Origin of the sequence: Streptomonospora nanhaiensis (assembly GCF_013410565.1) — a bacterium.
Lineage (GTDB): Bacteria > Actinomycetota > Actinomycetes > Streptosporangiales > Streptosporangiaceae > Streptomonospora > Streptomonospora nanhaiensis.
In genome coordinates this window covers 4,503,761-4,617,029 of record NZ_JACCFO010000001.1, presented here as the reverse complement: position 1 = coordinate 4,617,029, position 113,269 = coordinate 4,503,761, and the positions used below count along the sequence as shown (strand labels likewise).

Here is a 113,269-nt window from a genome sequence, read left to right as displayed (position 1 = left end):
TACGGCCAGCGAGGTGGAGACCTCGATGCCTTGGAGGAAGACCATGACCTCCTTGATGGCCTTCTGCTCCTCCCACGCCTCGGCGATCAGGCGGGTGCGCTTGGGGCCGAGGCTGGGGACCTCGATGAGGCGCTCGGGGGTGTGCTCGATGACGTCCAGGGCGTCGACGCCGAAGAAGTCCACGATCCGCTCGGCCAGGCGCGGACCGATGCCCTTGACCAGGCCCGATCCCAGGTAGCGGCGCACCCCCTGCACGGTGGCGGGCAGGACGGTGGTGTAGTTCTCGACCATGAACTGCCGGCCGTACTGCGGATGGGACCCCCACCGCCCCTCCATCCGCAGCGACTCCCCGGGCTGCGCCCCGAGCAGCGCGCCCACGACGGTGGTCAGCTCCCCGCCGCCGCGGCCGGTGTCGACCTTGGCGACGGTGTAGCCGGTCTCCTCGTTGGAGAAGGTGACACGCTCCAGCACCCCCTCCAGCACCGCCGGCCGGAACCCGCCCGCCCCGGCCCCCCGCTGCCCGGATCCCTGCCCCATCGGGCCCTCCTCCCGCGCCGCCGACCTTCCCCATCATGCCGCCCGCCGCCGACCCCTCGCCGCCCCGGAAGACCCCCTGTGGACGACCACCGGCACGGGAGCGCGCGAAGACCGGAGCGGCCCGCCCTCCCTCAGCGGTGGCACCGCGGCGAGGCCCGAGGGGCGCCCGGCCCAAAGAACGGCAGGTCCCCCTCCGCAGCCGCGGCACCGTGGCACCGCGCCCCGAGACCTCTCACCACCGCCGCGACAACCCGTGCACGGCGGGCGGGACGCGCGGATGGGCGGCCCCGGACGCCCGACGGGACCCCCTCCCCCAACCGCGGCATCGTGGAGGAATCCCGACCCTCCCCCTAGACTTCTGACCGCCGCCGCGGGCACCGGTGCCGGCGCCGTGCAGCGGCCGCCCCACGTCCGCCGAGTCCCTGGACGGCCCCGATGCCCCTCCCCCGCCGCCGTTCAGTTTGGCGGACTCTACTCAGCACCCGGCGCGGCTCCCATGGGCCGATCGCGGTCGGATCCGTGGTGGCAGGAGCGGTGGCAGCCATGGCAGCCGCGGCGGCGGTGGCGGCGTGAAAGCGCGGGGGATCCGCCGCCTGCACCGGCTGCTGCCGGAGGACCCGACCCACGTCGGGCCCTACGAACTCGTCGGGCGCGTGGGGGCCGGAGGCATGGGCACGGTCTACGCGGCGACCATCCCGGGGGTGCGGGGATACCTGGCGGTCAAGGTGATCACCGAGGAGCACGCCACAACCCCCCGGTTCCGCCGCCAGTTCGCGCATGAGGCGCGCCTTCTGGCCCGGGTCAACAGCCCGTGCGTGGCCCGGTTCGTCCAGGCGGACGTGGAGGCGCCTTTGCCTTGGCTCGCCACGGAGTACGTGCCGGGCCCCACCGTGCGCCACCACGTGGAGCGGCACGGCCCGCTGCGCGGCGGCATGCTGTGGGGGCTGGCCGCCGGAGCCGCCGAGGCGCTGCGGGCGGTGCACGCGGTGGGGATCGTGCACCGCGACCTCAAGCCGAGCAACGTGGTGATCGCGCCGTCAGGACCCAAGATCCTCGACTTCGGGATCGCCCGGCCCACCGCGCCGGAGGACCCCACCCGCTGGATGCGGGTGCGCCGCTTCCGCCGGAGGGTGCGCACCCTCCGCCTTCCCGAGCCCGCCGACCTGCCCGGCGACCCGGAGGCGTCGGCGGTCCCGGCCGACCGCGTGGGCACCCCGGGATGGATCAGTCCGGAGCAGTACCGAGGACAGCCGGCCACCGACCGGTCCGACGTCTTCCTGTGGGGCTGCCTGGTGGCGTTCGCCGCGGCGGCCCACGACCCGTTCGGCCACGGCCACCCCAAGGAGATGGCCCGCCGGGTGCTGCGCGAGGAGCCCGACCTCGACCGCCTGCCCGGGCGCCTGGAGTCCTTGGTGCTCGCGGCGATGTCCAAGGACCCCGCCGACCGCCCGACCGCGGCCGAGGTCCTGACCGAGACGCTTTCGGCGGCCGGCCACCCCGGTATGCCGTACTCGGCTGCCCTGAGCGACCTCCTCACCACGCAGTGGACCGAGGTGGCGGTGCGCCTGCCCGCCCCTCCGCGCCAGGGCGGATTCAGCCTCTGGCCGTCCCGCTGAGGCCGCCACCCCGGCCACCGCACGGACCACCCGGAGGGCGGCCCCGCCCCGACCGCCCCGGACGCCCGCCACCAGGACAGACGAACGCCACCCCGCCCGCACACGGGCTGGCGCCCCGGACCGTAACGCACGCCCCGCCCGCTCCCGGCACGGTCCACCGCCACCACCCCGTCCACCCCCGGCGCTGTACCCGCCACCGCCCCCGCGCCCGCCTCCATCACTCGTCGTCAGCACCATCACCACCGTCGTGCCCGCGCCTCGGTGCCGCCCGCTCGTCGCAGGCCGCCCTGCTCCGCGCCGGCAGGCGCGTGCGCGGCCGCTGGCTGACCAGCCCCCGCTCCAGCGCCGACCCGCACAGCCGCGAACTCGTCCCCGGCCCACTGCACCCGGCCATGTCCCGCAGCGTGCGCCCCACCCCCGTCAACCAGAGGGGCGCCCTCCGCACCACGTCGGAGTCCGCCACCCGCAGCCGATGGATCCGCACCCCGGGGGCGACCCCCCGCAGCCCGCTCCGCCCTCCGCGCGACCGGGGCCGCCCGCGCAGCGCGATGTCCACCGTGCGCCCATCCCACGGCGGCAGCCCGTCCAATCCCCACAGCCGGGCCGCTGTGTCCCGACACGCGAACGCGCCGGGCGCCAGCGCCAACTGCGCCGCCATGACCGCCCGTTTCAACGGCGACCCCAACGCCCCGTACCCCGCGACCCGGTACACCCCCCAATGCAGCGTCCGCGCCCACATCCCCCGCCGCAACCGCACCGCCACATCCCCGACCCCCAACCCGGCCCGCCGCGCCTGCGCGGCACTGACCAACCCGAACTGCCCAGCGGCAAACAACGCCACCGCCTCATCGCCCTGACACGGCAAGGAACTCCCCTGAAACATGCCCCCACCCTCCCCCACCCCCACGGCGACCCGCCACCGAAACCAGCAGGCTGTGGATAACTGGAACCTGGCCGTTCCTCGAGCCAGGCTGCAGTCGTAGTACCGCCTGAGGGCTCGAACACCCTCTCTAGAGTCAGTCGGGAACTACACGGTCCAACCAGACTCGGATTTCCGGAAGGAGGTCGATGACGAGGGCTTTGTATTCCGCTTCCAATTCAGTAACGTCGCCTCCGGACGGCTCACCATCCCTGACGATTCTGATGGAGAACGTCGTGCTCTTCACGAGGCCGACGTATGCGATACTCTCACGCCCGTCAACGTGTCCGTATACATGAGCTTCGGTATCAAGACCGCCAAGTCCCCCCTCACTGGAGACGTTGGAGAAGCCGTCAGCAAGATTCGTGCGCTCTTGTTCAAATATTCCTTCGGCTTCTTCGGTGTCTTCACCAACTGCCTGCTGCGAGATGAAGGACTGGTACTCCAGGGAGAACTCGGATGAGACCAATCCACCGATCTGCACCTGCCAAGAACAGGTGTTCTCCAGGACCCGCATGGGACGATCAGGATCATTCATCGCTGTATCGCGAAACGCTGTCTCGTCGTCCAGCCTTCGGGGGGACACAGCCGTAAAGGGCGGCATGCTCTCGACCTCCCTGCAGAGGTCGAACGAGCCCGGCTCAAGTGAGGCCACCGGCCCCCGACTTGGAGCCAGCCCCGGGTCTGCCGTGGGCTCTAGCCCATCGCTCACTGTCCCCACGAAAAGCCGTAGAGCGCCGACCACCACACCCATGACCAGGAAGGCCGCCAAGACTCCGGAACCGACGACAACCAGGAACGCGCGCCACCCGTGAAGCCCGCGCTTCCCGCGCCGTTGGGCAGATGTCTCAGGCATGCTGTGTCCTCATAGGAAATCGACCGGGCTGAAGGGCGCTTACCGCTCCTGGGTCTGGAGCTGCGCTGCAACATCGGGATGCTCCAGCGGGCGAGTGAACCCGAGGACCGGCGAGCGGCCAGCCGCATGGTACTCCCGCACCGCGATCGGCCCGCAGTCGGTGCACCACGCCTCCACCATCAGGCCGTCACCCACGACCATTCCGACATGCCCGGGGCCCGGAGGTTCACCCGGACGCTGCACATCGAAAAACACAAGGTCTCCAGGCTGCTCCCGGCCCTCGGGAACACGTGGCCCGAACGACCACTGGTCCTGCGAGACCCGGGGAATGGACACCCCGATGCTCTCGTAGGCCCGCATGACCAGCCCCGAGCAGTCGAATGCGTTGGGGCCCGTTCCCCCCCACAGGTATGGTTTTCCGCGCTGGTCCAGCGCCCAGTCGACGACCGCCTGACTGAGGTCGTCCGGCGCCTGCCCAATGGGCACGCCCTCCGCGTCCAGTTCGCAGTTGACGGCCGTTTCGATCGCCGTGCTGGTCTCGAACTCGCCTGCGTCGTAGTTCTCGGCCCACGTCATGACCTCGTCGACGTACCACCACGCGTGGTTGTATCCGAAAATCGCCTGCCGCAGGTCTTCTCGGGCGCCATGGGCGATCAGGTAGTCGGCGGCCGCCGGGATGGCGTCCGCGGGGTCGTAGACGTTGACGACTCCATCACCGTTGCCGTCCTGGCCGTAACCTTCCTCAGGTCGATCCTCGACGTCCATGATCGGTTCTCCGCCCCAACTGTTGCCGGCGGCGGAGCCGTCGAGCGCACCGAACTGCATCGGTCCGGCGGCGCCCCAGTCGTTGTGGCCCTCAGTGATTCCGGGCCCGTCCCAGCGCCCGTGCTTGCTTTCGACCTGCCCGATACCCGCGAGGACGTTCCAGGGGATGCCCTTGTCCTCGCCGACCTCCCGGTAGATCCGCAGGTAGTTCTCGGGTATCGAATCCTCGGCGTATCCGCTTGCCTGGGCCTGCTGCGCGTCTTCTTCCGAAATGCAGCGCAACCCTCCGACTGCGTTGAGGATGCCGGGACTCATCGCGGTCATGGGGATGAGGACGATACCCACAACAAGAGCACCCACTACCGCGACACCGACCAGGACGGCGAGCCGGGTCGCGCACGAGCCGGCGTCGCTGCCTTGCGGAGACCGCTCCGCGAAGAGCGCGATCATCGGGTCACCGCCTCACTCCATGGTCCGCGCCACTCCATCGAGTCAGCCCTCTCCGAGGTTCCCGCTGTCTGCGGGCTGGAAATCGAAGACTCGCCATTCGCCGCGTTCCTCCACCACGGTTATGGCGAACTCCCCAAGGTTCTCGGTGGCCCCGTCGGTACCCTGCGTGATCGACTGCGCCTCTACAACGAACACCACCGACTCGTCGTCGAAACTGCGGATCCGGTCGACGTTGGCCCGGCCTTGTGCCACGGCCTCCTGCTGTGCCATCTCCTCCCAAAGCGCTCCCGCGCCGGAGCTTTCGGCGAGTGTCTCGGCATAGTCGGCGGTGGCGAGTTCCTCCAGTGACCCGTAGTAGGCCGCAGGCGGCTGCGAATAGTCGATCGTCCCGTACGCCGCCGCAAACCGCTGTGCGGTAGCCGCAGCTCCCTTGAGCTCGTCCTCGGTGAACGGCAGCCAGTCCTGCACGTCCATGTCGTCGGCGGCTGTTGTAGGGATGGGGCTGGGAGGCACCACATCGGAGTTGGCGGCCCCCCCCGCCTCGTCCTGCCCGGACTCGGGGGCGTTGTCCGCCTCCGCACCGTCGTCGCCGCCGTCTCGCCAACCGCCCGTGCTGAGATAGACGCCGAAGACGACGAGAACAACGACCAGAACGCCGAAAAGAAGGCGCTGCTGGCCATCAGTGAGGGGTTTGGGCATCTGAGGGGTTCCTCGGGTCCGACTCGCTTACGGATGATCGGTCGCTGCTCTTCAGCCGACGCCCAGTCAGTCGTCGTCTCGCAGCCAGAATGGGACGTCGCGCTCCGTGTCACGCCGGCGCTGCGCCGTTCCCGTCCAGAAAGGACTTATCGGAGCGTCCTTGCTGGTTCTGGCTGAACCGCTGATCCAGTTCCCGCCTTCACGGTCTCCACCTGATGGCGCGCCCTGCTGCGGTCGAGGAGGCAGCGGCCGCCCTTCCCTGGTACGAGGCGTCCCCCACCGCGATCCTCGGTTCGCCGTTCCCTGAGGTGGAGTGGCGGTTCTGCCGCGGAAGATTCCAGTGCCGGTGCTGGGTGCCGGGCGTGCGTCTCCTTGAGGACGGTCGGCGGGCTCGGCACCGCTCCGAGGAGGCGCGGAAGCCGAACTTCCCGCGCCGGAGCTGAAGACAGCGGCCCATCCCGTATCACCCGTACCCGTGTAGCCGCCGGAAGGTCGGGGAGGAATCGCGCCGCTCGAACCGTGCGATGCAGCCCGCGAACTCCCCCCGCCGATCCCACCGGACGCGGCCTCGCTGAGCCGCGGCGCCTGGGATGAACTGCGGCCGGTCGCCGCGGCACCAGCCGCACGCCCGCGTTCCGCCTCAGTGTTGTCGGTCTGCCTCAGCCGAAGCGGCGGAGGTGCGGCGTTACCGCGTACCCGCCCGTATCCACCGACTCCGCGTGCACGGCGGGGTTCTCCCGGTTGCGCACCGTCCGCGACCGCGGGGTCGGCAATGGACTGGCGAGCAGCCTCGCCCTGTTCAGCCGCGCCAATCCCGGCACCTCCCACCGGGACTGCACCGGCCGCAGCGGCCAGATGCGGCGCCTGCCTCAGTCCCCACCTTTGGGCCCGCATATAGGCGACAGGCGGAAGCACGTTCGCGCTCCTACTGAGGGCGCTGCTGGCCACCGCGTCACTGACCATTCGGGATGTAAAGGTGTTGGCGTTTATGGAAGCAAACAGATGGGTGAACGGACGGCGGTAGATGAAGAGCGCCAAGGTGAACAGCGCCAGCAGGATCATCTGCAAGCCCCATCCGAGATCTGTGGCCATAACGAGGCCGTAACACATCACCAGAATGGATATAAGAAGAACAACAAACACTTGCTTGAGCAGCATACCCAGCAGCATTTCAAACCAGCGCAGGAGCACAGTGCGCCCGTAACCGGGGTGAATTCCAATAAGCAGGAATACCGGCGACAGTAGAAGAAGCAGGAGGAACCCGATCTTCAGCACGATCAGCGCGACTGAGCCCGCCAAAATGAGCCCGCCCGCGAATATCGATGCGAAGAGAGCCAGAGTCGCGACTCCGAGCCTGCTGCCCTGCTGCTCTCCCTCGAAGAGGGGATAAACCTCGGGGTAGGTGTTTTCAATGTCTGCGGCGATCTCCTCATAGGATTGACGCTTGTCCTCATACAATTGGGTGGCATCAAGATCACCGTCCGCAATCTGTTGCTGCTCAGCCCTGCTGATTCCCTGGGCCGCAAGAAGATCAGTTCCGTGGCGAGCAGCGACAACATTAGCAACAGGGCCTGTTCCGAACTCGCCCGCAACCCATGGTCGGCATACCAATCCCGACCATAGCATCTGCGAGTTTTTCCTGACCGCGAAGTCGTTCTGGCTTTCCCACTCGGCCCTTTGGACCTCCTCCGCTCCCCGTGGGCATGTCTGGGAAGCTCCCGGGGGCGTGACCCGCGAAACCGCGGAGTTCACTAGTTGCCCACCGGAGTTCACGATGTTTCCGGCGTAAGAGAGGATCTGTCCCGGGTTCACGAGGATCCACATGGCCAGGACCGTTGCCAGGACCATCCAGACCGAACTCTCGATGGTCAGGGTGACACGCTTGCGGATCAACCCGTACCAGCCCAGCCACACCGCCCCAAGAATGATCACGGTCGGCAGGAGCGGCCGCCACACCCCTTCGCGGAGTTCGACGATCACCGACTCGACCAGAGCGTTGAAACTCTCCAGCAGGCCGTCGCTCGTCGCCGCCTGGTAGACGGTGATCGTGGACTGGTTGATCGTCTTCGACAGGTTCCAGGCGGTGTTGCTCAGGGTGGCGACCGAGGCGGAGCCCAGTTTGTCGACGCAGGACTCGCGGATCACGTGCCACTGCTGGCCCGCTGTCCCGTACTGGCCGTAGATGCTGGAGTCCGGCGGCAGGCCGTCGGGCGAGGCGGCCACGGCCTCGGCGGACTGCGGCGGCACCAGGAGGCCGTCGGCTCCGCTGCCGGCGGCCTCGGGTTGGGGGGCGGGTTCGCCCTCGCAGACGGGGGCGGCCTGGGCGCTGCTGAGGGGGGTCAGCAGGAAGGCCGCCATGAGCAGGGTCATGACGAGGCCGCGCTTGAGGCGGCGTTGGCGCGGGCGGCCGGCGGGCGGGTGGGTGGGGGTGTCCGTGGGCGCGCCGGTCGGATGCGTGAACGTCACTGGTGGTGCCCCGTCCTCGTGGTGCCTCCCGCGCTGCCCGTCCCAACGAGGGCGCCGGGGCCGGCGGTGTCGTCTTCGGCGGTATCGGGTCGTTGCCGGGTGGGGTTGGTGTCCAGCCACGCCAGTAGCTCCTCGGACACCAGGTCGACGGCGATGCGCCCGGCGCGGCCGTCGAGGTCTCGGAAGATGCACTCGCCGTTGCCGAGGTTGCGGAGCATCGCCTGGTGCTCCTCGGACGGGTCGACGCCCAGCAGCGCCATCACGCTCTCCACCTCGAACCGCTCACTGGAGCGGAACGCGAACACGCTCGACAGGCAGTTGGTGACCTGCTCGTTGAGGAGGTCACCGGCGTTCTGGCTCACCAGGATCAGGGCGGTGTTGCGCGAGCGGCCCATCCGCGACACCTCCGGCACGAGCTTGGCGCCCTCCGGGGTGGAGGTCACCGCCCACGCCTCGTCGAGGAAGATGGCCTTGGGCAGGTGGCGGTCGATGCCGTTCATCAACCGCCGCGCGAACTGGCTCACCAGGTAGAGCAGGGCGACGCTCAGCCGCTGCTCGTAGGAGTAGTCGTCGCGCTGGATCGTGGAGTCGGGCAGGGTCAGGCCGCCCAGCGTGAACACGGTGGTCCAGCCCTCCGTGTCGATCTGGGTCTGGCCCTTGGGGTCGAAGCACAGCCCCGCCAGCCGCATCTCCGACATGGAGCGCAGCACCGCGCCCAGGTTGCGCGAGGCCGCGTCGTCGGAGTCCTCAAGGTAGGCGACGACCTTCGCCAGGCTCGGGCGCGGCTGGTTGGCCACGGCCGCGACCGCCTGGATCATGGCCGACTCCCGCTCCTCGCTCATGCGGGGCAGCAGCAGCCGCAGGGTCTCGGTGGCCATGGTTTTCTGGGTCGAGAGGTCGTCGCCGAACGAGAACGGGTCGAGCAGGCCGGGCTCGGCCGAGGCCATCGACATGATCCGCGCCTTGCGGCCGCGCCGCTGCAGCAGCCGCACCAGCGACTCGGCGTCGCCCTTGGGGTCGATGGCGGCCACGGTGACCCCGCGCAGCGCCAACTGGTAGATCAGCAGCAGCGCCAGCGTGGTCTTGCCGCCGCCGGGCTCGCCGGTGATCGCGATGGCGGTGGGCCGGTTGCGGGCCGCCGCCACCATGGGGTCGAAGTGGACGATGGAGCGCGCCCGCCCCAGGGTCTCGCCGATGTAGGGGCCGGTCCAGCCGGCGCCGCTGGAGTCCCGGCGGTCGCCGAGGTCGATGGTGGCGGTGGGCATGCCCCCGGCGATGGTGCGCAGCGGCTGGCGCTGGGCGTAGGCGTTGAGCCGGATCCGGTCGCCCGGCAGCGACTCCGAGAACAGCGCGAACTGGTCGCCGGTGGAGTTCACGACGTCGATGCCGATGTCGCGGTAGTGCTCCACCACCGCCTCGACCCGCTGCACCAGCAGGTCCTCGGTGGGCGCCGACACCATCAGCCGGTGCCAGCCGTACACGAACGGCAGCCGCTCCTTGGTGATGCCGTGCTCCAGCATCCGCGCGGCGTCGATCTGCTCGGCGAGCGCGATGGGCGCGGGCACCCCCGCCTCGCGGATGTGGGCGTCCATGTCGCGGGCGTGGGCGAGCTTGCGCCCGACGTCCTTGCTGGCCTTGGCCGGCGGGATGAGCTTCATCCGCAGCGAGATCTCGACCGGGAACGGCAGCGCGTCGGCGTAGTGCAGCCACGGCTCGCCGTCGGGGAACGGCATGAGGTCGGGAAACCTCGAGAACGACAGGTGCGCGATGTAGGTGGACCCGGTGGGCTGGTCCAGCCGCAGCAGCGACCGCCCGTTGTGGATCACGCCCTCGACCAGCTGCTCGATCTCGCCCCGGCCCCACGTGCGCCGGCCCGCCGCCGAGCGCCGGTCCTCCTCGATGGTCCCGGTGACCGCGTGCCGGATCAGCCACGCGACCTCGTCGGAGGTGGCGTGGCGGGCGTGCAGGGAGCTGGCCGCAAGGGCCCGCCCCAGGCGCTCGGCCTGGTCGGTCCAGCGGGCGATCTCCTTGGCGTCGATCGCGTCGTCCTCCATGCCCAGGATCTGCTCGCCCCGCTGGTAGGCCGACAGGAACTGGGCGAACACGCTCTGCGACAGCTGGCCGCGCACGCCGCCGCGCAGGCCCAGTCGCACGCCCAGGTAGACCTCCTTGGTCCAGAAGTCCTTGGCCCACACGTGCCGGTACATCTCGTCGAGGTAGTCGTACCACCCCGGCCCGGAGTCGGAGGTGCCGTCGAGCCGGGTGGCCCACTCCGCCGCCGGGTAGGTGCGGTGGGCCACGCGCAGGTGGACCTCGGCGTCGTTCATCCGGATGGCGGCCAGCGCGATCGTGATGTTGGTGGCGAGCGCCTCGCGCTCCTCCGGCGTGGCGAACTCGTAGGAGACCGTCGGCAGCCGGAAGTAGGCCCAGGCGTCGGCTTCGCTGAGCAGGATGCGGTCGTCGAAGTAGCGGACCGAAAGGCGGGTTCCGCCTCTGCTGCCGATCATCGAGTGCCCTCCCGGATGTCGTGTGCAGCGTGGTGGGGTGTGCGGTGCGGGGGCCGCCGCGCGGACGCCGCGACCGCGGGCCGGGCCCCCGCCGTGGTGGTTCGAGGGGTCATCGGCGGGCCTCCGGCGCCCGCCGGGGGCCGTTGCCGCCGCCCGGTGCGGCCGGCCCCGCCCCGGGGCCCGGGGCGGCCGCCAGGCCGTGCATCAGCACCCCGCCGAGGGCCGCGTGCGCGCGCCGCGTGGTGGCGCGCAGCGCGCCGGTGTCGACCACCTTGCCGGCCGCCAGGTGGTCGTCCCACGGGACGCGCACGATCGCCCGGCAGCGGCCGCGCGCCACCTGCTCGGCGGCGTCGACGTCGGCGAGGCTGCGCTTGCTGACCCCGTTGATGACGACCACGGCCTTGGACCGCAGCGCGGCGTAGCCGTGCCCGTCGAGCCACTCGAAGGTCATGGCGACGGCGCGGGCGGCGTCCTCGCTGGCCGGCGCCACCAGCACCATGCCGTCGGCCACCGGCAGCGCGCGCGCCACCCCGGTTGCGGCGGGGTCCAGCAGCGCGACCTCGTAAAACTGCTCCAGCAGGCCGGCCAGCCCCGCGTAGTCGCGGTCGTCCAGGGTCTGCACGTAGGGGTCGTCCAGGGTGGAGACGACCTCCAGGCCGCTGGGCGACTGGGAGGTGTAGCGGCGCATGCCCAGGTAGCCGTGGACGGCCTCGGCGTTGGCGAGCAGCGAGGTGAGGGTCTCGGGGGTCTCGGCCCGCACGCGCCGCGACAGCCCGCCGCCGCCGGGGTTGACGTCGACGGCCACCACGCGTTCGTCGCGGTAGGCCGCGAGGGTGTGGCCGAGCATGAGGGTGGTGACGGTCTGCCCGGCGCCGCCGGTGCAGCCCAGCACCACCACGGTGCGGGGGGCGGGCAGCGCGGTGCGCAGGCGCTCGATGTCGCCGGGCGGGAGGTCGGACTTCGCCGCCGCCGTGGACCCGCCGGTGACCACTCGCGCCAGTCGGCGCCATCCGCGCGTGGCGCCGGAGTCGGACTCCGCGGCCGGGCGGCCGGCGCCGCCGTTGCCCCGGGCGCGCTGGGAGGGGGTGCCGTTGGGGGTGTCGCCGAGCCGCTGCTGCTCGCCGGTGCCGTGGTCGAGTTGGAGCGACGGCTTGTCGGCGTGGGTGTCGGCGGACGTGCCGGGTGCGGTGCCCGTGGCGCCGGGGGCGGCGGTCCGGGCGGCCGGGGTGTCGGGGTGGGCGCGCGTGTGGTCGGCGCCGCGCCGGCCGGTCTCGGCCGGGCGCTCGGGCGCCTCCTGCGGTGCGGGCTCCGGCGGGGTACCCGGCGGGGTCTGGCCGAAGAGGTGGCTGAGGCGGCGGGCGTTCTGCGCGACGCGGCTGAACACGTTGTCGTCGCCGGCGGCGGGGGTGCGGGAGCGGCCCGTGCGCGGGCGCGCCGAGGGCTCCGAGGGTGCGGCGGTGTCGGCGGAGTCGGAGGGGTCGGCGGTGCGTCCGGGGGCGGCGGAGGGGTGCCCGCCGGTGGGGTTGGCCCTGATGGTCCGGGCCAGCCGGGTGGAGCGCTCGCCGCCGGTGGCGGGGTCGCCGCCGTCCTGGGCCGCCGGAGGCCTGCCGCCGGGTTCGGCGGCTCGGAGGTCGCCGTCGCCGCCGTCGGGGGATCCGGTGCGCTGGGCGAGGTCGCGGCGGCGGGCGCGGATGGCCGCGGCCTCGGCGGCCTCGAGGTCGGCGGCCGTGGTGCGCTGCGGGGCGTTGACGTGGCCGAAGGACTCGTGCTCGCCGGTGCCGTGGTCGAGTTCGAGGGGCGGCTTGGCGGGCGCGTCCGGGTGGCCGGCTTCGCCGGTACCGGCGGCCGCCCGCCGGCCGTCGCCGGGGTCGCTGTCGTGGCTCCGGGCGCCCCGGCCGGTCGCGGCCGGGCCCGGCGTGTCCCGGTCGGGGGCGGAGGGGCCGGATGCGTCGGGGCTGCCGGCGGGCTCGGAGGCGGTGTCGGCCGCGGGGCGGCGGTCGGCGCGACGGATCTGCTCGCTCGCCTCGTCCGCGGCGGGGGCGGGGTCGGTGTGCGGGGCGCGGGCGGTGTTCCGACGCGGGTCCTCGGCGGGCGCGGGCTCGGGGGTGCCCTCGGCGGCGGCACGCTGAGCGGCGGTGCCGCGCTCTCGTCCGGTGGCGTCGTCGGGCACCGTGCCCGGCGCGCTCTCGGCGCGGGCGGACGACTCGACGGTGTCGCCACCGCGGGCGCGCTCCGGTTCGGCGGCCGCGCGGTCGGCCGGGCCGTGCTCGGCGGGCGCGGGGGTGTCGGCGAACCAGGAGACGGGACGGCGCGGCTGCTGCCCGCCGGTCGCCTCGGCGAAGCGCGGCGGGGGCGGCGGCGGGGTGTCGGCGTGGCTGAGGTACCGGTCCAGGACCTCCAGCCGGTCCGCCGGGACGCGGGGCTCGGAGTCGCCGCCGCGCTCGCGCGGGGGTTCCGGACCGGACGCGGCCTCCGCGTCGTCCCGCGAGGCGGCCGAGGCAGCCTCGGGCTCCTCGGTCCCGGCTCCGGCTCCGGCGGCGGAGGGCCCCGCGGTGCCCGTGTCGGCCGAGGCGGCGGCGCCCCGGTCGGTGGCGGGCGAGCCACCGGTTTCCCCGGTGTCCTCGATGTCCCGGGCGGGGCGGGCCGCTGCGGGCTCCTCCGCGCCGGCTTCTGGCGAGTCCGCGTCCGCCACGGCGGGCGCGGCGGTGGCGTCCGCACCCGCACCGGTCGCGGGCCGCTCCGGGGCGGCCGCCCGCGTGCGGTCCCCGGTGGCGGGGTCGGCGTCGTCCCGGTCGTCCCGGTCGTCCCGCGCGCGGCTCGCGCGCGGCGGCGCCGACGCGGCCGCGTTCGCGACGTCGGAAAGGCTTTCGTGCTCGCCGGTGCCGTGGTCGAGCTGAAGTGCGGGCTTGGGCGCCGACAGGTCGGGGATGCGCGGCGCGTCGGCGGCAGCCGGATGCGGCGATTCGGAGCCCGCGGCCGGGGAGCGTCCGGGGTCCATCCGGGGCGCGTCTCCGGGGGCAGGTTCGGCGCCGGGCTCGCGCTCGGCGGCCGTGTCCGCTGCGGCACCCGCGGCCTCGGCGGCGGGGCGGGGGTCGCCCGCGGGCCGGTCCGCCTCAGCCGGGTCCTGACCGGCCGCGGTGTCCGGCGCGGACGGGGCCGCCGGGTCCGTGTCGGGGGTGCGCGACGCGGCGCGGGGCGCGGGCGCACGCTCCTCGGGCGCCGCCATGGCGCGGCTGACCTCGGTCAGGCTCTCGTGCTCACCCGTGCCGTGGTCGAGCTGCAGCGGCGGCTTGCCCTCAGCCTGCGCCCGCGCGGGCCGGGCGGACTTGTCGCCGGTGGACTCCTCGTCGGCGGACTCCCCCGCTCCCTCCGACAGGGCACGGGTGACCTCGGTCAGGCTCTCGTGCTCACCCGTACCGTGGTCGAGCTGCAGCGGCGGCTTGTTCTCGGGCTCGGGCTCGGCCGCCGCCTCGGCGGCCTCGCGCGCGGCCCGCGGCTGGGCATCCTCGGCGGCCGCGCCGGGCGCGGTGCCCTCGGCCTCCGCCGCCTCCGGCGCGGGCTCCGGCTCCGCCTCGCGACGGTCGCCGGTGCGGCCGGGCCGCCCTTCGTCGACGCCGACGGTGCCCGGCGGCGCCGAGAACACCCGGACGACCTCGGAGAGGCTTTCGTGCTCGCCGGTGCCGTGGTCGAGTTGCAGGTGGGGCTTGCGCTCGCCCGGCTCCGCGGTGCCGGCGGACGCGCGGTTTGGCTCGGGCGCGCTCGGCGGAACCGCGTCCGCGCGCGGGGACGCGGGCTCGGCGCGTTCGGCGGGGCGGTCGTCGCGCGGCGCGCGCTGCTCGGCGGCGCTGTCGAGCGGGGTGGGCAGGTCCCACGGCGCGGCGTGCGGGCGCTGCTGGAGGCGGCGGGCGCGCAGCGAGGGGCGGGCGGGTTCGGTGGGCTCGGGGCCGCCGAGGCCCTGGCCGGTGGCGCGCGGCGGCGGCGCGGCGGCCCGCGCGCGCTCGCGGGCGCGCTCGGACTCGCGGTCCGACGGCGCGGCGGATCCGGCGTCCTCCTGCCCGGCTCCTGAAACGGCGTCGGCCGCGTCGCGTTCGCGTTCGAGGCGGCGGGTGACCAGGACGCCCTGGATGCGGCCGCGCAGGCGGCGCTGCGGGCCGGGCCGGTCCGCGGCGTCGGGTTCGGCGGGGTCGCCCTCGGAGCCGGTGCCGGAGCGCTCCCGGCGCTCCCACGGGCGGGAGCGGCCGAACGCGCCGGAGCGCGCGGCGGAGTCGTCGCGGGGGCGCTCGGGGGAGGCCGGGGCGTCGGGGTCGCCGGCCGGCAGCGGCTCGGCGGCCGCCTCGTGGCCGGCGTCGGCGCGCTCGGGCGCGGCGGGGTCGGCGTTCCGGGCGCGCGGGGCCTCGGCCGGCGTGGGCGGCGCCGCCATCATCTCCTCGGCGCGGCGGCGCGCCGAGGTGTCGCGGTCGGGCGCCGGATCGCCCGACGGAGCGGGGTCGTGGGCGGCCTCGGGGCGGTCGGGGACCGGCTCGGCCGGGGTGTCGCGGTGCTCGGGCGCCGCCTCGGGAGCGGAGTACGCGGCCGCGGGGGCGCCTGCGGTGTCCCGCCGGTCCGGCCGGACGCCGTGGTCGGGGGACCGCTCGTCGGTGTAGTCGGCGAGGTGCGCGGCGAGTTCGGCCGGGGTGCGGGCGGCCCCGGGGATGGGACCGGTGTGCCCGGACGGACGGCGGCCGCGCCCCCGGACGGTCTGGGACTCGCGCCGGGCGGGGTCGGTGCCGGACCCGGTGGCCGGCTTCTCCAGCGCGAAGCCGAAGTAGTTGAGGACCTTCTTGCCGACACCGCGCCGGGGGGTGCCGCGCTCGCGGCCGTAGTCGCGCTCCCACACGCGCCGCTGGTCGAGCGAGTCGGGTTCGGCGGCCTCGGGCAGCGGCAGGGGGGCGGGGTCGGGGCGGGGGTCCGCGGCGCGGCCGGGCCGCAGCCCGTTCTCGCGCGCGGACCGGAAGGCGGTCTCGCGCTCGGCCTCGCCCGGGTCGTCCTGGGGCTCGACCCGGCGGGGCGCGGGGTCGGCCGCGCGCGGCTCGGCGGGCTCCGGCTCCCACTCCCACGGCTCGTCGTCGGGCGTGTCGGCGAACGCGGCCTCGCGCTCGGCCACCCGCTCGCGGACCGAGGGCGGGGGCTCGGCGGGGATGTAGGGACCGGCCGCGGCCCAGTTGGCGGAGTCGTCGGACTCCGCGCGCGGTTGAGCGGCGGCGGGCTGGTCGCCGTTCCACAGCGGCGCGGGATCGGGGTTTTCGGTCGGTCCCGAACCGGCGTGCGCCCGCGCGCCGTGCCCGTTGGGCGAGGCGGGCAGAACCTCGTCCAGCGACGGTGCCTGGCGGGCGGTGCGGCGCGGGGCGGGCGGGGCCGCCTCGGCGCCGCGGTCGGTGCGGCGGGCGCGGGTGCGCTCGGCGGCCTTGGCGGCCTTGGCGGCCGAACGCGCGCCGCGCTTTCGGGGTGCGGGCAGCGGCCCCGCCGCGGGGTCGCGGTGCCACACGCGTACGGCGACCCGGATCTCACCCGGCTCGCGCTCGGGCGCCAGCCGGGTGTAGACGCGGGCCTCGGTGACGTAGCGGACCTGGGAGACGACGAGTTCGCTGAGGCGCTTGCCCTCGATCACCGGCCGGGTGGCCAGGAAGGCGATGACGAACGGCGGCACCAGCCACACGACGTGCCAGGGGGTCTCGAAGGGGACGCCGAGCAGCCCCATGAGCATCAGCCAGACGGCGAACACGCCCAGGAGAACACCAAGGTAGACGACCGAGACCGGCTGCGGCAGCCGGAAATCGTAGAGCTTGTACAGCCGTTTCTCGATACGCCAGATGTTGGTGTACGTGGGCAGGTCCACGTCTCCGGCCTCCTACTCGGTCGAGACGCCCATTGCTCGCGCGATGGCCACCGCGGTGACCTCGATGATCCCGGGCACGTAGAAGACGATCCCGATGAAGATCGCCAGGATGATGAATTGCGCGAACCGGGTGATCTCCCTGGTGAACAGGAAGAAGATCGCGACGACCGACACGATCACCAGGAACAGCGGCCCGAAGAAGCCACGCAGGAAGTCGGCGAGCCCCGAGGTGTCGGGGGCGTCCTCGGTGGCCGCCAGCGCGAGAGGGGCCGCGACGTCCAGAGCCGCGTGCGTGAGACTGGAGAGCAGGGGGAGCATGTCAGTCGCCGTCCCCTCGCGTCTCACATCTGTGCTGCATGGTGCTTCTTCTCCTTGGCTTCGAGCCCTGCCGGGATGGTGCGGCGATCACTCGCCGAACGACTGCGGGGCTCCTTGGATGTCTCGGACATACCAGGTCTCACCGTCGCGGACGACGGTCAACTCGTAGGTCTGGGTCAGCTCGGCGGGGGTGGACTCGTCGGAACCGGCCAGCCGCCACACCACCGTGGCCGTGACCTGTCGTCCATCATCATCCCTCGAACCGTCCACGGGCACGGCGATATCGGACAGTTCGGCGAATTCCAGGGTGTCCGGCGGCAACTGCTCGATCCGGGCGCCGGGCTCCACGAAGTCGGACAGGAAGCCGGGGTCCTCGGCGTAGGCCGCGAAGAACCGCTCCAGGCGCGGCACCAGCTCGTCGCGGACGGCGGTGTCGGTCTCGGCGGACTCGGGCTCGGGGAGGTCGGCCCGGCCCGGGCTGGCGAGCAGGGCGGGCGGACCGGAGACCACGAGGCTGTCGGAGTCGGCGGCGTAGACGGGGACGTCCAGGCTCATGGGCGCGCCGTTGACGTCGGCGCTCAGGGTGACCACCGCGTTGTGGTCGTCGCGGATGTCGACCCCCACCACGCCGAGGTTCTCGCCGGTGAGCGCGGAGTCCTCGACGGTGAACTCGGTGGCGCGGCCCTCGGGGACGTAGGCGGCGAGCGCCTCGGCGCGCTCCTGGCTCGAATGGCCGCCGGTGTTGAGGTAGACGTCGGCGAAGCGCAGGGCGAACCCGGCCGCGGCGGTCTCGGGGAAGGCGGGCTGCTCGGCGGCGGGCTCCTCGTCGGCGGAGGGCTGGGCGAACCCGTTGCGCAGCGGCTGCCAGACCCCGTTGAAGATGACGACGGCGATGAACGCCCACAGCACGGCGCGGCCGATCCACACCCACCAGCGCCCCCCGGAGCCGGCGCGCAGCCGCCGGGTCCGCTGCGGAGGGTCGCCGAAGTCGTCGTAGAGGTCGGCCGCGTCGGCGGCGTCGTCAGCGGGTCGGCCGCCGCGCCGCGCGGTCGGCTTGCGAGCCATCACGCCTCCCCATCCCGTCCCGAGCACTGGCCCTGGCGGCCGTTTTCCCGAACCATGTCTACCCCATACCTATGGTGCGCCATTGTTTCGGATCTCGACCGCCAATACTCCTCCGTGTTTCGTGTCCATGCACACGGTGCACCCCGGACGCAGCTCAAGATCGAGGGGCGATTGGGGCACTCCGGGGCAATACCAGCAAAACTCAGGAAACAGCCATGGTCAACGCCGTAATTGCGGATGGCCCGGAAAGGAAGCTAGCGCTGTTCAGGAAGGCGGATGTGGCGTTTAGGTCTCTAGAGAGCTCGCGCCGGCCGGTGGCGGCGCCGCACACGGCGGCCACTCCACACCCTAGGCCCCGGGTGTGACATTCCACCCGGTCCCGGGAGGGACCGGCCGCGCGGGCGCGGCCGCGCGCGGCCCTAGACGTTGAAGCGGAACTCCACCGCGTTCCGGCACGTAGGACCATCTGCGTCAGCGCCGGTAGACGTCACGTCGGTTACCTGCCGCGACGACCATGACGAGAAGTTCGTCATCGCGGATCTCGTAGATGACTCGACAGTTCCCCGTGCGAACGCGCCAGGCGTCACGGCCGGTGAGCTTCTTCGATGCCGGAGGTCGAGGCTCATCGGCAAGCAGGGCGAGCACTGCAGTGACCCGCTCCTGTCCGTCCCGCGGGAGCTTCCGGATCTGTCGGCGCGCAGCGGATGAAATCCGGACGGTATAGGTCACAGACCGAGCTCGCGACGGAGCTCGTCGAGCGTGACGCTCTCGCCGCCCTCGGCCTTCGCAGCGTCGTACGCCGCGATGTCCTCCAGTTCTTCGGCTGCCTCCAGCAGCCGATCGAGCGTGTCGACATCCACGATCGCCCCCACTCGCCGATCATGGCGAGTGAGGTACACGGGCTCGCTGTGAGCACGATCGATGAGCCGGCCGAGCTGGTCGCGAGCCTTCGTTGCCGTGATCTCCATGACTCAATACTACCCTGAAATGTACATTGCTGGGTAGCTACCTCGACCTTGGCAGCTACGTCAGCATCGAACCGCGGAGGCACGCGCTCGGCGCATCACAGCGCCCAACGCGCCAGCGCGATCACACGTTGAACCTGAATTCGACCGCGTCGCCGCAGCTAACAACCTCAGCGGACAATGGTCCGCGAGTCGCTGGCCTGATCGCGAGATAACCAGCCGCGAAGCACGTCGATCCACTCGTCGAAGGCGTCGAGGTGCGCATCATGGCTGCCGCCAGAGAGATCGACTCTGACCGTCTCGGGCCTGCGCCGGATCAGCTCGTCCTTGTCGGCATCGCTGAACATCCCGTGCTTGGCGAAAATCGCGAGCGTCGGAACCTGCAGAGCTTCCCACTCGTCCCAGCGCGGTTCATGCACAGCCTCGATCGTGCGTTGCATGACCGCGGCGTCGAAACGCGGGACGAGCCCATCATCCGTCGACTGGAGATCCGCTACCCAGGCATCAACGATCGCGTCATCACCGAGGAACTCGCGGGCAGCGGCCTCGTCCCGGAACGGAACCGGCCAGGACGCGAAGTACGCGCCGAGACCAGCAGCCTCGCGCGGATCGTCACTCCCCGACACATGACCTTCGAGCATCACGAGCCCCTCGACCAGGTCTGGGCGCGCTGCTGCTGCGAGAAAAGCAGTGTGGGCTCCCATCGACTGCCCGACGAGCGTCGCTCGACTCCCTGGGGCGAGCTCCTCGATCGCCGCCACGACGTCGCCGACGAAGGCGCCGCGGGATAGATCATCGGGAAGCCGCGTGCTCGCACCGTGCCCTCGCTGGTCCACGAGCAGGACCCGATGGTCCTGCAACGCTCGCGCCGTGCGCAGCAACTCCCGCGAGCTCCCGGCAAGCCCGTGCAGCAGCACGACGACAGGGCCGTCGCCGCCGAGGTCGGTGACCGCGATGCAGACGCCTCCGGGGCGTTGCACGACGCAGCTGGTCACGCGACCTGTAGCGGCGCGATCGCCGCGATCTGCTCACCTGCTGCGTCCTCGGCGCGGTCGAGCTCATAGTGGCTCTGCAGGTTGATCCAGAACTCGGCCGACGTGCCGAAGTACCTCGCGAGCCGCAGCGCCGTGTCTGCGGTGATCCCCCGCTTGCCGTGCACGATCTCGTTGATCCGCCGGGGCGGGACGCCGATCGACACGGCGAGCTTGTTCTGCGTGATGCCGAAGCCCTCGATGAAGTCCTCCATGAGGACCTCACCCGGGTGAATCGGCTCGATCCTGTCAGTGGTAGTCAACGATCTGCACCTCCTCTGGTCCAGCGTCGGTCCACACGAAGCAGATCCGCCACTGGTCGTTGATCCTGATGCTGTGCTGCCCGACCCGATCGCCCTTGAGCGCCTCGAGCCGATTGCCAGGCGGGACGCGGAGGTCCTCGAGAGACTCTGCAGACCCCACCTGACGTAGCTTGCGCAGCGCGACCCGATGGATCCTCGGATCGATCGAGCGCACGCGCTCACGACGCCACAGCCGTTCGGTGTCCTTGTTGCCGAACGATCTGATCACGAAACCAGTGTATAACGGAGTCCGCCATTAACGCTATACGTTAAACCGGAACTCGACCACGTTCCGTAGCCGAATAACCTTTGCGTACAGCGGGTCTCGCGGTGGCGAGCTTCCGCCGCTCATGGTGCCGATCGCCCGCCTATCCTGGACAAGAGGGCGACCACAGGCCCGCGCGGAGGAGCGAAGGAATGACATCAAGGCCGTGGCAGGGGCGTCGACCGGGGCTGCACCCGGCGTTGTCGACACGTCAGGGGTTCGCGCTCCTTGAAGAGGTCGAGTCAGTGCGCAACCTCCTCCGCGACTCCGTGGAGGCGATCCGGAGCCTTCGCTTCGTCTCCCTGCACGGCGATGGCGTATTCACTCTGGGTAGCATCGGCGTTGAGAAGGCCATGAAGGTCATGCTCGGTTGCAACGAGGTCGAGGCCTCGGGCTCATGGCCTTCCAAGAAAACGCTGAAAGATGACTGGGGCCACGACATCCAGAGGTTAGGTCAGATGCTCGACACGGCGGTTGAACGCGGCCTGGCGCGGTCCACCCACACCGGGTACGCGAAGAGCCTCTCCAATCGGATCAGCGGGAGCGCAACGCTCCCGCTCCTCTTCGCGACGTTCGCACGCTACGGGAAGTCGGGCCGCTTCCATCATTTGGACATCCTCGCCACCAACGAGCCCGGCTCGGATGATCCGCCATCCGAGTACTGGGAGCGAGTCGTATTCCACGTTAGGACCACAGAGCCAGAGTTCGCCGAAGTCCCCTACGGAGAAAACCAAGCGCTGGATGAGTACGAGGCCCGACTGCATGGTCGCATCGCCGACGAGCTTGAAGCCTGGTGGTTCTGCGTCCACCGCCTCGGCGCCATGGGCTGCTTCGGCGACCTGGGCAAGAAGATTGGCTGGGAAATCTGGGAGCCGGGGCGTGGCGAGCCGACGTCCGTAAAGAGCTAGCACACAGCACTAAGACCCGGAGCCGTCCAGGCGAACATCAGAAGCAATCTGGCGGTTGCGCTATCGCGAAGACATGGGCTGAACGAGAAGAAGCGAAACCAGGTCGACGTCCTCTCTGGCTCTGACTTCGGGCAGGTCTGCATCGTCAAGCGCTGACACCGCCATAGCGACCTTCGCTTGCTCGAGTGCAGTCGAGACTGACTGCGCGGACGCGACGGCGGAGTAGAAGCGCGCCGCGAAGACGACAGCGCTGGCATCGTTGATCGAGTCGGACATCGCAATCACAGTCGGTACCGTTTGGAGGAGGTCATCGGCCCCTGCGAGGCTCTCGCAAGCATTGAGCACCACTAGCTGTAGTTGGTCATGACGTTGTCGACGCCGGCGTGGAGGCGTGAGGCCGGGGGCTGATCGCCGCAGGCGGTGTGGGGCCGATGGTAGTTGTAGTGGTGGTTCCAGACGCCGATCGCATCGCGTCGTTCGTTCTCGCTGTCGTAGGCGCGGGCGTAGAGACATTCGTCGGTCATCAGCCGTTGGTAGCGCTCGATCTTCCCGTTGTGCCGTGGTGTGTAGGCCCGAGTGCGCTGCTGCCGGCCAATGAACGCGCTGGTCGAGCGGCGGAACGCTTTGGAGGTGTAGTTCGCTCCGTTGTCCGTGACCAGGCGGGAGATCCGCGTGATGTTGTGAGCGGCGAAGAACACCAGCGCGCGGTGGAAGAACGCGATGGTCGTCACGGCAGTCTCGTTCTCGAGAGCCTCGGTGCAGGCCAGGCGGGAGAACCCGTCCTCCATCGAGTGGAGGTAGGTGTAGCCGACCTTCTGCTTATGAGCGCGCTTGCCCGCCAGGGCCTGGTCGCTGCCGCGGCCGTGGGCCCACCAGCCGCCGCCGTCGGGAATCTTCCCGACCTTCTTCACGTCCATGTGGACCATGTGCCCGGGGTAGCGGGCGATGATCTTCCCTGGGCGGCGCAGGTCCTCCCCCTCCGGAGCGATGTCCCTGATCCGGTTCAGGCCCAGGCGGTCCAGCCAGCGCGTCACAGTCCGCACGCAGCAGCGGATGTGGTGTCGGTCGGCGAGCTCGCGGGCGATCCGGCGGGCGGACCACTTCCGTTTCCGTCGCCAGTGCTCGATCAGCTCGACTACCCAGGCAGCGAGCCTCGAAGGGCGCTCGGCGGGGGCGCTGGAGCGGTCCTCGAGGCCGAGCACGCCGTGGTCGCGATAGCGGGAAACTCACTTCGACAACGTGGCCCGCGCGATGTGGAACTCGGCCGCGACATGCGCGATCGGGCGGCCCTTTCTGATCACCTGGTCGACCGCACGCTCCCTTCCGAGCACGGTCAGCGGGGCATTACGGTGGGTCATGGAACGGGTCCCCTCCCGGACGACGGTTGCTTAGACACCACCCATCGTGCCGGTCAGGGACCCGTTCCTTCATCCCCACTCCGGTGGCTACAACGTCATGACCCGCAACAACTAACCGCTGACAACACGCGTACCACGGCACGTGTCCGAGAACGCTTCTCCCGGGCCGGGATCTTCAGTGCGTTGATCGCACGCACGGCAGAGGCGTACGTACCGACCGTGCCCAACCTGGGAATCGCCTTGGTCATCCCGACTCCGGGTCCGCCAGGAGGAGCACGGAGAACTCGAAGGATGCAGTTGCTCAGGCATCCGCCCGGTCGGATCGTCAGCCTTCCGGAGTGCGCAGGAACCGCGGTCTTCGCGTTGTTTCCGGTCCTCCTCGCCACCAATGAGGTCTGGCCGCGGTTCCCACAACTCGCCTTCCCTAACCACCCGAGTGTGGGCGGAGTGTCGTATGGTGTCCGAAGCTTCGCGTGCCGGTGGCGGACTGCGTCAGGCATGGAGGAGCCGAACTCGAAAGTTCAGTGATGTCTGCTGATCTCGCTTCAAACCTGCAGGTCATCCCTGCGGAGCCGCCGTTCAGCGGTGCCCGTCCTGCGGTGCTGGTGCTGCCGGGTGGTGGCTACCGGTTCCACGCTCCCCATGAGGGTGAGGGCGTCGCCCGGTGGTGGTCCTCCGTCGGCTGCCACGCAGCGGTGCTGCACTACCCGCTACCGTCCGAGTCGCCCTGGCCGTCGCCGCTCGCGGCCGCGCGGGAAGCGCTGCAGTGGTGGCGCACCGGAGACCATGGCCTGGCGGTCGATGCCCGCGCAGTGGGTGTCTTCGGCGCCAGTTCGGGTGGGCACCTGGCCGGGCTGCTCGCCACCGGGGCGATCCTGGGCTCGCTGGAGCAGGCGCCGAGTTCGCCGCCGCGGCCGGACTTCGCCGTCCTGGCCTACTCGGTCGCCGACCTCGACCTGCTCCCTGATGTCGCCGTGTCGGGGATGCTCGGCGGCCGGATGGAGTTGCGCGCCGAACTCTCCCCGGTCACCCACCTCGGCGCGGAGACGTGCCCACTGTTCGTCTGGACCACCATGGAGGACCCACCGGGCCTGACGAACGCCCTTCGGTGGGCGGAGGCAGCGCAGGAGGTCGGTGCTTCCCTCGAGTTGCACGTCTACCCGGAAGGCTGGCACGGTCTCGGCCTCGCCGACGGTGTCTCGTGGGGCGACCCGCCAGCCGGCGAACGGATGCCGCCCCTCGCATCGATCCCACACACCGCGACCTGGCGGGACGCCTGTCAACGGTGGCTCGACGACGTTGTCCTGGGTAATGAACCGACAGGACCGGGCGGCCTTACCGCCCCGTCGTCCCGATGATGCACCGAGAGTTTGCCGCAGAACGCCCATAACACAGGGCAGACTCTCGTCCGGCGCCGTGGCAAAGTCGTACGAGGACAACGTGAAGTCAGCGATTCGGCTCGCGAGGCAGCGCCCAGGCAACGCCCGAGACCGAGGCTCGCTGCCACAGAGGACCCCAGGACATTGACGAGGAAAATCCCGTCCGGCACGGCCCCCAGCCTAGGATCGTCACGTGACCGATCGCTCCTCCCGGACCGTCACCACCCACGACTGGCGCACGGATCTCGATGTCGAGCACCTTGCCGAGGTCCGCGACCGGCTCGGCGACACCGAGGCTGCCGGCGGGCGCCGTCACCTCATCCTCGAGATCCTCGCCTACGCGAATGAGGAGGCCGAGAGCCAGGGCCGCGCCGGCACCGTCATCATCACGGTCTTCCCGCATGGGCGGGTGCGCGTCGCCGATGACGGGCGAGGCACTGACACCCGGCGGGACAGTCGGGGCCGGGTCATACGCAAGCCCGTGATGGCGACGGCCGACCTGCGGTTCCGGGCCGAGGCGACCGCGCCCCTGCTGCCCGACGGGCTACCGCGGGGCGGGATGTCCACGGTCCCGCCAATCGGTGTGGATCTCGCCGGACAGGTAGACAGTGAAACTTATGGCTCGAGCCTCCATTATCGCTGGGAGCGGGGTTGCCCCCTCGTCGTCATCTGATGTCGAGTCTAGACATCAGGCTGGGCGTGCGACTCGCCCACCGTCATCACCGTCGAGCGGTCGTGCTCGTGGCGAGCGCGCGCTCGGAGGGCAGCACCAGGAGCGCGCCCCCTGCGCCGAGGAGTAGCAGCCAGGCAGCGACGTGCATCGCCAACCCGTACCCCGCCGTCAGCGTTTCAGCGGTGAGCTCACTCCCGGTGCGGTGCTGAGCGAGGGTCCCCAGCACCGCGAGCCCTACTGACGCACCGATCTGACGGGCGCTGGACAGCAGGCCGGAGGCCATCCCGGCTTCGTCGTCATCCACTCCGCGCGTCGCTGTGGAGACCACGGGGCCTAGGCACAGTCCGAAGCCGATGCTCGCCACCAAGGATGGTCCGAGGACGTCGACGAGAAAGCTTCCGTCAGGCCGCATGAAACCGAACCACATGAACCCCACCGCCGTGAGGGGGACGCCGGTGAGCATGAGTGAGCGCGGCGGGAGGTGTCTGCCGACGCCGGTGGCGACCACGGCACCGACGATCACCCCGAGCGCGAACGGCAGGAACATCAGCCCGGCGACGGCCGGTGAGTTCCCGAGCACCGTCTGGACGTACAGCGACAGGATGTAGAAGCACGAGGCCATCGCAGCGCCGATGAGCAGATTGATGACGTTCGCGCCCGTGACACTGCGGTTGGCCAGCAGACCGAGGCGCAGGAGGGGGTCGCGGTGCGGAGATCTCTCCACGACGACGAAGAGCGCGAGGAGCAGAGCCGCCCCGGCGAGCACGACGATTGTCTGGGGAGCGGTCCACCCGAGATCCGCCGCCCGCACCACACCGTAGACAAGCGCTGTCATCCCGGTCGTTGCCAGCGCGCCACCGAGGACGTCCGGGCGCTTCGCGCGCACAACGCGGGCGTCCCCCGGCAGGGACCGCCAGGCGAGCCACAGGGGAACCAGGGCAACGGGGACGTTGAGCAGCATTACCCATCGCCATCCCGCGAGTTCGGTGACGACTCCGCCCAGCACGACCCCGAGCGCTGCACCGAGCGCGTTGACGGCGCTCCAGATCCCGAACGCGCGCGCCCGCGCTCGCCCCTCGGGGAACGTCGTGGTGAGCACCGCCAGTGAGGCCGGTTGCATGGCGGCGGCACCCACGCCTTGAAGGCCGCGGGCGGCGACCAGGACTCCGGGGGACGTCGCCAGACCGGCCAGCAGGGACGACAGGGCGAAGACCAGCAGGCCAATGATGAGCACGCGGCGATGTCCGAGGAGGTCGGCCACCTTGCCACCGAGAAGGAGCAGCCCCCCGAAGGTCAGCGCATAGGCGTGGATGACCCAGGACAACTCGCTCGATTCGAAGCCGAGTCCGGCGGCGATATCGGGAAGTGCGACATTGACGATGCAGAGGTCGAGGGAGACCAGGAGTTGGACTCCGTTGACCGCCGTGAGGGTCGGGCCAGGCTTCCGAGCTGAGTCCGGCCCGGACATGACAGATGAGTCTTTCATCGACGACTTCTTTCGTTTGGGCTCGCCGTGGTCGAGGCGAGGAAGACGTGGTGGACGGCCGCCGCGGCGGTCGTGCCTACTGGGTGAGTGCTTGCCGACCGCCTTGGCGGCAGCCGGAACTGGCCCGCTCGCCGATGGTCGTGCGCAGGCGAGGTCCCGCCCCCGACTCACCGCGCCGCCAGCATGTGACGGCGTCCGTGGGCAGCGCTCGAGTGCGGTCCTGCGGGGGCGTGGTCTGCTCAGCCCCGACCGACCCGCAGGTCCGGGGCAGGCACGTTCAGTCTCGTTGGGGCAGCTGGTCGAGGGCGCCGTGGACGAGCGCCCGGATACCGTCCGTGTAGGTGCCCTTGGCCGCCAGCGCCGGCCAGGCTCGCCCGATCGACGCCAACTGAGGAACTACCTCGGGATCGCGGCCGTCGAAGGGGGCGGCGTCCTCCTTCAGGAGGCGTGCGCGGTCCACCCCGGAACGAGTCCGCTCCCTGGTGCGAGCATGGACGAGGAGCTCTCCGACGGTGAGGTACCAGAGGTTCCGGAACAACGCCACGGCCTGGTCGGCGGTGCACCCGCCGCGGCGTGCGCCGTCGAGGATGGCCTCGACGAACCACAGGGCCTCGTCGCTCAGCCGACCGACGAACCCGTCGACCGTGAGCACCTCGGCCGCCCACGGCAGGTCGCGCAGTGCGTCATGGAGGGCGATCGTGGCCGCGCACACTCTCGCGCGGGGCTCCGACGGCAGGTCCGGACGCGGCAGTCCGGCCGCGTAGTCACTGATCAGCCGGACCAGCAGGTCCTCACGGTCACGCACGTGGTGGTAGATGGTTGCCGCGCCGATGCCGAGCTCCCGGGCCAGGCTACGGATGGTGAGGCTCTCCCATCCCTCCGCCTCGATGAGGCGCCAGGCCGCGGCGAGTATATCCTCCTGAGATGTCGCCGGGGGGCGCCCTCGCCGCCGCGGCCGCTGCGCGTCGGGCCGTTCCGCCATGCTCGTCCCCTCTGACAATGTCCAGCATCATGACCGGCGCCTCGCGCTGCGGACGAGCAGTCCGACTGCGACGGCTCCGGCGAGCGCGGGTAGCGCCACGAGGAGCCCCCACTGCGCCGGGAAGACCGGGCTCCCGTACTCGGTGACGAACAGCATGGCGAGTGCAGTGGCCAGGTTCGCCACCACCATAAAGGCACCGGCACCGATCGCCCCGCCTCGGCTCACCCATGATGTCACAGCGGCGACCAGCCACAGGATCGCGAGCGTGCCGGCCACCGCGTACACCACGAGGTACAGCAGCCCGGTGTCGACCGGCACGCCGTGTGCGCCGTACATGGCTGCGGCGTACGCCTCCAGGGACCGCATCGACTGCTGGTCCACGGCGGCGGCCAGGGCCGGGACGGCCGAGAGGATCACTGCCGCCCCGAGCGCCATCCGTCCGCGTGTCCGCGGGCTTGCCGCGGTCTCGTTGGTCTGCTCACTGCGTTTTTCGAACATGTTCCTAAATTAGCCCCCGAGGAAGGCGCCGTCAAGGTGACGGCGCGATCGCCGTCGAATAGACGGCGCAACCTCCCGGCCGAAAGAACGGCGCAACTTCCCACCGAGAATGACGCTTGCGTTACAGGCGTTATGCTCCTGTCATGGCTGACCCGGTGGGCGCGTTCCGCGACGACGCGGCGCGGGCGCGCTTCCTGCTCGCCTTCGATCGGGCCATGAGTTCCTGGCCGGATCGAACCGACCACACCGTGCAGACGAGTTATGGCCGGACCGCGGTGTCGGCGTCGACCGCGGCGCGCGACCGCACCCCAGCCCTCCTCCTGCCGGGCGGCGGGAGCACGATCGCGGCCTGGGGCCCATTCGTCAGGGCGTGGGAGACGGATCGACAGGTCTTCGCAGTCGACACCATTTGGGATGCGGGCAGGAGCGTGCAGACCAGGCCGCTCCCGACCGGCGTCGAGGTCGCCGCCTGGCTGGAAGAGACCCTCGACGGTATAGGGCTGGAGAAGGTGCACCTCGTGGGGTTCTCCTACGGGGGATGGGTCGCACCCACCAACTCGTTCGGAACCCTGCTCGCCTGCAGAGCGTGACGGCGATCGAGCCGCCGGGCTCCCTCGCGGGCATACCCTGGCGCACCTGGGCGAAAATGCTGCTGATGTTGCTCGGCGACGAAGAGCGGTACCTCTCGTACCTGTCCTGGGTGCGCGGCGGCAAGTTGCCTGAGTCTCCGGCACTTGATGTCCTGCTTGCCGGTAAGCGGGAGTTCGCGCCCCGCGGCACGCCGCGCCCGGAACGGGTAACCACGGCACAGTGGCGCGACCTCCGAACCCCTCTCACGGTGGTCATCGGCGGGCGGAGTCACTTCGTCCCCCGGCGCGCAGTGGCTGCCGTTCGTCGCACCGCACCCTCGGTGCGGGTAGAGGTCTTCCCGCATGCCAGCCACGCGGCGCTGGTGGACGAGCCTGACGCGATCAAGAACCTCGTCGGATCGTTCATGGAAGGCACCGATGGCGCAAGACATGCCTGATGCGAAAGCCGAGTTCGTCCAGGAGCGCCTGCTGGAGGCTGCGGCCGAGGCCCTCGCCTCGGGGAGCAATGCTGCGATGCCTCTGCGCATCGTTGCGGCACGGGCCGGCGCCACCACCGGCGCGATCCAGTACTACTTCGGCGACAAGCGCGGCCTGCTCCTCGCCGTCATGCGCAAGCACGGGTTGCGAGTCGTCGCGCGTCTCCAGCTTCTGGAAACCGACACGCTACCGGCGCCACAGGTCCGCGTCCGGAAGATCCTGTTCGAGTTCCTGCCGCTGGACGAAGAACGGCGCCACGAGTGCATCGTTGCCGATGCCTTCGAGAGCCTCGCCGTCCAGGACCCGGCGATGGCCGATGCGTGGCGTGAGCAGTATGCGCTGCTGGCGAAGCTGATCGCCGACCAGCTGCCATATGACTCCGAGACTCGCGCCAGGCACCTCCTGGCCTTCACGGCCGGACTCCGCACCGACGTGCTGCTCGGTCTCTTGACGGCGGAGGACGCCATAGCATCGCTCGACTCCTTCATCGAACTTGCCGTCTCGCCCGGGACGGCCCAGCCCTAGTTGGGCGCCTGCCTGCGGCGCATGCGCTTCGGCAGCGTGAGCAGTTGCGGCAGCCGGGCCACGTCATCAGCGTCGGCAAGGCTCCCCGCCAGGCTGACGAGGGCGACCAGCCGGACCCTTCCGCCCGCCCGTGCCAGCGCCTCCATCTCGTGGTGCCCGTCGAGCAGGAAGTGGCTGAGCCCCCAGGGGGCGTAGGAGTCCGTCGACTCCGGCTCCGCCAGTAGGCAGACGCCCAGGGTGGACAGTGTCACCCCCGTCGGGGCGCGCCCTGCCGGATGAGGTCCACACAGTGCTGGATCCAAGGAGAGTCCAAGCGCGAACTGAAATCCCTCGGGGAGCAGGACCCGAACGTCGACGAGGAGATCGCGCTGCTCACGGAGGCATGCCCCGCCACAGCGATGTAGTCGCCTACGCGGGGACTTTATCTGAGTCTCGTCGCGATGTTGCCATCGAGCGGTACCTAGTCATACCATGTACCAGTACTCATCGAGACAGAGTAGCCCGGAGGAGATCGTGGGCAACCAGATGACGGAGATGCTCAAGGGCACCCTCGAGGGCATCGTGCTCGCAATCCTGGCCGTGCGTCCGGCGTACGGCTACGAGATCACGGCGCACCTGCGCGAGCGCGGGTTCTCCGACATCGTCGAAGGCACCGTCTACGCACTGCTGGTCCGCATCGAGCAGCGGGGCTTCGTCGACGTCGAGAAGGTCCCTTCCGAGAAGGGCCCGCCGCGCAAGGTGTACTCGCTCAACGCCCGCGGGCACGAGCAGCTCGCAGAGTTCTGGAGCACATGGACGTTCCTCGCGGAGCGGATCGAACAGCTCCAAGGCACACAAGACGAAAGCGAGAAGTGAAATGGCCGCGAAGTGGATCGAGTTCCTCACCGGCTCGCTCGATGACAAGAAGGCGTACCGGCAGCACAAAGCCCGCATTGCGGCTCTGCCCGAGCCGTACAGAACGGCCGCGAACGCCTTCGAACGCTAACTCATGTACAACGGCGGCATCACCGATGGTGACCCCGGAGTGATGATGACGATGCTGAACGACTTCGCCGACCTCTGGGAGCGCGCCGCCGCCGACCAGACCCCAGTCGACGCGATCGTCGGCGACGACCCCGTCGAGTTCGCCGACGCGTTCGCCGCCGCCTACTCGGGCAAACGCTGGATCGACAAGGAGCGCGCCCGCCTGACCGAGACCATCGCCGGACTCGATAAGAAGGAGAAGGAGGAACGATGACCACCGCGACGGCTGCCGCCATCCGCGTCCACGGACTCAAGAAGTCCTTCAACGACCTCGACGTGCTGCGCGGCGTCGACTTCGACGTGCCGCGCAGCACGATCTTCGCCCTCCTCGGCTCGAACGGCGCGGGCAAGACGACGGTCATCAGGATCCTGAGCACGTTGCTCAGCGCGGACGCCGGTACGGCTGGTGTCGGCGACTTCGATGTCGCGACGACGCAGCCCCAGCGCGTGCGCGAGTCGATCAGCCTCACCGGGCAATTCGCAGCCGTCGACGAGGTGCTGACCGGTCGCGAGAACCTCGTGCTGGTCGCCCGGCTGCGCCACGTCAAGGATCCCGGAAGGGTCGCCGACGACCTCCTCGCCCGCTTTTCGCTGACGGATGCCGCGACCCGCCGCGTCGCCACCTACTCCGGCGGCATGCGCCGACGCCTCGACATCGCGATGAGCCTCATCGGCGACCCGCCCGTCGTCTTCCTCGACGAGCCGACGACGGGGCTCGACCCGCAGGCGCGTCTGGAGGTGTGGGATGCCGTCACCGAGCTCGCCCGGGCCGGCACAACCGTACTCCTCACGACGCAGGACCTGGACGAGGCCGAGCATCTCGCCGACCGGATAGCGATCCTTCACGAGGGACGCATCATCGTCGACGGCACCCTGGCCGAGCTCAAGCAACTGCTTCCCCCGGCGAAGGTCGAGTACGTCGAGAAGCAGCCGAGCCTGGAAGACGTCTTCCTGGCCCTCACCAAGGAGGTGGGATTATGACCACGCAACCCCTCGGCGACACCGCGGTTCTCACCGGGCGGTCGCTCCGCCACATCCTGCGCAGTCCCGACACGATCATCACCACCGCCGTCACCCCCGTGGCGATCATGGCGCTGTTCGTGTTCGTCTTCGGCGGAGCCATCGACACCGGTTCGTACACGTACATCGACTACATGCTCCCCGGCATCCTGCTCATCACGATTGCGTCCGGCATCGCCTACACCGCGTACCGGCTCTTCATGGACCTGCAGGGCGGGATCTTCGAGCGATTCCAGTCCATGCCGATCGCCCGCTCGACCACTCTGTGGGGTCACGTACTGACCTCCCTCGTGGCCAACACCGTCTCTCTCGCGCTCGTCGTGGGGGTCGCGTTCATCTTCGGGTTCCGCTCCGGAGCGAGCGCGCTGGAATGGCTTGCCGTGGCCGGCATCCTGCTCTTGTTCACCCTCGCGCTCACTTGGCTCGCCGTGATCGCGGGACTGTCGGCGAAGACCGTCGACGGTGCGAGCGCGTTCTCGTACCCGCTCACCTTCCTGCCGTTCATCAGCTCGGCGTTCGTACCGACCGACAGCATGCCGGCCGCCGTGGCGTGGTTCGCCGAGAACCAGCCGGTGACGCCCATCGTCGACACCATCCGGAGCCTGTTCGCCCAGCAACCCGTCGGCACCGACATCTGGGTCACGCTCGCGTGGTCCGTCGGGATCCTCGTGGTGGCGTACTTCCTCGCCCTGGCGGCATACCGTCGGCGGATCGCCGGTTGAGGCAGGTCGATCCCGACGCCGTGCGCCGCGGCCTCCCAGAATGCGGTAATTGTTCGAGAATGGGCACGATCTATTACGGCGGTTCCGCCACCCCCATCCACATCGAAGACCCGCCCTGGCGCACCTAAAGGTCGTCATCGCCACCAAGCCGGCTGTGGGAACTAACAAGCGATACCCGCACAACGGGGGACGTCTCGCGGAGGAGCGCGAGTTGCGAGAGGTCCGCACGCACGGACCGTTGATGCCGACCAGCAGTCCTGTCGGTGCCGCTGACCTGCAGGTCGGGAAGCGGGATACGGAGCGTCTGGCACATCGACTCAACCAGGTCTTCATCAAGGTGTGCCACCCACCCGCTTCCGTCGCTGTAGCGTCGATGACGAGTAATCTCAGCCTGCACCCAAGCCCAGAATGCCGTTGACATCAACGATGGAATGGCGTCGTGCAATGCGTCATACTCCGCAATCTCATCATCGGAATCAACGCCGAGTGGACGCCACCCTTCCTCGGGACATCACTTACCGCCAGACGCTGCGTTACACATTGAATCTAAACTCCACCGAGTTCCGGTACGGAACAACCTCTGGGTTCTACAGGTCTTCCAGTCTCGGTGGGCGGTCATGCGGTATGTGGGGGCCGTCAAGTACGCCATCACCCCTTCCGGAACCCAGACCCGAGATGGCGTCAACGATGCCGGACCGAATCCGTTGTCCCCGGCAACGAATTACCGGTCAGTCCACTGCCCCCGACGCCGTCTCTTCGACGACGAGGACAACCTTGCCGTGCACCCCGCCGGCCTCAAGCCTGGCGTGAGCGTCACCGATGCGGTCGAGAGGATAGACCTCATCGACGATCGGCTGCAGGTGCCCGTCTTCCGCCAACCGAGCCACCTCACCGATGAGTGCAGCGGTCGGGTGCCCGAGGAAGAAGCGTATGCGGCGGCCACCGAAGATGCTCGACGCTGCGATGCCGCCCAGACTTCGCACCTTGCGGTCGACGTCGAATGACACTGCGACCATGCGTCCGCGCGGCGCGAGGTGCTGCCGCAGTCGCCACAGATCGGTGCCACGCGTATCGAACACCACATCGTAGGTTCCGATGGCGTCGAGGGAGGTGCGATAGTCGATCACCTCAGCTGCGCCGAGTCCTCGGACAAACTGTTCACTCGCCTGGCTGGCCAGGGCGGTGACGTGTGCACCGTACATACGGCCAAGCTGCACGGCGACACTGCCCACACCACCGGAGGCGCCGCGCACCAGCAGTCGTTCGCCGGCCCGCAGCCGGGCCTTGTCCCGGAGCCCGACGACTGCGGTCGCAGCCCCGGCCAGCACGCTGACCGCGTCCGCTGCGCTCCACCCCTCGGGCATCCGGGAAACCCGGCCCGTATCGATCGCCACCGCCTCTGCGGCCGCGCCCACCGAGCCGCGCTCGTCGACGGTTCCCCACACCCGGTCCCCGATCGAGAACTCGGTGACGCCGGGCCCCAGCGCGAGGATCTCACCTGCAAAGTCGATGCCAACGTACCTCGGCAGGCTTACCCGGGCGAGTGCACGCAATTTGCCCCGCCGCTGGGCAATCTCGCCGCCGTTGACGGAACTGGCTTCAACCTTGACGAGAACCTGCCCTGCGCCCGCCGCCGGCATCGCGACCCGCATGACCTCCAGGACCTCGGGTCCGCCGTAGCGGCGGAAGCCCGCTGCTGCCATCGTCATCGTGATCTCACACTCCCTGACTCGTTCGTACCTTCCGGAGCAAAGGTACTGCGGAAGTGGGCAGGCCTATCCGTTTTCCGGTAAAGTGGGAGCGTACTCCTGTTCGGTCTCTCGCATCGGAGGTGAGGTCGTGGCCGAGTCGATGAATCGAGCGGATGCGCGTCGAAACCGCGTTCGCATCGTCGACGCAGCTCGCGCGGCGTTCTCCGACCATGGGCTCGAGGTGTCGGCCGCCGCGGTCGCACGCCACGCCGGTGTGGGCACGGCCACGTTGTACCGGCATTTTCCCACCCGCTCCGACCTGATCGACGCCGTGTTCGGCCACGAGATCGAGCACTGCCTGGCCATCCTCGCGGACGCCGCCAGAACCTCGGACCCGTGGCGAGGGCTCGGTAAGGCGCTCGATGCAGTCGTCGAACTTGAGTTGGCTGCGCCAGGCCTTGCGAGCCTCATCACGACGAGCGACCGGTCCGCGCCGCTCCTCGAGGGATTCGACCGTCACGTGCGGCAGGATCTCGAGCGCCTTGCCGCCCGGGTGCGCGACACCCGCGAGGCCCGCCCCGATCTGACCAGCGGGGACATCGCCTTGCTTCTCACCGGTGTTCGCGCCATCGCGGTTGGCGGTGGTCCTCACATCCGGGCCCGCTGCCGCAGGTACATCACGCTCATCACCGAAGGCCTGCGCCGTCACCCATAGCCCATGCGCGCGAAGGCGCGACAGCCCGCTGTCGGCCGCTCCCGGATCACCTGGGTGGCTGACCGGAGACAGATCTGGTGATTCTCCCTGATCGTCTAGAGCACGCCATGAAGGCGGTCGTTCGAAAGCCCTCGTCAGCGGGATCACGCCCAGAGGTTCAGTTCGAGAAACGAAATTCAACCGAGTTCCGGCACGGAGCAACCTCTGCACAGCTGACAGCCGCGCAGAACCGTCGAATGCGACCGGGCATTCTGTTTCACTGGAGATCATGAACCTCGAACCGACGGATCCTTTGACGCGCGTCCCGTTCCCTTTGAAGGGCAAGTCCGCTGTCGTGACCGGGGTCAGCCGCCGCGCGGGAATCGGGTACGCCATCGCATGCAGACTCGCCGCATACGGAGCCAACGTGTTTTGTCACCACTTTTCCCCACATGATGCCGACCAGGAGTGGGGCAGCGACGACATCACCGCGGTACTCGAAGGCGTTCGATCACACGCCGTGGGCGATGCACGAGTTGCTGACTTCCACGCCGATCTGACCGAGCCAAACGCCGCCGAGCAGGTGATCGACGCAGCCGTGAGCGAGTTCGGCCATGTCGATGCATTGGTCTGCAATCAAGCGCTATCAGGATCCGACGGCCCCATCGGTGAGTTGAGTGCCGCAGATCTCGACCAACACTGGGCAGTCGACGCACGCGCTTCGATTCTGCTCGCCCAGTCCTTCGCTACACATCACGTCCCGGGGACGCCGGCGTCAATCGTCTTCCTCACATCGGGACAGGACCTCGGCCCGATGCCCGGCGAGGTCGCATATGCAGCAGCCAAGGCCGCGATTGCCGGAGTGACGACGACGATCGCCGATCAACTCGCCGACGACGGCATTCGGGTGAACACCATCAATCCAGGCCCCGTCGACACCGGGTATCTCACCGACGACATGTGGCAGTTCGTGAAGCCCATGTTCCCGTTCGGGCGATACGGACAACCGGACGACCCTGCGCGCCTTATCGCGTGGCTCGTAACCGACGAGGCATCGTGGCTCACAGGCCAGATCATCAATACCGAGGGCGGGTTCGGGCGCTGGCGTCCCCGCGGAAGCTAACCTTCAGACGTTGAAGCGGAACTCCACCACGTCGCCGTCGGCCATCACGTAGTCCTTGCCCTCCATGCGGGCCTTGCCCGCCGCCTTGACGGCCTGCATCGAGCCCGCCTCGACGAGGTCGTCGTAGGAGACGACCTCGGCCTTGATGAACCCGCGCTGGAAGTCGGTGTGGATGGCCCCGGCCGCCTCGGGGGCGGTGGCGCCCTTCTTGATGGTCCAGGCCCGCGCCTCCTTGGGCCCGGCCGTGAGGAAGGTCTGCAGGCCCAAGGTCGCGAAGCCGACGCGGGCGAGCTGGGCCAGGCCGGATTCGGTCTGCCCCATGGACTCCAGCAGCTCGGCCGCTTCGGCGTCGTCCAGCTCGGCCAGCTCCGACTCGATCTTGGCGTCCAGGAAGATCGCCTCGGCGGGGGCGACCAGCTCGGAGAGCTTGGCGCGCAGGCCGGGGTCGCCCAGTTCGTCGGTGTCGACGTTGAAGACGTAGATGAACGGCTTGACGGTCAGCAGGTTCAGCTCGCGCAGCAGGGCGAGGTCGATCCCGGCCGGGGCGGCGCCCACCGACAGCCCCACGCCCTGGTCCAGCACGTCGCGGGCGCTGCGGGCGGCGGCCAGGACCTCCTGGGCGGTCTTGTCCTTGGCGTTGCGCTTGGCGTCGCGCTCCAGGCGCGGCAGCGCCTTGTCCAGCGTCTGGAGGTCGGCCAGGATCAGCTCGGTGTTGATGGTCTCGATGTCGCGCGAGGGCTCGATGTCGCCGTCGACGTGGGTGACGTCGGGGTCGTTGAAGACGCGGATCACCTGGCAGATGGCGTCGCACTCGCGGATGTTGGCCAGGAACTGGTTGCCCAGGCCCTCGCCCTCGGAGGCCCCGCGGACGATCCCGGCGATGTCGACGAAGTCGACGGTGGCCGGGACCACCTTGGCCGATTCGAACATCGCGGCGAGCTTGTCCAGGCGGGAGTCGGGCACCCCCACGACGCCGACGTTGGGCTCGATGGTGGCGAACGGGTAGTTCGCGGCCAGAGCGTCGTTCTTGGTCAGTGCGTTGAACAGCGTGGACTTGCCGACGTTGGGCAGGCCGACGATCCCTATAGACAGACTCACGGTCGTCGATTCTAGGCGCTGCCCGCCGCCGCCCGGCGCGGCCGAGGAGGCGGATGGCCGCGGAGGCCCGCCGGAGGGGTGCGGGCGGCCGCCGTGCCCTGTTTGGCGGAAACGTCCTGCGCACAAGTGCAAATCGGAGTACGTTCAGGTGCGACCGGTCACGTGGGCGCGGAGACGACGTGCCGTGCGCGGAGGGGGCGCGCGGCCGTGTTTTCGGCCCGGCCGCTGGGGGGCGGCCCGACGCCCGCCGTGACCGGGCGGCACGGGATCCTCCCGTGCCGCAGCGGCGCCATGCCGACCACATGCCGGCCAGCTGTGAGGCATTGGGGGGAACGACATTGGTACACGCCCAAATGAGCGCTTTTGTCCGCCGTTATCCGGCGGTGCGCTACGCCACCCGTCAGATCCGGATCCGACTGCCGCAGCGCCTGGGCGGGCTCGACCCCGCCCACGTGCCGCCCCGCGTGCGGCACTTCGAACTCGCCCTGCCCGCGCGCTCCGGGTGGGCCGGCGGCGGGCCCGCGGCGCTGGCCGTCACCGCGCCGGGCGACCTGCGCGTGCCCCGGCGGCTGCACCACGGCGGCCTGGCCGGGTACGAGCCCGAGGCCACGGCCTGCTTTCTGGCCCTGCTCGAACACGCCCGCCCCGGATCGGTCCTGGACATCGGCGCCAACGTGGGGCTATACGCCGCGCTCGCGGCGGCCCGCGGCCGGCGGCGGGTCTTCGCGTTCGAGCCGACGCCGCAGACCGCCGCGACCGCCCGCGCCATCGCCGCCGACAACGGGCTGGACGTCGAGGTCGTGCAGCTGGCGTTGAGCAACCACAGCGGCACCGCCGCGCTGCGCCTGTCGGCCGCCGCCGACACCGCCAACTCCCTGGCCTGCGGCCCGGGCCCGCAGATCGGGCGCATCCCGGTGACCGTGGACACCCTCTCCCACTGGCGCGAGCGCACGGGCGCCCACCCCGCCGTGGTCAAGGTCGACACCGCGGCCACCGAGCCCGACGTGATCGCCGGCGGGCTGGAGGTGCTGCGCCGCTGCCGCCCGTGGATCCTGTGCGAGGTGCGCCCGCACAACGGCGTGGAGCAGCGGCTGATGGCGCTGCTGGAGCCGTTCGGCTACCGCTGGTACCACCTGAGCGGCGAGCCGCCCTACACCCCCAGCCCGATGATCGGGGGCGCCGGCGCGGCCCACCGCGACCGGATGTGGCTGTTCGCGCCCGAGGCCGTGCCCGAGCGGGTGTGGCGGCTGGCCCGCGCCTGGCGCGCGGCGTTCGCCGGCCGCTGACCCGCCCCGCCGGGCCCGCCCGCCGGGCGTCAGCCGATCTCGACCGGCGCCGTCAGCCGGGTGTCGCCCGCCGACCGGCCCACCACCACGTCGTAGGTGCCGGGCACCGTCCGCCAGGCGTGCGCGGCGGTGTCCCACACCTGCGCGGCGCGCGGCGGCAGGACCACGACCGCCTCGGCGCTGCCGCCGGGTTCGGCGCTGACGGCGGCGAACCCGGCCAGCCACCGGCGCGGGCGCTCGGCGGCCTCGGCGGTGCCGCGCGGCTCCAGGTAGACCTGCACGACCTCGCGTCCGGCCCGTCCCCCGGTGTTGGTCAGTCCGACGGTGACGGTGACCCCGCCGTCGGCGGCGGGCCGGGCCTCCACCCCGGTGTACTCCCAGGTGGTGTAGCCCAGGCCGTGGCCGAACCAGTAGGCGGGCGGGGTCTGGGCGCGCTGCCAGGCGCGGTAGCCGACGAACACGCCCTCGTCGTAGACCAGCCGGCCGTCGGCGGGGCGGACCTCGATCACCGGGACGTCGGCCTCCTCGGCCGGCCAGGTGGTGGGCAGCCGGCCGCCGGGCTCCTCGGCGCCGAGCAGGACGTCGGCCAGTGCGGCGCCCAGCTCCTGCCCGCCGAACCAGGTGACCAGGACGGCGGCCACGTCCTCGCGCCAGGGCATGACCACCGGGGAGCCCGCGTTGACGACCACGACGGTGCGGTCGTTGGCGGCGGCCACGCGCGCGACCAGTTCGTCCTGGCGGCCGGGCAGCCGCAGGTCGGCGCGGTCGAACCCCTCCGACTCCACCTCCTCGGTGGTGGCGGCCACGACCACCGCGACGTCGGCCGCCGCGGCCGCGCGCACGGCCTCCTCGATCAGCTCGTCCTCGCTCGCCCGCGGCTCCAGGTGGTTGACCGCGAACCCGATGAAGGGGAAGGCCCCGAACCCGTCGGGCACCGGCGTGGTGGCCGACACCCGCACCGGGCGCCCGGCGGTCAGCTCGACCTCGACCGTGGACTGCGGCGGGTTGAGCAGCACGGCCGCCGGGTCGGTGCCCTCGATCTCGTTCTCGCCGTCGAAGCGGACCTCGCCGTCGACGCTGAGGGTGAAGCGGCCCACGCCGGTGACGCCGAGGACGTGGGTGCCGGTCGCCTCGGGGGTGAAGGAGCCCGTGACCTCGACGGCCGCCAGGCGCGCCACGTCGATGCCGGCGGGCAGCTCGCCGATCCAGCGGGCGGTGCCGTCGGCCAGCGGCTCTCTGCCCAGCTCGGCGCCGTCGGAGTCGCGGAAGACGGCGGTGAGGGGGTGGCGCAGCGGCGGCAGGCCGCGGCGGGGGTCGGCGCCGATGGCGTGGTCCAGCCGCACGTCCTCGGGCAGCGCCGCGCGCAGGCCCTCCAGCGGGGTGACGGTGTGCTCGCTGAACACGGTGGCGCTGCCGCCGCCGCTGGTGCGGGCCTCGTCGGCGGCCAGGCCGATCAGGGCGACGCGGCGGATCCGGGCGGTGTCGAGGGGCAGGACGCCGCCCTCGTTGCGCAGCAGGGTGAAGGAGCGCGCGGCGACCTCGCGGGCCACGGCGCGGCCGTCGAGGGGCGCGGGCAGGTCGGCCGCCTTCACGACGGGCTCGGCGCCCTCCAGCGCGCCGACGCGGGCGGCCAGGCGCAGCACGCGCCGCGCCATGGCGTCGACGGCGGCCTCGGGCACGCGGCCCTCGCGTACGGCGGCGAGCAGGTGGTCGCCGTAGACGGTGGCGGGCCCGGGCATGGCGACGTCGAGGCCGGCCAGCGCGCAGCCCACCGTGTCGCGCGCGGCGGTCCAGTCGGACACGACGAACCCGTCGAAGCCCCACTCCTCCCGCAGCACCGCGTTGAGGTCGGCGTGCTCGGTCATGGTGGTGCCGTTGACGCTGTTGTAGGCGGCCATGACGCCCCAGGGCCGCGCCTGGGCGACGATCGCCTCGAAGGGGGCGAGGTAGATCTCGCGCAGGGTGCGCTCGTCGACGCGGACGTCGACGGTGAACCGGTCGGTCTCGGAGTCGTTGGCCACGAAGTGCTTGACCGTGGTGGCCACACCGCCCTCCTGCACGCCGGTGACGTAGGCGGCGCCGATGCGGCCGGTGAGGAGGGGGTCCTCGGAGTAGCACTCGAAGTGCCGCCCGCCCAGCGGGGAGCGGTGGATGTTGACGGTGGGCGCCAGCAGCACGTGCACGCCCTTGCGCCGGGCCTCCTGGGCCAGCAGGCGCCCGGCGGTGCGGATGAGGCCGGGGTCCCAGGTTGCGGCGAGGGCGGTGGGGCTGGGCAGCTGGACCGAGGGGTCCTCGGGCGTCCAGCGCTCGCCCCGGACGCCGACGGGGCCGTCGGACATGACCAGGCGGTCCAGGCCGATCTCGGGGTTGGGCGCGATCGCCCACATGGTGGCGCCCGAGAGCAGGCGGACCTTGCCGGTCAGGTCGAGGCGGGCCAGCGCGGCCTCGACGCGGCGCTCGCGCTCGGCCTCGGCGGGGTGCGCGGACGTGAGGTGAGTGGTCATGACGCTCCTGCCGTTCGGGGAATGGGGCGGTGGTGGTGCGGGCTGTGACCGAAACGGGAATTTAACCTACCGATCGCTCGGTAAATAATCCAGTTCCGACCGAACGCGCTGGTCGGCCCGCCCGCCGGCCCCGGTGCCCGGCGCCGGCCGCCGCGCGCATCCCGTCCACTACCCCACTTCCCCGCCCGCGCGTGGCGCTCCGCCCGGAACCGCCCGGGATTGAGACCATGGGCCGCTATGAACGGCCTTGACGTGATCCTGGTGCTACTGGTGGGACTGGCGATCGGTGTCGCCCTGGGGTGGACGCTGGCGCGCGGGCGCGTCGCCGAGGCTCGGGCGCGCGCCGAGGCGGCCGACGACCGGGCCGCCTACATCGAGGAGCGGCTGGGCGAGCGGTTCCGCGCGCTGTCGGCCGAGGCCCTGGACGCCACCAACCAGCGCTTCCTGGAGCTGGCCGAGGGGCGGATGCGCGCGGTGGGCGCCCAGGCGGGCCAGGACCTGGAGCAGCGCCGCGCCGCCGTGGAGCAGATGGTGGCGCCGCTGAAGGAGACCCTGGCACGGGTGGAGGGCCAGCTGCGCGAGGTCGACGCCGGGCGGCGCGCCGCACACGCCGAACTGGCCAAGCAGGTCGACTACGTGCGCGAGGGATCGGAGCGGCTGCGCGACCAGACCCAGGCGCTGGTGACGGCGCTGCGCCGGCCCGAGGCCCGCGGGCGCTGGGGGGAACTGCAACTGCGGCGCGTGGCCGAACTGGCGGGCATGAGCGCCTACTGCGACTTCGAGGAGCAGGCAAGCGGCGCGGGCGAGAACGGCCGGCAGCGGCCGGACATGGTGGTGCGGCTGGCGGGCGGGAAGAACATCGTCGTGGACTCGAAGGTGTCGCTGGCGGCCTACCTGGAGGCGGTGGAGACCGACGACCCCGACGTGCGCGCCGACCGCCTGCGGGCGCACAGCCGGCACCTGCGCACGCACGTCGACCAACTGGCGGCCAAGTCCTACTGGGCGGCGTTCAGCCCCGCGCCGGAGTTCGTGGTGCTGTTCGTGCCCGGCGAGGCGTTCTTGGCCCCGGCGCTGGAGTACGACCCCGGCCTGCTGGAGCACGCCATGGGCCGGCGGGTGCACATCGCCACGCCCACCACCCTCATCTCGCTGCTGCGCACGGCCCAGTACGCCTGGCAGCAGGAGGCGCTGAGCGAGAACGCGCGGGCGGTCTTCGAGCTGGGCAAGCAGCTGCACGCCCGGCTGTCGACCCTGGGCGGGCACGTCGACGGCCTGGGCCGGGCGCTCTCGCGCACGGTGGCCGCCTACAACCAGACGGTGGGGTCGCTGGAGAGCCGCGTCCTGGTGACGGCGCGGCGGTTCGAGCAGCTGGGGCTGGTCGACGACGAACTGGCGCGGCCGGAGGGGGTGGCCGAGCAGGCGCGGCCGCTGGCCGCGGCGGAACTGACCGGAGAAATCACCCAGAGTCCGGATGAGTCACCGGAAACCGGGCACAGTCCCGACGGAACGGACGCACCCGACCCCCGCGTCCATCTCTACGGCGCGGCGTTCGGCCGCGGGTCCGACGAGCGGGACGGCGACGGCGGCGCTGAGGGAGGCGGCATGGCAGGCGTGGCGGACAGTGCGGGCATGGCGGACATCGGCGGCGGGGGCCGGGATTCGGATGGGGACACGGCCGCTGCGGAAGAGCCGAATCTCTCACCAAGAGTGACACACTGACCACTGTGAGTGAGACAAGGGAGCGCACGGTCATGGTGACGCGCAAGCCGGAGCGCGTGGACGAGCCCCGCGACCCGCTGGCCGGCCGGCGGCGCCCGGACGCCGCCCGGCCCCGCCCCGCGCCCCGGCGCGGGACCGGAGCGTCGCCGGCCGTGCCGCGCCGCCCGCGCCGCCTGCGCCTGACCGGGCGCGGCGGGATCCTGGTGATCTGCGCCGTCAGCTTCGCCTCGGCCCTGTTGGGCGGGCTGATCGCCCAGCCCCAGGCCGGCGGCGTGGCGTTCACGGCCGCCTGCGTGCTGGCCGCGCTCACCGTGCGGCCCACCGACCTGCTGTCGCTGACCGTGAGCCCCCCGCTGGCCTACTTCACGGCCGCGCTGGGCGCCGAAATGCTGCTGACCCTCGGCGACACCGGGTTCGCCCGCGGCGTGGCGATCGGCATGGCCACCCGGCTGGCCGACGTCGCACCGTGGCTGTTCCTGGGCACCGCGCTGGTGCTGGTCATCGCGGTCTTCCGCGGGCTGCCGCGCAACGTGCGGGCCTTCAGCGACGAGGTCAACGGCCGCCGCCCGCGCGCGGCGGCCCCCGAGGACCGCGGCAGGCCGGGCGGCGCCTAGGGCCCTTTCCGCCCGTGGCGAGCGGCGCACGCGCGCCTCGCGCGGGACGCCGGGCAGGGGCCGCTGCCGCTCGCACACTCGAAGAGGGATCAGGGCGGTTCCCCGCCGACCGTCCCCGTCGGGCGGGGCTCCGCCGAGTGTGCCCGCCACGGCCTGCCCGGACAGCGCGGCGAGTGCGAATCCCCGCTCAGGCGCCGCGCGGGGCGGGCGGGCCACCCTCTGGGACATTTCGTGTCCGCGCGGGCGCGGGTCAGACGGTGGCCGCCGGCGCGGCGAAGTAGTGGTCGCCGTCGAGGTCGGCCAGCAGGCCGGGACCCGTGGGCTCCCAGCCCGTCCGCTGCCGCGTCAGGGCGCTGGAGGCGGCGAGGTCCGCCGAGAAGACGCGCCCGATCCAGCCGAAGTGCGTCTCGGCCTCCTCGGGCGGGACGGACGTCACCGGCAGGCCGAGCCGGCGGCCGATGGCCTCGGCGATGTCGCGGACCGGCACGCCCTCCTCGGCCACGCCGTGCAGCCGCGCGCCGGCCGGGGCCGACTCCACCGCCAGGCGGTACAGCCGGGCGGCGTCGCGGCGCGCCACGGCGGGCCAGCGGTTGGCGCCGTCGCCGGGGTAGGCCGACACGCCGGTGGCCCGGGCGACCTCGATGAGGGTGGGGACGAACCCGTGGTCGCCCGCGCCGTGCACCGTGGCGGCGAGCCGCAGGGCCGAGGCCCGGACCCCGCGCTCGGCGTAGGCCAGCGCGGCCGCCTCGGAGGCAGCCCGGGGCGCGGCTGCGGGGTCGCCGGTGTCGGTCTCCACGATGGCGCGGTCGTGCGCGATGCCCGCGAAGCCCGAGGTGGTGACGAAGGGGCGCCCGGTACCGGCGAGCGCGTCGCCGATCGCCTCGACGGCGCGCAGGTCGGTCCGCACGGCCCCGAGGTAGTCGGAGAAGTCGTGGACGAAGGCCATGTGGACGACGCCGTCGGAGGCGGCGGCGCCGGAGCGCAGGCTGTCCAGGTCCTCCAGCGAGCCGCGGTGCACGGCGGCGCCGGCGGCCTCCAGCGCCGCGGCGCCCCGGTCGGACCGGGCCAGGCCCAGGACCTGGTGGCCGGCTCCCAGCAACTCCCGGACCACGGCGGTACCGACGAAACCGGTGGCGCCCGTGACGAAAACGCGCATGGTGGAACTCCTGTGGGTGAAAGACGGGATGCGGTCCGGTGGGGCGCCGCCGGGGCGCTCGCCGACCGGTGGTTCCACCGTGCCAACGCGGCGCGGCCCGCGTCCAAGGCCTGTTCCGCAAGGCGCAATACGGAACAGGCATCACCCCAGTTCGCGACCGTTTGTTCAACGGGCGGCCGTGCCGTGGGGCGATACGCTGGCGGCATGGCGGACCCCGTTTCCCCGGCTCCCCGGCCCGGCCTCGATCTCTCCCCGGCCCCACCGGTCGACCTCGACCTGCGGCTGGTGCGGTACTTCACGGTGGTGGCCGAGCACCGGCACTTCGGCCGCGCCGCGGCCGCGCTGCGCGTCAACCAGCCGTCGCTGAGCCGGCAGGTCCGCCGCCTGGAGCAGCAGTTGGGCGCCCGCCTGCTCGACCGCGACCCGCGCGGCACGCGGCTCACCGACGCCGGCGAGGCGTTCCTGCCCCGCGCCAAGGCGCTGCTGCGCTCGGCCGGGCGGGCCGCGGCCGTGGCGCGGGCCGCCGCCGAGCCGCACCGGATCACCATCGGGGTCGCCAAGGGGATCATCGCCACCCCGGCGGCGCGCGAACTGCGGCGCCGGCACCCCGACTCCGTGGTCCGCATCCTCCACCTGAACTGGAACGAGCAGCGGTCGGCGCTGCTGGACCACCGCGTGGACGCGGCCGTGGCCCGGCTGCCGTTCCGCACCGAGGGGCTGCACGTCACGGTGCTCTACGCGGAGCCCCGGGTGCTCGTGGTGCCCGTGGACCACCGGCTCGCGGGGCGGGAGTCGGTGACGGTCGAGGACATCGCCGAGGAGCCCCTGCCCCGGGTGCCCGACGCCGATCCGGCGTGGGACGCGTTCTGGCGCCTCGACCCCCGGCCGGACGGCAGCCGCGCGCCCGACGGTCCGGTCATCGACGACATCGAGGACAAGATCGAGGTGATCGCGGCGGGCGAGGCCGTGGCGATCATGGCGGGGGTGCGCACGGGGGGCCTGCGCCCCGACGTCGTCGCCGTGCCGCTGCTGGGGGTGGAGCCCAGCCACGTGGTACTGGCGACGCGCGCCGACGACCGCGGCCCCCTGGTCGCGGCGTTCCGTGCGGCCGCCCGGGAGCACCTGGCCGCACCGCCGCCCGTGCGCGCGGCGGCCCCGGCGCGGCAGGAGGACTGACCGGGAACGGGGCGGCGGTCCAAGGCGCCCGGAGTCCTCGGAGGCGGCGGAGGGGCTGCGGGCCGGGCGGGGTGCCCGGCGGGGTGCGGCCACGGCGCGCGGCACGGGGCGGGCCCGGCGGGGCGGCTCAGCGGGCGGCTCGGCGAGGACGCCTTAGAAGGGGGTGTCGGGGTCGCGGGCGGAGTCGGCCGTGTTCCGCTCCATGGCGACCGCGAGCTTGGCCCGGGCGCCTTCGAGCCACTGCTCGCAGGTGACGGCGAGCCGCTCGCCGCGCTCCCACAGGGCCAGCGACTCCTTCAGGGTCAGTCCGCCCGCCTCCAGCCGCCGCACGACGGAGTCGAGTTCGTCGCGGGCCTGCTCGTAGCTCAGCTCGGGTTCGGGCGTGTCGCCGTCCATGGGCTGCTGCGGGTCTGCGGTGTCGTTGGCGCTCTTCTTGGCGGCCACTGCGGTCCCCCTTCGACCGGTCGGCGTTGTGTCGTACCTGGCGGTCGGGTCGTAGGTGTTCTCGGTCGGTTCACACGGTTGGCACGGTCGACGCCGCGGAGGCGCCGCCCGTCGGGTTCACGAGGCCTCCGGCGCGGGACCGCCGGCGGCGGGCCCGTCGGGGGTCGGACGGTCGGGGGTCGCACGGTCGTCGGAGGCGGCCCGGTCGGAGTCGGCCCCGGCGGATGCGGGACCGCCGTCCGGCGGCCCACCGGCCGGAGCGCCGGGGAGGCCCACGGCGTCGACCGTGACCCGGATGCTGTCCTCGGTGAACCGCACCCGCAGCGGGTCGCCCTCGGCGACGTCGCCGGCCGAGCGCACGACCGCCCCGTCGGCCCGCTGCACGATGGCGTAGCCGCGCGCGAGCGTGGTGGCGGGCGAGAGCGCGTGCAGGCGGGCGCGGGTGTGGGTGAGGTTGTCGCCCGCGCGGTCCAGGGCGGCGCCCATGCACCGCCGCGCGCGGTCGCGCAGGCCGGTGACCTGCTCGGTGAGGCGGTCGATCTCGCGTAGCGGGCTGGCCAGGACGGGGCGCGAGCGCATGCCCGCAAGCCACGCCCGCTCGCGGTCGATCCCGCCGCGCAGCACCCGCCGGCCGCGGTCGCGCAGCTGGCGGATGAGCTGGAGCTGCTCGCCAACGTCGGGCACGGTCTTCTTGGCGGCGTCGGTGGGCGTGGAGGCGCGGACGTCGGCGACCAGGTCGAGCAGCGGGCTGTCCTGCTCGTGGCCGATGGCGCTGACCACGGGTGTCCGCGTGGCGGACACCGCGCGCACGAGTGCTTCGTCGGAGAACGGCAGCAGGTCCTCCAGCGACCCGCCGCCCCGGGCGATGATGATGACGTCGACGTCGGGGTGGGCGTCCAGCTCCTTGAGGGCGTTCATGACCTCGCCCACGGCGCGGTCGCCCTGGACCGCGACCTCGCGCACCTCGAACCGCACCGCCGGCCACCGCCGCCGCCCGTTCTCCAGCACGTCGCGCTCCGCGGCGGACTGCCGCCCGCAGATGAGACCGACGGTGCCCGGCAGGAACGGCAGCGGCCGCTTGCGCGCCTCGGAGAACAGCCCTTCGGCGGCGAGCGTGGCACGCAGCTGCTCCAGCCGCGCCAGCAACTCCCCCAGCCCGACGTGGCGGACCTCCAGCGCCAGCAGCGAGAAGGTCCCGCGCGCCACGTAGAAGTCCGGCTTGGCGTGCACGACCACCCGCGCCCCGGCCTCGGGCACGGGCGCGACGGCCTCCAGCACCCGCGCCGGGCACACCACCCGCGCCGACACGTTGGCCACGGGATCGCGCAGGGTCATGAAGACGGTCCCACCCCGCCGGTTCATCTCGGCGACCTGGCCCTCAACCCAGATCTTCCCCAGCCGCCCGATCCACCCCCCGACAGCCTGCATCACCACCCGCACAGGCTGCGGCGACTCGGCGGAGCTCTCCATACCCATGCCAGCGAGCCTAGAACAGCCCACCGTCAAGACGGGCGAGCGGCGTCGCGGGAGGCCGCCACGGGCTTCCGGCGGTGCGGCCACGCGGGCCCCCGGGGCACCCCCGAAAGGGACGGGCAGCCGCTAACGGCCACAAGCAGCCCAGCCCATGGATCGGCCCTGGGTAACGGACATGGTGGATACGCCCGGCACATCTTTTTCCCGCCATCACCAAGCACCTGGCCGGACACGTTCCTCCCAGCCGGCGGAACAGCACCGGTATTCCCCGACGACGGAAGAGGACCGAGGCCGCCGATCGCGGCTGGCCGCCGAAATAGCCCTCTGTTAGCCTCGGACCAAGGTGGCCTTCTCCCTCGAACAGGAGCACCATGAAACTCACCTTGCTCGCCAAGGACGAAAAATCCCACAAAAAAGCCTGTCCGTCCGTCTATTTCTCTGATTCCGGCGAATTCATCGTCCAAGGCCAGCAACTGAGCAGCGCCGATATGGGAGAACTGCAGAACCCCCTCGCCGGAGAGACCGCCGTCCGCATAGCGCCGGACATCGTCCTGCGCGCCGTGGAGGCCTACCAGCGGAACACGGCCACGTGAGCGGACCGCCCCCGGAGGCCCAGGTCACCTGGCCGGAGGCCGAGCGGATGTTCGACGAATTCGAGCACACGGCGTTTCGCCTGGAAACGCTGCAGAACTACGCCGTCGAGTACGAGGACGAACTGTTCGCGCGGTTCCTCACCGCGGAGAGGGAGGGCCTTCCCGCTCCCCTCAGCGACGACGACTGGCAGCAGGAGGTGCGGGACGGGACCGCGGCGGGACGGTCCTACAGTCGCGTCCACGTCGTGATCGAACCGCTGACCGACTATGTGCGGTTCGAATGCGCCTCCGGTTACCGGAGCAACATCGCCGCCGGTGAGGACGTCCGCATCCTCCCGGCGCGCGACGGCCGGTGGCCCGCGGGAATACCGCGCATGGACTACTGGCTGTTCGACTCCCGGCGGCTTCTGGTAATGGACTACGCGGAAAGCGGCGCGCTCACGTCCATGAGACTGGTCACCGATTCAAAGGCGGTGGAGTCCGCGAATGCCTGGCGCGATCGGGCCCTTGATCTGTCCCTGCCGTTCGCGGAGTACGCCAAGAGGTTCGACGAGTACATGCGTCCGCTGTGAAGGGTGAGAATGACCGACGGAGGCAGCGGGTCCGGCGACGAGACCGCGCCGGAGCCCGCGACCGGCAACCACCACCGGGGATCCGCCCGCCACGTGGTGCAGGCGGGAGCCGTGCACGGCGACGTGTATCTCACCTCCGGTGCGGCGGAGTCGGCGATCATCCCGCGGCAGCTCCCCCTGGCCCCCGCGCGGTTCGTGAACCGCAGGGCGGACCTCGCCCTCCTCGACGCCCTGCTGCCGGGGGCAGGGGGCGCCGGTGGGGCCGCATCGCCGTCCTCCCTCAACGTGGTGGTGATCACCGGTCCTCCGGGAGTCGGCAAGACCGCCCTGGCGCTGCACTGGGCGCACCGCGTCCGGTCCCTGCACGAGGACGGGGATCTCTACGTCAACATGCGCGGCCACGGCATCGGCCCCCGCGTGGACACCTCCTCGGCGCTGCTCTCATTGCTGCGTGCGATGGGCGTGCCGCTGGACCGCATCCCCGACGACCTCGACGGCCGCGCCGCCCTCTACCGGTCCCGCCTCGACCGCAAACGTGTGCTGGTCGCCATTGACGACGCGGTGTCGGCGGACCAGGTCCGCGCCCTGCTGCCCGCCTCCGCACCCGCCACCGTCCTGATCACCAGCCGGAACAGACTGTCCGGCCTGGCCGTGTACGAGGGCGCCCGGCGGATGGCGCTGCACGCCCTCTCCGCTGAGGAATCGCTGGAACTGCTGCGCGCCGGCGTCGGCGCCGACCGTGTCGACGCGGAGCCGGCGGCGGCTCGCGAACTCGTCGACCACTGCGCCCGGCTCCCCCTGGCACTGCGCGTGCTGTCCGAGCGCGTCATGGACCGCCCCGGCTACTCCCTTGGCGAGGTCGCGGCCGAACTTCGGGCCGAGGACGAGCGGTTGGACGCGCTCGGCACCGCCGACGACGAACTGAGCGGGGTACGCGCGGTCTTCTCGACCTCCTACTCCGCGCTGCCGCCGGACTGCGCCCGGCTGTTCCGCAGCCTCGGCGCCCATCCCGACGCCGAGTTCAGCGGTGAGGCGTGTGCCGCCGCGGTCGGCCTGGATCCAAAGGCCGCGGTCCGCGTCCTCGACGTCCTCGTCGCCAGGAACCTCCTCCAGCGGACCACCCGCCACCGCTACCGTCTGCACGACCTCCTGCGGGTCTACGCGGTCGAACGCTTCCGCACCGAGGAGCCCCCGCGGAACCGCGGGGAAATCCTGAAGCGGCTGGCGGGCTGGTACCTGGCGAACGTCCGCAGGGCCCTCGCCGTGTGCAGCCCGAATTTCCCGTCGGTCGACGTGCCCGAACCCCGGCCGGCCGGTGGCCTCCTCGACTTCACCGGAACCGAGGACGCGCTCGCGTGGTTCGACGTGGAACGCCCCAACATCGTGGGCATCGTGCGCGCCGTCCACGACGCCGGCCTGCTCGACCTCGCCTGGCGCATCCCCGTCGCCGCTTACGGCTTCTTCGAACTGAGCCGGCGCTGGGAGGAATGGCGCCTGGTCAACACCATCGGCCACCGGGCGGCGCGGTCCATGGGCCACCGCTACGGAGAAGGCCGCAACCTCATCGGACTGGCCGATGCGGAATGGCTCCTCGGAGACAAGGAAGAGGCGCTCACCCACTATGAGGCGGCGCTGGGGGCGGGTCGGGAGGCCGAAGACCCGTGGACCGAGGGGTTCGCCCTTCGCCAGATCGGCCTGCTGCGCTGGGAACTCGACCGCTCCCCCTCGGGACCCGAACTGCTGCGGCAGGCGGCGGCGGTGTTCCGCGCGGCGGGTGAGCGGCGCGGAGAGGGGATGGCCCTGCTGGGACTCGCGGACTGCGCGCGTGAGGCCGGACGCCTTGACGAGGCGGCCGAGCACTGCCGCGAGGCCATGTCCGTCTTCACGCGGCTACCGGACTCCTGGACCGTCGCGTGGGCCCGGTACGCCATGGCGAACGTTCTCCGCGTTTCGGGTCGGCACCGCGCGGCCGTGGCGGAGTACCGGGCGGCGCTCGACGTCTTCGTCGGCGACCGGGACCTCGACACCGAGGCCTTGGCACGCACCGGCCTCGGCGAGTCCTACGCGGCTCTCGGCGAGACGGAGAGTGCCCGCATGCACCTGGGCGCCGCCCTGGACCTGCTGCGGTCCGTCAGCGACCCGCGTGCCGACTCGGTCGCGGCCGCGATCGCGCGCCTGGACGGAGAATCGCCGAAACCCGACCCGAGTGGTGCACCAGGCCGGGGCGGCGGTGACCGCGACGTCCGGTGAGCCGCGCCTGTACCCGCCGGGGACGCCGCGGGTACCGTCGACCTCGACGGGGAGAAAAACCCTGACCGGGCGGACACAGCAGGCGAACACATCGAGCGGACGCGGGAGGTGATGCGCCGTGGCGTCGGACGACCGGGACGAAAACCCGCACGCGCCATCCCGACCAGCGGATACAGCCGACGTGCTTTTCGCGGTGGATTTGAAGCGCCTGGTGCGCGCATCAGCGGACGACGACGATGACGTGGTCTCCGATATAAGAGAGCGCTACGGTGCCGATCGGTCGCATATCCGTTCCTGGTAGAGGAAAGGGCCCGAATGGTACCGTGAGCGTCCTTCCCGAGGTGCAGGCAGGAGGATCCGTGAAGCTTACGCTGCTGGCCAAGGACGCCGATTCCGCCGACCAGGGCTGCCCTTCGGTCTACATCGCGGACACCGGTGAATTGGTCGTGCAAGGCCAGGAACTGGTGGGCGAAGACGCGGGCGGACTTCAGAATCCGCTCCCCGGGGAAACCGCTGTGCGCATTTCCCCCGAAGTGGTCCTCCGAGCCGTCGAAAAGTACAGGAGCGGCGGGGCCTGAAGGCGCCGCGCCGTCGGAAGGGCGCTCGTGCTCAGCGGAGACCGTGCCTTTCCAGGGTCCAAGGCCGGCGTTCCGCGGGCGCTGTGCTCAGTCCCCGGTCCAGGTTTCGGCGACGGACTTGGCGATGGCGGGGGCCTGGGCTCGGCCGGCTCGGGCGGCGGCGGCTCGGAAGGCCGGGTCGAGGGGGTTGCGGCCCATCTGGGACTGGGCCGGGTCGTCGGGGGTGATCAGGGTGGTGCGGGCGTCGATGCGGGCGAGGTCGTCGGCGGCGCTGGGGAGAGGGCCGGCGGTGCGCGTCGTGGGGGACAGGACCACCACGCGCTCGTAGCCGGCGGCGAGGTCGGCGTTGCACGACGAGTGCAGGCCGCCGTCGATGTGGGGGCGGCCGTTGACCAGGGCCGGGGGCCACACCCCCGGGACCGCGCAGCTGGCCATCACCGCGTCGACGAGGGGAACCCCCGAGCCGCGGTCGAAGACGCGGCGCTCGCCGGTGTGAGCGTCCACGGCGGTGATCCACAGGTCGGCGTCGGGCCACTCGGTGGTCGGCAGGCGCGCGGAGATGGTCCTGCGGCGCTCCTCCAGGGAGCTGACCGAGTGGGCATGCCCGAGGCGGCCGATCCGGGCGCGGGCGCGGCGGAGGTCGCGCTCGGTGGTCAGGGCCCAGATCCAGCGGGCCAGCATGGACAGGGGGAGCTTGGCCGTGACCTCGCCCTCGGCCGAGCGCAGTTGCCGGGCGTAGAGGGTCTCCAGGGGGGTGCCCGAGGTGATCTGGGTGCCGACCACCGACCCGGCCGACGTGCCCACCACGGTGTCGGCGTCGGTGAGGTCCACGCCGGCGTCGCGCAGCCCGGCGAGGATTCCCAGTTCCCAGGCGATCCCGGTGACACCGCCGCCGCCCAGCACCAGTATTCGGCTCTTCCGGCTCGTCCGGCTCATTCCGGCCCCTTCCGCTCTCCGGCCGCGAAGGTCGCGGCCGGTGTCCCTCGGCCGCTCCGCCGGTCCCGCCGCCGGCCCGCCGCCTGTCCGCTCCCGGTCCCGCTCGTCCTGGCCCGCACGTCCGGATTCCGGTCCCGTGCGCCCGCGTTCCGGGGGCCTGCCGGGCCGCCCGCGCGCCCGGGCCGGCGGAGCGGACGCCGTCGTCCGGGCGCGGATGCGGACCGGGTCCGCATCCCAGTGTTCCCACTTCCGCGCCTGATCCCGTTCCGGCGCACCGGAACGGACCGGCCGGTCCCGGCCACCTGCTTCCGGCTCGCCCTGGCTGACGCCGGCTGGACGCTCCCGGGGCGGGCTCCCGTCCGGTGTCGGGGGCCGACCGCGCAGGACGGCGCGGCCTCGGGCCGAGCCGGCCGCCGCCCGCTCGGCCGCCGCCGTGCCGGCCGTATAGCCGTGTCCTGCCGTTCGCCGACGTTGCCGCCGCCTACTGCCCTTCGCTCTGCAGCTTGGCGATGCGGTTGTCGTACATCCTGATGAACTCCTGGCGCTCGCCGTGGGCGACCTCGTAGGCGCGCAGGTCGCGGACCTGGTCGATGGTGAGCTTGCGGAGGCGGGCGCGGACCGACGGAAGGGTCAGGCCCTCGTACCCGGGCACGGGCAGTTCCTCGGCGGTGGGGGCGGCGCGGCGGCGGGCCTCCTTGGCGGGGGCGTCGTCGGCGACCTGGGTGACCGCCTCGGCCGCGGCCAACTCCTCGGCGACGGCGGCCTGCTCGCCCGGGTCGACGAGGTCGCCGCCCTTGGTGTCGGTATCGGCGACCGCGTTGTCGTCCGCGTTCCCCGCCGGCTCCGCCTCGGCCTCCGCGGGCTCCGCCTTGGCGGCTCCGGCCGGCTCCGGCTTGGCGGCCGGGCTTTCCTCGGTGGCCTTGTCGGCCTCCTCGGCCTTCGCGGCCTCATCGGCGGCCGGGGTTGCCTCGGCGGCCGACTCCTCCGGCTCGGCGGGGGCCGAGGGCGACGGGGTCGTCTCGGGCGGCCCGGCGGTGGGCGAGTCGACGGCGATCTCGGCGTCCGGGGCGTTCGCGGTGTCGGGCCTGTCGGTGGGCGCCAGGGGGCTCGTGCCCGCCGGCTGCTCGGCGGCGGGGGTCCCCGCGGCGGTCTCGCTTGTCGCGGGCTCCGCCTTGTTGCCCGGAGGCGCGGCCTGCGGACGCGGCTCGGTGGTCTGTTCCCGCTGCCCGAAAATGCCCTTGACCCAGGACACTACCTTGCTGGCGATGGACGGATTCGACATGGGACTGGGGGCTCCTGAAGGTCTCGGCTGGGAGCGGGGCGGCGCTGGGTGCCCCTCGCCCCGCGCGTGCACGACTACCACGGCGGCTACCACCGCGTCATGGCGTTACACAGGTCAACCACAATAAGGGAGTAAGCGTCGCCGGAAGTGCGGCGATTGTGAATGGTTTCTCCCCGTCGCGACGCAAACGAGCGCTGACCGTTATCGGTAGGTCACCTAAGCCCCATCCGGCCCGCGGCGCCCCCTGCTCGCTCCCCGCTCGCTCCCCGCCGGGTCCACCCCGATATGGCCCTTAGGATGGGCGTATGACTGCGACGAACCGCCGCCGTGTCCTACTCGCCAAGCCCCGCGGCTACTGCGCCGGCGTGGATCGCGCCGTCGTCACGGTCGAGAAGGCCCTGGAGCAGTACGGCGCCCCCATCTACGTGCGCAAGCAGATCGTGCACAACACGCACGTCGTATCCACGTTGGAGAAGCGCGGCGCGATCTTCGTCGAGGAGACCGACCAGGTCCCCGAGGGCGCGATCGTGGTGTTCTCCGCGCACGGCGTGTCGCCGATGGTGCACGAGGAGGCCAAGCGCCGGCGGCTCAAGACCATCGACGCCACCTGCCCCCTGGTCACCAAGGTGCACAAGGAGGCCAAGCGCTTCGCCGCCGAGGACCGCGACATCATCCTCATCGGCCACACCGGCCACGAGGAGGTCGAGGGCACCAGCGGCGAGGCCCCCGACCACATCCAGATCGTGGACGGCCCCGACGAGGTCGACAAGGTCCAGGTCCGCAACCCCGACAACGTCTCGTGGCTGTCGCAGACCACCCTGTCGGTCGATGAGACCAACGCCACCGTCGACGCCCTGCGCAAGCGGTTCCCCAACCTGCTCGACCCGCCCAGCGACGACATCTGCTACGCCACCTCCAACCGCCAGGACGCCGTGAAGGCCATGGCGCCCGAGTGCGAGCTGGTCATCGTGGTGGGCTCGGACAACTCCTCCAACTCCGTGCGGCTGGTCGAGGTCGCCCTGGAGGCCGGTGCCGACAGCGCCCACCTCATCGACAACGCCTCGCTCATGGACGAGTCCTGGCTGGAGGGCGTCCAGACCGTGGGCGTCACCAGCGGCGCCTCCGTGCCCGACATCCTGGTGCAGGACCTGCTCGACCGCCTCGCCGGCTACGGCTACGGCGAGGTCACCGAGGTCGAGACCGCCCAGGAAAGCCTGACCTTCTCGCTGCCCAAGGAGCTGCGCCGCGACCTCCGGGCCGAGGCCACCGCCTGATCTCCGCATGATCCGCCCGGCCGCCGGCACCGTCGGCGGCCGGAACGCGCCGCGCCCCGCCGCGACCACCTCGGCCGCGGCGGGGCGCGTCCGCGGGGCGCGGGCGGCTGCGCCCCCGGCGAATCAGCGCTCGCGCTCGATGTACTGCTGGGCCTGCTCCTGCGCCGCCGCCCCGGGGTCGGCCGCGGCGTCCTGGACGCCCTGGGTGAACTCCTCGACCGGCGCCTGGGCGTTCTGCAGGTCGGCGGCCGCGCCGGCGCTGGCCTCCTGCAGCGACTGCTGCGCCTGGCCCGCGGCGTCCATCGTGGCGCCCTCGGCCGCGCCCGCGAACTCCCCGGCCACGCCCGCCGCGTCCTGGGCGTTGCCCTCGGCCGCCTGGAGGTACTCACCCGCCATGCCGCCCGCGTCGTTGGCCGCGTCCTCGGCCGCGCCGGTGTAGTCCTGCGCGGTCCCCGCAGCCGCCTCGTGGAGGCCGCCGGAGGCGGCGGTGAACCCGTCCCCCGCGGACTCCACGGCGCCGCCGAAGGGTCCCTTGAACCAGTCGATGATGTCGCCGAGCATCTGTAGTCAACTCCGTGCTGAAGGTTCGCTCACGCAATGTGGCTGTTGGCCGGGTTATCGGCATACCCAGTCTCGCGACGCGCAGCCCGCTCGGCAGCGGAAAACACCCGCACCTTCTCACACCGTGATCGGGAACTCCGCGACCCGCCGGTAGCGGCGGCTGCGGCGGCTCAGCCCTCGGCCGCGGGCCGGCGCGGCTCCAGCCGCGACAGCAGGCCGGTGATGTCGTCGGCCAGTCGGCGCGCCTCGGTGTCGTCGCGGCGGATGACCTCGGTGACCGCCAGCAGCATGGCCCCGCTGACCACCATGAGCAGGGCCTCGTCAACGGGCTCGTCGGCCTTGCGGAACAGCGCGACGTTGCGGTCGGTCCACTGGCGCAGCCGCTCGCGCAGCTTGGAGTCGAAGCCGGGCGGGCCGTCGCCGCTGAAGAACAGCAGCGTGGTCTCGCGCTCCTCGATGCACCCCTCGAGGTAGGCGCGCGCGGCGGTGTACATCAGCCGGGTGGGGTCGTTCTCGCCCCGGGCGCGCGCCTCGGCGACGGCGCGGTGGGTGCGGTCCTGCTGGCGCTGCTGGAACTCCTCGTACAGCGCGTGGTACAGGTCGGCCTTGCCGGTGAAGTGGTGGTAGAGGCTGCCGACGCTCGCCCCGGCCTGCTCCACGACCTCGCTCACGCCCGCGCGGGCGAACCCCACCGTGCGGAACACGTGCGCGGCGGCCTTGAGCAGGGCGCTGCGCGTGGCCGCGCCCCGGTGGGAGGTCCGCACCGGCTTGGACACCTTCTCGACAGTCAACGTCGGCCCTACCGTTCCCTTTCGCTCCGGCGCGCCAGCGGCCCGCCTAGGTCGACATTACGTCAGGTGATTACGCTTGTCCCAAAATCACCGACCGCCGCGGGCGAGACACGCCCGGCTTGGAGAGGCTCACCGATGACCGATTCCACCGTCGCCCCGGGCTCCCCCGACGCGCCCGACCGCAACCTGGCGCTGGAACTCGTCCGGGTCACCGAGGCCGCCGCGCTGGCAGCGGCGCGCTGGGTGGGGCGCGGCGACAAGAACGGCGCCGACGGCGTGGCCGTGCGCGGGATGCGGCACATGATCAGCACGGTGTCGATGAACGGCACCGTGGTGATCGGCGAGGGCGAGAAGGACAACGCGCCGATGCTGTTCAACGGCGAGCGCGTGGGCGACGGGTCCGGCCCCGACTGCGACGTCGCCGTCGACCCCATCGACGGCACCCGCCTGACCGCCATGGGCATGCCCAACGCCATCTCCGTGCTGGCCGTGGCGCCCCGCGACTCCATGTTCGACCCCTCCGCGGTGTTCTACATGGAGAAGCTGGCCACCGGGCCGGAGGCCGCCGACGTCGTGGACATCACCGCGCCGATCGCCGACAACATCCGCGCCGTCGCCCGCGCCAAGGGCGCCACGCCCCAGGACGTCACCGTCGTCATCCTGGACCGCCCGCGCCACGAGGACATCGTGCGCCAGGTGCGCGAGGCCGGGGCGCGCATCAAGTTCATCACCGACGGCGACGTCGCCGGCGCCATCATGGCGGCCCGCCCCAACACCGGCGTGGACCTGCTGCTGGGCATCGGCGGCACCCCCGAGGGCATCATCTCCGCGTGCGCCATGAAGTGCCTGGGCGGCGTGATCCAAGGCCGGTTGTGGCCAACCGACGACGCCGAGCGGCGCAGGGCCCTGGACGCCGGGCACGACCTGGACCGCGTGCTGACCACCGACGACCTGGTGTCCTCGGAGGACGTGTTCTTCGCCGCGACCGGGATCACCGACGGCGAACTGGTGGGCGGTGTGCGCTACATGTCCGGCGGCGCGGTCACGGACTCCCTGGTCATGCGGGGCCGCAGCGGCACCGTGCGGCAGATCCGCAGCGAGCACCGCCTGGCCAAGCTCTCCGGCTACAGCGGGATCGACTTCGGCGCCATCGCCGCGGCCCAGTAGCCTCCCTACCGCCCGAATGCCCTGTGGAACAGGGCATTCGGGCAAAGCCGCATTGATACCTTCGTAGCGGATAAGCGTGATCCGACGGAGGTGCGATGTCCTACCCTGATCCCCCCAACCAGGGCCAGTGGGGAGCCCCGGGCGGCCAGTACCAGCCGCCCCCCGCGGGTCCGGGTTACGCACCGGCGCCCGGCCCCCCGCGCCGCGCCGGCCGCCTCTGGCTCGTCCCGGTCGCCGCCGGGCTGGGCGTGGTGCTCATGGCCACCACCGTGTGGGCGGCCAACACCGTCGTACGCGACGCCTTCGTCGGCCCCGACCCCGCCACCGTGCTGCCCGGGTCGGCCATGGTGTTCGCCGAGCTGAACCTCCAGCCCAACGGCGGCCAGCTCGCCGACTACGCGCGGTTCGCCCAGCGCCTGCCCGACACCGTGCGCGACGAGATCGACCCCGAGGCCGACCCCGCCCAGGAGGTCGTCGACGGCATGATCGAGAGCCTGGGCGTCGACATGACCTACGAGGCCGACTTCGAGCCCTGGCTCGGCCGGCGGTTCGGCGTGGCCCTGTGGCGGCCCGCCAACGAGAACGCCGCCGTCGACGGCACCGGCCCCGCCGTGGCGATCGCCCTGGCCTGCGAGGACGCCGCCGCCGCCGAGGCCGCGCTGACCGAGCTGGCCTCCCAGACCGAGCTGCACTACGAGGTCCGCGACGACTTCGCGCTGCTCACCCCCACCCCCGAGACCCTCGCCGACCTGGACCACCAGGTCGACACCTCGGGCACGCTCGCCGACAACACCACCTACACCGGCGACATGGACGCCATCGGCGGCGACCCCGTCGCCTCGGCCTGGACCGACCTCGGCGCGCTGGCCACGGCCATGGCCGAGACCGAGTCCTCCCCCTACGGCGGCTACGACGAGTTCGGCTACCCCGAGGAGCCCGCCGTGCCGCTGGACGCCTACGAGAACGTCAGCGGGCGCATGGCCATGGGGGTGACCATCCGCAGCGGCTACGTCGAGCTGCGCGGCGACGCCTTCGAGGTGTCGGCCGACGGGATCTCCATGGCCGACTACGACATCCCCGACCCCGGCCTGGACCACATGGGCAACCTCCCCGACGACACCGTGTTCGCCATGGGCGGCACCGGCCTGGACTCCCTGGTGGCCCAGGGCTACGAGGACGCCCCCGACGACTTCGCCGAGTTCGAGTCCGCCATGTCCGACCTCGGCCTGACCATGCCCGAGGGCATGACCAGCCTGCTGGGCACCCGGACCGCGCTCGGGTTCACCGACCTCGGCGGGTCGGTCGACGACTTCTTCGGCGGCACCAGCTCGGCGCCGTCGTTCCAGTACCGCGCCGAGGGCGCCGACTCCGCCGCGCTGGAGGAGGCCGTAACCCAGCTGTGGTCGGGCTCCTACGACGCCCCGCCGGGGGTCAACGACGACGGCTCTGCCGTGGTCGTGACCTCGGGTTCCACCGGCACCGGCCGCCTGGGCGAGGACCCGCTGTACCAGCAGGCCATGGAGGGCACCGAGGACGCCCACATGGGGGTGTACGTCGACCTGGAGCCGCTGATGGCCGAGGCCGGCGAGCACGCGCCCGAGCAGTGGGGCGTGCTGGGCGGATCGGTGGGGTTCACCCAGGAGTCGATGTCGATGCGGGCCCGCTGGGCCCCCAACGGCGGGCAGTGAGCCTGAGCGGTCGGCCGCCCGGGCGGGGGCGGCCGACCGCGTGGGCGGGGCGGGTCAGTCGATGAGCCGCCGCCGCATCTGCCAGACCGCCAGGAACCACACCAGGGCCACGAACGCCAGCAGCGCCGCGAAGTGGCCGAGGTCGCGCAGCGGGTCCATGCCGAAGGCCGTGGCCCGCACCAGCTCCACGCAGTGGTACAGCGGGTTGATCCGCGCGACGACCTGCGCCCAGGCCGGCAGGGAGTCGATCGGGAAGAACGTGCCCGCGATCAGGTACAGCGGCGTGATCACCCCGGAGATGATGTAGTCCATCGTCTTGATCGAGGGCACCACCGCCGACAGCCACACCCCGGTCAGCGCGAACCCGAACCCGGTCACGAACGCGATGACCGGCACCAGCAGCATGGCCGGCGAGGCCGGCAGCCCGAACCCGATCGCCACGAGCAGCGGCGCGCAGCCGTAGACGCCGGCCTTGCACGCGATCCAGGTGGCCTCGCCGGTGACGAGTTCGCGGACGTCGACGGGCGCGGCGAGCATGCCGTCGTAGGTGTGCTGGAAGACCCGCCGCACGAAGGTGTCGATCAGTCCGGGGAACATCGAGGTGAACAGCACCGAGGTGGCCACGATGCCGGTGCCCAGGAACTCGATGTAGTCGTAGCCGCCGATCGCCCCGATCAGGGAGCCCAGGCCCACCCCGAACGCCAGCAGCATGATGACCGGTTCGGCCACCGCCGCGAACGTGGTGGGCCGCCAGCTGCGGCGGTACAGCGCCCACTCGCGCGCCAGCACCCCGGCGATGGGGGCGACCTCGAACCGGCGCGGCGGTCCGGGCGGCGCGGGCGCGGCCGCGCGGGTGTCGGTGTCGAGGGTCATTCCACACGCTCCCCGGTCAGGGTGACGAACACGTCTTCGAGGTTTCCGGCGCGCTCCATGCCGGTGCCCAGTTCGGCGCGCAGGGAGTCGGGCAGCTCACCCGCGCGCAGCACCGACAGCGTGGGCCCGGTGCGCCGCACGGACAGGCCGGCGGCGCGCAGCCGGGATTCGAGGCCGTCGGCGCCGGCGGCCTGCGGCGGCACCAGGTACTCCTCGACGGTGCGGCCGGCGTGGGCGGCGATGAGGTCGGCCGGCGCGCCCTGGGCGACCACGCGGCCCTTGGCCACGAGCGCCACGACGTCGGCCAGGCGTTCGGCCTCCTCGATGTAGTGGGTGGACATCAGCACCGTGACGCCCTCGGCCCGCAGGGCGGTGATCAGGCCCCACAGGTCCTGGCGGACCTGGGGGTCCAGGCCCACGGTGGGTTCGTCGAGCAGCACCAGCCGGGGCCGGTGCACCAGCCCGCGCGCGATGAGCAGGCGGCGCCGCATGCCGCCCGAGAGCTTGTCGGTGCGGTCGTGGCGGCGGTCCACCAGGTGCGCCAGCCGCAGCGCGCGTTCGACGGCCTGCGCCCGTAGGCTCCGCGGGACGCGGTAGAGGTGGGTGAAGACCTCCAGGTTCTCCTGGACGGTCAGCTCTTCGTCGAGGTTGTCGTGCTGGGGCACCACGCCCATGGCCGCGCGGGCGCGCTTGGAGGCGCGCGGGACCGGGTGGCCCAGCACGCTGATCTCGCCGGAGGTGGCCAGGCACTGCGCGGTGAGCATGCGCATGGTGGTGCTCTTGCCCGCGCCGTTGGGTCCCAGCAGGCCGAACACCACGCCGGAGGGGACCTCCAGGTCCAGGCCGTCGACGGCGGTGAAGGAGCCGAAGCGCTTGACCACGCCGCGCAGCACGATGGCCGGCGGAGCGGAGGGGTCGGGCGCCGGACGGCGGTCGGCCGGCCGGCGTGCGGTGGAGGCGGAACTCTGCTGCCCGGATTGCGACATGCGCTCACCGTAGGGTCGCCGCCCGCGGATTCTCCACCGCTTTTCCCATGTCTGTGGACAGCCGCGGCCGCGCCGTCCGCGCCCGCTCCCCGCCCCGGCCGCGCGCGTGCGCGCCGCCCCCTCGGCTCCGCCGGCCCCTCCCGCGCCCCTCGGCGCCCGTGCGCCGCGCGCCCAGCGGCTACCGTGGAGCGCGTGAACGACGGCCCGTCCCCCGCCCGCCTGCGCGCCTCCAACGCCGACCGCGAACGCGTGGTCGAGGCGCTGCGCGCGGCCGTGGCCGACGGCCGCCTCGACCTCGCGGAGTTCGAGGAGCGCGTCGAGGCGGTGTACCGGGCGCGCACCCTCGGCGAGCTGCCCGGGGCCCTGGCCGACCTGCTGCCGCCCGACCGCCAGCCCCTCCAGTTGGACGAGCGCCCGCTGATGGCGCTGTTCACCACGCTGCGCCGCGCCGGCCGCTGGGTGGTGCGGCCCACCGAGCCCGCCGCGGCGGTCGGCGGCACCCTCGACCTCGACATGCGCGAGGCCCTGCTGGTGCGCGGGCACGTGCGCATGCCGGTGCTGTGCGTCTTCGGCCGCGTCCTGATCACCGTGCCCGAGGGGGTCGAGGTCCGGATGCGCGGCCGGTCCGTCCTGGGCCGGCGCACCACGGCGGTGCGGCCGCCGCGCCGCGACGGCGCCCCGGTGCTGGAGATCACCGGCTTCTCGCTGCTGGGCACGGTGCGGGTGCGCCCGCCGCGCCGGCCGCGGGGCCGGCTGTCCTGGCGGCGCCGCCGCGCCGCGCTGGAGTGATCCGCGCCTCCCCGCGCGCGGCCGCCGCCGGCCCGCCCCCGCTCTGACCGGCGAACCCGCAGGCGGGGGCCGGGGTTGCCGACCGCGGTGCTCGCCGGGTCTGGCAGTCTGTGGTTCAGGTTCTTGTGGAGGTGTCTTTCAGCAATGAGCGAATTCCGCATCGAGCACGACTCGATGGGCGAGGTCAAGGTCCCCGCCGAGGCCAAGTGGCGCGCGCAGACCCAGCGGGCCGTGGAGAACTTCCCGATCTCCGGCCAGGGCATCGAGCACGCCAACATCGCGGCCCTGGGCCACATCAAGGCGGCGGCGGCCAAGGTCAACGCCGAGTTGGGCGTGATCCCGGAGGACCTGGGCAAGGCCATCCGCGAGGCCGCCCTGGAGGTCGCCGAGGGCCGGTGGAACGCCGAGTTCCCCATCGACGTGTTCCAGACCGGGTCGGGCACGTCCAGCAACATGAACACCAACGAGGTCGTCGCCACCCTGGCCAGTGAGCGGCTGGGCGCCCCGGTCCACCCCAACGACCACGTCAACGCCTCGCAGTCCTCCAACGACGTCTACCCGTCGTCGATCCACATCGCCGCCACCTCGGCGCTGGTCAACGACCTGGTCCCGGCGCTGCGGCACCTGGAGGCCGCGCTGTCGGCCAAGGCCGAGGAGTTCGCCACCGTCGTCAAGAGCGGGCGCACCCACCTCATGGACGCCACACCGGTGACCCTGGGCCAGGAGTTCGCCGGCTACGCCGCGCAGGTGCGCTACGGCGTGGAGCGGCTGGAGGCGACCCTGCCGCGCGTGGCCGAGCTGCCGCTGGGCGGCACCGCCGTGGGCACGGGCATCAACACCCCGGCGGGCTTCGCCGAGCGGGTCATCGCCGAGATCGCCTCGGCCACCGGCCTGCCGCTGACCGAGGCCCGCGACCACTTCGAGGCCCAGGGCGCCCGCGACGGCCTGGTGGAGCTGTCGGGCCAGCTGCGCACGATCGCGGTGGGGTTCGTCAAGATCGCCAACGACATCCGCTGGATGGGCTCGGGCCCGCGCACCGGCCTGACCGAGATCCTGCTGCCCGACCTCCAGCCGGGCTCCTCGATCATGCCGGGCAAGGTCAACCCCGTGCTGTGCGAGGCGATGCTCCAGGTCTCCTCGCAGGTGGTCGGCAACGACGCCGCGGTGGCCTTCGGCGGCTCGGCCGGCAACTTCGAGCTGAACGTGCAGCTGCCGATGATCGCCCGCAACGTGCTGGAGTCCATCCGGCTGCTGGCCAACGTCTCGCGGGTCTTCGCCGACCGCTGCGTGGCCGGCATCGAGGCCAACGTGGAGCGCTGCCGCGAGTACGCGGAGTCCTCGCCCTCCATCGTCACCCCGCTCAACCGCTACATCGGCTACGAGGAGGCCGCCAAGGTCGCCAAGCAGTCGCTGGCCGAGCGCAAGACCATCCGCGAGGTGGTGCTGGAGCGCGGCTACGTCGCCGACGGCAAGCTCACCGAGGCCCAGCTGGACGAGGCCCTGGACGTCCTGCGGATGACCAACTCGCGGTGAGCCCCGCTCCGGGGCGGTGCTGAGGCGGAAGGGGGCCGGGCGACCGGCCCCCTTCGGCTGCCGCGGACACGCGGCCGCCGCGGCCGTGCGCTCGATCCCGGCGCCGCCCGCTGAGTACCCTGCTGGAGTACCCCTTCCCCGGAGAGGCGCCACCATGGCACTAGACAGCGGCGAGGACTCGCGCACGGTCGCCGGCCGCTACCTCCTCCAGCGCGAACTGGGCCGCGGCGGCATGGGCGTGGTCTGGCAGGCGCTCGACACCGGCCTGCAGCGCACCGTCGCCGTCAAGGAGGTCCTGCTCCCGGGGCACCTCACCGACGCCGAACGCGCCGACGCCCACGCGCGCGTGCGCCGCGAGGCGCAGACGGCGGCGCGGGTGGCCCACCCCTCGGTCATCACCATCCACGACGTGTTCGACTTCGAGGGCCATCCCTGGGTCGTCATGGAGCTGATCCGCGGCCGCTCCCTCCAGGAGGAGATCGCCCGCACCGGGCCGCTGCCGCCCGAGCGCGCGGCCACCGTCGCCGAGGCGCTGCTGGAGGCGGTGCGGGCCGCCCACGCCAACGGCGTGGTGCACCGCGACATCAAGCCCGGCAACGTCATGATCGGCGAGCACGACCGGGTGGTGCTCACCGACTTCGGCATCGCGACCATGGAGGGCGGCGCCTCCATCACCCGCACCGGCGCGCTCGTCGGCTCCCCCGAGTACATGTCGCCCGAGCGGCTGCGCAGCGAGCAGGCCACCCCGGCCGCCGACCTGTGGAGCGTGGGGGTGACCCTCTACACCGCGCTGAACGGGGAGTCGCCCTTCCGCCGCGACTCCATCACGGCCGCGATCGCGGCGGTGCTGTCGGCTCCGCTGCCGCCGCTGCCCGTCGCCGGCCCGCTGGCGCCGCTGGTGGCGGGGCTGCTGGAGCGCGACCCCGCGGCCCGCCTCACCGCCGACGCCGCGCTGGAGCTGCTGCGCGGCCCGGGCGCGGGGCGCGGCGCGGCCGGACCGTCCGGCCCCGCCGGGTCGGCCACCGGTCCGCGCACCGGGGCGTGGGCCGCCGGCGCCGCGCCGGCGGACGGCACCGGCCGTCTCGGCGGCCACCCCTCCGGGCCGCACACCCCGCCGGGCCCCCACACGCCGTTCCCCGGGCCGCACACGCCGCGTCCGGGGGCGCCCGGCGGGTTCGACACCCCGCACCCCTCCGGGCCGCACGCGGCGCCCTTCGGCCCCACCACCCCCCGCCCCTACGGCGGGTCGGCCACCCCGCCGCACCCGCCCGCCCCGCCCCCGCCGACCTACTCCGGCCAGGGGCCCGCGACCCTGCGCGACGCCCGGCGGCGGGACGGCGCCGGGGTGCCGGTCTTCATCGTCGCCGGCGCGCTGATCCTGGTGGTGGTGCTGGTGGTGGCGGTGGTACTGGTCACGCGCGACTGGACCCGCTACGAGACCTTCCGGTCGTCCTGGTACACCGTGGACTACCCCGCCGAGTGGTCGGTCGACGACACCGCGGTCCGCGACGACGCCTACGTGCGCTTCGAGCCCGACGGCGACCACCTGCTCTACGTCGACGGCTGGGTCAACGGCCCCTCCGACCCCGACACCAGCTACGGCTGGATCGAGGCCGACCACCGGGAGTTCCAGGAGGACCCCAAGGTGTCGGACTACCAGGCGCTGGAGATGACCGAGGTCGAGGGCGGCGGGTTCCCCGCCGACTGGGACGTCGCCCGCTGGCGGGCGGAGTTCAGCCACGAGGACTGGCCCACGCCGCGGCGCTACTTCGCCACCCACTTGGTGACCGTCGGCGAGGAGACCTACGCGGTGACCATCAACGTCCCCGCCGACCACCGGGACGACTACGCGGACGTCTACCAGCGGGCCGTCGAGACCTTCGCGCCCCGTTAGCCCCCCGCACGCGCGGACGCCCGGCGGGTGTCCCCGCCGGGCGTCCGAAGGTGCCGGGGCGTCCGGGCGCCGCCGTGTGCGTGCTAGTACCAGCCGTTGGCCTGCGAGTGCTCCCAGGCGCCGCACGGCGAGCCGTAGCGGTCCTGGATGTAGCCCAGGCCCCACTCGATCTGGGTGGCCGGGTTGGTCTGCCAGTCGGCGCCGGCGGTGGCCATCTTGTTGCCGGGCAGCGCCTGCGGGATGCCGTAGGCCCCCGAGCTGGGGTTCTGCGCGGTGTGGTCCCAGCCGCTCTCCTTCTCCCAGAGGGGCTCCAGGCAGGAGAACTGGTCGGCGCCCCAGCCGTAGTCGGCGAGCATGCCCTGGGCGATGGCCTTGGGGTCGCCGGCGGGGGCGGTGGTTCCGCCGCCGCCGGAGGAGCCGCCGTCCTCCTCGGGCTCGGGCTCCTCCTCCTCCTTCTGCTCCTCCTCCGTGGTCGCCGTCCCGCTGACCGTGCCGCCGACCTGCTCGATCTGGTCGCGCACCTGGTCGCGCTGCTGCTGCAGCTCGGATTCGGAGAGCTCCTGGGCGCCGGCGAAGAAGTCGGGGGAGCCTGCCGCGTCGGGGACCACGGCCGTGGCGGTGTCCTCGGGGCCGGTCTGGTCGGCGAAGGCCGTCAGCGTGAAGGCCGCGCCGGCGACCACCGCCGCCGAGCCGACACCGGCGGCGACGCGCAGCGAGATCCGGTTGAGTAGCAAGAACTGCCCTTTCGTCAGTCGCGCATCCGGCGGCGCGTGCGCGATCGACCTGAATTGCCCTGGGGCGCGGCTGATTGGGTCGGGGGAAGGCGAGGTGCGGGTTCACGAGAACCGCCGGCCGGGCTCGCCTGCGAAGGGCCGGTACGCGGACGCCGGGGGCAAAGGATGCGTCACGCGCGCCCCAAGGCTCCTTACACAACGGGAACCACCTTGCCGCATGATCACGAGTGGGTAACTCGTTTTGGCGAGTGAGCTGTTTCACATTACCGACTGTTACCGCAAAACCGGACATAGCCCAACGTTCCATACCGGCGCTCTCACCTGGGCTTCGCGCAGCCGCCCCCCGGTCGCCGGCGCGGCACGGCGGACACGGTCCGTGCGCACTGGCCCCGGCCCCCTCGGCATGGCATCGTTCGGTCATGCACTACCACGGCTACCTGTGGCGCGACTCCGAGGCCGCCCGGTCGCGCGAGCAGGCCCACGGCCACATCGACAGCCCCCGCTTCCGCACCTCCTCGGCCCCGCCGATCAAGGTCTGCTGGTGGCTGCGCAAGCCCGCCGCCCTGGTCCGCGGCACCTGGGCCGACCCCAAGGAGGCCGTCGACTGGATGGCCGAGCGCTACGCGGGGTTCGCGCCGCGCCTGGTCGAGGCCGAGCCCTACTGGGCCCCCGGCGAGGAGCGCCGCACCGCCGCCGCGCGCGACCTCGCGGCCGGCCGGGACGTCTCGTGGAGCTACCGGCTGCTGGCGGGGAGTGGGCCGTCGTGGCCGCCGTGTGCTGCTCGCCCAACGCCTGGGACCCCGAGGCCGACTGCCCCCTGCGCCGCACCGAGCCCGCACCCCGCTGAGCGCCCCGGCGCGCCGAGATCCGCCGCGCCGGCCCCGCCAGCAGGCGATGAGCAGGGGTGAGCAGGGCCGCGGTGTCGGTGAGCGTTAATCCGCGGTTCGGCTCCCGGCACGCCGCGTGCGATAGAACCACTGGGCGAGCCAGCCGACGTCCCCACCCCCGCAGGAGGCCCCCGTGCCCGCCGTCCCGCCCCCGGTCCCCGCCACCCCGCCCGGCCGCCTCCCCCGGCCCGCGCGGCGCTCGGTGCTGCGCTACGGCGCCGCCGGACTGGGCGCCGCAGCCCTGGCCGGCCTGCCCGGCGCCCCCGCCCTGGCCCAGGGCCGCAACCGCCCCGAACTGACCCACGGCATCCAACTCGGCGACCCCCGCCCCGACGGCGCCGTCGTCTGGACCCGGGCCGACCGCCCCTCGCGGATGGTGGTCGAGGTCAGCCACCGCCCCGACTTCAAGGACTCCCGCGTCGTGCGCGGCCCGCACCTGCTGCCCGACAACGACGGCACCGGCCGGGTGCGCATCACCGGGCTGCGGCCGGGCCGGCGCACCTACGTGCGGGTGCGCGCGGAGTCCGACCGCGCCGAGAGCCGCGTGGTCGAGGGCTCTTTCCGCACCGCCGGAGGCGGCGGCGCCATCCGCTTCACCTGGTCGGGCGACGTCGCCGGGCAGGGCTGGGGCGTCAACCCCGACCTGGGCGGCATGCCGATCTTTGCCGCCATGGCCGACCGCGAGCCGGACTTCTTCCTGCACAGCGGCGACACCTGCTACGCCGACGGCCCGCTCCAGGAGTCGGTCACGCTGCCCGACGGCCGCGTGTGGCGCAACCTGGTGACCGAGGCCAAGTCCAAGGTCGCCGAGACGCTGGCGGAGTTCCGCGGCCAGTACGCCTACAACCTGCTCGACGACACCCTGCGGGAGTTCTCCGCGCGGGTGCCCCAGATTGTGCAGTGGGACGACCACGAGGTCACCAACAACTGGTATCCCGGCGAGGTGCTGGCGGACGACCGCTACACCGTGCGCGAGGTCGACGTCCTGGCGCGGCGCGCGCACCGGGCGTTCCACGAGTGGCAGCCCATCGTCCCCTCCGAGGCCGTCGACGGCCGCATCTACCGCCGGATCTCCTACGGCCCCGACCTCGACGTGTTCGTCATCGACATGCGGCCCTACCGCGACCCCAACTCCCCCGGCACGGCCCGCTACGAGGACATCCTGGGCCGGCGCCAGGCCGACTGGCTGGTGCGCGAACTGACGCGCTCCACCGCCACCTGGAAGGTGGTGGCCTCCGACATGCCCATCGGCCTCATCGTGCCCGACGGCGACGCCATCGAGGCCGTGGCCAACGGCGAGCCGGGCCGCCCGCGCGGCCGCGAGTCCGAGATCGAGCGGGTCCTGCACCGGCTGCACCGCGCCGGCGTGCGCGACGTCGTGTGGCTGACCGCCGACGTGCACTACACCGCGGCCCACCACTACTCGCCCGAGCGGGCCTCCGCCAAGGAGTTCACCCCGTTCTGGGAGTTCGTGTCGGGCCCGCTGCACGCCGGCGCGTTCGGCCCCAGCGAACTGGACCCCACGTTCGGCCCCGAGGCGGTCTTCGTGCACGCCCCGCCGCGCGCCAACACCTCGCCCATGGAGGGCTACCAGCACTTCGGCGAGGTCGAGATCGACCGCGAGAGCAAGGAGTTCACCGTCACGCTGCGCGACGCCAACGGCGACGGGCTGTGGTCCACCACGCTGACCCCCGAGCGCGGCCGCTGAGGTCGGGGTGCGGCCCGCCGGCGCCCGGGCGCCGGCGGGCCGCGCGCGGCCTAGACTCGCTCACAGCGGGTGTGGGAGGCTACCCCCGGTTTCCGGAGGGGGCTTGATGGACACCACACCGACTCGGGAGTGCTGCGCGCTCACCGACTGCCCGTGGTGCGGGCGCGCCGACCTCGTCTGCCGATTCTGCGCGGGCACCGGCCGCTGGTCGCCGGAGCGCCCGGTCACCGACAGCGACGGAATGATCGTCTGGGAGCGGATCACCGAGGAGTGCCGCATGTGCGTGGGCACCGGGAAGGAGCACCGGCACACGCCGCTGGGCTAGGGCGTGTTTTGTGGAATGGCTGCGGGCAGCAGCGAGGCACTGATACTCCTCATAGCGTGGTTCGACGACACGAGATCACCGACACCGCCTGGGAGCAGATCGCCCCGCTGCTGCCCGCAAACCGCGGACGCGGCGGCCGCTGGGCCGACCACCGCACCATGCTCAACGGCATGCTCTACAAACTCGCCACCGGATGCCCCTGGCGCGACCTGCCCCAACGCTACGGCCCCTGGCAAAGCGTCTACGGCCGCTACCGCCGCTGGGCCGCCGACGGCACCTTCGACGCGATCTGGTCCCACGTCCAGACACGCCAGGACGCCGTGGGCCGCATCCACTGGCAGGTCAGCATCGACTCCACCGCCGTGCGCGCCCACGCCCACGCCGCCGGCGCCCGAAAAAAGGGACCTCGGCCCAGACAAAGGCCGCACAAGCCCTGGGACGCTCGCGGGGCGGGCTGACCACCAAGATCCACCTGGCCGCCGACGGGCGGGGCCTGCCCCTGGCCCTCCTGCTCAGCCCGGGCAACGTCAACGACTGCACCATGGCCCCCCTGCTGCTGGCCGCGATCAGGGTGCCCCGCAGCGGGCGGGGGCGCCCCCGCACCCGCCCCGACGGGCTGATCGCCGACAAGGCCTACTCCCTGCGGGCTCTGCGGCGGCTTCTGCGCCGGCGCAGGATCAGGTGCACGATCCCCGAGCGGGCCGACCAGAAGGCCAACCGCGCGGCGCGCGGCGGTCGGGGCGGGCGGCCGCCGGCCTTTGACCGGGGGCTCTACCGGCAGCGCAACGTGGTCGAGCGCTGCATCGGCCGGTTGAAGCACTACCGGGCGATCGCGACACGCTTCGACAAGCTCGCCGCCCACTACCGGGCCGGGATCGTGCTGGTCAGCGTGATGCTCTGGCTCAACCACGACCCACAAAACACGCCCTAGCGCCCGCCCGCCGCCCGCGGGCGGGCCCGCCCAAGCCCGCCCCTCCCGCGCCGGGGCGGCGCGGGAGGGGCGGGGCGGGCGGTCAGCCCTCCAGCATCTCGGTGACCAGGGCCGCGATCGGTGAGCGCTCCGAGCGCGTCAGGGTGATGTGGGCGAACAGCGGGTGGCCCTTGAGCTTCTCGACCACCGCCACCACGCCGTCGTAGCGGCCCACCCGCAGGTTGTCGCGCTGGGCGATGTCGTGGGTGAGCACCACGCGGGAGTTCTCGCCCAGCCGCGAGAGCACGGTGAGCAGGACCCCGCGCTCCAGCGACTGCGCCTCGTCCACGATGACGAACGCGTCGTGCAGCGACCGGCCGCGGATGTGGGTCAGCGGCAGGACCTCCAGCATGCCGCGGTCGACGACCTCCTCGATGACCTCGGGCGAGGTGACCGCCGACAGGGTGTCGTGCACCGCCTGCGACCAGGGCGACATCTTCTCGTTCTCGGTGCCGGGCAGGTAGCCGAGTTCCTGGCCGCCCACCGCGTACAGCGGCCGGAACACCATGACCTTGCGGTGCTGGCCGCGTTCGAGCACGGCGTCCAGGCCCGCGCACAGCGCCAGGGCGGACTTGCCGGTGCCGGCCCGCCCGCCGAGTGAGACGATGCCGACGTCGGGGTCGGTGAGCAGGTCGAGCGCGATGCGCTGCTCGGCGCTGCGCCCGTGCAGGCCGAAGACGTCGCGGTCGCCCTTGACGACCTTCACCGACTTGTCGGGGAGCACCCGGCCCAGCGCCTTGCCGCGTTCGGAGACCAGGACCAGGCCGGTGTGGCAGGGGAGGTCGCGCGCGGCCTCGACCTCGGCGGTGCCGTCCTCGAACAGGGCCGCGACCTCGTGCGCGGGGACCTCCAGCTCCGCCATGCCGGTCCACCCGTGCTCCACGGGCAGCTCGGCGCGGTACTCGTCGGCGCGCAGCCCGATGGACGACGCCTTGATCCGCATCGGCAGGTCCTTGCTGACCAGGACCACGCCGCCGCCCTCGTCGGCGAGCTCGGCCTGGAGGTTGCACGCCACCGTCAGGATCCGGGTGTCGTTGTCCCCCAGCCGGAACCCCGCCGGAAGCACGGTCGGATCGCTGTGGTTCAGCTCCACCCGCAGCGTGCCGCCCTGGTCGTTGACCGGGAGCTCGACGTCGAGGGTGCCGTGCTCCACGCGGAGGTCGTCCAGCCGGCGCAGCGCCTCGCGGGCGAAGTAGCCCAGTTCGGGGTGGTGGCGCTTGCTCTCCAGCTCGGTGATCACCACGATCGGCAGCACCACGGCGTGCTCGGCGAACCTGCTGATCGACGCGGGGTCGGCCAGGAGGACGCTGGTGTCGAGCACGTAGGTGCGCCGGCCGGCCCGGGGGCCGGTGGAGTCGGGAGTGTCGTCGGCACGGCGGTCGGTCGAGGAACTAGCCACTCGTGTCTCCCCTTGGGCGCCGCGCGGGCGCCCTTGTCTCACGGGATACCAAGGACCGGGACCAGCCCCGCGAGGGCCGGGACCGGCCCTCGTCACCATGAGTTCCGCAACGTGCCAGGACCTCAAGCGTTCGGGGCCTCCCGCGTGAACGGATGCGCACCGTCCACTCTCTCCGACGGTACCCGGCTCCTTGGAAAGAGCAAGACCCCCAGGTCGCACGGCATGTGAACACTCCGTTACGCCGCATTTGCCGCTTTTGCGAGGTTTCCCCGGTTATCGCCGGTCGACGGGCGGCGCGGGCGGCGGACGGAGCGGTGCGGCCTGGCGGCGCCGGCTCAGGAGCCGAACCGCCGGTTGCGCGCGCCGTAGGCTCGCAGCGCACGCAGGAAGTCCACCTTGCGGAAGGCAGGCCAGAAGACCTCGCAGAAGTAGAACTCCGAGTGCGCGCTCTGCCAGAGCAGGAACCCCGAGAGGCGCTGCTCGCCCGAGGTGCGGATGAGGAGATCCGGATCGGGCTGGCCACGCGTGTAGAGATGCTCGGCGATGTGCTCCAGGTCGAGGCGCTCGGCGAGTTCCTCGATGCTGGTGCCTTTGGCCGCCTCGGCGAGGAGGAGCGACCGAACCGCATCAGCGATCTCACGCCTTCCTCCATACCCGACCGCAACATTTACAATCAGGCCGGAGTTGCCGGATGTCGCCGCATGCGCCTCTTTCATCACACGGGCGGTGGAATCGGGCAGGAGGTCGAGGGCGCCCATGGGGTTGACGTTCCAGCCCTCGCGCCGCAGCCGGGTCACCGTGTCCTCGATGATGCGCAGCAGGGGCTCCAGCTCCTCGCGCGGCCGGGAGAGGTTGTCGGTGGACAGCAGCCACAGGGTGACCACCTGCACCCCGACCTCGTTGCACCAGCCGAGCAGCTCGAAGATCTTCTCGGCTCCGGCCTGGTGCCCCTCCCTGGCGCTGGACAGGCCGCTGATCTTGGCCCACCTGCGGTTGCCGTCGAGGATGACGCCGACGTGCCGGGGGATCTCGAAGCTGCCGAGCGCGCGCTCCAGCCGACGCTCGTACAGCCAGTAGAGGGGATCACGGAGCCCCATGGGACGCTACCTTTCGCCGCGTTCGGGGACGGCGCGGCCCTTCGCCGCGCCGCCGGCCAGCACTGGACTCGTCGCGGCGGCGCCGGGCCTGACACGCCGGCCCCTCCAGCCTAGGCCGGTTCGCGCGGTTTCGTCACTGGAGTGACGCCCGCACATGCTTGCGTCCCTCGTGGATACGGGACTTCACCGTGCCCAGCGCGAGGTCGAGTTCGGCGGCGATCTCCTTGTAGTCCATCTGGCAGAGGTCGCGCAGCACCAGCGGGGCCACCAGGTTGGGGCGGTCGCGTTCGAGCTGGTCGAGCGCTTCCAGCAGGTCGATCCGGGAGCCGGCGATGACGCTCGTGGTACGGGGGTCGCGCTGGTGCGGTATGCGGTCGGCCTCGGTGGGCAGCTCCGCGGAGCGCCGCTTCATCGACCGGTACGTCTGCCGCGCCGAGTTCGAGACAACCGTATACAGCCACGTGGTGAAGAGCGAATCGCCCTTGAATCCGCTGATATTTCGGGCGACCCGCAGCAGGGCGTCCTGGCAGGCCTCCTCGGCGTCCTGCCGGTAGGGCAGGAAGCGGGCGCAGCGGCGCAGCACCTCGGGCTGGATCCGCCGCAGCAGTTCGTCGAGCGCCGCGGAGTCGCCGTCGCGCGCCCGCCGGGCCAGTTCTTCGAGGGGGTCGTCGATCCGCGCGGCAGGCCGGCGGGGTCCCGGGGCCTTCTCACTGTTCGGCACGGCTGAAGCTCCCTGGTCTGGAGACTGTCGACGTGGGTTACACGCCCAGCACCCACTATGGGGTTCACATCCGAGGGTCACATCCCCCTCCGGCGCGTAGGCTACGTCACCGCGAACTGGCCCGTTCCGGCCCTCTGTACAGTGTTCGGGCCACGTTTGGCACAGACGGCACTGGTAAGGCAGTACCTGTGGCACAACCGGAGAGCTTCGGTCGATACCGCGTCATTCGACATCTGGGCTCGGGGTCGTTCGCGACCGTGTGGCTCGCGCACGACGACCGCCTCGACACCCCCGTGGCGGTCAAGGTGCTCGCCGAGAACTGGACCCACCAGCTTGACGTGCACCATCGCTTCATGGAGGAGGCCCGGATCCTGCGCCAGGCCGACTCCGCCTGGCTCATCCGGGTCCACGACATCGGCACGCTGCCCGACGACCGCCCCTACTTCGTCATGCCCTACGCCGACCAGGGCAGTGTGGCCGACCTCATCGCCAAGGGGCCGCTGCCGCTGGACGAGGCGCTGCGGCTGCTGACCGAAATCGGCCAAGGCGTCACCGTCCTCCACCGCCACGGCACCATCCACCGCGACATCAAGCCCTCCAACGTGCTGCTGCAGTCCTCGCCGGTGGGCCAGCGCGTGCTGGTGGCCGACCTCGGGTTCGCCAAGAGCATCGACGGCGCGTCGGGGTTCACCGCGGCGGCGGGCACCCCCGGCTACATGTCGCCCGAGCAGCACGGCCCCGGCGGCGACCTCGACGTGCGCGCCGACGTCTACTCCCTGGGCGCCGTGGCCTACGAGCTGATCACCGGCCGCCACCCGCCGCCCCCGCCGGTGCGGGTGCCGCCCCGGCGGCTGCGCCCGGGGATCCCCCGCGCCCTGGACAGCCTGATCATGTCGGCGCTGGCCGAGGACCGCAATTCCCGCCCTCCGGACGCCAAGGCGTTCACCGACCGCATCCGCGCCATCCGGATGTCCCCCGAACTGCACGCCGACATCCCCTGGTGGACCCGGCACCGGCCGCTGTGGCGGCGCGCGGCCTCGCTGTCGGCGGCGGCGCTGTTCCTGTTCGCCGGCACCACGGCCGCAGCGGCCTCCCCCGTCGTGCCGCTGACCGAGGTGCGCTACGCCGTCGGAGGGCTGCACCTGGCCGTGCCCGAGGCGTGGGCGCGGCAGTTCCACACCGACCGGCGGGCGGCGGGCACGGAGGGCACGGCCGCCTCGGGCGTGCTGGTGGCCACCGACCTGGACGCCTGGGAGGAGCGCGGCACGCCGGTCTCCGGGGTGTTCGCGGCCCTGCTGCCGGGGGGCGGCCGGCGGCTGGAGGCCCTGCTGGGCGCCGCGCCGTGCTCGGGCCGCGTGCACCGGCGCGCGTTCGACGACCCCGACTGGTCCGGGGAGCTGTGGCGGTGGCCGCGCTGCGCGGGCGGGGGCGCGCTGACCGTGGCCGCGCTCACCAGCACCCGCCGCGACACCACCCTCTACCTGGAGATCCGCCAGCCCGACGACCGGCCCGACGTCGTGAACCGGATGATCGCCGCGACGCAGCTGGCCGGCTAGCGGCCCGTCAGCACCCTCTCAGCACCTTCCCGGCGGCCCGCCGGCCCCCGCCCCCGCGGGAGGGCGCGGCTCAGGCGCGTCCCACGGCGATCTGCTCGCGCAGGTCGCCCGCCGTGGTGACCGGCAGCCGGCAGGCGAAGCCCTGGCAGACGTAGGCGGCTGGCCGCCCGGCGACCAGCGGGCGGCCCGCCAGCAGCGGCACGCCCCGGTCCCGGGCGCCGTCGCCCAGGGTGACGGCGGTGCCCAGCGGGGCCGCCATCAGCGCGGTGCGGTGCAGTTCGGCGGTCGCGGGGTCGTCGGCGGGGCCGACCACGGCGATCTCCAGCGGCCCGCTGAGCAGGGTCTCGGCCACGGCCATGCCCCACCCGGCGGCGCGCGGCGCCTTGCGCGCCAGCGGGTCGGCCGGGGCCAGGGCCTCGTCGGCGGCCCGGCGGTGGCGCTCGGAGCCGGTCAGGCCCGCGTAGGTGAGCAGCGCGCCCGCGGCCGCGAACCGGCCGGAGGGGGTCGCGCCGTCGGTGGGGTCCTGCGGGCGGTTGAACAGCGCCTCGCTGTCGTCGGCGGTGTCGTAGAAGCCGCCCTCGTCGTCGGCGAAGCGGTCGAGCACGGTGTCCAGCAGCCGGCCGGCCAGCTCCAGCCGCGCGGGGTCGCCGGTGACCGCGTGCAGCGCCAGCAGCCCCTCGGCGAGGTCGGCGTAGTCCTCCAGGACCCCGGCGCTGGTGCCGGGGCTGCCGTCGCGGGAGGTGCGGACCAGGCGGCCGTCGCGCAGGTGCACGCGGGCCACGAGGTCGGCGGCGGCCTCGGCGCGCGCCACCAGGTCGGGCCGGTCCAGCAGCGCCCCGGCCTCGGCCAGTCCCGCCACGGCCAGCCCGTTCCAGGCCGCCACCACCTTGTCGTCGCGGGCGGGCCGCACCCGGCGGGCGCGCGCGGCCAGCAGCGCGGCGCGCACCCGCGTGTAGCGGTCGGGGTCGTCGGGGTCGGCCGGCAGGCGCAGTACGGAGAACCCGTGCTCGAAGGTGCCCTCGTCGGTGACCCCGAAGAGCGCGGCCGCCCAGGCGGCGTCGTCCTCGCCCAGCGCCTCGCGCAGCTCGGCGGGGGTCCACACGTAGTAGCGGCCCTCCTCGCCCTCGCTGTCGGCGTCCAGCGCCGATGCGAACCCGCCCTCGTCGGTGCCCAGGTCGGCGATCATCCACTCGGCGGTCTCCAGCGCCACGCGGCGGGCCAGCGGGTCGCCGGTGGTGCGCCACAGCCGCGTGTAGGCGCGCAGCAGCAGGGCGTTGTCGTAGAGCATCTTCTCGAAGTGCGGGACCACCCACCGGGCGTCGACGGAGTAGCGGGCGAACCCGCCGCCGAGCTGGTCGTAGATGCCGCCGCGGGCCATGGCCTCGGCGGTGCGCGCGGCCATGGCCAGCGGGCGGTCGCGGCCGGTGCGGGCGTGGTTGGCCAGCAGGAAGGACAGCAGCATGGACGGCGGGAACTTGGGCGCACCCCCGAACCCGCCGTGCGCGGGGTCGAAGTCGGCGGCCAGCGCCTCGACGGCGGCGTCCAGCGCGTCGGCGCCGGGCGCGCGGCCCCGGCCCAGCGTGCGGGGGCCGCTCAGCGCCTCGACCACGCGGCGGCCCTGCTCCAGCACGCCGCCGCGCTCCTCGTCCCAGGCGCGGGCCACGCCCTGCAGCAGCCGCTGGAAGTGCTCGCGGGGGAAGTAGGTGCCGCAGTAGAAGGGCGCGCCGTCCGGGGTGAGGAACACGGTCATGGGCCAGCCGCCCTGGCCGGTCATGGCCTGGGTGGCCTCCATGTACACCGCGTCGACGTCGGGCCGCTCCTCGCGGTCGACCTTGACGTTGACGAATCCCGCGTTCATCATGCGCGCGGTGGCGGGGTCCTCGAAGGACTCGTGCGCCATCACGTGGCACCAGTGGCAGGCCGCGTAGCCCACCGAGAGCAGGACCGGCACGTCGCGGCGCCGGGCCTCGGCGAACGCGGCGTCGCCCCACGGGTACCAGTCGACGGGGTTGCCCGCGTGCTGGAGCAGGTAGGGACTTGTCGCTTCGGCGAGACGGTTGGCCATACCCCCACTCTGCCCACACGGGCGCGGGCGCTACCACCCGGGGCCGCCCGGGCGCCCGGCCGCGCGGATGGCCGGGCGCGGGCGGCCCGCTAGGACCGCCGGGCGGGGTCGTCGGCGGCGGCGGGGGCGGTGCCGGCGGGGGCGTCCTCGTCGAAGCGCACCGCCGCCAGGCGGTTGCGCATCGACCGCATGAGGAAGTAGAGGCAGGCGCCCACGAAGAACACGGCCAGGAAGCCGAGCACACCGGGGGTGATGGTGTCGGTGGCGAGGTCGGCCTCGGCGAGCTGCGAGATCGCTGTCATGGTGTTCATGTTGCCACCGTCTCGCGGATGCCCGCGAAGAGGTCGTCCTCAGGCAGGTCGGTGTCGACCAGCGAGCGGGCGAGGTGGTAGTCCTCATACGGCCACGCCTCGCGCTGGATGTCCATCGGCACCGCGAACCAGAACCCGTTGGGGTCGATCTGGGTGGCGTGGGCGATCAGCGCGCGGTCGCGCACCTCGAAGTACTCGTCGCACTTGATCCGCGTGGTGATCTCCCACTGCGGGAAGTCGCGGTCCTTCATGCGTTCCAGCCACTCGGCGTAGGGGTTCTCCAGGCCGCGCCGCTCGATCAGCTCGCTGATCCGCTCGAACCGCTCCCGGGGGAACGACACGTGGTAGTAGAGCTTGGAGGGCTGCCAGGGGTCGCCGGTGCCGGGGTAGCGGTCGGGGTCGCCGGCGGCCTCGAACGCCTCGACCGACACCTTGTGGGTCATGATGTGGTCGGGGTGGGGGTAGCCGCCCTGCTCGTCGTAGGTGAGCATCACGTGCGGGCGGAAGGCGCGGACCGAGCGCACGAGCGGCTCGGAGGCCACCTCCAGGGGCTGCACCGCGAAGCACCCCTCGGGCAGCGGGGGCGGGGGGTCGCCCTCGGGCAGGCCGGAGTCGACGAACCCGCTGAACTCCTGCTGGACGCCGAGGATCTCGCGGGCCGCGGCCATCTCCTGGCGGCGGACCTCGGCGATGTTGTCGCGGATTTCGGGCCGGTCCATGGCGGGGTTGAGGATGGACCCGGCCTCGCCGCCGGTCAGCGTGACAACAAGGACCTCGGCGCCCTCGTTGACGTAGCGGACCATGGTGGCCGCGCCTTTGCTGGACTCGTCGTCGGGGTGGGCATGAACGGCCATCAGCCGCAAGCGCTCGGACAACGGACAGGTCCCCTTTTGGGTAGTCGCTGAACACGAAAGTACGGGCGTGGAAGGCGCCCGCCCTGGCGCGAATCGTCCCTCGCCGCCGGCCCGTGACATGCGGGACGGGGGTGGATCAGGGGCGGCCCGGGACGGGGCTAATCTTAGACAACGTAGACCCCACGTTCGGAGATTCCCGATGCCCGACAGCCCCGCCGACCGCGCGCCCGGCGCCACCGCGCCCGGGGCGCAGCGACGCCTGGGGAACACGCCTGTCTTCTTCGTCGTCGGCATCGCGGCGGCCGTGGTGTTCACCATCGGCTGGGGCCTGGCGCTCATGAGCTACGGCGGGTCCGGCGGGGTCTCGGTGCAGGTGGTCGCCTGGAGCGTCGACTCCTCCGACGAGGCGTCGGTCACCTTCCAGGTCAACAGCGGCTCCCCGGCCGAGTGCGTCATCACCGCGCGCGACTCCCGCCACGTCGAGGTGGGGCAGCGGACCGTCGAGGTGGAGTCCGGTATCCGCGACGTCACCGCGACCGTCGACACGATTCGTGAGGCTTCGGCGGTAGAAGTGGGCTCCTGCAGGGAACAAGGTTCGACAAGGTAAGTCGACCGACCCGGAGCGCCCCGAGTCTTTGGCCCGTCCCCAGCCACGGCCCGCCGTCCGCACGGCGCGGACCAGCGCTTATCACCCGGCCGTACCAGTGGCCCGGTGATAATCTCGTAAGTTCAGCTACGGCCGATCCGGCCGCTAGTCCTAGACGTACCAAGGAGTTCCCGTGACCGAGACCCGCGATGACAACGTCACCTGGCTCACCCAGGAGGCGTATGACCGGCTCAAAGCGGAGCTGGAGCACCTGACGGGCACGGGTCGCATCGAGATCGCCGACAAGATCGAGGCCGCACGCGAAGAGGGCGACCTCCGCGAGAACGGCGGCTACCACGCCGCCAAGGAGGAGCAGGGCAAGATCGAGGCGCGCATCGCCCAACTCCAGACCATCCTGCGCAACGCGCGGGTGGGCGGCGCCCCGCAGCAGACGGGCGTGGTCAGCCCCGGCATGACCGTCACGATCAAGTTCGAGGGCGACGACGAGGAGGTCACCTTCCTGCTCGCCTCCCGCGAGGAGAGCGGGGCGCCGATCGACGTCTACTCCCCCAAGTCGCCGCTGGGCAGCGCGATCAACGGCAAGAAGATCGGCGAGACCGCCAGCTACACGCTGCCGAACGGACGCAGCCTCTCCGTCGAGATCATCGACGCCGTGCCCTACGGGTCGGCATAGCCCCGGCCTCGCGCACACGCGGAAGGGGCGGCCACCGGCCGCCCCTTCCGCGTTGCGCCGCCCCACCGCCCCGCACGCGCCCTCTCCGGTTCGCGGCGGGGTGCCCGGGAGTGGGACCATTCCGGGGTGAACCACTTGCCTCAGGGCTGGAACGACTGGAACGCCTGGAACGCCCCGCCGCCGGGGCCGCCCGGGTTTCCCGGACCGCCGCCGCACGCCGCGCCCCCCGTCGCCGGGTTCGGCCGCCGCCTGGGCGCCCGGCTGATCGACTACACGCTGCTGACGATGTTCGCCTTCATGTTCTTCATCGTCACCGTGCTGGTGAACCCGGCGTCGCTGCAGGGCGGCGAGCCCCAGGACGGCTTCTACGACGCCTGGGCCTACCTCATCCTCTTCGGCTGGGGCGTGCTGCTCTTCTTCTACGACTGGCTGTTCCACATCGCCGGCGGGCGCACGATCGGCAAGATGATGGTCCGTGTCCGCGTCGTGCGCGCCGACGGCGGGCGGCTGCGCCAGGGCCAGGCCGCCGGCCGCGCCCTGCTGTTCGGGCTGCCGCAGTGCCTGCTGTGCCTGGGCCACGTCTTCACCCTGCTGGACTGCCTGTGGTGCCTCAGCGACGACGAGCGCCGGCGCACCCTGCACGACCGCGCGGCCGGCACGATCGTCGTGCGCGACTAGGGCCCCGCCTCCCCCTCGCGGCAGGCGGGCGCGGAGTCGCCGCCGCTCACGTTGGCCGCCGGGATGTAGTCCCCCGGCCCGATGCGGAACCACACGTCGCTGGCGCCCTGGGGGCCGGTGACCTCGTCGCCGGGCACCTGGCAGGCCACGTCCACGGCCGCGGCGTGCGCGGCCACCCCGCGCTCGGCGTGCGACATCCCCGGCCCCGACCGCACCGGCACCGGCTGGGTCTCGGGCGCGGCGGTGACCGCCGCCGGGTGGGCGTACTCGGCCGTCCACAGGTAGTCCACCCGCACCCAGGCGTTGGTGGGCAGCCGCAGGCCGTCGCGGAAGGTGCCGTCGGCCAGGTCGATGCCGGCGGGGTTGGTCACCTCGCGGCCGAACCCGTCGCGCCCGCCGTTGTGGCCGTCCTCGTAGGCGGCCTGGGCCTGGGGCAGCCCCCGCGCGAGGTCGCGCCACTCCTCGCGCTCGGCGTTCCAGTGGTCGTCCCTGGTGTTCCACGGTCCCACGTCCCACACGGGCGCGTAGGCGCAGCGGCGCTCGCCGTCCTCGGCGCACACCCGCACGGTGTAGTCGCCGCCGCCGCGCTCGCTCAGCCCGCGCCGCGAGGGCAGGGCCACGAAGTGGTCGTTCTCCCGGACGCGGTGGCCGTTGGCGGTGGTGCCGCCCACGTGGCCGATGCGGGTGGCGAACACCCGCGCCGAGAACGGCCGGCCGGAGGCGGGGCGCTCGGCCTCGGCCTCCGGGGACTCCGCGGTCCCGGGGCCCCGGTCGGTCGCCGGCGGGCTGGCGGGCGCGTCCGGGGCGTCGGGGGCGGTGCGCTGGACCGGGCGCAGCCGCACCGACTCCAGCACGGCCGCGGCGCCGCCGGGCTCGGCGGCGCCGAACCCCACGCGCACCTGCACCCGGCCCACCGGCTCGGGCAGGCGGATCCGGCCGCCGACCTCCTCGCCGCTCCGGGCGGCCCCGGCGGGGACCTCGGCGGGGCCCGCCGACCGCCACTCCGTCCACATGCCGTCGGCGCGCACGCCGCGCGCCTCCAGCAGCACCGCGCCCGCCGTCGCCTCGGCGCGCACGTCGACCGCGCGGGCGGGGCGGGTGAGCCCGTGGGAGCCGAAGACCGCGACGGCGGCCGGCGCGGGAGCGGCGGCGGTGCGCAGCGACGCCCCCGGGGCGGGCTCACGGGCGGCCCGCAGCCCTCCCCCGGCCGGCTGGGCGCCCACGGCCTCGGCGCGGCCGAGGTCCTCCTCGATCCAGCCCCGGCCGTCGGCGGCGGGCAGCGGGGCCGCGGCGGCCGGCGGCCCGGCCGCGAGCGGAACCACCAGCACGAACCCCGACAGCACGGCGGCACCGGCCCGCCTCCAGGCGCACGACATCGCCCGACCCCCTCACGTGGACACGTTCAGTAAGCACGCGCGCACGCGAGCGGCCAAGGCGGCGCGCCGCGGGGCGCGGCGCGCGGCCGGTAAAGGTTGGCCTGGCCCGGGTCGCGGCCGGGTCAGCCCTGGAAGGCCAGCAGGCAGGCGGTGAAGCTGTGCACGTGGTTGCGGCCGGAGACGGGGCCGATCTCGCCGGCGGCGAAGAACCCGCCGACGTTGACGATGCCGAGGTTCTGCTGCACCGAGCGGACGTCGTGGTCGGCGGTGGGGAACATGCCCGAGCCGCGCCCGTTGCACGAGAACAGCAGCGCCCCGCCGGTGCGCCCGGCGTGCTCCTCGCCGAAGGCCCGCAGCCGCTCCACCAGGTCGGCGGCCGCGGAGTCGTGGTCGCGGACCTGGAACCGCACGGTCTGGCCGACCTCGACCATGTCGCCGATGCTGAGCGATCCGGCCTCGGGGTCGGCGCCCAGCACCGAGCGCACCAGGAAGTCGCCCTGCTCGTGGCGGTCGGCGTACTCGTCCATGGCGATCCCGATGTGCAGGCCCATGGCCGCGAGTTCCTGCTCCTCGGGCGGCAGCGCGTTGACCAGCGCCTCAAGCCGCTCGTAGGCGGGGGCGCCGGCGAGCTCCAGCACGATGTTGCCCTCGGCCTTGGTGACCGCCATGGCCGGCCCGATGGGGCGGCAGCCCTGGCTGACCACGGTGCCCACCACCCCGGGCCCGCCCAGGAGCAGGCCCACGGCGCCCGACTCGGCGACCTCGCCGTCGCTGAACAGCCGCACGGACTCCTCGCCGTGCATGCCGTCGGCCAGCCCGCCCACGATCGGCAGCCCGCCGAGGGCGTCGGTGGAGCGCTCCACGAACGACTGGGCGGGGAACTCATAGGGGTTGGCCAGCAGCAGCGCGGCGCGGTCCTCGGGGTCGGGCTGGTGCATGCCCACCACCGCGAGGTGGTCGCCCTCGGGGATGGCGTCGAGCCGGAAGGGGGTGAGCGTGACGTCGGGCAGCCGCGCCGCCCACACGCTGACCGCGCCCTGCCCCTCGACGCCCCGGCCGCCGCCCACCACGCCGGTGGAGGTGCAGCCCAGGGTGACCGCGCCCTCGGCCAGCGCCATGACGCGCTCGCCGGCCAGCACGACCTCGTCGGGGTCGGCGCCGCTGACGAAGAAGCAGACGAGGTCGGCCGCGCCGTCCAGGGGCCGCAGGGCGTCCAGCGCCGCGCGCTCCGCGGCGCTCACCAGATCGGCGCCCGTCGCCAGCGCGTCACCGAACCCCGCCACGCCCCCACCTCGCATCGTTCGTCCGATATGGCACACCGGGACCATACTCCCAGTCCTACGCCCTCAAACCCGCACGGCGCCCGCGGTATTTCGCGGCGCCCGCCGAGGCCGCGCCCCGGGCGGCGGCGCGGCCGGGCCACTGGCCAAATCGGCGCGCGGGCATAGACTCGACGCTGTGTCTGCCGCTACTTCTGGCCACACCGCCCCCGCCGACCTCCCCGCCACCCTGGGCGCGCTGCGCGCCTCGGGGCACGTGCGCCGCACGGTCAAGCAGGAGGTCCGCGACACCCTGCTGCGCCGCATGCGCGCCGGCGAACCCCGGTTCCCCGGCATCGTCGGCTTCGACGACACCGTGCTGCCCCGGGTCGAGCGCGCGCTGCTGGCCGGCCACGACCTCGTCCTGCTCGGTGAGCGCGGGCAGGGCAAGACCCGCCTGATCCGCACCGTCTCCGGGCTGCTGGACGAGTGGACCCCCGTCGTCGACGGCTGCCCGATCAACGACCACCCCTACGACCCCGTCTGCACCCGCTGCCGCGCGCTGGCCGCCGAGCACGGCGACCAGCTCCCGGTGTCCTGGTGGCACCGGGAGGAGCGCTACGGCGAGAAGCTCGCCACGCCCGACACCGGCGTGGGCGACCTGATCGGCGACATCGACCCGGTCAAGCTCGCCGAGGGCCGCAGCCTGGGCGACCCCGAGACCGTCCACTACGGCCTGGTGCCGCGCACCAACCGCGGGGTGTTCTGCCTCAACGAACTCCCCGACCTCGCCGCCCGCATCCAGGTGGCGCTGCTCAACGTGCTGGAGGAGCGCGACATCCAGATCCGCGGCTACGCGCTGCGGCTGCCGCTGGACGTCCTGCTGGTCGCCAGCGCCAACCCCGAGGACTACACCAACCGCGGCCGCATCATCACGCCGCTCAAGGACCGCTTCGGCGCCGAGGTCCGCACCCACTACCCGCCCGACCTCTCCGACGAGATCGACCTCGTCCGCCAGGAGGCCGACCTCCCCTCCGGCGCGGTGGTGCCGCTGCACCTGGTCGAGACCGTGGCCCGGTTCACCCGCCTGGTCCGCGACTCCCCCTCGGTCGACGACCGCTCCGGGGTGTCGGCGCGGTTCGCCATCGCCGGCATCGAGACCGTCGCGGCCTCGGCACTGCGCCGCGGCGCGCTGACCGGCGAGGACACCCCGGTGGCCCGGGTCTGCGACCTCCCCTCCATCGTCGAGACCCTCCAGGGCAAGGTGGAGTTCGAGGTCGGCGAGGAGGGCCGCGAGACCGAGGTGCTGGCGCACCTGCTACGCCGCGCCACCGCCGACACCTTTCGCGCCACCCTGGGCGGGGCCGACCTCACCGGGCTCACCGACCTGTTCGCCGAGGGCGGCACCGTCGAGACCGGCGAACTCGTCAGCGCCGCCGACCTGCTGCGCGGCGTGGGGCCGCTGCCCGGCCTGGCCGACCTCATCGCCCGCCTCTCGCCCGACGAGGGCACCGGCGAGACCCCCGGGTTCGCCGCCTCGGCCGTGGAGTTCGCGCTGGAGGGCCTGTACCTCAACCGGCGGCTGTCCAAGGACACCGTGCGCGACCGCACCGTCTACCGGACCTGACCGGGCGCCGGGCGCACGCGCGCCCGGCGCCCCTTGGCCGGCGCGGCGTCCGGCCGCGCACCGCCGCGCCCGCGGCGAAGGGAGACCACCCGTGGACCGCTTCCGATACGGCCCCTACGACGACGGCCCCGACCCGCTCGCGCCGCCCTACGACGTCCGCGCGGCGCTGGACGAACTGGGCCGCGACATCATGGCCGGCGCCAAGCCGCAGCGGGCCCTGCGCGACCTGCTGCGCCGCGGCACCCAGGGCGTCAGCGGCCTGGACGACCTGCTGCGCCGGGTGCGCGAGCGCCGCGAGCACATCCGCTCCAAAGGCCGGCTCGACGGCACCCTGGAGCAGGCCCGCGCGCTGCTGGACCGCGCGATCGGCCAGGAGCGCGCCGAGCTGTTCCCCGACCCCTCCGACGACGCCCGCTTCCGCGAGGCCGAGCTGGACTCCCTGCCCGCGGACACCGCGGCGGCCGTGCGCCGCCTGGCCGACTACCGGTGGCGGTCGGAGGCGGCCCGGCGCAGCTTCGAGGAGCTGCGCGACCTGCTGCGCCGCGAGGTGCTGGACACCCGGTTCCAGGGCATGAAGCAGGCGCTGGAGCGGAGCACCCCCGAGGACATGCGCCGGGTGCGCGAGATGATCGACGCGCTCAACGCCATGCTGGAGGACGACGAGCGCGGCGAGCACACCCAGGACGACTTCGACCGGTTCATGGCCGCCTACGGCGACATGTTCCCCGACGACCCCCGGCCGCGGAACCTGGAGGAGCTGGTCGACACCCTGGCGCGGCGCTCCGCCGCCGCCCAGCGCATGATGAACTCCCTCACGCCCGAGCAGCGGGCCGAGCTGGGCGGCCTGATGGACCAGGCGGCCCGGGAGTCGGGCCTGGCCGACGCGCTGGACCGGCTCTCCGGCGCGCTGCGCGCCCGCCGCCCCGACCTCGCCTGGGGCGGTGCCGAGGACGTGGACGGCCCCGAGGGCCTGGGCGCCGGCGACGCCACCACCGCCGTGCAGGAGCTGGCCGACCTCGCCGAACTCGACACCGCGCTCAGCCAGGGCTATGCCGGGGCCGGGCTGGAGGACATCGACGAGGACGCCGTACGCCGGGCGCTGGGCCGCCCCGCGGTCGACGACCTGGAGCGCCTGCGCGCCCTGGAGCGCGAACTGCGCGACCAGGGCTACCTCGAAGGCTCGCGGAACCGGCTGCGGCTGACCCCCAAGGCCGTGCGCCGCCTCGGCGAGACCGCGCTGCGGGAGGTCTTCGCCGACACCGCCGGCCACAGCCGCTCGGGCGGGCACGCCGCCGACTCCGCCGGCCGCTGGGGCGAGCCCACCGGGGCCGGCCGCCCCTGGGAGTTCGGCGACGAGGAGCCGCTGGACGTGGTGCGCACGCTGCGCAACGCGATCGGCCGGGGCGCGGCCGAGCCGGGCGGGCCGGTCCGGATGCGGCCGGAGGACTTCGAGGTCGTCGAGACCGAGCGCCGCGACGCCGCGGCCGTGTGCCTGCTGGTCGACCTGTCCTACTCCATGGCGCTGCGCGACCTGTGGGGCAGCGCAAAGCAGACCGCCATGGCGCTGCACTCCCTGGTGACCACCCGCTTCCCCCAGGACGCGGTGCAGATCATCGGGTTCAGCGACTACGCCCGCGAACTCCCCGCCCACGGCCTGGCCGAGCTGTCCTGGGAGCCGGTCCAGGGCACCAACCTGCAGCACGCGCTGCTGCTGGCCGGGCGGCACCTGGACCGCCACGCCGACTTCGAGCCGATCGTGCTGGTGGTGACCGACGGCGAGCCGACGGCGCACCTGCTGCGCGACGGGTCGGCCGCGTTCGCCTGGCCGCCCTCGGCCGACACCACGGCCGCCACGCTGGCCGAGGTCGACCGCATGACCCGCCGCGGGGCCGCGCTCAACGTGTTCCTGCTGGCCGACGACCCCCGCCTGGAGCGGTTCGTGGACGAGGTGGCCCGCCGCAACGGCGGCCGGGTGGTGCGCCCCGACCCCGACCGCCTCGGCGGGTACGTGGTGCGGGACTTCCTCAGCCGCCGCCGCAGGACCGGCTGAGCATCCGGCCCCGGCGGATCAGCCCCCGAACGCCACGGGGGCCGGGGCGCCGGTCTCGTAGCACATGACCAGGCCGCCGCCCAGCGGGCTGACGGTCACGGTCACCCGCAGGACGCGGGAGGCCGACCACACGGTGCGCACGGTCTGCAGCGCGGGCGTGCCCTCGGCGACGCCGAGGTCGGCGGCCTCGTTGGGGCCGATCTGGTGGGCGGTCAGCTCGTCCTGGTAGCCGGTCTGGGCGTGGCCGAGCCCGGCCAGGACGCTGATGGTGCCGGCGGGGATGTCGGCCTCCTCCACCAGCGGGGTGCCCTCGGCGAGGTCGGCCGGGTAGTAGGAGGTCTCGATCGCGACCGTGCGGCCGTCGATGGCCCGCACGGCCCGGCGGCTCACGGCCGCCGAGGTGCCCAGGCGGTCGGCGATGGGCTGGGGCACGGAGTCGTGCCGCTCCACCCGGAGCCGCTTGCTGGGTTCGCGTCCGGAGTCGACGACGAACTGGTCGAAGGCGTCGTGGGTGACCTTGGAGTCGCGCACGTGCTCGCGGGAGGCCGGGTAACGGAAGGCACCGTTGCCATCATTCATACAGAACACCTTTTCGGGGTGCGGTTTCAGCAGTCAGTCGTCGTAGGTGTTGGCCTGGAGCGCGTCGAGCAGGTCGTCCTCGGAGGTGTCGCCCTCCACGTACATCAGGTGGTGCCGGTCCGCGGGCATCCGGGTCACGGTGTAGCGGATCGGGGTGTCGCCGGAGAAGGCCAGCCGCTCGTGCACCAGCAGGGGGATCCCCGGGCCCATGCCGAAGCGGTCGGAGTCCTTGATCGAGGGCATCTCGGCCCGGATGACGTCCCAGTGGCGGGTCTGCGGATAGCCCATGGCGGCCAGCACCTCCTTGGTGCCGGTCGGGATGTCCTCGGGGGTCTCCAGTTCGGACCCCTCGGCGATGTGGCCCGGGTAGTAGCTGAGCTGGCGCTCCCACAGCCGCGCGCCGAACATGCGGTCGCAGCGGCGGCACAGCACGAACGCCCCGGGCCGGTTCGGGTCGATCCTGAGCAGCCGCGCGATGCGGCCGCCCGCGGGCCCGCGCCGGGCCTGGAACCGCAGCCGCGGCTCCTCGGTCTGCTCCTTGGACATGCGCTCGACATAGCGGGCGTAGCGCTCGTCGTCGGGGATTCCCTCGATCGAGGACGCGACGTGCACGATCGGCCGGCGGGGCCGGCGCACCGTGCTGCCGCTGCCCTGCTTGATGTCGATGCGCCCCCGGTTGGCCAGCTCCTGCAGGGCGCGCCGCACGGTGTTGCGGGACGTGCCGTAGGAGGCCATGAGCTGCTCCTCGGTGGGCAGGCTGTCGCCTGGCTCGTAGCGGCCGCCGTCGATCTCGGACAGCAGCGCGCGAGCGATCACCAGGTGCCGGGGTTCCATCATCGCTCCACAGCGCGGAATTCGTTCCGATAAGTCTACCCGTAAGTCTTGACGGCGCCACAATCGCGCCGCAGAGTTGACTTGTGGGTACGACTCCAATGAGTTGACTAGGACACTAGACTCCAACGACTTGATGATCAAGTCCCCGAGGTCACCGGTGTCGTCGCGGCTTTGCGGAGGCGTCCCCCGCGCCGCGCCCCCGCGCGGCGGCCGTGCGGGCGTCGGACGGGCGCCCGCACGGCAGACGGAGAGGAGGGGAGACGATGCTGACTGTTGTGATCGTGGCCGCCGTGGTCGTCGCGGCCTTCGCGGTGGGCATGGCGCTGGCCGCCTCGATCGGCAAGGGCGAGGGCTCCGACCGCCCCCGGCCGCCCCGGCACCGGGGCCGCCCCGGCGCGGGGCCCGTGGTCCCGCGGGCGCGGACCGCCCCCGACAACGCGGCCACCGGGCCGACCGCGCGGACCCCGCGGTCGGCCGGCGAACTCTCCGGCAACGCCGCCGGACGCGTGTGACCCCTGTGACCCCCACCCGCCGCCCGTGACCGGGCCACCGGGTAGCCGCCCGGGCGGCCGGGTCGCCTGACCGCCGCGGTCCGCCGGCCCCGCCCCCGGGGTCCGGCAGGCGGCGCCCGCCGAGGAGGGGGGCGGGCGCCGCCCAGGCCGCGCGGCGCCTCAGCCCTCGCGGGGCGTCGTCACCCGCGGTCCCCGCGGCCCCTCAGCGCTCGTAGACGCTGACGTCGGTGATGGTGCGCAGCACCCCGGGGTCGATGTCGCCCTCGGCGTAGAAGAGCTTGTGGCGGTCGGCCGGCATGGTGGTGCGGGTGAACCGGATCGGGGTCGTGCCGGAGTAGGCCACCCGCTCGTGCACCAGCAGCGGCACCCCCGGGCCGATCCCGAAGCGCGCGGAGTCCTTGAGCGAGGGCATCTTCGCCCCGATGACGTCCCAGGCGCCGGTCTGGGGGTAGCCCAGGGCGGCGATGACGTCCTTGGTGCCGCCGGGGATGTCGGTGGGCAGCTCCAGCGCGGTGCCCTCGGCGATGAACCCCGGGTAGTAGGACTCCTGCCGCTGCCACAGCTGCGGCCCGATGACGCGGTCGCACCGGCGGATGACCACGAACGCCCGGGGGTTGTCGGGGTCGAGCTTCAGCAGGCCGGCCAGCACGCCGGCGGCGGGTTCGCGGCCGACCTCCAGGCGCTCGGTGGGGACCTTGCCCTCCTCCTCGCGGAGGCGGTTGATGTAGGCCTCGTAGCGCTCGGCGTCGGATCCGGCGGGCGCGGGCGAGGCCAGGTGGAGCGTGGGCCGGTAGCGGCGCACCGTGCTGCCGCTGCCCTGCTTGGTGTCGATCCGGCCGCGGTTGGCCAGCTCCTGCAGGGCCCGGCGGACGGTGTTGCGCGAGGTTCCCCACTCGCGCATCAGCTCTTCCTCGGTGGGGAGCTGGGCGCCGGGCGCGTAGTCGCCCTCGTCGATCTTCTCCATGAGGTCACCGGCTATGCGCAGGTGCTGAGGTTCCACAGCCGCCCCCCTGATTCACTGATTCGTTCGAATGATTCTACTCAGACCTGTTGACGAACCACCACCGCCGGTTCATTCTAAAGGTAGGAATGAATCGCATAACGCCGAAGAGGAGACAGACACCGGCAAACCTTCTAGGCAGCACCAGACGGAGGAGTGGTTCATTCCCCTCCCGGCCAATCCGGGCCGGGGCCGTGCGAACGTCGGACGGGCGCTCGCACGCAGCGAGAGGAGGGGACATGCCCCTGGTATTCGGAGCGGTGGTGATCCTGCTCGTGGCGTTCTTCAGCGTCGTGCTGGGAGTGCTCGTGGCCGCCACCATCGGCATCAAGCGAACCGACCGCGGCCACTTCCGCGCCCTGCGCCACGGCCGCGACAAGCGCACCTTCTCGGGCGCCGGCCGCAGCGTCACCGGCCTCCGCTTCCTCGACAGCGTCGAGGACGACGGTGACGACGAGGACGAGTTCGGCCGGCCCGGCGCGCTGGTCTAGCCCTCCCGGGTCAGCGCCGACCCGCCCCCGCAGGAAGCAGTGAACGAGCGAACGTCCGCCCCGCGGACACACCGCACGCCCGGCCACTCCCGGGCGCGCGTTCCCACCACCGCCCGTTCCCGCCGGAGGCCGGACCCTCCCCGTGGAGGGGCCCGCCCGGCGGGACACAGCGGTGGTGGAGAGGCCGAAATCCCGGAAATCCCCCTGGTCAGCCGCGAATTGCACGGAAACCGGTGACGGATTGTCCCGGCCGGGTATCCAGGCCGTGACACAATCGTGTCCGTGTTTTGCCGCCTAAATGTTGTTTCATTTAATTTCCAGGTGGAAAACACTTCGCTGTGAGCGATTTCGGCCCTTGTCCCGCGCCTTATTCCGCCCCGTGGGTAGATCTGCCCCGGCCATACGTCGAACTCGTCGCTCAGTGCCTCATCGTCCGCGGCGTCGACGTGCTCGACCACTGGAACGATCCCCTGGACCCGCGCGACGTCTCCGTCATCGTCCGCTCCGGTGGTCCCGCGGCGCCCGGACGGCTCCGGTTCGTCTGGGACGAGGAGAGCGGCTGGCGTTTCGGCCCCATGGACGCCGAGGGCTGGGTGGCGCTGGAGCGCACCCGGTATCTGCCCGGGGGGCTGCTGCCCGATCCCGACCAGGTCGCCGCCGTCGTCGGCCGCGTCCTCGCCGGCACCGAGACCGGCAGCCCCCACCGCCCCCACTACCGGTCCTTCCGCGACTACGGCGACGGCTTCGACGCCCGCCTCGCGGCCTACGCGCGCGCCGCGCTGCCGCGCTGACCGGCCCGTCCGCCCCCGACGCCGCGGGCGGCGCGCCGGAGACCGGGTGTCAGTGGTCGAGCGCGGCGACCAGGTCGCCCACCAGGTCGTCGGCCGACTCGATCCCCACCGACAGCCGCACCAGGTCGGCCGGGACCTCCAGCGGCGACCCCGCCGCCGAGGCGTGGGTCATCCGGCCCGGGTGCTCGATCAGCGACTCCACGCCGCCCAGCGACTCCCCCAGGGTGAACACCCGCATGCGCTCGCACACCTTCAGCGCCGCGTCCTCGCCGCCGCGCAGCCGGAACGAGATCATGCCGCCGAAGGCCCGCATCTGGCGCTCGGCGGTCTTGTGCCCGGGGTGGTCGGGCAGGCCCGGATAGTAGACCTCGGCCACGGCCGGGTGGTCCACCAGCGCCTCGACCACGCGCTCGGCGTTGGCGCAGTGGCGGTCCATGCGCACGCCCAGGGTCTTGACGCCGCGCAGGGTCAGCCAGGCGTCGAACGGTCCGGCGACCGCGCCCATCGTGTTCTGGTGGAAGGCCAGCCGGTGGCCCAGGTCGGCGTCGGAGACCACCAGCGCGCCGCCCACCACGTCGGAGTGCCCGCCCAGGTACTTGGTGGTGGAGTGCACGACCACGTCGGCGCCCAGCGTCAGCGGGCGCTGGAGGTAGGGCGAGGCGAAGGTGTTGTCGACCACGAGCAGGGCGCCCGCCTCGTGGGCCACGCCCGCCAGCGCCTCGATGTCGGTGATGTTGAGCAGCGGGTTGGTGGGGGTCTCGGCCCAGACGGCCACGGTCTCGGGCCGCACTGCGGCGCGCACCGCCTCGACGTCGGACTGGGGCACCGCGTCCCAGCGCACGCCCCAGCGCTCCAGCACCGTGGAGAACAGCCGGAAGGTGCCGCCGTAGGCGTCGCCGGGGATGACCACGTGGTCGCCCGGCTTGGCGATCGTGCGCAGCAGGGTGTCCTCGGCCGCCATCCCCGAGGCGAACGCCAGCCCGCGGATGCCCGACTCCAGCGCCGCCAGGCACTCCTCCAGCGCGGCACGGGTGGGGTTGGCGGTGCGCGAGTACTCGTAGCCGCCGCGCAGCCCGCCCACGCCGTCCTGGGCGTAGGTGCTCGTCTGGTAGATGGGGACCACGACCGCGCCGGTCTGGGCGTCGGCCTCCTGACCGGCGTGGATGGCCAGAGTCTCAAACCCGTCGAACGTCATGGCCACACCCTAGCCGCGCCCGCGGCCCAAGATCGTCCGATCGCGGCACGGGTCGCGGGCCGGGCCCGCCGCCCCGCCCGCCCCGGGCGGCCTACCGGGTGCCCTCGCGCACCGGCCGCAGGGCGCCGGGGCGCCGGGCGGTGATGCGGTCCAGGGCGGCGGCGGAGGCGTCGTCGGCCGGGAGGTGGACCACCAGGTGCTGGCCCTCGGCGTCGAGGATCTCGAAGGTTAGCCGCAGCTCGCCCGCCTCGGGGTGCACGACGCGCTCGGCCGAGGTGCGCCGCGGCGCGGCGGGCACGGCCGCCATCCGCTCGGCGAACGGCGCGCCGGCCGTGATGGTCAGCTCGTCGACCAGGTGGGCGAGGTGGAGGTCGGAGCTCGAGGACTCGGATTTGAGCAGGGCCACCTGCTGGTCGGCCACCCGGTCCCAGTCGGGGAACACGGCGCGGGCGCGGGGGTCGGTGAAGAGGTACCGGACCCGGTTGGGCGGGCTGCCGTCCAGCAGGCCCAGCGGCCCGGCCAGGCGCTCGTAGGCGGCGGTGTGGGCCAGGGTCTCGCCGGGCCGGTCGAACAGCGCGGCCGGGGCGGGCTCCAGCCGGTCCAGCCGGGCGCGCATGGTGGGGCGCACCTGCCGGTCGGGCGGCATGCCTCCCGGGCACAGGACGTCGGCGCCCGAGGCCTCCTTGGCGAGGTTGCGCAGGTGGACCCGCTCGGCCACCGACAGCCGCAGCGCGGTCGCTGTCGTCCACCTCGCCGAGTCTAGAGCGGCACGGCCGCGCCGAGCCTGGCCCCGCGAAGGCCAGGCTCGGCGCGGCCTTCCCGCGGCGGCGCGCTCCCCGCAGACTGGGGGCCATGACCTTCACCACCCACTCCCCCGCCCACACGGGTCCGGCCGCGGGAGGCGCGGCATGATGCGCTACCGCCTGTTCGGCCCCTCCGGGCTGCGCGTCTCGGAGCTGTTCCTGGGCGCCATGACCTTCGCCGACGCCGACGAGGGCCGCCGGATGGTCGACGTGTACGCCGACGCCGGCGGCAACGTCATCGACACCGCCTCGGCCTACGGCGACAGCGAGAAGGTGCTCGGCGACATCCTGCGCGGCCGCCGGGACCGCTTCGTGGTCGCCACCAAGTTCGCGCTGACCCGCGAGACCGGAGACCCCAACTCCGGCGGCGGCCACCGCAAGAACCTCGCGCTGTCGCTGGAGGCAAGCCTGCGCCGGCTGCGCACCGACTACGTCGACCTGCTGTGGGTGCACGCCTGGGACGAGCACACGCCCATCGAGGAGACCATGCGGGCGCTGGACGACGCCGTCCGCGCGGGCAAGGTCCTCTACGTGGGCGCCTCCAACCTCCCGGCGTGGCTGGTGTCGCGGGCCAACACCCTGGCGGAGTGGCGCGACTGGACCCCGTTCGCGGGCATCCAGGTGCCCTACAGCCTGCTCCGCCGCGACATCGAGCGGGAGCTGCTGCCCATGGCCGAGGCCTACGGCATGAGCGTGGCCGCCTACGGGGCGCTCGCCGCCGGGGTGCTGTCGGGCCGGTACACCGACGCGGCCGAGCCCCCCTCGGGCGGCCGGGTCGACCCCGCCTCCCTCTCCGAGCGCGACCACCGGGCCGCGCGCGCCGTGGTCGCGGCGGCGGCGGAGCTGGGCGCCACGCCCACCCAGGTGGCCATCGCCTGGACCCGCGCCCGCTCCCGCGCCGTGCACCCGATCATCGGCGCGCGCAGCGCCGAGCAGGTCCGCGGCAACCTCGGCGCCCTCGACCTCGACCTGCCGGCCGAGGTCGTGGCCCGCCTGGACGCGTCGGTGGACTTCGACCCGGGCTATCCCAGCGACCTCAACACCGGACCGCGCCCGTGGATGCACGGCGGCGAGGGAGTGGAACTGGAGCCCCGGACCCGCCCCGCCGGGCTCCGGCCCGGCGGCTAGGCGGAAGGCGCCGTGAGCGCGTCGACGTAGGCGTCCCAGACCGGCGCGGGGTCGGCCGCGCGCACGCCGGCGCGCAGCCGCTCCACCTCGCCCGGCGCGTAGAGGCGGGCCAGCGCCCCGGCCAGGTCGGCGGGGTCGCCGGGCGCGCACAGCAGGCCGTCGACCCCGTCGGCCACCTGCTCGGGCAGCGCGCCCGCGCGGGTGGCCACCACGGGCAGGCCGTGCTCGTGGGCCAGCCACACGTTCTGCGTGGCGGTGGCCGTGCGGTAGGGCAGCACCACCGCGTCGGCGGCGGCGAACAGCGCGGGGATCTCCTCGGCCGGCACATAGCCCTCGCGGAACTCCACCCGCTCGGCCACGCCCAGCTCGCCCGCCAGGGCGCGCAGCCGCTGCGCCGAGCCGCCCCAGAACTCCCCGGCGACGGTCAACCCGACCTGGGGCGGGGCGCCGTGGGCCAGGGCGCGCAGCAGCACGTCCACGCCCTTGTAGGGGCGCACGATGCCGAAGAACAGCAGCCGGTTGCGGCGGCCCCCGGGCGGGGCGGGCGCGGGGCCCGTGCCGCCGGGGGCGGTCGGCGGGTGCGGGGGCAGCGCCGCCGTGCGGACGTCGGCGCCGGGACCGGCCAGCCCCCGGGCGAGGCGGGCCTGCTCGGGCGAGTGCGCCAGGACCGCGTCGGTCCGGCGCAGCAGCGCGCGCATCAGCGCGGTGTCGGCGGGGCCGCGCTCGTGCGGCAGCACGTTGTGGCACAGCGCCAGGCTGCGGGCGCGCCCGCCCATCCCGGCGAGGATCCCCAGGTAGGGCACTGCCTGCTGCGGGATGAGGACGGCGAGGACCGCCAGGTCGGCGTCGCGGCCGATGCGCCGGCCCGCGCGCCACCAGCTGTCGGGGCGGTTCCAGGCGAGGTCGCGGCGGGTGGCGGGGAACGGCGCGCCCTCGGGCGCCTCGACCGTCTGGCGCCCCGGGTAGAGCCGCTCGGGGTACTGCGCCCGCCACGACTCCACGACCACCTCGTGGCCGCGCTCGGCGAGCCGGTGGGCCAGCTCGGTGGTGTGCCGGGCGCCGCCGCCCTTGTAGGGGTGGGTGGGCCCCACCAGGCTGATCCGCATCGCCGGCCCGTCAGGCGCCGTCGCGCGAGCGCACGATGAGGTCCGCCAGCAGGGCCAGCGCGCCCACGATCAGCCCGCTGGTCAGCAGCATGATCGTGTTGTTGGGGATGTACAGCGGGGTGCGCACCTGGTCGAAGACGAACTTGGCCGCGCCGATGCCCAGCAGCCACAGCGCGATGGGCATCAGCACCTTGAGCGGGTTGAAGTACATCACCATCCGCAGCACCTGGAGGATGTAGCGGTAGGCGTCGCGCACGAAGTGGAACTTGGAGGTGCCCGACCGCTTGGCGTAGTCGATCGGCACGTACTGCACCGGGTGCTGGTTGGACAGGAACGCCAGCGTGATGGTGGTGACGCAGGAGAACCCCGGCGGCAGCAGGCGCAGGTAGGGCAGCGACACCTCGCGGCGGAACGCGCGCAGCCCGGAGTTGAGGTCGGGGATGCGGGTGTTGGTCAGCCGCTCGGCGACCTTGCGGATGAGCCATTTGGCCGGCACGCGCAGGAACCGGTGGCTGCCGGCCTCCTGCGTGCGGGCGCCCACCACCTGGTCGATGTGGGGCTGGGCGGCGAGCAGGTCCACGAACTCGGGGATGCGCTCGTTGGGGTAGGTCATGTCGGCGTCGGTCCACACGACGATCTCGCCGCGGGCGCGCTGGGTGCCGATCCGGCGCACGGTGCCCGCGCCGCCGTTGTGCGGGAAGGCGACCACGTGCAGGTGGTCGAACAGCGGCTCGACCTCGCGCAGGCGGGCGAGCGTGTCGTCGGTGGAGGCGTCGTCGATGGCCAGCAGCTCGTAGGTGTGGTCGGAGGCGTCCATTGCGGCGCAGATCCGCTCGACCTCCTTGACCACGTGGTCCTGCTCGTTGTAGCAGGGCAGCACGATGGAGACGTGGGGGGCGGCCTCCGCTGCGCCGGGGCCGTCGTCGGGGGTGTGGGGCATCTCGCTCACGGTGTCAGGTTCACTCACTCGCCGCTGATTGTGTCGGCCGCATGCGGGCCGTGTACGGGCTCTCGTGCCGGTGGACCGGTGCCGCCCTCGGGCCGGCGGGCCGCCGCGCCCGCGCGCCCGGGCGGTCCGGCGCGCCGCCCCCTGCCGCCTCCGCCAGAATAACGGCGGCCCCGCCCTCACCGGACGACGGCGACCCACAGCTCGTCGTCGAAGATCCAGGGTCCGGCGGGCGGCTCCATCAGGGTGCTGGGGTCCTGCTCGGTGTGCACGTCGAACGGCCGGGTCATGGTGGCGCCCTCGGGGACGAGGGGCCGCAGGTCCTCGGGCGCCCCGGCGGCCAGGACCGGGGTGCGCCCGCGCTCGCGGATCTCCTCGACCACGCGGGCGGCGTCGGCCTGGGGCACGGCCGAGGACAGCGCCGCCGTCGGCACCCCGCACATGCCCCGGACCAGCTGCATGAAGTTGGCGTAGGCGGAGTCGACGATCAGCACGCTGGCGTCGTCGGGGATCGCCCGGCACAGCCGCTGCGCGGCCGCCACGCTGCCCACGTCGGAGCGGTAGGTCATCACCCCCCAGGCCGTGATGGCGGTCGGCACCAGCATCACCGCCGCGCCCACCACCGCCGCCGCGCCCGCGGCGGCGGTGCGCACCGCGCGGCGGTCCACCGCCGGCTCGGTGGCCAGCCGCCGCGTCAGCCAGGCGGTGAACCACACCGCGAACAGGATGAACGCCGGGATAACCAGCACGATCAGCCGCCGGCTGGCCCACGGGTGGTCGGGGGTGATGGCCGGGCGCAGCAGCGTGGTCACCACCGTCCAGCCCAGGACCAGCGCGGGCAGCACCCACTGCGGTTCGCGGCGGCGCAGGATGCGGTGGGCCAGCACGGCCGCGCCGAAGGTCGCCAGCAGCACGGTGCTCAGCCCCACGTACCAGCCCACCCAGTACAGGCTCAGCTCGTAGTAGGTGCGGTCGGGGTCGTTGGGCAGTCCCTCGAACGCCTGCACCTGCCCGATGTACATGGCCGTCGCGGCGGCGCCGTGGCCGTAGTCGGTGTAGACCAGCGGGCGCAGCGCCAGCACCGCCATCACCACGACCACGGCCGCCGCGCCGGCGGCCGGAAGCCATCGGGGGCGGTCGGTGCGCGGCACCCCGCGCCGCCACAGCAGCGCCACCGCCAGGGCCACGGCCGCCACCACCCCGGCGCTGATCAGCAGCAGGGGGTTGAGCGAGTCGGAGAGGTGCTCCAGGTAGGGCCGGGACAGCCCGTACCCGGCGGTGAACCCGTAGCCGGCGCCCAGCACCAGCCCGGCCAGCAGCGGCAGCGCCTGGCCGCGCCGGGCGAGCAGCAGCAGCCCGACGAACCCCACCAGCGGCAGCAGGTCGCGCAGCGCGTCGATGCGCACGACCAGGCCCAGCCCGAACACGAGTCCGGCGCCCCCCGCCAGCGCGTGCGCGCGGCCCCAGCGCCCGCCCAGGGCGGTGCGCCGCGTCAGCGCGTCGAAGGCCAGGGCCAGCGCGCCCAGCAGCAGCACCTGCGCCACCGGCTCGCTGTAGGTGGACCGGCTGACCCACTGCTGGGTCTGGCAGACCGCCAGCACCAGCGCCGCCAGGGGCGCCCACCGCACGCCCACCAGGCGGCCGGCCAGGCCGCCGAACGTCACGACGCCCAGCCCGCCCACCACCGGCGGGGTGACGAGCATCCCGGTCATGCCGCCCAGCCAGTGGCCGACGGTGTAGACCAGCGGCGCCCCGGCGAGGAACTGCGGCCACACCACCTCGCCGACCTCGTAGTAGGCCAGGCTGTCGTAGACGAGCGCGGGGTCGTCGCCCGCGATCAGGTCGCGCCGCTGCGGGATGGGCAGCGAGCCGTGCTCGGCGATCCAGAACGTGAACTGGGCGTAGGAGGCGGGGTCGCGCCGGATCACCAGGATCTCGGAGTGGTAGGCGATCTGCACGGCGGTGAAGGCGACCCCGATCAGCACGGTGAGCACCAGCGGCCACCACGGGACGTCCTCCCCCGCCTCCGCTCCGGGCGCCGGCGGCACCAGCCGCGCCGCCGCCAGCAGGCCCAGCGCCACCGCGGGGACGCCCAGCAGCCCGCCGGCCAGCGGGGTGAGCACCCCCGCCACCAGCAGCGGGAACGCCACCAGCAGCCACGCCGAGATCGCGATGGCGGGCGCCGCGGTGACACGGGTGAACATGCGCGCGGAAGTCGATCCCATGGGGGCAGCCTCTCAGTTCCCCCGCCCCCGGGGAGGCGGTCCGGCGGGGCGGGGCGCCCGGATCAGTGCGAAATCGTGACGTCGGGGCCGCGGCGCGGCGCCTTGCGGCCAACGGGACGGTCCCCTTGTGTCCGCTGAGTACCATGTGGCAGGTTCCCGGCCGCGCGGCCGGGCCGATCCGGACCAGCCGAAAGGAGGGCGCGCGTGGGCGCGGAAACCCCCGTGGACCTGTGGCGCTCGGCCGTCGCGGCCGATCCCGCACGCCCGTTCGTCACCGCCTACGACCACGACACCGGCGGACGGGTCGAACTCTCCTTCGCCACGGTCGACAACTGGGTCGCCAAGACCGCCAACATGCTGGTCGACGGCCTCGGCGCCGAGCCCGGCGACCGGGTGGCGCTGGCCCTGCCGCCGCACTGGCAGAGCCTGGTGTGGCTGCTCGCCTGCTTCTCCACCGGCGCGGTCGCGGTGCTGGGCGGGCCCGGCGAGGTCCCCGAGGGCGACATCGCGGTGGCCGACCCCGCACGCGTGGCCGCCGCGCTCGACACCGGCGCGCGCGAGGTGGTCGGCACCTCCCTGCACCCCCTGGGCGCGCCGATGGCCGACTGCCCGCCCGCCGCCCTCGACTACACCGTCGAGGTCCGGGGCTACGGCGACCGCTTCCCCGGCGCGGCCGTGGATCCCGACTCCCCCGCCCTGGCCGGGGCACCCGCCGGGCCCGAGGAGCGCACCGGTGCCCAACTCGCCGGCACCGCGCGGCGGCGCCTGGCCGAGTGGGGGCTGACATCCGCCGACCGCGTGGCTATGATCACCTCGGCGCGGGACTCCCTCGCAGTCCTGGGATCCGACCTGTCCCTTCTCCTCGGACCCGTGGCCGGCGCACTGCCGCTGGTCCTCATTCCCGACGGAGAGTCGACTACCCTGCAAGCGCGGCTTGGCATGGAGCGTGCCACGGCGATCGCCGGTGCGCGGCCCGGTACCCCCGCAATCGCCGAATCCCTCAAGCCGCTGACCTGACCCCTCCCTCCCTTGGTGCCACATTGCCCAGAAAACGCTCATCCCGAGGCTCCGCGAAGGGCCACGCGGCACGGAAGAGCCTGTCCGTCGGCGGCTGGATCTCCGTCATCTCGACGGCCCTCGTGATCGGCAGCAGCCTCACCGCCTACGCCGCCTACTACGACATCTACGGCAACATCAACCAGGAGGACGTCGACACCGACGCCTTCGGCGACCGGCCCAGCAGGGTCGAGGGCGCGCTGAACATCATGGTGATCGGCTCCGACGTCCGCACCGGCGAGAACGCCAACTACGGCGAGGCCGAGGGCGAGCGCCCCGACTCCCTGATCATCGCCCACATCTCGCCCGAGAACAGGCGCGCCACGATGATCAACCTGCCCCGCGACCTCATGGTCGACCTGCCCGCGTGCGAGGCCAACGGCGACCACCCGGGCATGCAGGCCCAGCGCGGCATGATCAACTCCGCCATGTCCTTCGGCGGCGTGCAGTGCCAGTGGAAGGCCGTCGAGCAGATCACCGGCATCCACATCGACCACTTCGTCAGCGTCGACTTCACCGGCTTCAAGGGGATCGTCGACTCCCTGGGCGGGGTGAAGATGTGCATCCCCGAGCCCATCGACGACGACAAGGCCAAGCTGCACCTGGAGGCCGGCGAGCAGGTGCTCAACGGCGAGGAGGCGCTGGGCTACATGCGCTCCCGCTACGGCCAGGGCGACGGCACCGACACCGCGCGCATCGGCCGCCAGCAGGAGTTCCTGGGCGCCATGCTGAACGAGGTCATGCAGGGCGACGTCCTGACCAGCCCGGCCAACCTCACCGGCTTCCTCGGTTCGGTCACCGAGACCATGACCACCGACGACGAGCTGACCCTGGAGGTCATGACCGACATCGCCGTGGCGATGCGCGAGGTCGACCTCAACAACGTCAACTTCGTCACGGTGCCCAACGGCCAGGACCCCGCCGACCCCAACCGGCTGGTTTTCAGCGAGCCGCAGGCCAGTGAGCTGTTCGACGCCATCGCCAAGGACGAGGACATCACCGGCGACGACGACCAGGGCGGCGGTGGCGGCGGAGGCGGCGGCAACGGCGGTGGCGGCGGAGGCGGCGGCGGCCAGAAGGTCGAGCCCGGCGACGTCTCCGTCGAGGTGCTGAACGGCCAGGGCACCCCCAACCTCGCCGACCAGGTGGGCCAGTGGCTGACCACCGAGGGCTTCCAGGTGGTGGGCACCGGCAACCCCGAGGTCATCCCCGAGCAGAGCACCGTCTACTACGGCCCGGGCCAGGAGGCCCACGCCGAGGCCATCGCGAGCGAGGCCGTCAACGCCACCACCGAGGAGAACCCCGCACTGGGCGACACCGTCCAGCTCGTCCTCGCGGCCGACTGGGAGGGCTTCACCTCCACCAGCGGCGGTGGCGGAGGCGGCGGCGTCGAGGGGACCTCGGCGGCCGACGCCAAGCAGGAGTGCTGATCCGGACCGCGCGCTAGGTGTACCGACCTGAGAGGTTGGTGACGCGGGAGGCGGGAGGGCCGCCGCCGAGGCGGCGGGCCCCCCGCCGTTCGCGGTGGCGCCCGGGGGCGTCTCGGAGCGCGCGGGAGGTCGTCGGCGCGCTCGCCGCCGGGGCCTGCGCACGGCTCGTCGGAAACGGCCTGGAGCCGCCGGGCGGTCGGCCGGTCCCCGCGCCCCCTGAGTCCGGGGCGCGGCGCCCCGCTCCCCCGCTCCCTCCCCCCGCGACGCGGGCGCCCCGCGCCCCGGCGGGCGCACGCGACGCGGCCCCCGGCGGAAGGAGTCCTCCGCCGGGGGCCGCGTGGGGCCCGCTGCCGCTCAGCGGCGGCCGGTGCGCGCCGTGCTCAGGCCCGGACCACCGCGCCCGGCTCCGGCTCGGCGGGGACCTTGCCGTGCACGATCAGGTCGGTCCACAGGTCGCAGACGCGGGACAGCGAGTAGTTCTCGTTGATCTCGGCCTGGGCCGCGCGGCGCGCGGCGTCGAACCGGCCCTCGCTGACGATCGCGTGGATGGCGTCGGCCATCGCCTCGGTGCTCTCGTGGAGCCACCGCGCGGAGTAGATCGTGTCCGCGCCCGGCCAGGTCAGCACCGCGGGGACGCCGCCCGAGGCCGCGCACTCGGCCGGGGCCAGGTGGAAGCTTTCGTCGTCGCTGGTGGAGAGCATGAACCCGACCCGGCGCAGCCACGTGGCGACGTCGGGGCCGAACGGGTCGAACACCACGCCCTCCGACAGCAGCGGGTCGCGCTGCACCATGCGGTAGGTGCGCTCGTAGTACTCGCGCTCCTCGGGGCGGTTCCACACCCACCAGTAGTCCCAGGGCTGCTTGGACTTCACGGCCAGCGTGTAGCGCGGGTCGCGGCGCCGCAGCTCGCCCAGGACCTCGATGCCGCGGTCCAGCCGCTTGCGCGAGGGGGCGATCCCGATCATGCCGAGCGTGTACTCGGCACCGGGCAGCTTGGGCCGGTCCAGCTGGGCGACGTCCACCCAGTTGGGCAGCACGACGACCTTGTCGGCGGGGTAGCCGGCCAGCTCGCGGGTGAGCGACGCGTAGTAGGGGCTGACGCACACCACCGCGTCGACCTTCTCGATGTCGAGCTTGCGCGGCCACTCCGCGTACAGCTCGAACCGGTGCAGCCGCACCACGAGCCGCTGGTCGGGCCGCTTGTGCTCGGCGTAGAACAGCGCGTTGGGCCCGCACCACTCGCAGATGACCACGTCCGCCCAGGCCGCCAGCTCCTTGCTGCGGTACTGGTCGTGGGAGCGCAGCGCCTCCCACTCGTCCAGGCGGACGTCCAGCCCCGGCAGCGACATCAGGTACTCGGCCAGCCGGGTGAAGAACTTCAGGTCGTGGCCGGCGATGACCACCTTCAGCGGGCGCTCGGGGTCGGCGCCGGCCGGCGCCGGCGGGCACGCGAGGTCGAGGTAGCCGCGCAGCCGCGCCGCGGCCCGCTCCAGGGTGAAGTCGGCCGCCGCCGCGCGGCAGCGCTCGGCCGCCTCGCGGTAGATCTCGGGGTCGGCGGCCAGCGTCAGGGTGTCGGCGACGGAGTCCAGGGTCTCCCCGGCGTAGAGGGGGTAGTCGGCGCCCAGCAGCCGCTCGTGCATGGGGGTGCGGTTGACCACCACCGGCAGGCCCAGCGAGCCCAGCTCCAAGACCTTGGTCGACAGCTCCAGGCTGGCGTCCATCTCGGGGGCGCGCCAGGACAGGCCGACGTCGCACTCGGCCGACAGCCGCAGCGCCTCGGCCCGCGGCTTGCCGCCGTGCCACACCACGCCGGAGGCGGACTCCAGCGCCTTGCTCATGCGCTTGGCCCAGTCGGGGTCGTCGCGGTGCACCTTGTCGCCGATCATGTGCAGCTCGGCGGGCACGCCGCGCGCGGCCAGGGCCGCCGGCAGCTCGGTCATCTCCAGGGTGTTCCACCGCTGGGCGAACTTGCCGGTGTAGACGAGCTTGAGCGGCTCGTGCGGCGCGCCCGAGCCGGACACCCCCTCGGGGGTCACCACGACCGGCGGGAACAGCACGCTCTTGCCGCAGGCGGCGGGGATGGTGCTCTCCAGGAAGCCGCGCAGCTCCTCGGTCTGGCACAGCAGGAACCGCGAGGCCACCGCGATGTCGGTGATCTCCGAGACCGAGGTGGCGGTCATCTCGGCCACGGTCTGGGGGACGTCGGTGAGGTAGGTCCACAGCCGGCCCGCCAGCGCCTCGGTCTGGGCCGCCGCGATGGCCAGCCGCTTGCCGCGCACCACGATGAGGTCGAAGCGCTGCTCGGCGTCGAGCCGGGTGATCAGCTCCACCGCCTGGTCGGGGGTGAGCCCGCGCGGGCCGGCGTCGGGAACCAGCCGCTCCTCGTAGGTGCGGCGCACGACCACACCCGGGACCGTGGTGAGCGGCGCCACCAGCCGATCGGTCGTCACCGGCGCCTTCAGCAGCAGAGTGGCCTCGCACCCGGCCGCCGCCAGGCCCTGGGTCATGGACTGGGCCCAGATCGCCGAACCGTCGATGATGTTGAGGTCGACGTCGCCGTAGACGAGCGCGCGCAGGCTCCTCGGCCGCTCGCTCGCCGCGCCGCCGGGGCGGTCAGCCCGAGGGCTTCCGGCGTCGCCGACTCCGCTCGCTCGCTCGCGTTCGCGAGGATGGTTGGTCACGTGCTTCCCTTCATTCCGGTCCTCCGGGCTCGGCCTCGGTGGACGCCTGCCCACCGGTACGCGAGGTCCGGAGAGCGGCCGTGCTCGTTGTGCGGTGTCGGCGGGGTGCGCCGGGGGCCGGCCCCGCAACGGCCGGCCGGCGTGGCGCCGGTCCGGGGGTCAACCGACATTGGGCGTCGTGCGGGCGTGGTCGGGCGCGTCGGACTCGCCCGCTCCGCGCAGCGGGCCCAGGGCCAGCAGCCGCGCGCCGTGCCGGTTCCACACGCCCGGCTGGAGCGCGCGGGCGACCAGTTCGCGCCGGGCGAGTTCCGGCGCGATCGCGCTCACGAAAACATACTCCTGCTCGGCCACCGCTTCGTCGACCGCGTCGGGCGCGGCGGGGGATCCGCCCGAGGAGCGCCACGACCCCACGGCCGGGCCCACCGCGTCGGCGCCGGAGCACTCCGCGGCGCAGAGCAGGTCGGCGAGGTGGGCCGCGCCGCGCGGGCCGGTCCACAGCACCGCCCAGGGCGCCGAGGCGGCCCGCGCCAGGCGCGCCCAGTCCTCGGGCCGGGGAGCGCCGCCGGGGGCGCCGCCGGGCGCCAGGCGGACCGGGACGCCGTGGGAGCGCAGCCGCTCCACGCCGGCCAGGTTGGCCGCGGACTCCGGCACCACGACCTCGCTGGGGGCGTGCTGCTGGTCCAGGACGTCCCCGGCCAGCAGCAGCGAGGTGTTGTCGTCGCCGGGCGCCGCCAGCAGGGCGACCTCGCGGGTGCGCAGCGGCAGCGAGGGGCTGCCCGACCCGGGCGCGAAGGCCACCTTGCCGAAGATCTCGGCGAGGCGGACCGGGGTGGCGTCGGTGAGGAACACCGAGCGCAGCACCAGCCGCAGCTCCTCGGCGGTCAGCGGGCCGCTCTCGCGCAGCCGCGCCAGCTCCTCGGAGGCGGCGCTGGAGCGCAGCGCGCCGGCGTTGGCGGGCACCGCGCGCACGGCCGGGCCGCCCTGGCCGGCGGGGTGGGTGCGCTTGAGGTCGCCCAGCAGCAGCGCGCGGGCGCCGCAGACCAGGGCGCGGTCGGCCAGCCCGGAGTCGTCCACCACCACGGTGGCGCTGGAGCGCAGGACTCCGGGCAGCTCCGCCCAGCCCGGCGACAGGCGGCGCAGGCCGTCCTCGGCGAGGCGGCCGACCAGGCGGTCGACCACCACGCCGCCGGGCGCGGGCGAGGGCACGTGGGCGGGTTCGGGGTCGCGCTCGGGCTCGGCGGCGACGGGGTTGAAGCGGTGCAGCGGCACCCCGAGGTCGCCGTCGTAGACCAGGTCGAAGGCGAGCGAGGCCAGCGCGGGCGGCGCCGGAGCGTCGGCCACCAGGATCGAGGGCACGCCGCGGGACTCGGCGGACTCGATGACCCAGTTCAGCACCCGGGTGCGGTCGGCGACGGCGGGGTCGCCCGCGTGGGCCCACAGGGAGCCCGGCGCGGTGGCCGAGGCCGACACCAGCACGACGTCGACGTCGACCGACTCGAACGCCGACTGGGCGTCCTGCGGGCGCAGCGGCACGACCCGGACGTAGGGCTCGATGGCGGCGCGGGCGGCCGGCGACAGGATGCCGGCGACCACCAGGCGGTCGTCGCGCACGCCCAGGCTGCCCGACAGCAGCCGGGTCTCCTGGCGCTCGGCGTCGAAGGAGCGCACCGGCTCGGCCTTGCGGCGGCGCCCGGTGCCCTGCTGGGTGCGGCCGGCCTTGCGCCACAGGCGGAAGAGGTCCCGCGGCAGGCGCAGCAGCCCGCGCCCGGGGCGCTTGGCGGCGGCGGTCAGCGCGCGGCCGACCTGAAGGGAGGTCGACCCTTCGAGCGCGGCCAGCCGGGCCTTGGCCTCCTGGAGTTGGGCCTCCCGCTCCGAGAGCGCCTGCCGGAGCTGTTCGGTGTGGCTCAGTTCACGCCGTTTCACGGGATGCTTCCTGCCTTGCGAGGTTGAGGGATCCGGTCACCTGCCGCGGCGGCCGCCCGCCGCCGGGCCCCGCGCTCACCGGTCCGCCAGGATGGTGGCGATGCGCTCGCCGGCGTGGCCGTCCCACAGCGGCGGCACGTCGGCGACCGCGCTCGCGCCGAGGCGCTCGCCCGCCAGGAGCTTGGAGACCAGGCCGGGGAGCTCGGAGTCGACGACGAGCCGGTTGCTGCCATGGGTGATCGTAACCGGGCGCTCGGTGTTGGGGCGCAGGGTGAGGCACGGGACGCGCAGGATGGTGGTCTCCTCCTGCACGCCGCCGGAGTCGGTGACCACGGCGGTCGAGGCGCGCACCAGGGTCACGAAGTCGATGTAGCCCAGCGGCTCCAGCAGGTGCATGCGCGGGTGCTCGGCCAGCCCGGCGGCGGTGAGCGCGGCCCGGCCGCGCGGGTGCACCGGCATGACGACGTCGATCTGGTCGGCGACCTCGTGCAGCCGCGCCACCAGCCGGGCCACGACCTCGGGGTTGTCGACGTTGGCCGGGCGGTGCAGGGTGGCCGCCACGTAGGACTCCGGCAGCTCCACGCGGGAGCGCAGGGCCTCGGTGTCGAAGCGGTCGATGTTGCCCAGCAGGGTGTCGATCATCGGGTTGCCGACGAAGTGCACCCGGTCCACGGCCACGCCCTCGGCGGCGAGGTGGCCGACCGCCTCGGGGCTGGTGGCGAAGAGGACGTCGGAGAGCTGGTCGGTGAGGCGGCGGTTGACCTCCTCGGGCATCGTCCAGTCGAAGGAGCGCAGCCCGGCCTCGACGTGGGCGACGGGGATGTGCAGCTTGGCGGCGACCAGCCCGGCGGCGAGGGTGGAGTTGACGTCGCCGTAGACCACGACCAGGCCCGGTGAACGCGAGATGAACTCTCGCTCCAGGCCCACCATCAGCGCGGCGGTCTGCTCGGCGTGCGAGCCCGATCCCACGCCCAGGTCGACGTCGGGCCGGGGCAGGCCCAGCTCGCGGAAGAACACCGCCGACATGCGGTCGTCGTAGTGCTGGCCGGTGTGCACCACCGACTGGCGGACGCCGCGCTTGGCCAGGGCCGCCACGACCGGCGCCGCCTTGACGAAGTTCGGGCGCGCGCCGACGATGTGCACGATCTCCCCGGCGGAGGCGTAGCCTCCGTAGGCTGGAGCGGGGGCCTGGCCCGCGCGCACCGCGCCCTGGGAGCGGTCGGTCCGTGCGCCATCGGCATCGGCGGCTCCGCTGACTCGGCCGCTGTCCGAACGGTCGGCCGGTGCTGATGACATCATGTTCCCCTCAAAGAACGACGTTCGACGATTCACGACCGTGCTCGACGCCGAGGCGTCACCGGCGGATCATCCCGACATGGTTGGATACCCCACCGTGCGCAACATCGTGAAAGCGGCTTCCTTTACCGCGACTCTGACCCTTCGGCATCTTCGCGACGAGCCCGCCCGGTTGCCTCTGCTGGCGCTCCGGCTGCTGCCGGACCGGGTGAGGGCGGGTGCGCGCGGTGCCATGGGCCGCACCGGTGCGCTGCCCCGGGCCTACGCCCTGTGGGACGCGGGTCGCCGCGCGGAGGCGGTCGACACGGTCCGCGGCGCCGCTCATGGAGCCTCCCCTCGTCGCCTCGCCCGACTGACCGCGTTCGCACTGGCGGTCGAGCGGCCCGAGGTCGCCGAGGAGCTTATCGGGAGACTGCCCGAGGGCAGGCGCAGGGCCGGACTGGCGCACCGACTGGCGCTGACCACGGGGCGAGCCGTGCGCGAGCACGCCGCGGCCCCGGCGGGCAGCCAGTCGCACCCTCCCACGGTAGCGCCGGGGGAGGGAACGCGACACCACGGCACGATGAACGATCAGGTATCGGCCGATACCGGTCGCACCGTCCACCGCGTCCTGCACCTAGTCACCAACGCGTTGCCGCACACCAACGCCGGCTACACCCAGCGCACCCACCGCATCGCCCTGGGCCAGCGCGCCGCCGGGCTGGACCCCCACGTCGTGACGCGGGTGGGCTACCCGCTGACCAAGGGGATCCCCGACACCCGCCTGCGCGTGGAGGTCGACGGCGTCCCCTACCACCGGCTGCTGCCCTGGACCGCCCCGGCCGACGACGCCGCCGAGCTGCGCGCCGGGGTGCGGCTGGCGCTGCCGCTGGTGCGGCGCCTGGCGCCCGACGTGCTGCACGCCGCCAGCAACCACGGCAACGCGCGGGTGGCGCTGGAGGTGGGCCGGCGGCTGGGCCTGCCGGTTGTCTACGAGGTCCGCGGCTTCCTGGAGGAGTCCTGGCTCTCGCGCGACCCCTCGCGCAGCACCGAGGACGCCTTCTACACCACCGAGCGCGCGCGAGAGACCGCCTGCATGCACGCCGCCGACCTGGTGGTCACGCTGGGCGAGACCATGCGCGCCGAGATCGTGGGGCGCGGGGTCGACCCGGCCAAGGTCGTCGTGGTGCCCAACGCGGTGGACGAGGCGTTCCTGGAGCCGCTGCCCGACGCCTCGGGCCTGCGCCGCGAACTGGGCATCGGCGCCGACGACTTCGTGGTCGGCACCACCACCAGCTGCTACAGCTACGAGGGGCTGGACACCCTGGTCGACGCCGTCGCCGAGCTGCGCCGGCGCGGGCTGGCCGCCCACGCCCTGATCGTGGGCGACGGCCCCGAGCTGGGCGCGCTGCGCGAGCGCGCCGCCGAGGCCGGGCTGGAGGGCGCCGCGCACTTCCCCGGCCGGGTGCCCGCCGCCGAGGTGCGCCGCTACCACGCGGCGCTGGACGTGTTCGCGGTGCCGCGCCGCGACGAGCGGGTGAGCCGCCTGGTGACCCCGCTCAAGCCCGTGGAGGCGATGGCCGGGGGCCTGCCCGTGGTGGCGGGCGACCTGGAGGCGCTGCGCGAGATCGTGGAGCCCGGCACCACCGGCGAACTCGTGCCCCCGGGGCGCCCCGACGCGCTGGCCGAGTGCCTGGAGAAGCTGGCCGCCGACCCCGGCACCCGCCGGGCCTACGGCCGGGCCGCGCGCGAGCGCGTAGGCCGCGACCGCACCTGGGAGGCCGCCGCGCACCGCTACATCGCCGCCTACTCCGGCCTGCGGGGCTGACGCCCCTCCCCCGGCCCCACCCCCTGCCCGCCGCGCCCGCGCGCCCCGTGCGCGGGCGCGCGTGCGTGCGTGCGCGGGGAGCTCTGCGGGGAAGCCGCGAGGGAACGGGGAAGCCCCCCTGCCGCCGCCGGGCGCGTCCGAAACCGCCCCGCCCGCGCGCCGCAGCGCCGACAGGGGGGTAATGTGTACCTGTTCGTCACGATATGGGATTTGCTGACGGCTCTCGCGGCCGCCCGGCGCGGTGTCCGATCCGGACCGGGTTGCGGCGATGTCTACACACGGCGTTCAACGGCGGAATCTTGGGTGACTCCGGGGTAAATTCCTCCGAACGAGTGGGAGTTTCCGCCGGGTCCGGCCGAAACGCTGATTTACAGTCGGAAATCAGCAGGAGGCGTGCGCCCTGCGGGTGTTCAACGCTCGGGGCGCCATCGCGGCCGGGTCGCGCGCACCCCGCCACCGGCTCGCTACACCCCGTTCCGGCATCGCGGCGTCGTCCGAATCAATGCCGAACCGGTGCACACCAGACACGCGGGGCGTGCCAACGCCGAACGGGGCTTACGCGTCCAGTTCTCGCAATGGCTGTCCTCGACACCTGATTTCCCACCCGAAAAGCAATGAAGGCGAGGGTGACCCCAGTGGACGTCGCTACCTCAACCTCGGACCTGGTCGTCATCGGACTGGGCTATGTCGGCCTGCCGCTGGCGCACCAGGCCACTCGTTCCGGGCTCACCGTCACGGGGCTGGACGTCAGCGCCCCGGTCGTGGAGGGGCTGAACGCCGGCCGCTCGCACGTCGACGACCTCGACTCCGCCGACATCGCCGAGATGCGCGAGGGCGGGTTCACCGCCACCACCGACGCCTCGGTGATCGCCGGCGCGCGCAACGTCGTCATCTGCGTGCCCACCCCGCTGTCGGCCGAGGGCGGCCCCGACCTCGGCGCGGTCACCGGCGCGGCCCGGTCCATCGCGGCGCACCTGTCGCCGGGCACCCTCGTCGTGCTGGAGTCCACCACCTACCCGGGCACCACCGAGGAGGTCGTGCGCCCGCTGCTGGAGGACTCCGGCCTGGTCGCCGGCGCCGACTTCCACCTCGCCTTCTCGCCCGAGCGCATCGACCCGGGCAACCCCACCTACGGCGTGGCCAACACCCCCAAGGTCGTGGGCGGCCTGACCGAGCGCTGCGGCGAGGTCGCCGCCGCCTTCTACGGCCGGTTCATCGAGAACGTCGTGCGCGCCCGCGGCACCCGCGAGGCCGAGATGGCCAAGCTGCTGGAGAACACCTACCGGCACGTCAACATCGCGCTGGTCAACGAAATGGCCATCTTCTGCCAGGAGATGGGCGTCGACCTGTGGGACTCCATCGCCTGCGCCGCCACCAAGCCGTTCGGGTTCCAGGCGTTCTACCCGGGCCCGGGCGTGGGCGGCCACTGCATCCCCATCGACCCCAACTACCTCTCCTACAAGGTCAAGACCCTGGGCTACCCGTTCCGGTTCGTGGAGCTGGCCCAGGAGATCAACGCCCGCATGCCCAGCTACGTGCTGCAGCGGGCCCAGGAGATGCTCAACGACGCCGGGCTGGCGCTGTCGCGCTCGCGCGTGCTGCTGCTGGGGGTCACCTACAAGGCCGACATCGCCGACCAGCGGGAGTCGCCGGCCCGCCCGGTCGCCCGCAAGCTCGCCGAGAAGGGCGCCACGCTCACCTACCACGACCCCCACGTCGAGGAGTGGAGCATCAACGGCGAGCCGCTGCCGCGCGCGACCGACCTGGAGCAGGCCATGGCCGAGGCCGACCTCACCATCCTGCTGACCGACCACAGCGCCTACACGCCCAAGCTGCTGACCGAGAACGCGCGCATGCTGCTGGACACCCGGGGCGTGCTGCGCCGGCTCGACCCGCAGGCCGTGGCCGACCACCGGCGTACAACGGCGGTCATCGAGCGGGACGGAATTCAGGTCCTGTAACCTTCAGGCACATCTGCGACATCAGGGACACCTGCGCCGGCCGCCGCACGCGGCGGCCGGCGGGCCGGACCAGCCGCATACCGGGTTCACCCGGTACCCCACTCGGCGTCACTTCGGTTTTCACCTGTTGTTCCCCTGCGCGGCTAGCGTGACAAACAGGGCAGATGTCTCCACCTATGGGAGAACCGCCAGCCCATAACGGCGTTCGGAAGTGGTGAACTCGCATATGCACGCTCTCGTGGCCACGGTGGTCCACCATCCGGAGGACGCGCGCATCCTGCACCGCCAGATCCGCGCCCTGCTCGACGCCGGGCACCGCGTCACCTACATCGCGCCCTTCGCCGACCGCGGCGTCACCCCGTGGCAGGAGCTGACCCCGGTCGACGTCCCGCGCGCGGCCGGGCGCCGCCGCGTCGGCTCGCTGCGCGCGGCCCGCGCCGCTCTGGCCCGCCACGCCGCCGACGCCGACCTCCTGCTCTTCCACGACCCCGAACTCCTGCTGGCCCTGCCGCGCCGCCGCCCAGTCACCGTGTGGGACGTCCACGAGGACGCCGCCGCCGCCCTGCTCACCAAGCCGTGGATGCCCCGGCCGCTGCGCCGGCCGCTGGGCCCGGTGGTGCGCGGCTTCGAGCGCCACGCCGAGCAGCGCATGCACCTCATCCTCGCCGAGGAGGGCTACCGCGGCCGGTTCGCCCTGCCGCACCCGGTGGTGCCCAACACCACCTACGTGCCCGACCGCCCCGAGCGCGCCCCCGGCACCGACCGGGTCGTCTACCTCGGCCACCTCTCGGCCGCGCGCGGCGCCCACGAACTCGTCGAGATGGGCCGCCGGCTGCGCCCCCACGGCGTGCGGGTCGAGGTGATCGGCGCCGCCGACCCCAGCATCCGGCCGATGCTGCGCCAGGCCCAGCTCGAAGAGGCCATCCACTGGTACGGGTTCGTGCCCAACGACCAGGCGCTGCGCATGGTCAGCGGCGCCATGGCGGGTATCTGCCTGCTCCAGGACACCCCCAACTACCGCAGCTCGCTGCCGACCAAGGTCGTGGAGTACATGGCGCACGGCCTGCCGGTCATCACCACGCCCAACCCGGCGGCGGTCTCGCTGGTCACCCAGCGCCCCGAGGGCGACTGCGGGCTCGTGGTGCCCTTCGGCGACGCCGCCGCCGCGGCCGACGCCGTGCTGCGCCTGCGCTCCGACTCCGACCTGCGCAACCGCCAGGCCGCCACCGGCCACCGGATCGCGCGCACGTCCTACCACTGGCCGGTGCAGGCGGAGCTGTTCGTGCGCCAGCTGGAGGAGTGGGCCGCCGCGGCCGGGCCGCACCCCGCCGCCCCTGGCACCCCCGACACCCTGCCGCTGCCCGTGCAGGCCCCGGCGCCCCTGGAGGCCGTGGCGCCCGTCGCCGAACCCGCCAAGCGGCTGCCGCTCTAGGCCCCCGGACGTCGAGAAGGCGTGCCCGATTGCTCCGGGCACGCCTTCTCGACGTCGGGGTGTTCGACCGGTGGGCCGGCCGGGTCAGATGATGGGCGGGCGGCCGGTCAGGGTCATGCGCCAGGCCGTGGACCACTTGATGGGGTTGCGCGGACCGCAGTCCTCGCGCCAGCCCTCGCGGAAGCCGCGGAACCACGCCGCCAGCGCCTCGCGCGACCGGCGCTCGCGCAGCAGGGTGATCGCCACCCAGTCGGCCAGGTAGACCAGCGCCAGCGGCCACGGGAGGTTGCGGCGCGCCAGCCACACCCGGTTGCGGGCGTTGAGCCGGTAGAACTCGGCGTGCCGCGTGGGCGGCACGGCCGGGTGGTACATGACGGCTTCGGCGTCGTACTCGATGTGGTAGCCGGCGTCCATGATCCGCCAGGCGAGGTCGGTCTCCTCGTGGGCGTAGAAGAAGTCGCCGGGCAGGCCGCCGCACTTCTCGAAGGCGCTGCGCCGCACGGCGCTGGCGCCGCCCAGGAAGGTGGTGACGCGGCTGGAGCGGTGGGGGTCGCCCACGCGCAGGCGCGGGACGTGCCGCCGCTGGTCGGGGCCGCCGTCGGGGTCGGCGATCCGCAGCGAGATCGCGCCGAGCCGGGGGTCGGCCGCGAACTTGGCGCTGATGTGCCGGGCGACCTCGGGCGAGCGGTACCAGCCGTCGTCGTCGAGGAACAGGATGATGTCGCCGGTGCCGGCCTTCACGCCGTGGTTGCGGCCCTCGGGGATGCCGACGTTCTCGGGGAGTTGCACCGTGATGACGTCGTCGGGCAGCCGGGGAAGGGCGCACCCGTTGCTGACCACGACCAGTTCGATGTCGGCGTCCCGCTGCTCGCGCACGCTGTCGATGGCGCGGCGGAGTTCGGCCGGGCGGTCGCCCATGGTCAGGAGGACGCAGGTGATCTTCATGCGCTGCGCACCTCCGCGCCCCGTGCCGTCGTCGGGGGGAGTGACCGTGGCAGGGCCCGAGGTGTCGTCAGAGCCAACCGGCCGCCGCGCGGAGGCCTCCCGCGGCTCGGTCGCCGGAACGCCGGAGAGAGCTGGGCTGGTCATAGACACCGTTCGTGGACGTGGATGACAGGTGTACTCAAATTAACCATCGCATGAATGGCCTAACGAAGAAATAAAGCATAGGGGTTCGTGGCGTGATTCACCGCACACGCCCCGCGGTCGGCGGCCGGGCCGGCGGCACCCCGCCGGCTACTCCAGCCGGCGCGAGGCCAGCACGCTGACCAGGTGCAGCACCGACTGCAGCACCGCCACGGCCACGCACACGGCCACCAGCGCCCGGGTGGCCAGCAGGTCGCCGCGCACGGCGTCGACCACGGCCACCGCCGCCACCAGCAGGGACAGCTCCACCGCCTGGATTACCCGGTGGAACCGCAGCGCGGCGGCGGCCTTGCGGGCCAGGCCCAGGCCGGCCGAGCGCGGCTGGAGCGCGGCGTCGGCGACCTTCTCGGGCAGCCCGGCCTTGGCGCGGGCCACGACCACGTTGTCGGTCTCGACCTTGATCACCGCGGCCCCCAGGGCGGCGGCCATGCCGGCGACCACCCAGTCGCCCGCCGCGAACTCGCCCTGGGCGCGGATGCCCAGGCCGATCAGCAGCGCGATCTCGGCCAGGTAGTGGCCGATGCGGTCGAGGTAGATGCCGGCCGTGCTGGTGCGGCCGGTGAAGCGCGCGACCTCGCCGTCGGAGCAGTCCAGCAGCAGGTAGACCTGCACCAGCAGCAGCGCCGCCAGCGCCGACCACAGCCCGCCGAACGCCAGGACCACCCCGGCCAGCACCCCGCACACCATCATCAGGTAGGTGATGGGGTTGGGCGGCACGCCCAGCCGGACGAACAGGGTGCTGAGGTAGGGGGAGATGTCGCGCATGTAGAGGCGGCCGGCCCAGTGCTCCTCGTTGACGCGCTCCTTGACGCCCTCGGGCTGGCCGCCGGCGCGGACCTCAGCGACCGACGGTCTTGGCATACTCACCGACGCTCCGCCTGATCTCGTCGTCCGACAGGGCAAGGTGCTCCAGGACGGTGTAGCGTCCCGGGCGCGTGGAGGGGGCGTGGGCCACCGCGCGGGCGAACTGCTCCTCGTCCAGGCCGATGTCGGCGGGCACGACGGGCA

103 protein-coding genes and 1 pseudogene (2 of these 104 cut by a window edge) are annotated in these 113,269 nt (G+C 72.9%); 49 read left to right on the top strand and 55 right to left on the bottom strand.

Annotated elements, in window-relative coordinates; translation table 11 throughout:
- Window positions 1–537, bottom strand: the 5' portion of a protein-coding gene (recD2, locus tag HNR12_RS20440; RefSeq protein ID WP_179769102.1) for an SF1B family DNA helicase RecD2. The gene continues 1,704 nt to the left of window position 1, outside the view; the window shows 537 of its 2,241 coding nt (coding positions 1–537); it begins with the start codon at window positions 535–537; its stop codon lies off the left edge, out of view.
- Between the two features lie 569 nt (window positions 538–1,106).
- Here recD2 and HNR12_RS20435 point away from each other — a divergent pair.
- Window positions 1,107–2,153: a protein kinase domain-containing protein gene (locus tag HNR12_RS20435; protein ID WP_179769101.1), complete on the top strand. Its 1,047-nt coding sequence runs from the start codon at window positions 1,107–1,109 to the stop codon at window positions 2,151–2,153.
- 1,016 nt (window positions 2,154–3,169) lie between these two features.
- On the opposite strand, the gene HNR12_RS20430 is transcribed toward HNR12_RS20435, so the two are convergent.
- The 13 genes from HNR12_RS20430 to HNR12_RS20370 all read right to left on the bottom strand — a co-directional run bounded on the left by HNR12_RS20430 (window position 3,170) and on the right by HNR12_RS20370 (window position 20,600).
- On the bottom strand, window positions 3,170–3,928 hold the full coding sequence (locus HNR12_RS20430) for a hypothetical protein (protein WP_179769100.1): 759 nt from the start codon (window positions 3,926–3,928) through the stop codon (window positions 3,170–3,172).
- Window positions 3,929–3,967: 39 nt separating this feature from the next.
- Window positions 3,968–5,143 carry a C40 family peptidase gene (locus HNR12_RS20425; protein WP_179769099.1) on the bottom strand — a complete coding sequence of 392 codons (1,176 nt, stop codon included), beginning with the start codon at window positions 5,141–5,143 and terminating at the stop codon, window positions 3,968–3,970.
- A gap of 42 nt (window positions 5,144–5,185) precedes the next feature.
- On the bottom strand, window positions 5,186–5,842 hold the full coding sequence (locus HNR12_RS20420) for a hypothetical protein (RefSeq protein ID WP_179769098.1): 657 nt from the start codon (window positions 5,840–5,842) through the stop codon (window positions 5,186–5,188).
- Between the two features lie 66 nt (window positions 5,843–5,908).
- Window positions 5,909–8,212: a type IV secretion system protein gene (locus tag HNR12_RS20415; protein WP_179770762.1), complete on the bottom strand. Its 2,304-nt coding sequence runs from the start codon at window positions 8,210–8,212 to the stop codon at window positions 5,909–5,911.
- A 92-nt stretch (window positions 8,213–8,304) separates the two neighbouring features.
- A complete protein-coding gene (locus HNR12_RS20410) occupies window positions 8,305–10,815 on the bottom strand; it encodes an ATP-binding protein (RefSeq protein WP_179769097.1) in 2,511 nt (836 codons plus the stop codon).
- Between the two features lie 109 nt (window positions 10,816–10,924).
- A complete protein-coding gene (locus HNR12_RS20405; protein ID WP_179769096.1) occupies window positions 10,925–16,690 on the bottom strand; it encodes a TcpE family conjugal transfer membrane protein in 5,766 nt (1,921 codons plus the stop codon).
- Window positions 16,691–16,702: 12 nt separating this feature from the next.
- Window positions 16,703–17,008, bottom strand: a complete 306-nt coding sequence (locus HNR12_RS20400; protein ID WP_179769095.1) for a hypothetical protein — start codon at window positions 17,006–17,008, stop codon at window positions 16,703–16,705.
- Window positions 17,009–17,095: 87 nt separating this feature from the next.
- Window positions 17,096–18,073, bottom strand: a complete 978-nt coding sequence (locus tag HNR12_RS20395) for a conjugal transfer protein (protein ID WP_179769094.1) — start codon at window positions 18,071–18,073, stop codon at window positions 17,096–17,098.
- A gap of 471 nt (window positions 18,074–18,544) precedes the next feature.
- A complete protein-coding gene (locus HNR12_RS20390; RefSeq protein ID WP_179769093.1) occupies window positions 18,545–18,802 on the bottom strand; it encodes a type II toxin-antitoxin system RelE/ParE family toxin in 258 nt (85 codons plus the stop codon).
- Window positions 18,799–19,041: a type II toxin-antitoxin system Phd/YefM family antitoxin gene (locus HNR12_RS20385; RefSeq protein WP_179769092.1), complete on the bottom strand. Its 243-nt coding sequence runs from the start codon at window positions 19,039–19,041 to the stop codon at window positions 18,799–18,801. Before HNR12_RS20385 ends, HNR12_RS20390 begins: the two co-directional genes overlap by 4 nt.
- Before the next feature lie 167 nt (window positions 19,042–19,208).
- Window positions 19,209–20,033, bottom strand: a complete 825-nt coding sequence (locus HNR12_RS20380) for an alpha/beta fold hydrolase (RefSeq protein ID WP_217781460.1) — start codon at window positions 20,031–20,033, stop codon at window positions 19,209–19,211.
- Window positions 20,030–20,332, bottom strand: coding sequence for a HigA family addiction module antitoxin (locus HNR12_RS20375; protein WP_044496365.1), 303 nt, complete (start codon window positions 20,330–20,332; stop codon window positions 20,030–20,032). The genes HNR12_RS20380 and HNR12_RS20375 overlap by 4 nt, the downstream gene beginning before the upstream one ends.
- Window positions 20,319–20,600 carry a type II toxin-antitoxin system RelE/ParE family toxin gene (locus tag HNR12_RS20370; RefSeq protein ID WP_028850008.1) on the bottom strand — a complete coding sequence of 94 codons (282 nt, stop codon included), beginning with the start codon at window positions 20,598–20,600 and terminating at the stop codon, window positions 20,319–20,321. Before HNR12_RS20370 ends, HNR12_RS20375 begins: the two co-directional genes overlap by 14 nt.
- A gap of 281 nt (window positions 20,601–20,881) precedes the next feature.
- Here HNR12_RS20370 and HNR12_RS20365 point away from each other — a divergent pair, with 281 nt between their 5' ends.
- Window positions 20,882–21,544 (top strand): hypothetical protein, encoded by a 663-nt coding sequence (locus tag HNR12_RS20365; RefSeq protein ID WP_179769091.1) that lies wholly within the window; start codon window positions 20,882–20,884, stop codon window positions 21,542–21,544.
- Between the two features lie 60 nt (window positions 21,545–21,604).
- Here the strand turns inward: HNR12_RS20365 and HNR12_RS20360 are convergent, their stop codons facing one another.
- Complete coding sequence (locus tag HNR12_RS20360; RefSeq protein WP_338119848.1) at window positions 21,605–21,889, bottom strand: CHAT domain-containing protein; 285 nt, start codon at window positions 21,887–21,889, stop codon at window positions 21,605–21,607.
- A gap of 2 nt (window positions 21,890–21,891) precedes the next feature.
- Window positions 21,892–22,902, bottom strand: a pseudogene (locus HNR12_RS20355) (IS481 family transposase).
- 527 nt (window positions 22,903–23,429) lie between these two features.
- Here HNR12_RS20355 and HNR12_RS20350 point away from each other — a divergent pair.
- Complete coding sequence (locus HNR12_RS20350; RefSeq protein ID WP_179769089.1) at window positions 23,430–24,260, top strand: alpha/beta hydrolase; 831 nt, start codon at window positions 23,430–23,432, stop codon at window positions 24,258–24,260.
- 214 nt (window positions 24,261–24,474) lie between these two features.
- The gene (locus HNR12_RS20345; protein ID WP_217781463.1) at window positions 24,475–24,954 is read left to right on the top strand and encodes a hypothetical protein; all 480 of its coding nucleotides are present in this window, start codon (window positions 24,475–24,477) and stop codon (window positions 24,952–24,954) included.
- Window positions 24,955–25,000: 46 nt separating this feature from the next.
- Here the strand turns inward: HNR12_RS20345 and HNR12_RS20340 are convergent, their stop codons facing one another.
- From HNR12_RS20340 to HNR12_RS20330, 3 genes are all read right to left on the bottom strand, one after another.
- Window positions 25,001–26,440: an MFS transporter gene (locus tag HNR12_RS20340; RefSeq protein ID WP_175294428.1), complete on the bottom strand. Its 1,440-nt coding sequence runs from the start codon at window positions 26,438–26,440 to the stop codon at window positions 25,001–25,003.
- A gap of 277 nt (window positions 26,441–26,717) precedes the next feature.
- On the bottom strand, window positions 26,718–27,422 hold the full coding sequence (locus HNR12_RS20335; protein ID WP_179769088.1) for a TetR/AcrR family transcriptional regulator: 705 nt from the start codon (window positions 27,420–27,422) through the stop codon (window positions 26,718–26,720).
- 27 nt (window positions 27,423–27,449) lie between these two features.
- Window positions 27,450–27,920, bottom strand: coding sequence for a hypothetical protein (locus HNR12_RS20330; protein WP_179769087.1), 471 nt, complete (start codon window positions 27,918–27,920; stop codon window positions 27,450–27,452).
- Between the two features lie 143 nt (window positions 27,921–28,063).
- Between HNR12_RS20330 and HNR12_RS20325 the strand changes: the two genes are divergently transcribed.
- Genes HNR12_RS20325 through HNR12_RS20315 form a run of 3 tightly spaced genes read left to right on the top strand, consistent with a single transcriptional unit; the run spans window position 28,064 to window position 29,512 of the window.
- Window positions 28,064–28,510, top strand: a complete 447-nt coding sequence (locus HNR12_RS20325; protein WP_179769086.1) for an alpha/beta fold hydrolase — start codon at window positions 28,064–28,066, stop codon at window positions 28,508–28,510.
- Window positions 28,507–28,947 (top strand): alpha/beta fold hydrolase, encoded by a 441-nt coding sequence (locus HNR12_RS20320; RefSeq protein WP_179769085.1) that lies wholly within the window; start codon window positions 28,507–28,509, stop codon window positions 28,945–28,947. Before HNR12_RS20325 ends, HNR12_RS20320 begins: the two co-directional genes overlap by 4 nt.
- On the top strand, window positions 28,928–29,512 hold the full coding sequence (locus tag HNR12_RS20315; RefSeq protein ID WP_179769084.1) for a TetR family transcriptional regulator C-terminal domain-containing protein: 585 nt from the start codon (window positions 28,928–28,930) through the stop codon (window positions 29,510–29,512). The genes HNR12_RS20320 and HNR12_RS20315 overlap by 20 nt, the downstream gene beginning before the upstream one ends.
- Here the strand turns inward: HNR12_RS20315 and HNR12_RS20310 are convergent.
- Window positions 29,509–29,763, bottom strand: coding sequence for a hypothetical protein (locus HNR12_RS20310; protein ID WP_179769083.1), 255 nt, complete (start codon window positions 29,761–29,763; stop codon window positions 29,509–29,511). The two genes, HNR12_RS20315 and HNR12_RS20310, sit on opposite strands and share 4 nt — an antisense overlap.
- Before the next feature lie 24 nt (window positions 29,764–29,787).
- Between HNR12_RS20310 and HNR12_RS29225 the strand changes: the two genes are divergently transcribed.
- The 6 genes from HNR12_RS29225 (at window position 29,788) to HNR12_RS20290 (ending at window position 32,277) form a co-directional block, all read left to right on the top strand.
- Window positions 29,788–29,916, top strand: coding sequence for a hypothetical protein (locus tag HNR12_RS29225; protein WP_274613883.1), 129 nt, complete (start codon window positions 29,788–29,790; stop codon window positions 29,914–29,916).
- A 109-nt stretch (window positions 29,917–30,025) separates the two neighbouring features.
- On the top strand, window positions 30,026–30,367 hold the full coding sequence (locus HNR12_RS20305; RefSeq protein ID WP_179769082.1) for a PadR family transcriptional regulator: 342 nt from the start codon (window positions 30,026–30,028) through the stop codon (window positions 30,365–30,367).
- 1 nt (window position 30,368) lies between these two features.
- Window positions 30,369–30,497 (top strand): DUF1048 domain-containing protein, encoded by a 129-nt coding sequence (locus HNR12_RS27905; protein ID WP_218901991.1) that lies wholly within the window; start codon window positions 30,369–30,371, stop codon window positions 30,495–30,497.
- 42 nt (window positions 30,498–30,539) lie between these two features.
- Window positions 30,540–30,749, top strand: coding sequence for a DUF1048 domain-containing protein (locus tag HNR12_RS27900; protein WP_218901990.1), 210 nt, complete (start codon window positions 30,540–30,542; stop codon window positions 30,747–30,749).
- The gene (locus HNR12_RS20295; RefSeq protein WP_179769081.1) at window positions 30,746–31,516 is read left to right on the top strand and encodes an ABC transporter ATP-binding protein; all 771 of its coding nucleotides are present in this window, start codon (window positions 30,746–30,748) and stop codon (window positions 31,514–31,516) included. The genes HNR12_RS27900 and HNR12_RS20295 overlap by 4 nt, the downstream gene beginning before the upstream one ends.
- Complete coding sequence (locus tag HNR12_RS20290; RefSeq protein WP_179769080.1) at window positions 31,513–32,277, top strand: ABC transporter permease; 765 nt, start codon at window positions 31,513–31,515, stop codon at window positions 32,275–32,277. The genes HNR12_RS20295 and HNR12_RS20290 overlap by 4 nt, the downstream gene beginning before the upstream one ends.
- A 728-nt stretch (window positions 32,278–33,005) precedes the next feature.
- Here HNR12_RS20290 and HNR12_RS20285 read toward each other — a convergent pair.
- Window positions 33,006–33,986: an NAD(P)-dependent alcohol dehydrogenase gene (locus HNR12_RS20285; RefSeq protein WP_308118388.1), complete on the bottom strand. Its 981-nt coding sequence runs from the start codon at window positions 33,984–33,986 to the stop codon at window positions 33,006–33,008.
- Window positions 33,987–34,116: 130 nt separating this feature from the next.
- On the opposite strand from HNR12_RS20285, the gene HNR12_RS20280 reads away from it, so the two are divergent.
- Window positions 34,117–34,683, top strand: coding sequence for a TetR/AcrR family transcriptional regulator (locus tag HNR12_RS20280; protein WP_217781467.1), 567 nt, complete (start codon window positions 34,117–34,119; stop codon window positions 34,681–34,683).
- A 268-nt stretch (window positions 34,684–34,951) separates the two neighbouring features.
- The gene (locus HNR12_RS20275) at window positions 34,952–35,785 is read left to right on the top strand and encodes an SDR family oxidoreductase (RefSeq protein ID WP_179769079.1); all 834 of its coding nucleotides are present in this window, start codon (window positions 34,952–34,954) and stop codon (window positions 35,783–35,785) included.
- A gap of 3 nt (window positions 35,786–35,788) precedes the next feature.
- On the opposite strand, the gene ychF is transcribed toward HNR12_RS20275, so the two are convergent.
- Window positions 35,789–36,883: a redox-regulated ATPase YchF gene (ychF, locus tag HNR12_RS20270; RefSeq protein WP_179769078.1), complete on the bottom strand. Its 1,095-nt coding sequence runs from the start codon at window positions 36,881–36,883 to the stop codon at window positions 35,789–35,791.
- Window positions 36,884–37,236: 353 nt separating this feature from the next.
- On the opposite strand from ychF, the gene HNR12_RS20265 reads away from it, so the two are divergent.
- The gene (locus HNR12_RS20265) at window positions 37,237–38,169 is read left to right on the top strand and encodes an FkbM family methyltransferase (RefSeq protein ID WP_179769077.1); all 933 of its coding nucleotides are present in this window, start codon (window positions 37,237–37,239) and stop codon (window positions 38,167–38,169) included.
- Window positions 38,170–38,198: 29 nt separating this feature from the next.
- Here the strand turns inward: HNR12_RS20265 and HNR12_RS20260 are convergent, their stop codons facing one another.
- Window positions 38,199–40,673, bottom strand: coding sequence for a beta-glucosidase (locus tag HNR12_RS20260; RefSeq protein ID WP_179769076.1), 2,475 nt, complete (start codon window positions 40,671–40,673; stop codon window positions 38,199–38,201).
- Window positions 40,674–40,910: 237 nt separating this feature from the next.
- Between HNR12_RS20260 and HNR12_RS20255 the strand changes: the two genes are divergently transcribed.
- Both HNR12_RS20255 and HNR12_RS20250 read left to right on the top strand, forming a co-directional pair.
- On the top strand, window positions 40,911–42,392 hold the full coding sequence (locus tag HNR12_RS20255) for a DNA recombination protein RmuC (protein WP_179769075.1): 1,482 nt from the start codon (window positions 40,911–40,913) through the stop codon (window positions 42,390–42,392).
- Window positions 42,393–42,397: 5 nt separating this feature from the next.
- Window positions 42,398–43,006 carry a DUF6542 domain-containing protein gene (locus tag HNR12_RS20250; protein ID WP_372451065.1) on the top strand — a complete coding sequence of 203 codons (609 nt, stop codon included), beginning with the start codon at window positions 42,398–42,400 and terminating at the stop codon, window positions 43,004–43,006.
- 250 nt (window positions 43,007–43,256) lie between these two features.
- On the opposite strand, the gene HNR12_RS20245 is transcribed toward HNR12_RS20250, so the two are convergent.
- Window positions 43,257–44,162 carry an SDR family oxidoreductase gene (locus HNR12_RS20245; protein WP_179769074.1) on the bottom strand — a complete coding sequence of 302 codons (906 nt, stop codon included), beginning with the start codon at window positions 44,160–44,162 and terminating at the stop codon, window positions 43,257–43,259.
- 204 nt (window positions 44,163–44,366) lie between these two features.
- On the opposite strand from HNR12_RS20245, the gene HNR12_RS20240 reads away from it, so the two are divergent.
- On the top strand, window positions 44,367–45,338 hold the full coding sequence (locus HNR12_RS20240; protein ID WP_179769073.1) for a LysR family transcriptional regulator: 972 nt from the start codon (window positions 44,367–44,369) through the stop codon (window positions 45,336–45,338).
- A 153-nt stretch (window positions 45,339–45,491) separates the two neighbouring features.
- Here the strand turns inward: HNR12_RS20240 and HNR12_RS20235 are convergent, their stop codons facing one another.
- Window positions 45,492–45,734, bottom strand: coding sequence for an exodeoxyribonuclease VII small subunit (locus HNR12_RS20235; RefSeq protein WP_179770757.1), 243 nt, complete (start codon window positions 45,732–45,734; stop codon window positions 45,492–45,494).
- Window positions 45,735–45,899: 165 nt separating this feature from the next.
- Window positions 45,900–47,258, bottom strand: a complete 1,359-nt coding sequence (gene xseA, locus HNR12_RS20230; protein ID WP_179769072.1) for an exodeoxyribonuclease VII large subunit — start codon at window positions 47,256–47,258, stop codon at window positions 45,900–45,902.
- Between the two features lie 368 nt (window positions 47,259–47,626).
- On the opposite strand from xseA, the gene HNR12_RS20225 reads away from it, so the two are divergent.
- The 5 genes from HNR12_RS20225 to HNR12_RS20205 all read left to right on the top strand — a co-directional run bounded on the left by HNR12_RS20225 (window position 47,627) and on the right by HNR12_RS20205 (window position 51,248).
- Entirely contained in the window at window positions 47,627–47,848 is a 222-nt protein-coding gene (locus HNR12_RS20225) for a hypothetical protein (RefSeq protein WP_179769071.1), read from the top strand.
- Window positions 47,845–48,420, top strand: coding sequence for a DUF6879 family protein (locus HNR12_RS20220; protein ID WP_308118389.1), 576 nt, complete (start codon window positions 47,845–47,847; stop codon window positions 48,418–48,420). Before HNR12_RS20225 ends, HNR12_RS20220 begins: the two co-directional genes overlap by 4 nt.
- 9 nt (window positions 48,421–48,429) lie before the next feature.
- Window positions 48,430–50,670: an ATP-binding protein gene (locus tag HNR12_RS20215; RefSeq protein ID WP_218901989.1), complete on the top strand. Its 2,241-nt coding sequence runs from the start codon at window positions 48,430–48,432 to the stop codon at window positions 50,668–50,670.
- Window positions 50,671–50,788: 118 nt separating this feature from the next.
- On the top strand, window positions 50,789–50,971 hold the full coding sequence (locus HNR12_RS20210) for a hypothetical protein (RefSeq protein WP_179769070.1): 183 nt from the start codon (window positions 50,789–50,791) through the stop codon (window positions 50,969–50,971).
- 58 nt (window positions 50,972–51,029) lie between these two features.
- Window positions 51,030–51,248: a hypothetical protein gene (locus tag HNR12_RS20205; RefSeq protein WP_179769069.1), complete on the top strand. Its 219-nt coding sequence runs from the start codon at window positions 51,030–51,032 to the stop codon at window positions 51,246–51,248.
- Between the two features lie 87 nt (window positions 51,249–51,335).
- Here the strand turns inward: HNR12_RS20205 and HNR12_RS20200 are convergent, their stop codons facing one another.
- On the bottom strand, window positions 51,336–52,184 hold the full coding sequence (locus HNR12_RS20200) for a patatin-like phospholipase family protein (RefSeq protein ID WP_179769068.1): 849 nt from the start codon (window positions 52,182–52,184) through the stop codon (window positions 51,336–51,338).
- A gap of 481 nt (window positions 52,185–52,665) precedes the next feature.
- Window positions 52,666–53,466 (bottom strand): hypothetical protein, encoded by an 801-nt coding sequence (locus tag HNR12_RS20195; RefSeq protein WP_179769067.1) that lies wholly within the window; start codon window positions 53,464–53,466, stop codon window positions 52,666–52,668.
- Window positions 53,467–53,771: 305 nt separating this feature from the next.
- On the opposite strand from HNR12_RS20195, the gene HNR12_RS20190 reads away from it, so the two are divergent.
- Window positions 53,772–54,740 carry a 4-hydroxy-3-methylbut-2-enyl diphosphate reductase gene (locus tag HNR12_RS20190; protein WP_179769066.1) on the top strand — a complete coding sequence of 323 codons (969 nt, stop codon included), beginning with the start codon at window positions 53,772–53,774 and terminating at the stop codon, window positions 54,738–54,740.
- A gap of 123 nt (window positions 54,741–54,863) precedes the next feature.
- On the opposite strand, the gene HNR12_RS20185 is transcribed toward HNR12_RS20190, so the two are convergent.
- Together HNR12_RS20185 and HNR12_RS20180 are read right to left on the bottom strand one after the other, a co-directional pair.
- A complete protein-coding gene (locus HNR12_RS20185) occupies window positions 54,864–55,301 on the bottom strand; it encodes a hypothetical protein (protein WP_179769065.1) in 438 nt (145 codons plus the stop codon).
- 170 nt (window positions 55,302–55,471) lie between these two features.
- Window positions 55,472–56,092, bottom strand: coding sequence for a TetR/AcrR family transcriptional regulator (locus HNR12_RS20180; RefSeq protein WP_179769064.1), 621 nt, complete (start codon window positions 56,090–56,092; stop codon window positions 55,472–55,474).
- 135 nt (window positions 56,093–56,227) lie between these two features.
- Here HNR12_RS20180 and glpX point away from each other — a divergent pair, with 135 nt between their 5' ends.
- A complete protein-coding gene (glpX, locus tag HNR12_RS20175) occupies window positions 56,228–57,259 on the top strand; it encodes a class II fructose-bisphosphatase (protein ID WP_179769063.1) in 1,032 nt (343 codons plus the stop codon).
- 95 nt (window positions 57,260–57,354) lie between these two features.
- Window positions 57,355–58,947 carry a DUF3352 domain-containing protein gene (locus HNR12_RS20170; protein ID WP_179769062.1) on the top strand — a complete coding sequence of 531 codons (1,593 nt, stop codon included), beginning with the start codon at window positions 57,355–57,357 and terminating at the stop codon, window positions 58,945–58,947.
- Between the two features lie 54 nt (window positions 58,948–59,001).
- Here the strand turns inward: HNR12_RS20170 and HNR12_RS20165 are convergent, their stop codons facing one another.
- Together HNR12_RS20165 and HNR12_RS20160 are read right to left on the bottom strand one after the other, a co-directional pair.
- Window positions 59,002–59,820, bottom strand: coding sequence for an ABC transporter permease (locus tag HNR12_RS20165; protein WP_179769061.1), 819 nt, complete (start codon window positions 59,818–59,820; stop codon window positions 59,002–59,004).
- Window positions 59,817–60,701, bottom strand: a complete 885-nt coding sequence (locus HNR12_RS20160) for an ABC transporter ATP-binding protein (protein ID WP_308118391.1) — start codon at window positions 60,699–60,701, stop codon at window positions 59,817–59,819. Before HNR12_RS20160 ends, HNR12_RS20165 begins: the two co-directional genes overlap by 4 nt.
- A gap of 297 nt (window positions 60,702–60,998) precedes the next feature.
- Between HNR12_RS20160 and HNR12_RS20155 the strand changes: the two genes are divergently transcribed.
- The 3 genes from HNR12_RS20155 to HNR12_RS20145 all read left to right on the top strand — a co-directional run bounded on the left by HNR12_RS20155 (window position 60,999) and on the right by HNR12_RS20145 (window position 65,022).
- Window positions 60,999–61,595 carry a DUF1707 SHOCT-like domain-containing protein gene (locus HNR12_RS20155; RefSeq protein WP_308118390.1) on the top strand — a complete coding sequence of 199 codons (597 nt, stop codon included), beginning with the start codon at window positions 60,999–61,001 and terminating at the stop codon, window positions 61,593–61,595.
- Window positions 61,596–61,739: 144 nt separating this feature from the next.
- Entirely contained in the window at window positions 61,740–63,128 is a 1,389-nt protein-coding gene (locus HNR12_RS20150) for a class II fumarate hydratase (protein ID WP_179769059.1), read from the top strand.
- Window positions 63,129–63,282: 154 nt separating this feature from the next.
- Window positions 63,283–65,022, top strand: coding sequence for a serine/threonine-protein kinase (locus HNR12_RS20145; protein WP_179769058.1), 1,740 nt, complete (start codon window positions 63,283–63,285; stop codon window positions 65,020–65,022).
- Window positions 65,023–65,105: 83 nt separating this feature from the next.
- Here the strand turns inward: HNR12_RS20145 and HNR12_RS20140 are convergent, their stop codons facing one another.
- Complete coding sequence (locus HNR12_RS20140) at window positions 65,106–65,756, bottom strand: aggregation-promoting factor C-terminal-like domain-containing protein (RefSeq protein ID WP_179769057.1); 651 nt, start codon at window positions 65,754–65,756, stop codon at window positions 65,106–65,108.
- A gap of 419 nt (window positions 65,757–66,175) precedes the next feature.
- Between HNR12_RS20140 and HNR12_RS20135 the strand changes: the two genes are divergently transcribed.
- The 4 genes from HNR12_RS20135 to HNR12_RS20120 all read left to right on the top strand — a co-directional run bounded on the left by HNR12_RS20135 (window position 66,176) and on the right by HNR12_RS20120 (window position 69,607).
- A complete protein-coding gene (locus tag HNR12_RS20135) occupies window positions 66,176–66,664 on the top strand; it encodes a hypothetical protein (protein ID WP_179769056.1) in 489 nt (162 codons plus the stop codon).
- A gap of 112 nt (window positions 66,665–66,776) precedes the next feature.
- Window positions 66,777–68,351 carry an alkaline phosphatase D family protein gene (locus HNR12_RS20130; RefSeq protein ID WP_179769055.1) on the top strand — a complete coding sequence of 525 codons (1,575 nt, stop codon included), beginning with the start codon at window positions 66,777–66,779 and terminating at the stop codon, window positions 68,349–68,351.
- A gap of 106 nt (window positions 68,352–68,457) precedes the next feature.
- A complete protein-coding gene (locus HNR12_RS20125; protein WP_179769054.1) occupies window positions 68,458–68,676 on the top strand; it encodes a hypothetical protein in 219 nt (72 codons plus the stop codon).
- Between the two features lie 56 nt (window positions 68,677–68,732).
- A protein-coding gene (locus HNR12_RS20120) for an IS5 family transposase (RefSeq protein ID WP_372451163.1) occupies window positions 68,733–69,607 on the top strand; the annotation gives its coding sequence in 2 pieces (ribosomal slippage) (window positions 68,733–69,080 and window positions 69,083–69,607; 873 coding nt in all).
- An 82-nt stretch (window positions 69,608–69,689) separates the two neighbouring features.
- Here HNR12_RS20120 and HNR12_RS20115 read toward each other — a convergent pair.
- From HNR12_RS20115 to HNR12_RS20105, 3 genes are all read right to left on the bottom strand, one after another.
- Window positions 69,690–70,967: a PhoH family protein gene (locus tag HNR12_RS20115; RefSeq protein ID WP_179770753.1), complete on the bottom strand. Its 1,278-nt coding sequence runs from the start codon at window positions 70,965–70,967 to the stop codon at window positions 69,690–69,692.
- 413 nt (window positions 70,968–71,380) lie between these two features.
- A complete protein-coding gene (locus HNR12_RS20110) occupies window positions 71,381–72,142 on the bottom strand; it encodes an isoprenyl transferase (protein WP_179769053.1) in 762 nt (253 codons plus the stop codon).
- Between the two features lie 133 nt (window positions 72,143–72,275).
- Window positions 72,276–72,863, bottom strand: a complete 588-nt coding sequence (locus HNR12_RS20105) for an RNA polymerase sigma factor (protein ID WP_179769052.1) — start codon at window positions 72,861–72,863, stop codon at window positions 72,276–72,278.
- Between the two features lie 188 nt (window positions 72,864–73,051).
- Between HNR12_RS20105 and HNR12_RS20100 the strand changes: the two genes are divergently transcribed.
- Window positions 73,052–74,419 carry a serine/threonine-protein kinase gene (locus tag HNR12_RS20100; RefSeq protein ID WP_179769051.1) on the top strand — a complete coding sequence of 456 codons (1,368 nt, stop codon included), beginning with the start codon at window positions 73,052–73,054 and terminating at the stop codon, window positions 74,417–74,419.
- Between the two features lie 70 nt (window positions 74,420–74,489).
- On the opposite strand, the gene HNR12_RS20095 is transcribed toward HNR12_RS20100, so the two are convergent.
- The 3 genes from HNR12_RS20095 to mca form a co-directional block, all read right to left on the bottom strand.
- The gene (locus tag HNR12_RS20095; RefSeq protein WP_179769050.1) at window positions 74,490–76,484 is read right to left on the bottom strand and encodes a thioredoxin domain-containing protein; all 1,995 of its coding nucleotides are present in this window, start codon (window positions 76,482–76,484) and stop codon (window positions 74,490–74,492) included.
- Between the two features lie 89 nt (window positions 76,485–76,573).
- Complete coding sequence (locus HNR12_RS20090; RefSeq protein WP_179769049.1) at window positions 76,574–76,786, bottom strand: hypothetical protein; 213 nt, start codon at window positions 76,784–76,786, stop codon at window positions 76,574–76,576.
- A 5-nt stretch (window positions 76,787–76,791) separates the two neighbouring features.
- Complete coding sequence (gene mca / locus HNR12_RS20085; RefSeq protein ID WP_179769048.1) at window positions 76,792–77,670, bottom strand: mycothiol conjugate amidase Mca; 879 nt, start codon at window positions 77,668–77,670, stop codon at window positions 76,792–76,794.
- A 178-nt stretch (window positions 77,671–77,848) separates the two neighbouring features.
- On the opposite strand from mca, the gene HNR12_RS20080 reads away from it, so the two are divergent.
- The 3 genes from HNR12_RS20080 (at window position 77,849) to HNR12_RS20070 (ending at window position 79,607) form a co-directional block, all read left to right on the top strand.
- The gene (locus HNR12_RS20080; RefSeq protein ID WP_179769047.1) at window positions 77,849–78,256 is read left to right on the top strand and encodes a DUF4307 domain-containing protein; all 408 of its coding nucleotides are present in this window, start codon (window positions 77,849–77,851) and stop codon (window positions 78,254–78,256) included.
- Between the two features lie 172 nt (window positions 78,257–78,428).
- Window positions 78,429–78,929 (top strand): transcription elongation factor GreA, encoded by a 501-nt coding sequence (greA, locus tag HNR12_RS20075; protein WP_179769046.1) that lies wholly within the window; start codon window positions 78,429–78,431, stop codon window positions 78,927–78,929.
- Window positions 78,930–79,055: 126 nt separating this feature from the next.
- A complete protein-coding gene (locus HNR12_RS20070) occupies window positions 79,056–79,607 on the top strand; it encodes an RDD family protein (RefSeq protein ID WP_338119804.1) in 552 nt (183 codons plus the stop codon).
- On the opposite strand, the gene HNR12_RS20065 is transcribed toward HNR12_RS20070, so the two are convergent.
- Both HNR12_RS20065 and HNR12_RS20060 read right to left on the bottom strand, forming a co-directional pair.
- Entirely contained in the window at window positions 79,604–80,983 is a 1,380-nt protein-coding gene (locus tag HNR12_RS20065) for a hypothetical protein (protein WP_179769045.1), read from the bottom strand. The genes HNR12_RS20070 and HNR12_RS20065 overlap by 4 nt on opposite strands.
- A 122-nt stretch (window positions 80,984–81,105) precedes the next feature.
- Entirely contained in the window at window positions 81,106–82,266 is a 1,161-nt protein-coding gene (locus HNR12_RS20060; protein ID WP_179769044.1) for an FIST signal transduction protein, read from the bottom strand.
- Between the two features lie 175 nt (window positions 82,267–82,441).
- On the opposite strand from HNR12_RS20060, the gene HNR12_RS20055 reads away from it, so the two are divergent.
- Together HNR12_RS20055 and HNR12_RS20050 are read left to right on the top strand one after the other, a co-directional pair.
- On the top strand, window positions 82,442–83,869 hold the full coding sequence (locus tag HNR12_RS20055; RefSeq protein ID WP_308118607.1) for a sigma 54-interacting transcriptional regulator: 1,428 nt from the start codon (window positions 82,442–82,444) through the stop codon (window positions 83,867–83,869).
- A gap of 91 nt (window positions 83,870–83,960) precedes the next feature.
- Window positions 83,961–85,919, top strand: coding sequence for a hypothetical protein (locus HNR12_RS20050; RefSeq protein WP_179769043.1), 1,959 nt, complete (start codon window positions 83,961–83,963; stop codon window positions 85,917–85,919).
- Between the two features lie 18 nt (window positions 85,920–85,937).
- Here the strand turns inward: HNR12_RS20050 and HNR12_RS20045 are convergent, their stop codons facing one another.
- The gene (locus tag HNR12_RS20045) at window positions 85,938–86,498 is read right to left on the bottom strand and encodes a UTRA domain-containing protein (RefSeq protein ID WP_179769042.1); all 561 of its coding nucleotides are present in this window, start codon (window positions 86,496–86,498) and stop codon (window positions 85,938–85,940) included.
- A gap of 33 nt (window positions 86,499–86,531) precedes the next feature.
- Entirely contained in the window at window positions 86,532–87,335 is an 804-nt protein-coding gene (locus HNR12_RS20040; RefSeq protein ID WP_246425137.1) for a GntR family transcriptional regulator, read from the bottom strand.
- Between the two features lie 260 nt (window positions 87,336–87,595).
- Here HNR12_RS20040 and HNR12_RS20035 point away from each other — a divergent pair, with 260 nt between their 5' ends.
- Complete coding sequence (locus tag HNR12_RS20035; RefSeq protein WP_179769041.1) at window positions 87,596–87,844, top strand: hypothetical protein; 249 nt, start codon at window positions 87,596–87,598, stop codon at window positions 87,842–87,844.
- A 202-nt stretch (window positions 87,845–88,046) separates the two neighbouring features.
- On the opposite strand, the gene HNR12_RS20030 is transcribed toward HNR12_RS20035, so the two are convergent.
- Window positions 88,047–88,844: a GntR family transcriptional regulator gene (locus HNR12_RS20030; RefSeq protein ID WP_179769040.1), complete on the bottom strand. Its 798-nt coding sequence runs from the start codon at window positions 88,842–88,844 to the stop codon at window positions 88,047–88,049.
- A 239-nt stretch (window positions 88,845–89,083) separates the two neighbouring features.
- On the opposite strand from HNR12_RS20030, the gene HNR12_RS20025 reads away from it, so the two are divergent.
- Both HNR12_RS20025 and HNR12_RS20020 read left to right on the top strand, forming a co-directional pair.
- Window positions 89,084–89,335, top strand: coding sequence for a hypothetical protein (locus HNR12_RS20025; RefSeq protein WP_179769039.1), 252 nt, complete (start codon window positions 89,084–89,086; stop codon window positions 89,333–89,335).
- A gap of 338 nt (window positions 89,336–89,673) precedes the next feature.
- Window positions 89,674–90,126: a DUF6292 family protein gene (locus HNR12_RS20020; RefSeq protein WP_179769038.1), complete on the top strand. Its 453-nt coding sequence runs from the start codon at window positions 89,674–89,676 to the stop codon at window positions 90,124–90,126.
- 49 nt (window positions 90,127–90,175) lie between these two features.
- On the opposite strand, the gene HNR12_RS20015 is transcribed toward HNR12_RS20020, so the two are convergent.
- Together HNR12_RS20015 and HNR12_RS20010 are read right to left on the bottom strand one after the other, a co-directional pair.
- On the bottom strand, window positions 90,176–91,321 hold the full coding sequence (locus HNR12_RS20015) for a cystathionine gamma-synthase (protein ID WP_179769037.1): 1,146 nt from the start codon (window positions 91,319–91,321) through the stop codon (window positions 90,176–90,178).
- A 91-nt stretch (window positions 91,322–91,412) separates the two neighbouring features.
- On the bottom strand, window positions 91,413–92,039 hold the full coding sequence (locus HNR12_RS20010) for an MmyB family transcriptional regulator (RefSeq protein ID WP_338119803.1): 627 nt from the start codon (window positions 92,037–92,039) through the stop codon (window positions 91,413–91,415).
- Window positions 92,040–92,232: 193 nt separating this feature from the next.
- Here HNR12_RS20010 and HNR12_RS20005 point away from each other — a divergent pair, with 193 nt between their 5' ends.
- Window positions 92,233–93,252 (top strand): aldo/keto reductase, encoded by a 1,020-nt coding sequence (locus HNR12_RS20005; protein WP_179770748.1) that lies wholly within the window; start codon window positions 92,233–92,235, stop codon window positions 93,250–93,252.
- Here HNR12_RS20005 and HNR12_RS20000 read toward each other — a convergent pair.
- The 3 genes from HNR12_RS20000 to HNR12_RS19990 all read right to left on the bottom strand — a co-directional run bounded on the left by HNR12_RS20000 (window position 93,249) and on the right by HNR12_RS19990 (window position 97,529).
- Window positions 93,249–94,358 carry a glycosyltransferase family 4 protein gene (locus tag HNR12_RS20000; RefSeq protein ID WP_179769036.1) on the bottom strand — a complete coding sequence of 370 codons (1,110 nt, stop codon included), beginning with the start codon at window positions 94,356–94,358 and terminating at the stop codon, window positions 93,249–93,251. The genes HNR12_RS20005 and HNR12_RS20000 overlap by 4 nt on opposite strands.
- A 10-nt stretch (window positions 94,359–94,368) precedes the next feature.
- Entirely contained in the window at window positions 94,369–95,298 is a 930-nt protein-coding gene (locus HNR12_RS19995; protein ID WP_179770747.1) for a glycosyltransferase family 2 protein, read from the bottom strand.
- A gap of 185 nt (window positions 95,299–95,483) precedes the next feature.
- Window positions 95,484–97,529, bottom strand: coding sequence for a hypothetical protein (locus HNR12_RS19990; protein ID WP_179769035.1), 2,046 nt, complete (start codon window positions 97,527–97,529; stop codon window positions 95,484–95,486).
- Between the two features lie 204 nt (window positions 97,530–97,733).
- Here HNR12_RS19990 and HNR12_RS19985 point away from each other — a divergent pair, with 204 nt between their 5' ends.
- Both HNR12_RS19985 and HNR12_RS19980 read left to right on the top strand, forming a co-directional pair.
- Window positions 97,734–98,546 carry a TIGR03089 family protein gene (locus tag HNR12_RS19985; protein WP_179769034.1) on the top strand — a complete coding sequence of 271 codons (813 nt, stop codon included), beginning with the start codon at window positions 97,734–97,736 and terminating at the stop codon, window positions 98,544–98,546.
- A 122-nt stretch (window positions 98,547–98,668) separates the two neighbouring features.
- Window positions 98,669–100,015: an LCP family protein gene (locus HNR12_RS19980; protein WP_308118618.1), complete on the top strand. Its 1,347-nt coding sequence runs from the start codon at window positions 98,669–98,671 to the stop codon at window positions 100,013–100,015.
- 380 nt (window positions 100,016–100,395) lie between these two features.
- Here HNR12_RS19980 and HNR12_RS19975 read toward each other — a convergent pair whose 3' ends face one another.
- From HNR12_RS19975 to wecB, 3 genes are all read right to left on the bottom strand, one after another.
- Entirely contained in the window at window positions 100,396–102,522 is a 2,127-nt protein-coding gene (locus HNR12_RS19975; RefSeq protein WP_179770746.1) for a glycosyltransferase, read from the bottom strand.
- 333 nt (window positions 102,523–102,855) lie between these two features.
- Window positions 102,856–104,619, bottom strand: coding sequence for a hypothetical protein (locus HNR12_RS19970; protein WP_179769032.1), 1,764 nt, complete (start codon window positions 104,617–104,619; stop codon window positions 102,856–102,858).
- A gap of 75 nt (window positions 104,620–104,694) precedes the next feature.
- Window positions 104,695–105,762 (bottom strand): non-hydrolyzing UDP-N-acetylglucosamine 2-epimerase, encoded by a 1,068-nt coding sequence (gene wecB / locus HNR12_RS19965; RefSeq protein WP_308118620.1) that lies wholly within the window; start codon window positions 105,760–105,762, stop codon window positions 104,695–104,697.
- A 232-nt stretch (window positions 105,763–105,994) separates the two neighbouring features.
- On the opposite strand from wecB, the gene HNR12_RS19960 reads away from it, so the two are divergent.
- From HNR12_RS19960 to HNR12_RS19950, 3 genes are all read left to right on the top strand, one after another.
- On the top strand, window positions 105,995–107,722 hold the full coding sequence (locus HNR12_RS19960; RefSeq protein ID WP_179769031.1) for a glycosyltransferase family 4 protein: 1,728 nt from the start codon (window positions 105,995–105,997) through the stop codon (window positions 107,720–107,722).
- Between the two features lie 635 nt (window positions 107,723–108,357).
- Complete coding sequence (locus tag HNR12_RS19955) at window positions 108,358–109,683, top strand: nucleotide sugar dehydrogenase (protein WP_308118617.1); 1,326 nt, start codon at window positions 108,358–108,360, stop codon at window positions 109,681–109,683.
- Between the two features lie 226 nt (window positions 109,684–109,909).
- Window positions 109,910–111,115, top strand: coding sequence for a glycosyltransferase family 4 protein (locus HNR12_RS19950; protein ID WP_179769029.1), 1,206 nt, complete (start codon window positions 109,910–109,912; stop codon window positions 111,113–111,115).
- Window positions 111,116–111,199: 84 nt separating this feature from the next.
- Here HNR12_RS19950 and HNR12_RS19945 read toward each other — a convergent pair whose 3' ends face one another.
- The 3 genes from HNR12_RS19945 to HNR12_RS19935 all read right to left on the bottom strand — a co-directional run.
- The gene (locus HNR12_RS19945) at window positions 111,200–112,060 is read right to left on the bottom strand and encodes a glycosyltransferase family 2 protein (protein WP_179769028.1); all 861 of its coding nucleotides are present in this window, start codon (window positions 112,058–112,060) and stop codon (window positions 111,200–111,202) included.
- A gap of 291 nt (window positions 112,061–112,351) precedes the next feature.
- Window positions 112,352–113,122 (bottom strand): CDP-alcohol phosphatidyltransferase family protein, encoded by a 771-nt coding sequence (locus HNR12_RS19940; RefSeq protein WP_179770744.1) that lies wholly within the window; start codon window positions 113,120–113,122, stop codon window positions 112,352–112,354.
- Window positions 113,100–113,269: the 3' end of an iron-containing alcohol dehydrogenase family protein gene (locus HNR12_RS19935; protein ID WP_179770743.1), read on the bottom strand. Its footprint extends 880 nt past the window's final position; only the last 170 of its 1,050 coding nucleotides appear in the window; the start codon falls outside the window, past its right edge; it ends in the stop codon at window positions 113,100–113,102. The genes HNR12_RS19940 and HNR12_RS19935 overlap by 23 nt, the downstream gene beginning before the upstream one ends.

What these genes read in the sequence shown, in the direction of transcription:
- HNR12_RS27905 (WP_218901991.1), top strand. Translation starts at nt 30,369, where the DNA reads ATGGCCGCGAAGTGGATCGAGTTCCTCACCGGCTCGCTCGATGACAAG.
- HNR12_RS20095 (WP_179769050.1), bottom strand. Translation starts at nt 76,484, where the DNA reads ATGGCCAACCGTCTCGCCGAAGCGACAAGTCCCTACCTGCTCCAGCAC.
- HNR12_RS20265 (WP_179769077.1), top strand. Translation starts at nt 37,237, where the DNA reads ATGAGCGCTTTTGTCCGCCGTTATCCGGCGGTGCGCTACGCCACCCGT.
- HNR12_RS19990 (WP_179769035.1), bottom strand. Translation starts at nt 97,529, where the DNA reads ATGGGATCGACTTCCGCGCGCATGTTCACCCGTGTCACCGCGGCGCCC.
- HNR12_RS20045 (WP_179769042.1), bottom strand. Translation starts at nt 86,498, where the DNA reads ATGAATGATGGCAACGGTGCCTTCCGTTACCCGGCCTCCCGCGAGCAC.
- HNR12_RS20235 (WP_179770757.1), bottom strand. Translation starts at nt 45,734, where the DNA reads ATGGACGGCGACACGCCCGAACCCGAGCTGAGCTACGAGCAGGCCCGC.
- HNR12_RS20350 (WP_179769089.1), top strand. Translation starts at nt 23,430, where the DNA reads ATGTCTGCTGATCTCGCTTCAAACCTGCAGGTCATCCCTGCGGAGCCG.
- HNR12_RS20275 (WP_179769079.1), top strand. Translation starts at nt 34,952, where the DNA reads ATGAACCTCGAACCGACGGATCCTTTGACGCGCGTCCCGTTCCCTTTG.
- HNR12_RS19945 (WP_179769028.1), bottom strand. Translation starts at nt 112,060, where the DNA reads ATGAAGATCACCTGCGTCCTCCTGACCATGGGCGACCGCCCGGCCGAA.
- HNR12_RS20285 (WP_308118388.1), bottom strand. Translation starts at nt 33,986, where the DNA reads ATGACGATGGCAGCAGCGGGCTTCCGCCGCTACGGCGGACCCGAGGTC.
- HNR12_RS20015 (WP_179769037.1), bottom strand. Translation starts at nt 91,321, where the DNA reads ATGACGTTCGACGGGTTTGAGACTCTGGCCATCCACGCCGGTCAGGAG.
- xseA (WP_179769072.1), bottom strand. Translation starts at nt 47,258, where the DNA reads ATGGGTATGGAGAGCTCCGCCGAGTCGCCGCAGCCTGTGCGGGTGGTG.
- HNR12_RS20395 (WP_179769094.1), bottom strand. Translation starts at nt 18,073, where the DNA reads ATGGCTCGCAAGCCGACCGCGCGGCGCGGCGGCCGACCCGCTGACGAC.
- HNR12_RS20315 (WP_179769084.1), top strand. Translation starts at nt 28,928, where the DNA reads ATGGCGCAAGACATGCCTGATGCGAAAGCCGAGTTCGTCCAGGAGCGC.
- HNR12_RS20400 (WP_179769095.1), bottom strand. Translation starts at nt 17,008, where the DNA reads ATGCTCCCCCTGCTCTCCAGTCTCACGCACGCGGCTCTGGACGTCGCG.
- HNR12_RS20430 (WP_179769100.1), bottom strand. Translation starts at nt 3,928, where the DNA reads ATGCCTGAGACATCTGCCCAACGGCGCGGGAAGCGCGGGCTTCACGGG.
- HNR12_RS20415 (WP_179770762.1), bottom strand. Translation starts at nt 8,212, where the DNA reads ATGACCCTGCTCATGGCGGCCTTCCTGCTGACCCCCCTCAGCAGCGCC.
- HNR12_RS20225 (WP_179769071.1), top strand. Translation starts at nt 47,627, where the DNA reads ATGAAACTCACCTTGCTCGCCAAGGACGAAAAATCCCACAAAAAAGCC.
- HNR12_RS19960 (WP_179769031.1), top strand. Translation starts at nt 105,995, where the DNA reads ATGGTTGGATACCCCACCGTGCGCAACATCGTGAAAGCGGCTTCCTTT.
- HNR12_RS20200 (WP_179769068.1), bottom strand. Translation starts at nt 52,184, where the DNA reads ATGAGCCGGACGAGCCGGAAGAGCCGAATACTGGTGCTGGGCGGCGGC.
- HNR12_RS20005 (WP_179770748.1), top strand. Translation starts at nt 92,233, where the DNA reads ATGCGCTACCGCCTGTTCGGCCCCTCCGGGCTGCGCGTCTCGGAGCTG.
- HNR12_RS20335 (WP_179769088.1), bottom strand. Translation starts at nt 27,422, where the DNA reads ATGGCGGAACGGCCCGACGCGCAGCGGCCGCGGCGGCGAGGGCGCCCC.
- HNR12_RS20125 (WP_179769054.1), top strand. Translation starts at nt 68,458, where the DNA reads ATGGACACCACACCGACTCGGGAGTGCTGCGCGCTCACCGACTGCCCG.
- HNR12_RS19940 (WP_179770744.1), bottom strand. Translation starts at nt 113,122, where the DNA reads ATGCCAAGACCGTCGGTCGCTGAGGTCCGCGCCGGCGGCCAGCCCGAG.
- HNR12_RS20065 (WP_179769045.1), bottom strand. Translation starts at nt 80,983, where the DNA reads ATGTCGTGCGCCTGGAGGCGGGCCGGTGCCGCCGTGCTGTCGGGGTTC.
- HNR12_RS20425 (WP_179769099.1), bottom strand. Translation starts at nt 5,143, where the DNA reads ATGATCGCGCTCTTCGCGGAGCGGTCTCCGCAAGGCAGCGACGCCGGC.
- HNR12_RS20195 (WP_179769067.1), bottom strand. Translation starts at nt 53,466, where the DNA reads ATGTCGAATCCGTCCATCGCCAGCAAGGTAGTGTCCTGGGTCAAGGGC.
- HNR12_RS20410 (WP_179769097.1), bottom strand. Translation starts at nt 10,815, where the DNA reads ATGATCGGCAGCAGAGGCGGAACCCGCCTTTCGGTCCGCTACTTCGAC.
- HNR12_RS20385 (WP_179769092.1), bottom strand. Translation starts at nt 19,041, where the DNA reads ATGGAGATCACGGCAACGAAGGCTCGCGACCAGCTCGGCCGGCTCATC.
- HNR12_RS20025 (WP_179769039.1), top strand. Translation starts at nt 89,084, where the DNA reads ATGCCCCTGGTATTCGGAGCGGTGGTGATCCTGCTCGTGGCGTTCTTC.
- HNR12_RS20245 (WP_179769074.1), bottom strand. Translation starts at nt 44,162, where the DNA reads ATGCGCGTTTTCGTCACGGGCGCCACCGGTTTCGTCGGTACCGCCGTG.
- glpX (WP_179769063.1), top strand. Translation starts at nt 56,228, where the DNA reads ATGACCGATTCCACCGTCGCCCCGGGCTCCCCCGACGCGCCCGACCGC.
- HNR12_RS19975 (WP_179770746.1), bottom strand. Translation starts at nt 102,522, where the DNA reads ATGACCCAGGGCCTGGCGGCGGCCGGGTGCGAGGCCACTCTGCTGCTG.
- HNR12_RS20185 (WP_179769065.1), bottom strand. Translation starts at nt 55,301, where the DNA reads ATGCTCGGCGACATCATCGACTGGTTCAAGGGACCCTTCGGCGGCGCC.
- HNR12_RS20110 (WP_179769053.1), bottom strand. Translation starts at nt 72,142, where the DNA reads ATGGGGCTCCGTGATCCCCTCTACTGGCTGTACGAGCGTCGGCTGGAG.
- HNR12_RS20080 (WP_179769047.1), top strand. Translation starts at nt 77,849, where the DNA reads ATGCCCGACAGCCCCGCCGACCGCGCGCCCGGCGCCACCGCGCCCGGG.
- HNR12_RS20040 (WP_246425137.1), bottom strand. Translation starts at nt 87,335, where the DNA reads ATGATGGAACCCCGGCACCTGGTGATCGCTCGCGCGCTGCTGTCCGAG.
- HNR12_RS20325 (WP_179769086.1), top strand. Translation starts at nt 28,064, where the DNA reads ATGGCTGACCCGGTGGGCGCGTTCCGCGACGACGCGGCGCGGGCGCGC.
- HNR12_RS20090 (WP_179769049.1), bottom strand. Translation starts at nt 76,786, where the DNA reads ATGACAGCGATCTCGCAGCTCGCCGAGGCCGACCTCGCCACCGACACC.
- HNR12_RS20260 (WP_179769076.1), bottom strand. Translation starts at nt 40,673, where the DNA reads ATGACCACTCACCTCACGTCCGCGCACCCCGCCGAGGCCGAGCGCGAG.
- HNR12_RS20420 (WP_179769098.1), bottom strand. Translation starts at nt 5,842, where the DNA reads ATGCCCAAACCCCTCACTGATGGCCAGCAGCGCCTTCTTTTCGGCGTT.
- HNR12_RS29225 (WP_274613883.1), top strand. Translation starts at nt 29,788, where the DNA reads ATGAGGTCCACACAGTGCTGGATCCAAGGAGAGTCCAAGCGCGAACTG.
- HNR12_RS20330 (WP_179769087.1), bottom strand. Translation starts at nt 27,920, where the DNA reads ATGTTCGAAAAACGCAGTGAGCAGACCAACGAGACCGCGGCAAGCCCG.
- HNR12_RS20290 (WP_179769080.1), top strand. Translation starts at nt 31,513, where the DNA reads ATGACCACGCAACCCCTCGGCGACACCGCGGTTCTCACCGGGCGGTCG.
- HNR12_RS20215 (WP_218901989.1), top strand. Translation starts at nt 48,430, where the DNA reads ATGACCGACGGAGGCAGCGGGTCCGGCGACGAGACCGCGCCGGAGCCC.
- HNR12_RS19995 (WP_179770747.1), bottom strand. Translation starts at nt 95,298, where the DNA reads ATGCCCCACACCCCCGACGACGGCCCCGGCGCAGCGGAGGCCGCCCCC.
- HNR12_RS20255 (WP_179769075.1), top strand. Translation starts at nt 40,911, where the DNA reads ATGAACGGCCTTGACGTGATCCTGGTGCTACTGGTGGGACTGGCGATC.
- HNR12_RS20135 (WP_179769056.1), top strand. Translation starts at nt 66,176, where the DNA reads ATGCACTACCACGGCTACCTGTGGCGCGACTCCGAGGCCGCCCGGTCG.
- HNR12_RS20340 (WP_175294428.1), bottom strand. Translation starts at nt 26,440, where the DNA reads ATGAAAGACTCATCTGTCATGTCCGGGCCGGACTCAGCTCGGAAGCCT.
- HNR12_RS20145 (WP_179769058.1), top strand. Translation starts at nt 63,283, where the DNA reads ATGGCACTAGACAGCGGCGAGGACTCGCGCACGGTCGCCGGCCGCTAC.
- HNR12_RS20165 (WP_179769061.1), bottom strand. Translation starts at nt 59,820, where the DNA reads ATGACCCTCGACACCGACACCCGCGCGGCCGCGCCCGCGCCGCCCGGA.
- HNR12_RS20190 (WP_179769066.1), top strand. Translation starts at nt 53,772, where the DNA reads ATGACTGCGACGAACCGCCGCCGTGTCCTACTCGCCAAGCCCCGCGGC.
- HNR12_RS20150 (WP_179769059.1), top strand. Translation starts at nt 61,740, where the DNA reads ATGAGCGAATTCCGCATCGAGCACGACTCGATGGGCGAGGTCAAGGTC.
- HNR12_RS20170 (WP_179769062.1), top strand. Translation starts at nt 57,355, where the DNA reads ATGTCCTACCCTGATCCCCCCAACCAGGGCCAGTGGGGAGCCCCGGGC.
- HNR12_RS20240 (WP_179769073.1), top strand. Translation starts at nt 44,367, where the DNA reads ATGGCGGACCCCGTTTCCCCGGCTCCCCGGCCCGGCCTCGATCTCTCC.
- HNR12_RS27900 (WP_218901990.1), top strand. Translation starts at nt 30,540, where the DNA reads ATGATGACGATGCTGAACGACTTCGCCGACCTCTGGGAGCGCGCCGCC.
- HNR12_RS20000 (WP_179769036.1), bottom strand. Translation starts at nt 94,358, where the DNA reads ATGCGGATCAGCCTGGTGGGGCCCACCCACCCCTACAAGGGCGGCGGC.
- HNR12_RS19950 (WP_179769029.1), top strand. Translation starts at nt 109,910, where the DNA reads ATGCACGCTCTCGTGGCCACGGTGGTCCACCATCCGGAGGACGCGCGC.
- HNR12_RS20035 (WP_179769041.1), top strand. Translation starts at nt 87,596, where the DNA reads ATGCTGACTGTTGTGATCGTGGCCGCCGTGGTCGTCGCGGCCTTCGCG.
- HNR12_RS20295 (WP_179769081.1), top strand. Translation starts at nt 30,746, where the DNA reads ATGACCACCGCGACGGCTGCCGCCATCCGCGTCCACGGACTCAAGAAG.